The 115,343-nt window shown below is 34.7% G+C and carries 96 protein-coding genes, 1 tRNA gene and 2 pseudogenes (1 of these 99 running past the window's edge); 44 read left to right on the forward strand and 55 right to left on the reverse strand.

Annotated elements, in window-relative coordinates:
- Nucleotides 1-134, reverse strand: partial view of a carboxy terminal-processing peptidase gene (locus I5M07_RS09735; protein ID WP_200106245.1) — the 5' portion only. The gene continues 1,897 nt to the left of window position 1, outside the view; the window shows 134 of its 2,031 coding nt (coding positions 1-134); it begins with the start codon at nucleotides 132-134; its stop codon lies off the left edge, out of view.
- Between the two features lie 150 nt (nucleotides 135-284).
- The gene (gene gcvT, locus I5M07_RS09740) at nucleotides 285-1,367 is read right to left on the reverse strand and encodes a glycine cleavage system aminomethyltransferase GcvT (protein ID WP_200106246.1); all 1,083 of its coding nucleotides are present in this window, start codon (nucleotides 1,365-1,367) and stop codon (nucleotides 285-287) included.
- Nucleotides 1,368-1,508: 141 nt separating this feature from the next.
- Between gcvT and I5M07_RS09745 the strand changes: the two genes are divergently transcribed.
- The 4 genes from I5M07_RS09745 to I5M07_RS09760 all read left to right on the forward strand — a co-directional run bounded on the left by I5M07_RS09745 (nucleotide 1,509) and on the right by I5M07_RS09760 (nucleotide 4,096).
- The gene (locus tag I5M07_RS09745) at nucleotides 1,509-1,949 is read left to right on the forward strand and encodes a cupin domain-containing protein (protein WP_200106247.1); all 441 of its coding nucleotides are present in this window, start codon (nucleotides 1,509-1,511) and stop codon (nucleotides 1,947-1,949) included.
- A 59-nt stretch (nucleotides 1,950-2,008) separates the two neighbouring features.
- Complete coding sequence (locus I5M07_RS09750) at nucleotides 2,009-2,860, forward strand: NAD(P)H-hydrate dehydratase (protein ID WP_200106248.1); 852 nt, start codon at nucleotides 2,009-2,011, stop codon at nucleotides 2,858-2,860.
- An 80-nt stretch (nucleotides 2,861-2,940) separates the two neighbouring features.
- On the forward strand, nucleotides 2,941-3,723 hold the full coding sequence (locus I5M07_RS09755; protein WP_200106249.1) for a HipA family kinase: 783 nt from the start codon (nucleotides 2,941-2,943) through the stop codon (nucleotides 3,721-3,723).
- Nucleotides 3,713-4,096, forward strand: a complete 384-nt coding sequence (locus tag I5M07_RS09760; RefSeq protein ID WP_200106250.1) for a DUF3037 domain-containing protein — start codon at nucleotides 3,713-3,715, stop codon at nucleotides 4,094-4,096. Before I5M07_RS09755 ends, I5M07_RS09760 begins: the two co-directional genes overlap by 11 nt.
- Here the strand turns inward: I5M07_RS09760 and I5M07_RS09765 are convergent.
- The 13 genes from I5M07_RS09765 to pncA form a co-directional block, all read right to left on the reverse strand.
- Nucleotides 4,091-4,609, reverse strand: coding sequence for a GNAT family N-acetyltransferase (locus I5M07_RS09765; protein WP_200106251.1), 519 nt, complete (start codon nucleotides 4,607-4,609; stop codon nucleotides 4,091-4,093). The two genes, I5M07_RS09760 and I5M07_RS09765, sit on opposite strands and share 6 nt — an antisense overlap.
- A 17-nt stretch (nucleotides 4,610-4,626) precedes the next feature.
- Nucleotides 4,627-5,475, reverse strand: a complete 849-nt coding sequence (gene ypfJ / locus I5M07_RS09770) for a KPN_02809 family neutral zinc metallopeptidase (protein WP_200106252.1) — start codon at nucleotides 5,473-5,475, stop codon at nucleotides 4,627-4,629.
- A gap of 28 nt (nucleotides 5,476-5,503) precedes the next feature.
- Nucleotides 5,504-8,422, reverse strand: a complete 2,919-nt coding sequence (locus I5M07_RS09775) for a PAS domain S-box protein (protein ID WP_200106253.1) — start codon at nucleotides 8,420-8,422, stop codon at nucleotides 5,504-5,506.
- Nucleotides 8,423-8,446: 24 nt separating this feature from the next.
- A complete protein-coding gene (locus tag I5M07_RS09780) occupies nucleotides 8,447-9,235 on the reverse strand; it encodes a hypothetical protein (RefSeq protein ID WP_200106254.1) in 789 nt (262 codons plus the stop codon).
- Nucleotides 9,236-9,370: 135 nt separating this feature from the next.
- The gene (locus I5M07_RS09785) at nucleotides 9,371-10,699 is read right to left on the reverse strand and encodes an aldehyde dehydrogenase (protein WP_200106255.1); all 1,329 of its coding nucleotides are present in this window, start codon (nucleotides 10,697-10,699) and stop codon (nucleotides 9,371-9,373) included.
- A 72-nt stretch (nucleotides 10,700-10,771) separates the two neighbouring features.
- Complete coding sequence (locus tag I5M07_RS09790; RefSeq protein WP_200106256.1) at nucleotides 10,772-11,461, reverse strand: RluA family pseudouridine synthase; 690 nt, start codon at nucleotides 11,459-11,461, stop codon at nucleotides 10,772-10,774.
- Between the two features lie 33 nt (nucleotides 11,462-11,494).
- Entirely contained in the window at nucleotides 11,495-12,313 is an 819-nt protein-coding gene (gene panB / locus I5M07_RS09795; protein WP_200106257.1) for a 3-methyl-2-oxobutanoate hydroxymethyltransferase, read from the reverse strand.
- Between the two features lie 73 nt (nucleotides 12,314-12,386).
- The gene (locus I5M07_RS09800) at nucleotides 12,387-13,814 is read right to left on the reverse strand and encodes an L-serine ammonia-lyase (protein WP_200106258.1); all 1,428 of its coding nucleotides are present in this window, start codon (nucleotides 13,812-13,814) and stop codon (nucleotides 12,387-12,389) included.
- Nucleotides 13,815-14,031: 217 nt separating this feature from the next.
- A complete protein-coding gene (locus I5M07_RS09805; protein WP_200106259.1) occupies nucleotides 14,032-14,292 on the reverse strand; it encodes a heavy-metal-associated domain-containing protein in 261 nt (86 codons plus the stop codon).
- Nucleotides 14,293-14,441: 149 nt separating this feature from the next.
- Nucleotides 14,442-15,317 (reverse strand): universal stress protein, encoded by an 876-nt coding sequence (locus I5M07_RS09810; protein ID WP_200106260.1) that lies wholly within the window; start codon nucleotides 15,315-15,317, stop codon nucleotides 14,442-14,444.
- A 12-nt stretch (nucleotides 15,318-15,329) separates the two neighbouring features.
- Nucleotides 15,330-16,916, reverse strand: coding sequence for a BCCT family transporter (locus I5M07_RS09815; protein WP_200106261.1), 1,587 nt, complete (start codon nucleotides 16,914-16,916; stop codon nucleotides 15,330-15,332).
- Nucleotides 16,917-17,334: 418 nt separating this feature from the next.
- Nucleotides 17,335-18,075 carry a L,D-transpeptidase family protein gene (locus I5M07_RS09820; protein ID WP_200106262.1) on the reverse strand — a complete coding sequence of 247 codons (741 nt, stop codon included), beginning with the start codon at nucleotides 18,073-18,075 and terminating at the stop codon, nucleotides 17,335-17,337.
- Between the two features lie 186 nt (nucleotides 18,076-18,261).
- The gene (gene pncA, locus I5M07_RS09825) at nucleotides 18,262-18,900 is read right to left on the reverse strand and encodes a bifunctional nicotinamidase/pyrazinamidase (RefSeq protein WP_200106263.1); all 639 of its coding nucleotides are present in this window, start codon (nucleotides 18,898-18,900) and stop codon (nucleotides 18,262-18,264) included.
- Between the two features lie 146 nt (nucleotides 18,901-19,046).
- On the opposite strand from pncA, the gene I5M07_RS09830 reads away from it, so the two are divergent.
- From I5M07_RS09830 to I5M07_RS09840, 3 genes are read left to right on the forward strand one after another with little or no spacing between them, the layout of a single operon-like run.
- A complete protein-coding gene (locus I5M07_RS09830) occupies nucleotides 19,047-19,481 on the forward strand; it encodes an acyl-CoA thioesterase (protein WP_200106264.1) in 435 nt (144 codons plus the stop codon).
- Nucleotides 19,482-19,502: 21 nt separating this feature from the next.
- The gene (locus I5M07_RS09835) at nucleotides 19,503-19,892 is read left to right on the forward strand and encodes a DUF1398 domain-containing protein (protein ID WP_200106265.1); all 390 of its coding nucleotides are present in this window, start codon (nucleotides 19,503-19,505) and stop codon (nucleotides 19,890-19,892) included.
- 15 nt (nucleotides 19,893-19,907) lie between these two features.
- Nucleotides 19,908-21,140: an ATP-binding cassette domain-containing protein gene (locus I5M07_RS09840; protein ID WP_200106266.1), complete on the forward strand. Its 1,233-nt coding sequence runs from the start codon at nucleotides 19,908-19,910 to the stop codon at nucleotides 21,138-21,140.
- Between the two features lie 6 nt (nucleotides 21,141-21,146).
- Here I5M07_RS09840 and rlmH read toward each other — a convergent pair whose 3' ends face one another.
- The 5 genes from rlmH to I5M07_RS09865 form a co-directional block, all read right to left on the reverse strand.
- Nucleotides 21,147-21,620, reverse strand: a complete 474-nt coding sequence (rlmH, locus tag I5M07_RS09845) for a 23S rRNA (pseudouridine(1915)-N(3))-methyltransferase RlmH (RefSeq protein ID WP_200106267.1) — start codon at nucleotides 21,618-21,620, stop codon at nucleotides 21,147-21,149.
- A 6-nt stretch (nucleotides 21,621-21,626) separates the two neighbouring features.
- Nucleotides 21,627-21,929 (reverse strand): antibiotic biosynthesis monooxygenase family protein, encoded by a 303-nt coding sequence (locus I5M07_RS09850; protein WP_200106268.1) that lies wholly within the window; start codon nucleotides 21,927-21,929, stop codon nucleotides 21,627-21,629.
- Between the two features lie 2 nt (nucleotides 21,930-21,931).
- Complete coding sequence (locus I5M07_RS09855) at nucleotides 21,932-23,347, reverse strand: adenosine deaminase (RefSeq protein WP_200106269.1); 1,416 nt, start codon at nucleotides 23,345-23,347, stop codon at nucleotides 21,932-21,934.
- 92 nt (nucleotides 23,348-23,439) lie between these two features.
- The gene (locus I5M07_RS09860) at nucleotides 23,440-24,663 is read right to left on the reverse strand and encodes an MFS transporter (RefSeq protein WP_200106270.1); all 1,224 of its coding nucleotides are present in this window, start codon (nucleotides 24,661-24,663) and stop codon (nucleotides 23,440-23,442) included.
- 138 nt (nucleotides 24,664-24,801) lie between these two features.
- Nucleotides 24,802-27,705, reverse strand: coding sequence for an FAD-binding and (Fe-S)-binding domain-containing protein (locus I5M07_RS09865; protein ID WP_200106271.1), 2,904 nt, complete (start codon nucleotides 27,703-27,705; stop codon nucleotides 24,802-24,804).
- 242 nt (nucleotides 27,706-27,947) lie between these two features.
- Between I5M07_RS09865 and I5M07_RS09870 the strand changes: the two genes are divergently transcribed.
- From I5M07_RS09870 to I5M07_RS09895, 6 genes are all read left to right on the forward strand, one after another.
- The gene (locus I5M07_RS09870) at nucleotides 27,948-29,522 is read left to right on the forward strand and encodes a glycoside hydrolase family 10 protein (protein ID WP_200106272.1); all 1,575 of its coding nucleotides are present in this window, start codon (nucleotides 27,948-27,950) and stop codon (nucleotides 29,520-29,522) included.
- Nucleotides 29,509-30,771 (forward strand): MFS transporter, encoded by a 1,263-nt coding sequence (locus I5M07_RS09875; protein ID WP_200106273.1) that lies wholly within the window; start codon nucleotides 29,509-29,511, stop codon nucleotides 30,769-30,771. The genes I5M07_RS09870 and I5M07_RS09875 overlap by 14 nt, the downstream gene beginning before the upstream one ends.
- Before the next feature lie 30 nt (nucleotides 30,772-30,801).
- Entirely contained in the window at nucleotides 30,802-32,403 is a 1,602-nt protein-coding gene (locus I5M07_RS09880; RefSeq protein WP_200106274.1) for a glycoside hydrolase family 3 protein, read from the forward strand.
- Nucleotides 32,404-32,541: 138 nt separating this feature from the next.
- Nucleotides 32,542-33,180, forward strand: a complete 639-nt coding sequence (locus I5M07_RS09885) for a peroxiredoxin (RefSeq protein WP_200106275.1) — start codon at nucleotides 32,542-32,544, stop codon at nucleotides 33,178-33,180.
- Between the two features lie 128 nt (nucleotides 33,181-33,308).
- Nucleotides 33,309-33,617, forward strand: coding sequence for a thioredoxin family protein (locus I5M07_RS09890; protein WP_200106276.1), 309 nt, complete (start codon nucleotides 33,309-33,311; stop codon nucleotides 33,615-33,617).
- A gap of 100 nt (nucleotides 33,618-33,717) precedes the next feature.
- The gene (locus tag I5M07_RS09895) at nucleotides 33,718-33,975 is read left to right on the forward strand and encodes a DUF6952 family protein (protein ID WP_200106277.1); all 258 of its coding nucleotides are present in this window, start codon (nucleotides 33,718-33,720) and stop codon (nucleotides 33,973-33,975) included.
- A 68-nt stretch (nucleotides 33,976-34,043) separates the two neighbouring features.
- Here the strand turns inward: I5M07_RS09895 and I5M07_RS09900 are convergent, their stop codons facing one another.
- From I5M07_RS09900 to I5M07_RS09925, 6 genes are read right to left on the reverse strand one after another with little or no spacing between them, the layout of a single operon-like run.
- Nucleotides 34,044-34,754: a lycopene cyclase domain-containing protein gene (locus tag I5M07_RS09900; RefSeq protein WP_200106278.1), complete on the reverse strand. Its 711-nt coding sequence runs from the start codon at nucleotides 34,752-34,754 to the stop codon at nucleotides 34,044-34,046.
- A complete protein-coding gene (locus I5M07_RS09905; RefSeq protein WP_200106279.1) occupies nucleotides 34,747-35,205 on the reverse strand; it encodes a sterol desaturase family protein in 459 nt (152 codons plus the stop codon). Before I5M07_RS09905 ends, I5M07_RS09900 begins: the two co-directional genes overlap by 8 nt.
- Before the next feature lie 58 nt (nucleotides 35,206-35,263).
- Nucleotides 35,264-35,728, reverse strand: coding sequence for a hypothetical protein (locus tag I5M07_RS09910; RefSeq protein WP_200106280.1), 465 nt, complete (start codon nucleotides 35,726-35,728; stop codon nucleotides 35,264-35,266).
- Entirely contained in the window at nucleotides 35,725-36,561 is an 837-nt protein-coding gene (locus tag I5M07_RS09915; RefSeq protein WP_200106281.1) for a phytoene/squalene synthase family protein, read from the reverse strand. The genes I5M07_RS09910 and I5M07_RS09915 overlap by 4 nt, the downstream gene beginning before the upstream one ends.
- Nucleotides 36,562-36,575: 14 nt before the next feature.
- On the reverse strand, nucleotides 36,576-38,045 hold the full coding sequence (locus tag I5M07_RS09920; protein ID WP_200106282.1) for a phytoene desaturase family protein: 1,470 nt from the start codon (nucleotides 38,043-38,045) through the stop codon (nucleotides 36,576-36,578).
- An 11-nt stretch (nucleotides 38,046-38,056) separates the two neighbouring features.
- A complete protein-coding gene (locus I5M07_RS09925) occupies nucleotides 38,057-38,716 on the reverse strand; it encodes a MarR family winged helix-turn-helix transcriptional regulator (RefSeq protein ID WP_200106283.1) in 660 nt (219 codons plus the stop codon).
- A gap of 275 nt (nucleotides 38,717-38,991) precedes the next feature.
- On the opposite strand from I5M07_RS09925, the gene tpx reads away from it, so the two are divergent.
- The 7 genes from tpx (at nucleotide 38,992) to I5M07_RS09960 (ending at nucleotide 45,886) form a co-directional block, all read left to right on the forward strand.
- A complete protein-coding gene (gene tpx / locus I5M07_RS09930; protein ID WP_200106284.1) occupies nucleotides 38,992-39,489 on the forward strand; it encodes a thiol peroxidase in 498 nt (165 codons plus the stop codon).
- Nucleotides 39,490-39,499: 10 nt separating this feature from the next.
- Entirely contained in the window at nucleotides 39,500-39,874 is a 375-nt protein-coding gene (locus I5M07_RS09935) for a diacylglycerol kinase (protein WP_200106285.1), read from the forward strand.
- A gap of 15 nt (nucleotides 39,875-39,889) precedes the next feature.
- Complete coding sequence (locus tag I5M07_RS09940; RefSeq protein ID WP_200106286.1) at nucleotides 39,890-42,337, forward strand: DNA translocase FtsK; 2,448 nt, start codon at nucleotides 39,890-39,892, stop codon at nucleotides 42,335-42,337.
- A 9-nt stretch (nucleotides 42,338-42,346) separates the two neighbouring features.
- Entirely contained in the window at nucleotides 42,347-43,045 is a 699-nt protein-coding gene (locus I5M07_RS09945; protein WP_233622015.1) for a LolA family protein, read from the forward strand.
- Nucleotides 43,046-43,053: 8 nt separating this feature from the next.
- Nucleotides 43,054-44,502 (forward strand): LptF/LptG family permease, encoded by a 1,449-nt coding sequence (locus tag I5M07_RS09950; protein WP_200106287.1) that lies wholly within the window; start codon nucleotides 43,054-43,056, stop codon nucleotides 44,500-44,502.
- 8 nt (nucleotides 44,503-44,510) lie between these two features.
- Nucleotides 44,511-45,644 carry a 3,4-dihydroxy-2-butanone-4-phosphate synthase gene (ribB, locus tag I5M07_RS09955; protein ID WP_200106288.1) on the forward strand — a complete coding sequence of 378 codons (1,134 nt, stop codon included), beginning with the start codon at nucleotides 44,511-44,513 and terminating at the stop codon, nucleotides 45,642-45,644.
- Between the two features lie 157 nt (nucleotides 45,645-45,801).
- Nucleotides 45,802-45,886 (forward strand) — tRNA-Ser (locus I5M07_RS09960).
- Nucleotides 45,887-46,025: 139 nt separating this feature from the next.
- On the opposite strand, the gene I5M07_RS09965 is transcribed toward I5M07_RS09960, so the two are convergent.
- Nucleotides 46,026-46,451: a thermonuclease family protein gene (locus I5M07_RS09965; RefSeq protein WP_200106289.1), complete on the reverse strand. Its 426-nt coding sequence runs from the start codon at nucleotides 46,449-46,451 to the stop codon at nucleotides 46,026-46,028.
- A 107-nt stretch (nucleotides 46,452-46,558) separates the two neighbouring features.
- Between I5M07_RS09965 and I5M07_RS09970 the strand changes: the two genes are divergently transcribed.
- Nucleotides 46,559-47,362 (forward strand): hypothetical protein, encoded by an 804-nt coding sequence (locus I5M07_RS09970; protein ID WP_200106290.1) that lies wholly within the window; start codon nucleotides 46,559-46,561, stop codon nucleotides 47,360-47,362.
- Between the two features lie 1,024 nt (nucleotides 47,363-48,386).
- On the opposite strand, the gene I5M07_RS09975 is transcribed toward I5M07_RS09970, so the two are convergent.
- Together I5M07_RS09975 and I5M07_RS09980 are read right to left on the reverse strand one after the other, a co-directional pair.
- Entirely contained in the window at nucleotides 48,387-49,871 is a 1,485-nt protein-coding gene (locus I5M07_RS09975) for a Fic family protein (RefSeq protein WP_200106291.1), read from the reverse strand.
- Between the two features lie 293 nt (nucleotides 49,872-50,164).
- Nucleotides 50,165-50,506, reverse strand: coding sequence for a DUF6922 domain-containing protein (locus tag I5M07_RS09980; protein ID WP_394369052.1), 342 nt, complete (start codon nucleotides 50,504-50,506; stop codon nucleotides 50,165-50,167).
- A 12-nt stretch (nucleotides 50,507-50,518) separates the two neighbouring features.
- Here I5M07_RS09980 and I5M07_RS09985 point away from each other — a divergent pair, with 12 nt between their 5' ends.
- Entirely contained in the window at nucleotides 50,519-50,791 is a 273-nt protein-coding gene (locus I5M07_RS09985) for a hypothetical protein (RefSeq protein ID WP_200106293.1), read from the forward strand.
- An 84-nt stretch (nucleotides 50,792-50,875) separates the two neighbouring features.
- On the opposite strand, the gene I5M07_RS09990 is transcribed toward I5M07_RS09985, so the two are convergent.
- The 10 genes and pseudogenes from I5M07_RS09990 to I5M07_RS10025 form a co-directional block, all read right to left on the reverse strand.
- Entirely contained in the window at nucleotides 50,876-51,784 is a 909-nt protein-coding gene (locus I5M07_RS09990; RefSeq protein ID WP_200106294.1) for a DUF5655 domain-containing protein, read from the reverse strand.
- 32 nt (nucleotides 51,785-51,816) lie between these two features.
- Nucleotides 51,817-53,112: a phospholipase D-like domain-containing protein gene (locus I5M07_RS09995; protein ID WP_200106295.1), complete on the reverse strand. Its 1,296-nt coding sequence runs from the start codon at nucleotides 53,110-53,112 to the stop codon at nucleotides 51,817-51,819.
- 30 nt (nucleotides 53,113-53,142) lie between these two features.
- Nucleotides 53,143-55,026, reverse strand: coding sequence for an AAA family ATPase (locus tag I5M07_RS10000; RefSeq protein WP_200106296.1), 1,884 nt, complete (start codon nucleotides 55,024-55,026; stop codon nucleotides 53,143-53,145).
- A gap of 4 nt (nucleotides 55,027-55,030) precedes the next feature.
- Nucleotides 55,031-55,930: a restriction endonuclease subunit S gene (locus I5M07_RS10005; RefSeq protein WP_200106297.1), complete on the reverse strand. Its 900-nt coding sequence runs from the start codon at nucleotides 55,928-55,930 to the stop codon at nucleotides 55,031-55,033.
- Nucleotides 55,931-55,948: 18 nt separating this feature from the next.
- A pseudogene (locus I5M07_RS16110) lies at nucleotides 55,949-56,086 on the reverse strand (restriction endonuclease subunit S); the annotation flags it as partial.
- Nucleotides 56,071-56,664, reverse strand: a complete 594-nt coding sequence (locus tag I5M07_RS10010; RefSeq protein WP_200106298.1) for a restriction endonuclease subunit S domain-containing protein — start codon at nucleotides 56,662-56,664, stop codon at nucleotides 56,071-56,073. The pseudogene I5M07_RS16110 and the gene I5M07_RS10010, both read right to left, overlap by 16 nt.
- Before the next feature lie 2 nt (nucleotides 56,665-56,666).
- Nucleotides 56,667-57,632: pseudogene (locus I5M07_RS15995) on the reverse strand (HsdM family class I SAM-dependent methyltransferase); the annotation flags it as partial.
- Nucleotides 57,633-57,653: 21 nt separating this feature from the next.
- Nucleotides 57,654-58,115, reverse strand: a complete 462-nt coding sequence (locus I5M07_RS16000) for a type I restriction-modification system subunit M N-terminal domain-containing protein (protein WP_233622018.1) — start codon at nucleotides 58,113-58,115, stop codon at nucleotides 57,654-57,656.
- Between the two features lie 16 nt (nucleotides 58,116-58,131).
- Nucleotides 58,132-60,477: an EcoAI/FtnUII family type I restriction enzme subunit R gene (gene hsdR, locus I5M07_RS10020; RefSeq protein WP_200106299.1), complete on the reverse strand. Its 2,346-nt coding sequence runs from the start codon at nucleotides 60,475-60,477 to the stop codon at nucleotides 58,132-58,134.
- A 531-nt stretch (nucleotides 60,478-61,008) separates the two neighbouring features.
- On the reverse strand, nucleotides 61,009-62,451 hold the full coding sequence (locus I5M07_RS10025) for a VapE domain-containing protein (RefSeq protein ID WP_233622019.1): 1,443 nt from the start codon (nucleotides 62,449-62,451) through the stop codon (nucleotides 61,009-61,011).
- Nucleotides 62,452-62,753: 302 nt separating this feature from the next.
- On the opposite strand from I5M07_RS10025, the gene I5M07_RS10030 reads away from it, so the two are divergent.
- The 3 genes from I5M07_RS10030 (at nucleotide 62,754) to I5M07_RS10040 (ending at nucleotide 64,726) form a co-directional block, all read left to right on the forward strand.
- Complete coding sequence (locus tag I5M07_RS10030; protein ID WP_200106300.1) at nucleotides 62,754-63,131, forward strand: hypothetical protein; 378 nt, start codon at nucleotides 62,754-62,756, stop codon at nucleotides 63,129-63,131.
- A gap of 181 nt (nucleotides 63,132-63,312) precedes the next feature.
- Nucleotides 63,313-63,900 (forward strand): O-methyltransferase, encoded by a 588-nt coding sequence (locus I5M07_RS10035; RefSeq protein ID WP_233622020.1) that lies wholly within the window; start codon nucleotides 63,313-63,315, stop codon nucleotides 63,898-63,900.
- 205 nt (nucleotides 63,901-64,105) lie between these two features.
- Nucleotides 64,106-64,726: an alpha-ketoglutarate-dependent dioxygenase AlkB family protein gene (locus I5M07_RS10040; protein WP_200106302.1), complete on the forward strand. Its 621-nt coding sequence runs from the start codon at nucleotides 64,106-64,108 to the stop codon at nucleotides 64,724-64,726.
- Between the two features lie 10 nt (nucleotides 64,727-64,736).
- On the opposite strand, the gene I5M07_RS10045 is transcribed toward I5M07_RS10040, so the two are convergent.
- The 10 genes from I5M07_RS10045 to I5M07_RS10090 all read right to left on the reverse strand — a co-directional run bounded on the left by I5M07_RS10045 (nucleotide 64,737) and on the right by I5M07_RS10090 (nucleotide 74,061).
- Nucleotides 64,737-65,540: a Cof-type HAD-IIB family hydrolase gene (locus tag I5M07_RS10045; RefSeq protein ID WP_200106303.1), complete on the reverse strand. Its 804-nt coding sequence runs from the start codon at nucleotides 65,538-65,540 to the stop codon at nucleotides 64,737-64,739.
- An 11-nt stretch (nucleotides 65,541-65,551) separates the two neighbouring features.
- The gene (locus tag I5M07_RS10050; protein ID WP_200106304.1) at nucleotides 65,552-66,208 is read right to left on the reverse strand and encodes a DEAD/DEAH box helicase; all 657 of its coding nucleotides are present in this window, start codon (nucleotides 66,206-66,208) and stop codon (nucleotides 65,552-65,554) included.
- 15 nt (nucleotides 66,209-66,223) lie between these two features.
- Nucleotides 66,224-67,387 (reverse strand): sigma-54-dependent transcriptional regulator, encoded by a 1,164-nt coding sequence (locus tag I5M07_RS10055; protein WP_200106305.1) that lies wholly within the window; start codon nucleotides 67,385-67,387, stop codon nucleotides 66,224-66,226.
- Nucleotides 67,388-67,397: 10 nt separating this feature from the next.
- Nucleotides 67,398-68,258 carry a mechanosensitive ion channel family protein gene (locus tag I5M07_RS10060; protein ID WP_200106306.1) on the reverse strand — a complete coding sequence of 287 codons (861 nt, stop codon included), beginning with the start codon at nucleotides 68,256-68,258 and terminating at the stop codon, nucleotides 67,398-67,400.
- A 6-nt stretch (nucleotides 68,259-68,264) separates the two neighbouring features.
- Nucleotides 68,265-69,581, reverse strand: a complete 1,317-nt coding sequence (locus tag I5M07_RS10065; RefSeq protein WP_200106307.1) for an ABC transporter permease — start codon at nucleotides 69,579-69,581, stop codon at nucleotides 68,265-68,267.
- A 39-nt stretch (nucleotides 69,582-69,620) separates the two neighbouring features.
- Entirely contained in the window at nucleotides 69,621-70,568 is a 948-nt protein-coding gene (locus I5M07_RS10070) for an ABC transporter ATP-binding protein (protein WP_200106308.1), read from the reverse strand.
- Nucleotides 70,569-70,726: 158 nt separating this feature from the next.
- Nucleotides 70,727-71,833, reverse strand: a complete 1,107-nt coding sequence (dnaJ, locus tag I5M07_RS10075; RefSeq protein ID WP_200106309.1) for a molecular chaperone DnaJ — start codon at nucleotides 71,831-71,833, stop codon at nucleotides 70,727-70,729.
- 92 nt (nucleotides 71,834-71,925) lie between these two features.
- Nucleotides 71,926-72,504 carry a nucleotide exchange factor GrpE gene (locus I5M07_RS10080; protein WP_200106310.1) on the reverse strand — a complete coding sequence of 193 codons (579 nt, stop codon included), beginning with the start codon at nucleotides 72,502-72,504 and terminating at the stop codon, nucleotides 71,926-71,928.
- A 325-nt stretch (nucleotides 72,505-72,829) separates the two neighbouring features.
- Nucleotides 72,830-73,366, reverse strand: coding sequence for an outer membrane beta-barrel protein (locus tag I5M07_RS10085; RefSeq protein ID WP_200106311.1), 537 nt, complete (start codon nucleotides 73,364-73,366; stop codon nucleotides 72,830-72,832).
- Between the two features lie 164 nt (nucleotides 73,367-73,530).
- Nucleotides 73,531-74,061, reverse strand: coding sequence for a hypothetical protein (locus I5M07_RS10090; RefSeq protein WP_200106312.1), 531 nt, complete (start codon nucleotides 74,059-74,061; stop codon nucleotides 73,531-73,533).
- A gap of 127 nt (nucleotides 74,062-74,188) precedes the next feature.
- Here I5M07_RS10090 and I5M07_RS10095 point away from each other — a divergent pair, with 127 nt between their 5' ends.
- Together I5M07_RS10095 and I5M07_RS10100 are read left to right on the forward strand one after the other, a co-directional pair.
- Nucleotides 74,189-75,586 carry an MATE family efflux transporter gene (locus tag I5M07_RS10095; RefSeq protein WP_200106313.1) on the forward strand — a complete coding sequence of 466 codons (1,398 nt, stop codon included), beginning with the start codon at nucleotides 74,189-74,191 and terminating at the stop codon, nucleotides 75,584-75,586.
- Nucleotides 75,587-75,605: 19 nt separating this feature from the next.
- A complete protein-coding gene (locus I5M07_RS10100) occupies nucleotides 75,606-75,836 on the forward strand; it encodes a hypothetical protein (protein ID WP_200106314.1) in 231 nt (76 codons plus the stop codon).
- A gap of 86 nt (nucleotides 75,837-75,922) precedes the next feature.
- On the opposite strand, the gene I5M07_RS10105 is transcribed toward I5M07_RS10100, so the two are convergent.
- Nucleotides 75,923-79,333, reverse strand: a complete 3,411-nt coding sequence (locus I5M07_RS10105; protein ID WP_200106315.1) for a pectinesterase family protein — start codon at nucleotides 79,331-79,333, stop codon at nucleotides 75,923-75,925.
- Nucleotides 79,334-80,000: 667 nt separating this feature from the next.
- Between I5M07_RS10105 and I5M07_RS10110 the strand changes: the two genes are divergently transcribed.
- From I5M07_RS10110 to I5M07_RS10160, 11 genes are all read left to right on the forward strand, one after another.
- A complete protein-coding gene (locus I5M07_RS10110; protein WP_200106316.1) occupies nucleotides 80,001-83,354 on the forward strand; it encodes a SusC/RagA family TonB-linked outer membrane protein in 3,354 nt (1,117 codons plus the stop codon).
- 11 nt (nucleotides 83,355-83,365) lie between these two features.
- Nucleotides 83,366-85,186, forward strand: coding sequence for a RagB/SusD family nutrient uptake outer membrane protein (locus I5M07_RS10115; protein ID WP_233622021.1), 1,821 nt, complete (start codon nucleotides 83,366-83,368; stop codon nucleotides 85,184-85,186).
- 19 nt (nucleotides 85,187-85,205) lie between these two features.
- Nucleotides 85,206-86,852, forward strand: coding sequence for a DUF4957 domain-containing protein (locus I5M07_RS10120; protein ID WP_200106318.1), 1,647 nt, complete (start codon nucleotides 85,206-85,208; stop codon nucleotides 86,850-86,852).
- Between the two features lie 155 nt (nucleotides 86,853-87,007).
- Nucleotides 87,008-88,477 (forward strand): pectate lyase family protein, encoded by a 1,470-nt coding sequence (locus I5M07_RS10125; protein ID WP_200106319.1) that lies wholly within the window; start codon nucleotides 87,008-87,010, stop codon nucleotides 88,475-88,477.
- A gap of 61 nt (nucleotides 88,478-88,538) precedes the next feature.
- Nucleotides 88,539-90,182: a glycoside hydrolase family 43 protein gene (locus I5M07_RS10130; protein WP_200106320.1), complete on the forward strand. Its 1,644-nt coding sequence runs from the start codon at nucleotides 88,539-88,541 to the stop codon at nucleotides 90,180-90,182.
- 6 nt (nucleotides 90,183-90,188) lie between these two features.
- Nucleotides 90,189-92,825 carry a glycoside hydrolase family 3 C-terminal domain-containing protein gene (locus tag I5M07_RS10135; RefSeq protein WP_200106321.1) on the forward strand — a complete coding sequence of 879 codons (2,637 nt, stop codon included), beginning with the start codon at nucleotides 90,189-90,191 and terminating at the stop codon, nucleotides 92,823-92,825.
- A 52-nt stretch (nucleotides 92,826-92,877) separates the two neighbouring features.
- A complete protein-coding gene (gene pelA, locus I5M07_RS10140) occupies nucleotides 92,878-94,449 on the forward strand; it encodes a pectate lyase (protein WP_200106322.1) in 1,572 nt (523 codons plus the stop codon).
- Between the two features lie 46 nt (nucleotides 94,450-94,495).
- Nucleotides 94,496-96,964 (forward strand): glycoside hydrolase family 95 protein, encoded by a 2,469-nt coding sequence (locus I5M07_RS10145; RefSeq protein ID WP_200106323.1) that lies wholly within the window; start codon nucleotides 94,496-94,498, stop codon nucleotides 96,962-96,964.
- A 4-nt stretch (nucleotides 96,965-96,968) separates the two neighbouring features.
- Nucleotides 96,969-97,985: an alpha/beta hydrolase gene (locus I5M07_RS10150; protein WP_200106324.1), complete on the forward strand. Its 1,017-nt coding sequence runs from the start codon at nucleotides 96,969-96,971 to the stop codon at nucleotides 97,983-97,985.
- A 19-nt stretch (nucleotides 97,986-98,004) separates the two neighbouring features.
- Nucleotides 98,005-98,823: a rhamnogalacturonan acetylesterase gene (locus I5M07_RS10155; protein WP_200106325.1), complete on the forward strand. Its 819-nt coding sequence runs from the start codon at nucleotides 98,005-98,007 to the stop codon at nucleotides 98,821-98,823.
- A 12-nt stretch (nucleotides 98,824-98,835) separates the two neighbouring features.
- Complete coding sequence (locus I5M07_RS10160; RefSeq protein ID WP_200106326.1) at nucleotides 98,836-100,536, forward strand: glycoside hydrolase family 28 protein; 1,701 nt, start codon at nucleotides 98,836-98,838, stop codon at nucleotides 100,534-100,536.
- Between the two features lie 148 nt (nucleotides 100,537-100,684).
- On the opposite strand, the gene I5M07_RS10165 is transcribed toward I5M07_RS10160, so the two are convergent.
- A complete protein-coding gene (locus I5M07_RS10165) occupies nucleotides 100,685-105,028 on the reverse strand; it encodes a hybrid sensor histidine kinase/response regulator transcription factor (RefSeq protein ID WP_200106327.1) in 4,344 nt (1,447 codons plus the stop codon).
- Nucleotides 105,029-105,186: 158 nt separating this feature from the next.
- The gene (gene katG / locus I5M07_RS10170) at nucleotides 105,187-107,379 is read right to left on the reverse strand and encodes a catalase/peroxidase HPI (protein WP_200106328.1); all 2,193 of its coding nucleotides are present in this window, start codon (nucleotides 107,377-107,379) and stop codon (nucleotides 105,187-105,189) included.
- 236 nt (nucleotides 107,380-107,615) lie between these two features.
- On the opposite strand from katG, the gene I5M07_RS10175 reads away from it, so the two are divergent.
- The 6 genes from I5M07_RS10175 to arsB all read left to right on the forward strand — a co-directional run bounded on the left by I5M07_RS10175 (nucleotide 107,616) and on the right by arsB (nucleotide 112,693).
- Nucleotides 107,616-108,902 carry a BNR repeat-containing protein gene (locus I5M07_RS10175; RefSeq protein WP_200106329.1) on the forward strand — a complete coding sequence of 429 codons (1,287 nt, stop codon included), beginning with the start codon at nucleotides 107,616-107,618 and terminating at the stop codon, nucleotides 108,900-108,902.
- The gene (locus tag I5M07_RS10180; protein WP_200106330.1) at nucleotides 108,899-110,098 is read left to right on the forward strand and encodes a glycoside hydrolase family 88 protein; all 1,200 of its coding nucleotides are present in this window, start codon (nucleotides 108,899-108,901) and stop codon (nucleotides 110,096-110,098) included. Before I5M07_RS10175 ends, I5M07_RS10180 begins: the two co-directional genes overlap by 4 nt.
- 72 nt (nucleotides 110,099-110,170) lie before the next feature.
- On the forward strand, nucleotides 110,171-110,503 hold the full coding sequence (locus I5M07_RS10185; protein WP_200106331.1) for an ArsR/SmtB family transcription factor: 333 nt from the start codon (nucleotides 110,171-110,173) through the stop codon (nucleotides 110,501-110,503).
- 36 nt (nucleotides 110,504-110,539) lie between these two features.
- A complete protein-coding gene (locus tag I5M07_RS10190) occupies nucleotides 110,540-111,001 on the forward strand; it encodes a DUF6428 family protein (protein WP_200106332.1) in 462 nt (153 codons plus the stop codon).
- A gap of 34 nt (nucleotides 111,002-111,035) precedes the next feature.
- On the forward strand, nucleotides 111,036-111,644 hold the full coding sequence (locus I5M07_RS10195) for an arsenate-mycothiol transferase ArsC (protein ID WP_200106333.1): 609 nt from the start codon (nucleotides 111,036-111,038) through the stop codon (nucleotides 111,642-111,644).
- A 2-nt stretch (nucleotides 111,645-111,646) separates the two neighbouring features.
- Nucleotides 111,647-112,693, forward strand: coding sequence for an ACR3 family arsenite efflux transporter (arsB, locus tag I5M07_RS10200; RefSeq protein ID WP_200106334.1), 1,047 nt, complete (start codon nucleotides 111,647-111,649; stop codon nucleotides 112,691-112,693).
- Between the two features lie 46 nt (nucleotides 112,694-112,739).
- On the opposite strand, the gene I5M07_RS10205 is transcribed toward arsB, so the two are convergent.
- The 3 genes from I5M07_RS10205 to adhP form a co-directional block, all read right to left on the reverse strand.
- Nucleotides 112,740-113,330, reverse strand: coding sequence for an HD domain-containing protein (locus tag I5M07_RS10205; protein WP_200106335.1), 591 nt, complete (start codon nucleotides 113,328-113,330; stop codon nucleotides 112,740-112,742).
- Nucleotides 113,331-113,397: 67 nt separating this feature from the next.
- Nucleotides 113,398-113,745, reverse strand: coding sequence for a tRNA-binding protein (locus I5M07_RS10210; RefSeq protein WP_200106336.1), 348 nt, complete (start codon nucleotides 113,743-113,745; stop codon nucleotides 113,398-113,400).
- Between the two features lie 299 nt (nucleotides 113,746-114,044).
- On the reverse strand, nucleotides 114,045-115,052 hold the full coding sequence (gene adhP, locus I5M07_RS10215; RefSeq protein WP_200106337.1) for an alcohol dehydrogenase AdhP: 1,008 nt from the start codon (nucleotides 115,050-115,052) through the stop codon (nucleotides 114,045-114,047).
- Nucleotides 115,053-115,343: the final 291 nt, after the last annotated feature.

Below are 115,343 nucleotides of genomic sequence, written 5' to 3' on the forward strand. Positions count from 1 at the left end.
TCTACAGGCTTTGGCATTACGTGTTCTCGTTTTATTAATTGATTGATTTTGTTTAAAACAACGCAAGTGTTTTTTTGAGTTTGTGCTTGTAATAGGTTGAAAATTAAAAGGAAAAATAAGTAATGTATTTTCATAAAAAAGTGATGAGCATTTGTACTAAAATTACACTATTTTTAATTAAAACCGATCAACATATGATAATATTTCGAATAAAATCAAAAAAAAGGTAGCCTTATTCTTGGAAAGGCTACCTTTTATGGAGTGTCATTTTAATTTGTATTGTGTTATTTTTTGTAAAAAGGCAATTTTACTACTTTGGCAGGCACATCATTTTTACGAATTCGAATAAAAATTGGTGTATCGACCTCGCTGTTTTTAACGTTAACATAGCCCAAACCAATTCCGATATTCAATGAAGGTGACATGGTTCCAGAGGTTACAATTCCTATTTCGTTGCCATTAGCATCTACAATCACATAATCATGTCTAGGAACTGCTCGTTCTTTCATTTCAAAAGCAACTAATTTTTTTGTAACACCTTCCTCTTTTTGTTTTTTTAAAGCTTCAGAATTGGTGAATTCTTTGGTGAATTTGGTAATCCAACCTAAACCAGCTTCGAGTGGAGAAGTAGTGTCGTTGATATCGTTTCCGTACAAACAAAATCCCATTTCTAAACGCAAGGTATCACGCGCCGCCAAACCTATTGGTTTAATTCCGTAAGTAGCACCAGCTTCAAAAACTTTGTTCCAAATAGCTTCGGCGTCTTCGTTTTTACAATAAATTTCAAAACCGCCCGAACCCGTATAGCCGGTGGCCGATATGATTACATTTTCAAATCCAGCAAAATCACCTACTTTAAAATGGTAATAATTAATAGCACCCAAATCGATTGAAGATAACGATTGCATGGCTTCAACAGCTTTTGGTCCTTGAATGGCTAACAAAGCATATTCATCCGAAAGGTTTTGCATGTTTACGCCCAAATCATTAAACGAACTAATCCAATTCCAATCTTTCTCAATATTCGATGCATTTACAACTAATAAATACTCTTCTTCTTTCATTTTGTAGATAATCAAATCATCTACAATTCCGCCATCATTATTCGGTAAACAAGAATATTGTGCCTTTCCTACGGTTAAATTGGCAGCATCATTTGAGGTCACTTTTTGAATTAAAGCCAAGGCATTTGGACCTGAAAGCAAAAACTCGCCCATGTGTGAAACATCAAAAACACCTACATGATTACGAACTGCTTCGTGTTCGGCATTTACGCCTTCGTAAGTAATTGGCATGTTATATCCCGCAAAGGGCAACATTTTTGCGCCTAAATTTTCGTGTATGTGTGTAAGTGCAGTATTTTTCATTTTCTTGAAATGTTAGTTTTGAAAGGCAAATTTATTCAAAAAATAAGAGAAATACGTAGTTCAAATTTCAAAAATCGGAATATTTGTAGGGTAGTGAATTTTTGATATTTCTATTTTTTGTATTATTACAAAAAAAATAAAATGAAAAATTTCGATATAATAAAAGTTATACTAGTTGCGATTTTTGCCCCTCAATTCATGATGGCACAGCAAACAAAAGAGAGCGAGAAAAACAAAGAAACCTATACAATTGAAGATTGTGTCAATCATTTTGAAGTTGATAAAGCCAAACAAACCAAAGTTGGATATCAATATTGGTTTGCTGATAAAAATTTTACCGATGAAATTACGTTGAAAATGAGTATTGTCAATCCGCATCAATCCACACATGCGCCTCATCGGCATATTGAAGAAGAATTGTTTTATATTTTAGAAGGTTCTGCCGAATTTTATTTGGATGGAAAAAAAATAATTGCCGGACCCCAAACAAGTTTGTATTGCCCGTCGAATAAAGAACACGGAATTAGCAATGCCGGTGAGACAATTTTAAAATATTTAGTAATTAAAAAGGACTTAAAATAAATTCTTTTATAGTAAAATACAATCACCAAACGGGAATCTTTATCGCTAAAAATTAAAGTATGAAAACGGCTGTTTTACTTGATAAAAAGGAAATACTTCGGTTTTATAAAAAAACAAATCCGCAAACGCATAAAGGTTTGCAAGGCCATGCTTTGGTTATTGCGGGAAGTTATGGTAAAATGGGAGCGGCGGTTTTAGCTTCTAAAGCTGCTTTAAAATCGGGCTGTGGTTTGGTCACTGCTTTTGTGCCTCAATGCGGGTATACAATTTTGCAAATTGCCAATCCAGAAGTGATGACTATTACGGATGAAGCTGAAAAGGAAATAACAAAGATTAGTACTCATAATAAGTACCAAGCTATTGGTTTGGGACCTGGAATCGGATTAGCCAATATTACCCAAAATGCCGTTTTGGATTTTTTAAAAAACAATCGAATTCCATTGGTTATTGATGCCGATGCCATCACCATTTTACCACAAAATCAAGATAGGTTGTCTTTTTTACAGCCTAAAACAATTTTTACACCACATCCCAAAGAATTGGAACGTTTAATAGGAAAATGGGAATCGGACGAAGACAAATTCCAAAAAACCATTCTGTTTTCAAAAAAATTTGATGTGGTAATGGTTATGAAAGGTGCTCCAACTTTTATTATTTACCAAGATGAAATTTATAAAAATACATCTGGCAATGCGGCTTTGGCAACTGCTGGAAGTGGAGACACGCTAACCGGAATTATTACTGGACTTTTAGCGCAAGGTTATTCGCCGTTAGAGGCGGCTCAAATGGGTGTTTTTTTACACGGATTAACAGCCGATTTAGCTATCTCTGATATCGGAACACATGCTTTTATAGCTTCGGATTGTATTGCCTATTTGGGTAAAGCCTTTTTGTTTTTAGAAGCCGAATAACTCAATCAAATAAACTAAGTTTGTGAAATGGGTTTTTTAAAAAGAAAATGATCCAATTCAGTAAAGCAACAAATTTTAAAATGGATAAAATTTTTGATTTAAGAACAGTTACCGTTATGCGCTACATTACGCCTTTGCGCGAAGGAGGATCGCTGCCTGCCTTGGCCGAAGCTGACGATGATTTTAAATATGTTTTAAAATTTAAAGGTGCTGGTCATGGTGTAAAAGCTTTGATTGCCGAATTAATAGGTGGACAAATAGCTAAAGCGTTAGGTTTGCCTTTGCCTGAATTGGTTTTTGCGCATTTAGACGAAGCATTTGGTAGAACGGAAGCTGATGAAGAAATTCAGGATTTGCTACAGTTTAGTCAAGGGCTCAATTTAGGCCTTCATTTTTTATCGGGAGCCATTACTTTTGATCCTGCTGTAACCGTTGTGAACGAACTTTTGGCTTCGCAAATTGTTTGGTTGGATGCGTTTATTACTAATGTTGACAGAACTTTTAGAAACACCAATATGCTCATTTGGCATAAAGAATTGTGGCTTATTGATCATGGTGCTTGCTTGTATTTTCATCATTCTTGGAACAATTGGGAGCAACATGCTATGAGTTCGTTTAAACTAATTAAAGATCATGTTTTATTACCGCAGGCTTCACTTTTGGATGAAGTAAATGCCGATTTTAAAAAACGTTTAAATCCCGATGTTTTGCAAGAAATTGTTAACACAATTCCAGACGAATGGTTGCAATGGGAGGAAAGCGAGCAAACAGAAGCAGAGCTTCGAAATGTGTATTTGCAGTTTTTAATTACACGATTAAATCATTCTGAAATTTTTGTAAACGAGGCTAAAAATGCAAGATAATTTTTTATATGAATATGCTGTAATTCGTGTAGTACCCAGAGTAGAACGCGAAGAGTTTTTAAATGTAGGCATTATTTTGTTTTGCAAAAGAGCCAAATTTATTCAAGTTGTTTTTGAGGTTAACGAAACGAAATTAAAAGTATTGGCTTCCGAATTGGATTGTGAACAATTGTTGTGCAATTTAAAAGCCATGCAACAAATAGCTTCAGGGTTAAAAGGAGCGGGGCCTATTGCCGAGATGGATGTTCCCTCGCGTTTTCGTTGGTTAACTGCTGTAAGAAGCTCTTCTATTCAAACATCAAGACCACATCCTGGTTTGACGTTAAATTTAGAAGATACCATACAACGTTTGTTTACAGAATTGGTTTTATAACCTTCTAAAACAGATTTTTTCGAGGTAAATAAATTCTAGCGGTTCATTTGTCGTGGATTGATGTAGTGGACTTTCAGGAAAGGGTTCTCTTTTTCCAGTTTCTACGTATCCGTGGCGTTTATACCAATCAATTAATTCTGTTCGTACCGAAATTACAGTCATAACAATGGTTGTAAGTTGCAATTGCAAAGCGACTTTTTCAGCTTCTTTTAGTAATTTTTTTCCAATTCCGCTATTTTGTATGTCGGGAGAAACGGTAAGCATTCCTAAATACAATTTTGTTTCTTCTTCCACTAACAAAACGGTTCCCAAAATTTGATTGTTTTGTGTAAATTTTAAAAGTGTATTTTTTTCAGTAGTTAAAATTTCTTGTAACTCAGCTTCGGTAGTTCGCAATCCGGCCAAAATATTCGCTTCGGTAGTCCAACCTTTTTTAGCATTTTCACCTCGGTAAGCGCCGTTGATTAATTCATTTAAAGCTGGAACATCTGCTAAAGTAGCTTTAGAAATCATTTTTTGTTTTTTAGCTATTATCGAATTTCTTCAAAAGTAGTTCCTTGGCGAATGTCACCAGTATTGAAACCTTTTTTAAACCAATACATACGTTGTTCTGAGGTTCCATGTGTAAACGAATCGGGAACGACTTGTCCTTGCATTTTTTTCTGAATAGCATCGTCACCTACAGCATTTGCGGCACTCAAAGCTTCGTCAATATCACCAACATCTAGATTTTCTTTGTTATAATGTGCCCAAACTCCAGCATAAAAATCTGCCTGTAATTCTAAAGCAACAGAAAGTTTATTGGCTTCTGCTTGTGATTTGCCTTGTTGCATTTTACGCATTTGATCCGATGTACCCAACAAGGTTTGAATATGATGGCCAATTTCGTGCGAGATAACATATGCAATCGCAAAATCACCTCCTTTAGCTCCAAAACGGCTTTGTAATTCATCAAAAAAACCTAAATCCATATACACCATTTGATCGCCAGGGCAATAAAAAGGACCCGACGCAGAGGAAGCTCCCCCGCAGGCTGTTTGTACCGAACCTCTAAACAAAACCAATTTAGGTTGTTTGTAGGTCATACCATTTTCTTGAAAAATTTTACCCCAAATATCTTCATTATCGGCTAAGACTACTCGCACAAATTGCCCCATTTCTTCATCTTCTTTACTTAAAGGAACTGCACTTTGGGTTTGTGCAGGTTGTTCCTGCATTTGCTCTAAAACAGGCGTAAGCAACTGTGCATTTTCGCCACCAAATACATTTAGTAATAAAATAATGATACCAATAATTCCGCCACCAACAGCGACTTTACCTCCCGAAATACTTCTTCGGTCGTCTACGTTGTTACTTTGTCTTCTGCCTTGCCATTTCATAGCTTAAATTTTATAAGTTTTGTTTCTTTTAAAAGGTGTCGAATTTTTTCACCAAGTTTTCACTTTCAAATGAGGAATTAATGTTTGATAAAAATTGCTGACTTTTATCCAATTCGAAATAAATTCCTCCTACATATTCTATGATTTCATCGTTTTTAATTACATCGGCATATTCTTCAATCCAAATGTATTCGCCCGATTTTCTTTTAATCTGATATTTAGAATGTATTGATTTACCTTTCCGAATACTCATCATTTGTTGGTTGATGATTTTTGCTTTTTGAATAGGATGTATTAAGTCTAAAAAGGAAATTTTATTTTTTAAAAATTCTTCTTTTGAGTAACCTGTAAGTGCTTCAATCGTATCATTTAAATAAACTTTACTAGCGTTTTGATCAAATTTAGATAAGTAAGCGGTTCCAGGAATGTTATTCACAATCAGCTTAAATCTTTGTTCGCTTTCAATCACACGTTGTTGGTTTCGGGTCCGTTCTAGAAAGTTTGAAATATTATTTGCCAATGTTTGTAAAATAAGCAATTGGTCTTTGCTTAATTTTTTTTCAGAAGTGCAATTGCTGAGACCTAAAAATCCTTTAATGTGGTCGTTTTCGTAAATCGGTAGCAAAACCATGCACAAGATGTTTTTTTGAATGTAATATTTCTTTAAAACAGAATCGTCCAAATCTTTAGTTTTAGCTTGAAAGTAAGAACTGTTGTTAATATTTTTAATAATTTCGGAACACTCTCCTTCGGTAAACTTTGTTTCAAGCACTTTCGTCTCGGTTCCTTTTTCTAGCGTCCATAAAAAGCGTCCCACAAACAAACCTTCATTGTCTTTCTCATAATACGTCATCCGGTCAGCACGACTTGCTTTTCCAATGGTTTGAAAGGTGAGATTGAACATGTCATCAACACTTTCGTTAGATAAAAAGTTTTCGGTACATTTTGCTACTGCAGCAAGCAATCGGGTTTTGTCTTTTAATTTTTTTTGTTGTTTTAGTCGTTTGTGAGTTGCAATTCCTAACGAAATAATATCAGCAATAGTTTTTGAAAAATAGGCATCATCAGTATCCCATTTTCTTTCTGTTTTGCTTTCAAAACAAAGAATTCCGTACAGCTGTCCATTGACATAAACGGCCGAATCAATTAAAGAACGTACTCCAGTTTGGTCTAAATAATCGTGACTGAATTCGGAGGTTTCGTATTTGCTTAGTACATCCGAAACGATGATTTGGGTTTTATTTTCGATTGCTTCAAAATATACGGGAAAATCAATTCTTTTAATGACTGCTTTTAAATCAATTTTAAATGAAGGATCTTTGCTACAGCCCAGTTTGCATCTAATTTCTTCGGGTTTGTAGGACCAATACGTAGTGCCACAAATATCATTATTAATGGCGGTTTCATTGAGGATATACGCAATTGATTCATTTGCGTTTTTAAAAATGGTGAAATCGGTAGTGGTTAATCTTTTTATGATTTCGGTATATTTTATTTTTTTCTCTAACTGCAAATTTTTCTGTTGCTCTGCTGTTTTTTGAGTTGTGATATCTCGTGCAATTCCCGAAAATCCAATAATTTTACCAAATTCATTTTTTCGTACAATAACTTTTTGTGACACCCAAACTTCTTGACCATTTTTTTTAAGTAAGGGCAATTCGATTATGGGAAAATCAAGTTGTATATTTTCTAAATTCTCGTAAAAATCGGCAGCAATATTTTGGTATTTTTTACTTATATAAAAAGTATAATGTTTTCCAATTACATCCGACTCTCTATAATTTAAAGTTTTTAAAGCAAAATTGTTGACAAAAGTAAAATGACCTTTATTGTCCATTTCGAAAATTAAATCCGATGCGGTCTGGATAAGGTTTTGAAATTGATCTCGAATGATGTATTGTTCTGTAATATCTTGACCCACACCAATTATTAAATCCGTTTCTAAACGTTTGTCTTTCCATTGTATGTATTTGTAATCGCCGTTTTTACATTTTAATTTTCGGGTATATAATTTATCTTCATCGTGTTCTTCAAAATATTTTTGACCTACAAATTCGGCATCTTCTGTTAATCGCCAATATTCCATTCCCATTACTTCTTCTGGTGTATATCCCAAAATTGTTTCGATGGAATCACTGCAATACAAACATTCGCCTCTTTTATTACAAGCAACAATTAATGAATTTCCTTTCTGAACAATTTCATTCGTAAAACGTAATTTATCTTTAACATTCATCAGAATTATATGGCGAATTTGATTAATTACAATGATGATTATACTGAAATTAATCAAGATTATAGCAGCTTTTATTGGAATAATTTGAAAAGCAAAAATGCTTATTAGAAACAGAACAGTAGCTCCAATAAAGCAGTAATAAAAACGTACTGGTTTGATAACATTATACGAAAAAAATAAAAAAATTAAGAAACCGATTGAAGGTATGACAGTATCTTTTAAAGTAACTATATGATAACTAACGTAACTGAAGTAAACTAAAAAAAGTCCTATAAAGATATAATAAATTTTATTGTATAAAAATGAAAACTTTTTAAAGAGATAATAAAATAAGGTGATGGTAACTCCGATTAAAAGGTTAGAAACCAGAACAGTTTTACTTCTTAAACTCATTATCTCGAAAATGAGTTCAGAAATAATTATGGCATAACCAATAAATAAAAAATACAAATGGTATTCTTTTTTAGTGCTTTCTCGTTCTTTATATTTTTCGTAATAATTTTGTTTTAATTCGTGGTTTAGCGAAATAAATCTATAAAAAACGAAAAGGGATAAACTTATAATGGCTAAGAAAAGAATGGAAATTCTAGGAATATCATAACCGTACTTATTTATAAAATCATTAAGATTATCAATATTGAGTAAATCAAACAAAATCAATGATTTATTGGTTAAAGTTTTGAGTTGTAATATGGGGGCTAGCATTGCCATTTAATCTATTTTTTTTAAATTGAATTATTCAATTGTTCCTATGCTGTCAATCGGGTCGAGATTTTCTCTAGAAAGGATAGCATGATATATGGCATAGGTCATTGAATAATTTAATGGTATTGTAAAAAAGACCCCGATGCAACAACCAATAAAACCTAACATAGAAGCTAAAAAGGCCGTGATAATTAAACCTGCAAGTACGATAGGCTCTTTAGTCATAATTGTATAACTTCCTTTTATTGCTTCAATAGGTTCTAATTCTCCGAAAATAACCAACGGAATTGCCAAATAGCTAATAAAAGATATGATTAAGGTAATTCCTAAACCCAAAACAGTAAGTCCAATTTGTTCGGTCAAAGAGCTTATTAAAATACTAATAGCACTTATTATAATAGTTGTGCTCACTATTTTTGAAAAATAAGGCGCTTTATAATAATAAAACATAGAGGAAACTTTAAATGTTTCGTCTTTTTCGGCACTGTCTGCCATTTTATAAAATCCAGCCATCAGTGGACTGATTACGGCACCCAAAAATAGTTGTGCGATTAACGAAAACAGTAAATGAATACCTGTTAAGCGAGTTTGTAGTAATTGGGGTAAAAAATTTTCGCTCAAAGCAACTGCACCGTAGAAAGCAAATAAAATTCCGATTCCGATAAATCCCGCTATAATTGAAAATACTATGATAATTAATCCTGCGTAAGCGGCTATTTTTTTATAATTTTCGAGAGCATGTGTGAAGACTGTTGAAAAATAGAGTTCAAATCCATGTTCTTTTATGGTTTTAATTTGGCTTTTTGTGGTAGGTTGCATGTATATTTTTTTGAAGGAACTATATTTTGTGGTAAATATACTATTTTTTTATAGAAAGAAAGCGTTAACATTTATTCGTTATTGCTTTTTATTGTAAAAACAAAATCTTCAAAAAATGAAACAAAAAGGATGTTTTTAAAACCATTCAAAAAACTTTTTAACTGCATCAAGTTTGTCTTTGTAAGGGGCGTAGCGTAACGGAATATCAAGCCAATTTCCTTTTTTCACCACAGCTTTATGATGTGTAAAAATATCAAAGCTTAGTTTTCCGTGATAGGCACCGATGCCGCTATTGCCAACTCCTCCAAAAGGCAATCGTTGATTAGCCAAATGAATAACAGTGTCGTTAACACAGCCTCCGCCAAAACTGAATTTTTGTATTACTTTAGAAATAAAATCATCGTTTTCGCTAAAAACATACAGCGCCAATGGTTTTTCATATTTCGAAATAATTTGCTGAATTTCATTTTCATTCTGATAGGTCAAAATGGGTAATAAAGGGCCAAAAATTTCATCTTTCATGATTAAAGTGTCGGTGCTGTTTTCTTCAATCAAAGTAGGAGCAAGGTAGTTGGTATTGGCATCGTTATCTCCTCCAAAAATTACTTTATTTTCATCAATCATTTCTACCAAACGCAAGAAGTTTTTGGTATTGATAATACGCGCATAATCGGGTGATTTTTTAGGTTCACTGCCGTAAGCTTTGGTTATTTCTTCTTTTAAAAAACCAATCAAATGCATTTTCATATCGGCTTGTACCAACAAATAATCGGGTGCCACACAGGTTTGACCTGCATTAACAAATTTTCCCCAAACAATTCTTTTGGCGGCTAATTTTAAATTGGCCGTTTCGTCAATAATACAAGGATTTTTCCCTCCCAATTCCAACGTAACAGGGGTTAAATTTTTTGCTGCTGCTTCGGCCACAATTTTTCCCACGGCCACACTTCCGGTAAAGAATATGTAATCCCAACGTTTTTGTAATAAAGATTCGGCTATTTTAGCATCACCTTCTATTACTTCAACATGGTTAACGTGAAATGTTTCTTTAATTATGCCAGCAATAATTTCAGAAGTATGTGGTGTTAATTCCGAAGGTTTTAAAATGACCTGATTTCCTGCTGCGACCGCCGAAATTAAAGGAACGAGAGCCAAATGAAAAGGATAATTCCAAGGAGCAATAATTAAAACTTTTCCGTAAGGTTCTTTGTAAATATAATCGGAAGAAGGAAAATTGAGTAACGATGATTTTACGCGTTCCGGCTTTGCCCAAGAGCGAAGGTTTTTAATCGTATATTTTAATTCGGTTATGACAAAACTGGTTTCGGTAATAACCGATTCAAAAGCAGGTTTTTTAAAATCATCGTATAAGGCTTTTATAATAGCCTCTTCGTTTTGTTGGATGATAAAAAGTAACTTTTTTAAAGTTTCTTTTCGGTAGCGGATGTCATTTTTGTAATCCATTTTAAAAATTAGCTTATGTCTCTATGCAAGTTAATTTTTAAAAATCAAAATAGCTATAAATTCTTCTTAAAATTATACTGCATTCCAGATAGCGTCATCTGGAGTTGGGGCTATGATAGTGATGTTTTCTTTACTTACAGGGTGTATAAAACTAAGTTTTCTCGCATGTAAATGGATACCTCCGTTAGCATTACTTCGGTCAAAACCATATTTTAAATCGCCTTTGATTGGACAACCAATAGCGGTTAATTGTGCTCTAATTTGATGATGCCTTCCGGTGTGTAAATTTATTTCGAGAACAGAATAATGGTCAAGTTCTTTAATAACTTTATAATCCAAACGGGCTAATTTACTATCGGGAACTTCTTTTAGATATGCTTTTGAAGTATTGTTTTTTTCATTTCTTTTTAAGTAGTGAACGAGCTCCTCTTCTTTTTTTGAAGGTTTGTTTTTTACAACCGCCCAATACGTTTTTTGAGTTTCTCTGTTGCTAAAAAGTTCGTTCATTCGCGTTAAAGCTTTGCTTGTTCTGGCAAAAACAACAATGCCCGAAGTGGGTCTGTCTAAACGATGAATTACTCCTAAAAACACATCGCCGGGTTTGTTGTATTTATCTTTAATATATTCTTTTACAATATCAGATAAAGGTTTGTCTCCCGTTTTATCGCCTTGTACCAAATCGCCTACACGTTTGTTAACCACAATTAAATGATTGTCTTCGTGAAGAATTTGCAAATTTTGTTTATTAGAAAGTATTTTCATGCCGAAAGTGCCCAATTTAGAAAAAGAACAAGGTTAGTATTGTTCTTTTTCGTTTGGAAAATCTTTTGATTTTACATCGGTTACATATTGTCCAATGGCAGTTGTCATCGATTCATAAAGATTTAGATAGCGACGTAAGAATCGAGGGCTAAACTCATTATTCATGCCCAACATATCATGAATCACTAAAACCTGACCATCGACATGACCACCAGCTCCAATTCCGATTACCGGAATTGAAATGCTTTCGGCAACTTTTTGAGCCAAATGTGCCGGAATTTTTTCTAAAACTACAGCAAAACAGCCTACAGATTCAAGCATTTTGGCATCTTCAATTAACTTTTCGGCCTCTGCATCTTCTTTGGCACGAACGGTATAGGTACCAAATTTATAAATAGATTGCGGTGTTAAACCTAAATGTCCCATTACAGGAACGCCCGCATTCAATATTTTTTTTATGGAATCTTTTATTTCTTTACCACCTTCTAATTTAACTGCATGAGCCCCACTTTCTTTCATTATTCTGATAGCTGAGCGAAGTGCTTCTTTCGAATCAGATTGGTAGCTTCCAAAAGGCAAATCGACCACAACCAAAGCTCTTTCGATAGCACGAACTACCGAGGAAGCGTGATAAATCATTTGATCTAATGTAATGGGCAAAGTAGTTTCGTGTCCCGCCATAACGTTTGAAGCAGAATCGCCCACTAAAATAACATCCACCCCAGCAGTGTCGACTATTTTTGCCATGGTAAAATCGTAAGCCGTTAACATCGAAATTTTTTCACCATTCGCTTTCATTTCAATTAACGATTTGGTGGTGATTCTTTTGTAATCTTTTTTAGCTACAGACATTTTAATGTAGTATTATGTTTTTTGGCTTATGCCGATTTTTTTTTTTTTGGTATGCAAAATTAAGTAAATAAAGCTAACAATCGGCCATATTTACAGCAATTGCTAATCCGCCTTCGGATGTTTCTTTGTATTTAGAATTCATGTCTTTAGCGGTTTCCCACATGGTATTGATGACTTTATCGAGTGGAACCTTGGCATTTTTTGAGTCGGTCGCCAAAGCTAATTCGGCCGCATTGATGGCTTTTATAGCGCCCATCGTATTTCTTTCAATACACGGAATTTGTACCAAACCGCCAATAGGATCGCATGTTAATCCCAAATGATGTTCCATCGCAATTTCGGCGGCCATTAAAACCTGAGCAGGAGTTCCACCCATAACTTCGCACAAAGCTGCCGCGGCCATTGCAGAAGAAACGCCAATTTCGGCTTGACAACCACCCATTGCAGCAGAAATGGTCGAGCCTTGTTTGAATAAACTACCTATTTCGCCTGCAACCATTAAAAATTGCTTAATTTGATTTTCTCCTGCTTCGTGATTTTCAATCACTAAATAATACATTAAAACCGCCGGAATAACTCCTGCACTTCCGTTGGTGGGAGCCGTTACTACTCTGCCTAACGAGGCGTTTACTTCGTTAACTGCTAATGCAAAACAACTTACCCATTTGAGAATTTGACGGAATTTCACTTCTGTTTTTCGAATTTCTTCTAGCCAAGTTTGAGGAGAATCGTAATTCGATAATCCAATTAAATTTTGATGCATATCAAAAGCCCTGCGACGTACATTTAATCCTCCTGGCAAAATTCCTTCAGTATGGCAACCAATATACATACACTCTAACATCGTATTCCAAATTCGAAGTAATTCAGAATGGATTTCAGTTTCTGTACGCATCGATTTTTCATTTTCATACACTATTTCCGAAATTTTCTTTTCTTCGGATTGGGTGTACTTCAATAAATCGTTCGCATTGTCAATCATAAACGGAAAAGCACATTTTATTTTTTCGTTTAATAAAGCATTCACGCGATCTTCTTTCACTACAAAACCACCTCCAATAGAGTAAAAAGTAGCTTCGTGTTTTAGATTTTTTGTATTTAAAGCGGTAAATGAAATTCCGTTAGCATGAAAAGGTAAAAATTCTTTATTAAATCGAATATCCAAGTTACAATCAAATGGAATTGGAACTTGGTTGCCCAAAATAATTTTATTAGTGCTCTTGATTTCTTGAATAATGCTGCTAATTTGCTCAATCGGAATGTATTCGGGATCTTGTCCGCTTAAGCCTAACATGACCGCTAAATCAGTTGCATGTCCTTTCCCAGTGAGAGATAAAGATCCGTACAAATCCACTTGGACGTTGGTAATTTGGTTAAAAGAAAATTCTTCTGGTAACTCTTTTAAAAAACGTTCTGCAGCACGCCAAGGTCCCAAAGTATGCGAACTCGAAGGGCCAACGCCAATTTTTAACATGTCAAAAACCGATATACATTCTTCCATTAATATGATTTTAATGCAAACAAAGATAGTAGAATACCTGTATAAATTACAGTAATTTAGACTTGTTTTATGAATTTTTAATAGTGAAATGGAATGATAACAAAGAATCTGATAATGTAAGGTGATTCTGTTTAATTGTAAAATTAAAGGAGTACTTCTGCTGAAATACTACTTTTTCAGCTGAAGCACTCACTTTTCAAAGTAAGTTTTTTTGCGATTATAATGCAAAATATCCTTTGGGAATTGCATTGAACCCCGTATTTTTTACATGGTCTTCAATAGTTTCTACTTCGATTATTTTAGATGTATGAATAGTAAATTCTTTTGGGTAGGAATCTTGATCAAATACCACATCCATAACACCTTCAATTTTAAGAAGTTCTTTGGTGATAGCATTTATATCGCTTTCTTTTGTCGCATTGGTTGTAAATATTTTGCCGTGATTTCCGGGTATAATGTTTTCAGATAGTAAACTCATAAGTATTGTTTTTAAATTATACTTTCTAAGTTACCAATTATCGAGCATGAAAACTACAGCTTTATATTCGTTTTAACGCTTTGTTTGCTTCATTTTTAGATAGAGAAACATTTCGGATTTATATGTTTTTCTTTTCAAAACAATTAAAACTATTTTGTTTTTATAAATAGTAAGGCCGTATTTGTCGGTTTTTGAATGAGGTTATTTGCCGTGCTTCCTAAAAACAAATCGGTAATACTGCTCGTGCCTTGTTTGCCTATAATCAATAAATTGGCTTTTTGTTTTTGCGCTTCTAAAAGTAGGACAGTTGCAATACTTTTGTCATCCGATTTGATGATTTTAAAATCAAAAATGCCTTCAAATTGATTGTTCCAAACGGCTACTTTTTTTTGTTCTTCTTTTTGTAAAGCGTGCTGAATTTCTTTATCGCTGATAAAAGGTGAAAAGTTGCCGTCGTATTTAGAAACGTAAATGGCTTGATGTTTTATAGTTTGATTTTGTTCGTTTACATTCAATTTTTTCCCCCAACGAATTAGTGCATCAGTATGTTTGGAAAAATCAAATCCATAAAGAATTTTTTCAATAGGATGCGTTGCAGTTTCGGGCACTAAAAGCGTTGTGCAAGGTAATAATCTGATTAGTTTTTGACTGAGTCCACCGCTTCCTTCTAAAAATTGTTTGTTTCCTAAAATCAACAAATTGTGAGGGTCTTTTTTTATGAGATTTTTAAAAGCAATTTCACTAAAAGAAGCTGTTTCTATCACAACAGTATGCTCAAAATCACAACCTATTTTTTTTATATCCGATTCAATTTTGGCTGTTATTTTTTGTTTTAAGCGCTCCATTTTTTCTAACGTTAAAAAATCTTTAGGCAATTCGCTAACCCGAATATTGTGCAAAAAAGTAATTTTTATAGGCGCTACTATTTTGCTGATTTCGTTTGTATATATGATGATCGATTCGTCAATTTCTGATAAATCAAGTCCAACAAGTATTGAAATGGCATCTGTTTGAGATAAAGTCATGGCTTTTTTGATTTAAGATTGTTGGTCGTCAATTAGTTCGGAGATAATGTCTTTATAACTTTTCTCTTGTTTTAATTTTTGCTTTTTGTTCAGTTTTTTTAATTCGTCGTCTAAACCTTTTTTTAAACTGTAGCACATAATTAAAATGATTACCGCAAACGGAATCCCTGTAATAATTACAGCAGTTTGTAACGCATTTAAACTACCTCCCCATAACAAAATAACCGCAATAATCCCTTGTGAATAAGACCAAAAGACGCGTTGCCAAACCGGAGAGTCGATAGCATTTCCTGAGGTGATATTATCAATAACCAACGAACCCGAATCGGAAGAGGTAATGAAAAAAGAGAAAACCAAAATAACCGCCACAGTAGAAATAACATTTGTAAATGGAAAGTCTTCAAAAAACACAAATAAAGCAGTTGAAATATCCGTATTTACGGCTTCAATAATGGTAGTATTTCCATTTAAAATTTCATGCAAAGCGCTTCCTCCAAATACATTCATCCATAATAAGGTAATTAAGGATGGAATAATAAGTACGCCTAATATGAATTCTTTGAGAGTACGTCCTTTCGAAATTCGGGCAATAAAGCTACCCACAAATGGCGACCAAGCAATCCACCAAGCCCAATAAAAAATGGTCCATGCATTTTGCCAACCTTTATCTTGAAAAGCATCGTTCCAAGTGCTAATTTCTATAAACGAAGCTAAATAATCTCCAGTGTTTTGAATGAAACTTTTAAATATAAATAGGGTAGGACCAAGAAATAAAACCAACAACATTAATCCAAAAGCAATGAACATGTTGGCCGAACTTAATATTTTTACGCCTTTATCTAATCCAGAAAAAACAGAAATGGTTGCAATACTTATGACGATTAAAATAATAAGGGATTGGTACAAAGAAGTTATTTCCCAACCTAATAAAAAATGCAAACCAGAACTGATTTGCGTAACACCAAATCCTAAGGATGTGGCAAGTCCGAAGATGGTAGCTAAAGCGGATAAAATATCGATAGAATGGCCTAACCAACCGTGAATTTTTTCGCCAAAAAAAGGATAAAATAAAGACCGAAATGTCATGGGTAAATTGCGATTGTATGCAAAAAAAGCGAGTGCTAAACCTACAATGGCATAAATAGACCAAGCGTGTAAACCCCAATGCAAACTGGTAAAATTCATTGCTTGAGCAGCTTGTAAATAAGGTGTGGCTGTTTCTCTCGGAGGATTGGCAAAATGCGATACCGGCTCGGCTACACTGTAAAACATAATTCCTATTCCCATTCCGGCACTAAAAAGCATGGCAAACCACGAGAGATTCGAAAATTCGGGTTCGGCTTCTTCTCCGCCCAGTTTGATTTTTCCATAGCTGCTAAACGCCAAATACAAACAAAAAAACAGTATAAAATTAACTGTGCAAATTAAAAACCAACCAAAATTACTGGTTATTTGATATTGCAAAGCTGCAAACCATTCGTCTACTTGATCGATATAAATCAGACAGAGCACCAAACTCAATACAATTAAAACCAAAGTAGTGATAAAAACGGGAGGGTTGATAACCAGGTATTTACTGATTTTAGTTTCGTTTGGCATAATCGTTAGCGGTTTAGTTTGTTAGTATTGTTGTAAGTTACTGGGTTATGGGCGAGCGGAATTTCTATTGAAAACAGAATGTTTTTGAAATAGGTTTTAATTATTTTTTCTTTTGGATCAGAAAAAATAGAAGGAAATAAAGGAATTATAATTTTATCAGTAGCGTAAATTTTATAACTTTTAAAAAAGAAATCAATTTTGAAGAGAGGAAAAATAAAACAAAAAGAGGGCGTGCTAATTGCTAAAAGCGATTTGAGTATTGGCTTTTTTAAAGCTTGAAAAATAGCAACAAGGTTATACATCTGATTGTAATTTTAAAAAAGGTTCTTAAAATTACAATTTTTTTACGGATTTTACTGTTAAAAAAAAGATGGAGAAGCAGTAAAAGTTTGTTATGCTGATTTTTATTAAAAATTATTTAGAAGTTATAATTTCCGTTAGCGTCAATGTTATAAGATAGTTCTTGTTTTTCGGTCATGAATTTATCGTAACCTGTTTTTAAATTAGTCCAGAAATCAACTAATTCAGGAGAGGATGCATATTTCTTTTTGTACAATTCAAAGAAAACGTCATTCATTTTGTATGGAAAAATATAAACCGGAATGCGATCTTGTCCATCGTTTTTCGCATGAATGGCATATAAATACAATTCTTTGATTTTATCATCTGTCATAGGCAAACAACCAACCGTCATGTGCGAACCGTGAATGTAAATATCGCCACCTAGTTTTGGTGCATTACTTTTGATACGATCGGATTGATTAGGGTAATTAATTCCCATCGAAAGGTGGTATTGACTGTTTGGATTGTAAGTATTAATGTAATAAAAGCCTTCGGGAGTTTGAAAATCGCCTTCCATTCTTTTTGGTCCTAATTTACCAGAACGGGCTTTAATTTTGTAAGTATCAATTTTTTTGTAAGTTGTTTCAGAAGTTTTCTTAGCATACACTTCCAATTCGCTGCAATCTTTATAAGCTACAAAAAGTAAGTTAAAATCATCAATGGATAAATTATGCTCCTGTAATTTACTTTCTACAATATTTTGTTTCTCGATGATAGCGGCTTTAACTCTATTGAACTTTTTTTGTTCCGTCATGAATGAACTTTCAGCAATGAAATTACCAAAAAGAAGTGTTAAAAACAGGTAGGTTATTTTCATGATGTAATCAAAATTAAGGTTGATTTTAACAAGTAAATTAACATTTGGGACGTTAATTTTGAGCAAGTTAAAAATATTTAGTCAAAAATAAAATCGATAGCGTTAATTTTTTTTAATTTTTGTCAATATTTTAAAATTGAGCGTTATTTTAACATATTTTATTGAGAATAACTGTTAATGAGTGAATTATGATCTTTTCTGTAAAAGCGATTGGCTGTTTACAAAAACAATTCCTTGTTGTTCAAGTTCGGCAATGTATTTTGGTTCTATAGCATTATCAATAAACTGGGTAGCATCTAAAACGATGTGAGTTTTATAACCCAATTGTACTCCATCAATAGCGGTAAATTTTACGCAATAATCTGCGGCTAAACCGGTGATGTAAAGTGCTGTTATCCTTTGTTTTTTTAAAAGTGCATCCAATTCGGTTTTAATTTGGTGGTTGTTATCAAAAAAAGCAGAATAACTGTCTACAGTAGGATTTTCGCCTTTTTTGATAATATTTTGAATTTTTGAAATCAGAATCTCATCGTGTATTTTCGCTCCGTAACTATTTTGCACACAGTGATCGGGCCACAAAACTTGCATCGTTCCGTCTTTTAATTCGATTTTTTCAAAGCTGTTTTTGTTTTTATGATTGGATGCAAACGAAACATGATTTGAAGGATGCCAATCTTGTGAAGCCACAATCAATCCCCAATTTAAGGATAAAAGGTAGTTAATGATTGGGATAAGTTGGTTGGCATTTGCAACGGCTAAACTGCCTTTTTCCATAAAATCGTATTGCATATCGATAACGAGCAAGGCACTGTTTTTTAAATTCATAGCTTCGGATTTAGTGCTGAATGGGTTTTTTAAGACTTATTTTTGTTTCGATAGAAAGCCGTAAATTCAAATTTTAGGACTTCATTAAGAAATATTATTTGTAATTTTCAATTTCTAAAACAAATTCAAATATACATTTTTTACTAATGACATTATTCAGCAAGCAATTATCCATTCGTTGGTCCGATTTAGATCCTAATTTTCATTTACGTCACAGTGCCTATTACGATTTTGGAGCACAACACCGAATTGAAATTTTAGAAAATTTGGGACTTACTTTAAAGGTAATGCAAGCACAACATTTTGGGCCTGTTTTATTTCGTGAAGAGTGTGTTTTTAGAAAGGAAATTAAACTTTCGTATACCATAATCATGCATACCAAACTCGCAAAAATGAAACCCGATGCTTCTCGTTGGACTATTGTACACGAATTATATGCCGAAGATAAATTTTGTGCTATTATTACAGTTGAAGGGGCGTGGATGGACACACAATTGCGCAAGTTGGCAGTTCCAACGCCAAGCATTATAACGGATGCTTTTTCTGTTTTTCCGAAAACAGATGATTTTGAATCCATGTAATTTTAAATAAAAAACAAGTTTATGTTTACGATAGAACAAATACAAGATGCTCACAGCAAAGTAAAATCGGGAGCAGATTTTCCAAATTATATTCAAGATTTAATTATTTTAGGCGTAAAAGGTTACGATACTTTTGTAAACGACGGGCATGCCGAATATTACGGAGTAAATAATTTTTCGGTAACTACCGAAGCAAAATACGAACCAATTACAATTGCAAATTCAGTTAACAAAGAACTATTTATAGAATTTTTAGTGATGCATCAAGACGGGCAAACCAATTATGCAACTTTTTGCAATCATGCAGCACAATGTGGTATTTTTAAATGGAGAGTTGATATTATCGAAATGACTTGCACTTATTTTGATAGTCACGAAAACAGCATTTTAATAGAAAAAATACCCGTTTAATACAAAATCAAATTTATGTATTCAACTTCCCATTGGGAACTACTTTTATCCAATCAGGTGGATAAAAAAAAGTTTATTGATGCTCTTTTTTCGGGAAATGATATCCCAGAAATGGCAGCCTTTTCGAATTTAAACGGAATATTATTTTCCGATTTAGCGATTGAAGCTTTTATCGAAAAAGAATTTCAATACGATATTGTGGCTTCTCCAACGTCGAATCGAAAATTACGCACTTTTTCATCTGGCGAGCGAAAAAAAGAATTTCTAAAATATTGCATCCATCAAAAGCCCGATTACATCATTTTTGATAATCCTTTGGATCATTTGGACCAAGCATCCAGATTGCTTATAGCGCAAGAAATTGAAAACTTATCAAAGGAAATTACCGTAATTCAATTGGTCAATAGAAAAAATGATTTGTTTCCTTTTATAACCAATTCGGCCGAAGTAAAGGACAATACGTTTCAGTTTTTTCCTATTGAAGCGCACCAAACGCATACCAAAGATATTCAAAAAAAGAGCTTGCCTTTTCCTGCAGAAAATCAGGGTTTTGAAGGTGAAACTTTAATCGAATTGAAAAATGTTTCGGTAAGTTACGAGGACCGAAAAATCATTAATGACATTTCTTGGACCATAACAAAAGGCGATTTTTGGCAATTAATTGGACCTAATGGTTCGGGAAAAAGCACCATTTTATCATTAATTACTGGCGACAATCCAAAAGGATACGGACAAGAGTTGTATTTATTTGGTCGTAAAAAAGGAAGTGGCGAAAGTGTTTGGGACATTAAAAAAAACATCGGCTATTTTTCGACTGCAATGATGGATTTGTTTCAAAAAAGTCACACTTTCGAACAAATGATTTTATCAGGGTTTTTTGATTCAATTGGCTTGTATACGCAGCCAACAACACATCAAAAATTGATGGTTAATCAATGGCTTGAAGTAATCGAAATGAGTCATTTGCGCAACAAGATTTTTACTCAGCTTTCTTTAGGGCAACAACGAGTGGCGTTAATTATAAGAGCTGTTTTAAAACACCCGCCTTTACTTATTTTGGATGAACCTGTAGAAGGCTTGGACGATGAAAATACGGCAATGGTTATCCAATTGATTAATTTGTTGGTAGACGAAAGCAAAATGGCTATAGTTTATGTTTCGCACCGAATTGAACCCGACTTACATCCGAAAGCTATTTTTGAATTGTGTCCTTCTGAACATGGTTCGGTTGGAAAGATTAAAAAATAACTATCATTATTGATGGTGATAGGGTTCGTTTCTTAAAATAGTAAAACCGCGATAAAGTTGCTCAATAAAAAACAATCGAACCATTTGGTGCGAAAATGTCATGAGCGATAACGAAATTTTTCCGTGGGCTTTTTGGTAAACGGTTTCCGAGAATCCATAAGGCCCACCAATTACAAAAACCAAAGTTTTAACACCCGAATTCATTTTTTTTTGTAATTCTTCCGAAAAGCCAACGCTCGAAAAGTTTTTACCATTTTCATCTAATAAAATCAATTGGTCACTCGTGCTAATTTTAGATAAAATAAGTTCGCCTTCTTTTTCTTTTTGCTGACTTTCAGAAAGATTTTTAACGTTTTTTATATCCGGAATAATTTCCAAATCAAATTTGATATAAAAAGACAATCGTTTGGTATAATCATCAATTAAGGTTTGCAACGCTTTATTGTCGGTTTTTCCTATTGCTAATAACTTGATGTTCATGATTTTTTATTTTGTATTCGAATAAACCGTTTCAAAATGTTCTACAATCGGAAAAGGATTGTAATAATGATGCAGTATTTTTTTCCATTCCAAATAGGCTTCTGAAGTTCTAAAACCTACAGTATGCGATTCTAAATCCTGCCATTCTACAAGCAGTAAATATTTATTTTCAACTTCAATACATTTTTGCAAAGAATGCGAAATATAACCTTCAATCGAACTAATATACGCGCTTGCTTTTTCAAAATCGGATTCAAAATGAAGTTTTAAATCTGCTTTAACGTATAAAATGGCGGCTTCTAAAATCATAATTACAATTTTTCGATTAGGGTTTCAAAAGTTTTAAATCGAGTATCTAAATCCTCTTGAAGTTGTTTTTTTACTTTGCTATCTTTTATAAAACTATAGGCAATACTGTTGTAAACGTATTTTTTGATGTCGGCATACGATACTTCTGGATACCGTTTTGCTAATAAAACAAACTGTTGGGTCATGTTGGTTCGTAAAATTCCGGCGTCATCGGTGCTAATCACGATAGGAACTCCAAATTGCTTGTATGAAGTAAAAGGATGTTCGTCGTTTTTTACTTTCAAAATAAACTCATTACTCACCAAATTAATTTCTATAGGAATGGTATTTTTAGCCATATATTGCAACAAGTCATAAGCATTTTGTTCGTATGCTACGGCAACTCCATGACCAATTCGGTTAGCTCCTGCCGTGCGCACCGCTGCGTTTATATGCCAAGTGAGTTCTTCGGGCTGAACCAAACCTAATTTTAATTCGCCAGCATGCATACTGTATTTCACTTTAGGAAATTGGTCGTGGCAAAATTTAAAAAATTGCATGTGTAACCAATAATCCTGCATTGAAATTTGACCGTCTTCGGGCGAAACGATATTTACTCCCGCAATCAAATCACTTGAATTGGCCGAGGTAAACGCAATAACAAGATTTTTAAATAAATCAACCGGTTCCATAAAACGCAATACAAAATTTTGGTAGCGCATGGTAAATTGCTTGTCATCTATTTTTAAATCCTGATGTAATTTTGCAATTATATTCTGGTTGTACGTTTCAGAATATTTTTGAATATTTCTTTTTTCGAGAGCAGAAAACAATTTTTGAAGCAATTCAGAAGTTAGTTTTTCATCTTTTTTTGCTGCGGCCTTTCGCAATTCTTGGTTAAATGAATTCAAATCCGAAACGTCCATGTCACATGGAATGGTGGTGAGTTGTGTTTCGATATAACTAACATTTTCGGCTTTGGCTCTTTGTTTTAATTCTAGTAAACCTTCGGCAAAATGACCATCAACAGCGGCTATGTATTTGTCAAAAGCATCAAAAAACAAATCGTCGGAAGCGGCAATTCCATTATAATCTTTAACCGACCACGTTTCTAATATTCGTTGTTGGAATTCTTTTAATTTACCTTCTTTTTGTAAACTGGAAAATGAAACCCAATTTCCTGAATTCGGGTTTATTCGGCTGACTTCCATCGTTTTTGTATTCAGAAAAAAATCTTCTTTAATGGCTCTTTCTAAAATGGGCTCGGCATAAATTGAACCTAAAAAATGATGGTGTAAATCGCCTCCTTTTGGCATTTGCTGAAAAAAAGCAGTCAATTGCGCTTCATTGGTTCTAATTTTGTTTAAATAATCGTCTATTGATTGACCAAAAAGGGAAGAAAAAGAACAGAGAAGGAGGAAAGGTAAAATACGTTTCATAGGCAATTTTAATAAGCAAACTGCGGACAGAATGCCTTGCAAAAGTATGGTATTTAGCCGAATTTTAAAAGATGAGTTAGTTATAGACTTGTTTAGACTTTAATCTGTTTTTTCGATTTTAAATAATTGTAATACAAAAAAGCAATAATTATGGCAATAACTCCTTGAATTAAAACAGTTAATTGTACACCGATATAATGCGAAATTCCGCCTACTAACAAACTGCCAAGTGGCATCATGCTGGTTAAAACCATCAAATAAATACTTATAACCCGACCTCTAAATTCATTTGGTACATTTACCTGAATTATGGTATTGGTAAGCGTCCGAATCGCCATCATTCCGAAAGAAGCAATTGCTATAAAAAGCATCGCAAAATTAAAAGAAGTCATATACGAAAACAACATCAATCCTAAACCAAAAACCAAACTATTGCGCACTAAAATCAAATTTAAATTGGTTTCTTTTTTTAGCGAAGCCAGATAAATTGCGCCCAAAAACGCGCCAAAACCAATAATTCCATCTAAAATGCCTAATGTTGAAGCCGAACCGTTAAAAATATCTTTTGCATAAACCGGAGTCAAAGTGGTAAACGGAAGAACAAAAAAGCTCATTAATCCAGTAAAAATAATAACCGAATTGATTGTAGTATTGCTTTTAAGATAAACAAAAGCTTGTTTTAATTCGGTAGTAATGCTTGTTTTCGGGCGTTCCTTTTTTACATATTTCGGTAGTTTCATGTATAACAACGAAATAATTACGGGAATAAAACTAAGAGCATTGAGGCCAAAACTAATTTGATCACCAAAATGTTCTAAGATAAATCCAGCCAAAGCCGGGCCAATTAATTTAGAAAGATTGACCATAGAAGAGTTTAAAGCCAAGGCATTGGGTAAATCTAATGGGTCTTCAATCATTTCACGCACTAAGGATTGCCGAGCTGGTACGTCAAAACTATTAATGATTCCGAGTAAAACACTGAGTGCTATAATTAAAACAACCGCATTTTGTTTGAAAAAGATGATAGCCAACGTCATTAAAATGGCCTGAATTAAGGAAAGAACTTGTGTAATTAATAAGATGCGATAGCGGCTGTGTCTATCGGCTGTAATACCTCCAAAAATCGAGAAAACGGCAGTAGGGAAAAGTGTGGCGAAAACCGAAACACCCAACATGAATTTTGATTGTGTAATGCTGTAAATAACCCAACTTACTGCGGTTTTTTGCATCCAAGTGCCAATTAGAGAGAGCGACTGCCCTGCAAAAAACAACCTAAAATTTCTGTTTTTAAAAGAATTAAAGGTTGAAATTTTCATGCATTTTTGAGTTTAGATTTGAATGCAAAGTTCCTTATTCTCTCGTAGATTAAAACCGTGTTTTTTATTTTTAACAAAAAAATAGGTTTCCAAAACTTCTTTTAATTGCGAAAAACAAAAATAAATACAGCTAGCTCCTTATTTCAAAGAACTTCTTAAAATGGAAACAGGGTGTTGGGCTTCTCTTTTGGTACCATCATAAATTTGATGCCTGCAGCTTGTTCCTGCAGCCGAAATACTGGTTGTGGAATCCGTTTTTCTGATTTTTGGAAAAAGCGTGTCTTCTCCCATTTGCATGCTTATTTCGTAATGTTCTTTTTCATAACCAAATGAACCCGCCATCCCGCAACAACCCGAATTGTATATAGTTACGATCGTATTCTCGGGTAAATTGAGCATGGCAAAAGTTGCTTCAACGCTGCTAAGGGATTTTTGATGGCAATGGCCGTGAATTTTTATTTCGCGTTTTTCGGTAGAAAAGGCCTCGGAAGTAATCTCATTTAATTCAATTTTATTTTTGAAAAATTCTTCTATGGTGAAAACATTTTTAGCCAATTCTTCAGCTGCTTTTTTGTCATTTGCCAAACGAATATATTCATCTCTAAACGTTAAAATTGCCGAAGGTTCAAGTCCAATTAAGGGTGTGTTTTCGGAAATAATATCTTTAAAAATAGAAACATTTTTGTTAGCAATTTCTTTAGCTTCTTCTAAAAAACCTTTGGATAAATAGGAGCGGCCGCTTTCGGGGTGTTCTATTGTTTTTACTATATAACCCAATGATAACAACAATTCGTAGGCATCAATTCCGATTTGCACATCATAGAAATTGGTGAATTCATCAACAAAAAGGTACAATTCGCCTTTTGAATTATGAGGCGTTTTAGCATTTTTAGCAAGCCATTTTCTAAAAGTTTGTTTGGCTAATTTAGGCACATTGCGCTCGGGTGCAATGCCCATGTTTTTTTTCATCAGCGGATGATTGGAAACAAAGTTGGTGATGGTTGGAAATTTACTTCCTAATTGGTTTAATTTGGCATTATTAGCAAAAATTTTATTGCGTTTAGTAAAACCATTTGCTTTTTGATATTGGTATAAAAATTCGGCTTTTAATGTTGCCACATCCACATTACTCGGGCATTCGCTGGCACAAGCTTTGCAACTCACACACAATTCAAAAACTTTGTACAATTCTTCCGAATCGAATTTATTTTCTTTTTCAGAATAGGTTAAATATTCGCGTAAAGCATTTGCTCTTGCTCGTGTAGTTTCTTTTTCATTTCGGGTTGCTCGGTAACTCGGACACATAGCGCCACCGGCAGAGGGTAATTTGCGGCAATCACCTGAACCGTTACATTTTTCGGCAGCACGAACAATACCTAAACTATCCGAGAAATCTTGAAAGGTTTTGATATTGGGTTCTTTTCGACCAGAAATTACACGATGGTTTTCGTCCATTTTAGGAGTATCTACAATTTTTCCCATATTCATTACCGAGTACGGATCAAATGCTTTTTTAAGTCGTTTGAGTAGTTCGTAGTTTTTTTCGCCAATCATAAATGGTATGAATTCGCCGCGAACGATTCCATCGCCATGCTCACCACTTAAAGAACCACGGTATTTTTTAACCAAATGTGCTACTTCTGTAGCGATAGTTCTAAAAAGTACCAAATCTTCTTTTTTCTTCAAATTGAGTTCGGGGCGCAAGTGCAATTCGCCGGCTCCAGCGTGTGCATAATAAATGGCTTTTTGACCGTAACGTTCCATCATCGCCGTAAAATCGGCAATATAATTGGGCAAATCACTTAACTCAACCGCGGTATCTTCAATAGAGTCGGCGGCTTTATCATCGCCCACAATGCTTCCTAAAAGTCCCAAACCGGCTTTACGCAAATCAACCACTTTGTTTATATCATCGCCATAAATTTTAACCGATGCATAACCAAAATTATTTTTTTCTAAATCAGTAATCAAGGCTTCGGCTTGTCTTTCAACTTCTTCAACAGAATGGGCGGCCAACTCAAACATCATAATGGCTTTGGGTTCTCCCACCAAAAAGAAACGATTTTTAGATTGTTCGCGATTGGTTTTGGTACACTCCAAAATCACATCGTCAATCATTTCGCAGGTGTACAAATGATGTTTCATAGCCACCACAACCGACTCAAGTGATTCTTGAATATTGTCGTAATGTGCCACTACCATGATGTTGTGTGGCGGCGGTAAATCATCAACTTTTAAGGTTACTTCAGTCGTAAAAGCCAAAGTTCCTTCACTTCCACAAAGTAATTTTCCGAGATTGATAGTAGGTTCAGTTCCTCCAAAAAGTTCCGATTTTAATAAAACATCGACTGCATAGCCGGTATTTCTTCGGTGAATTTCGGGTTTTGGAAATTCATTTTTGATTTCATCTTGAATGGCTTTATTCGAAAGTTCTTCGTAAACTGAACGGTAAATTTGGTTTTCTAACGAATTGCCTTTGGTTTTTTGAAGAAATTCGGCAGAGGTCAATTCTGAAAAAACGACTTCTGAACCATCGCTCAAAAAAGCAGTAATCGAAACAATTTTATCACGAGTCACCCCATAACGAATAGAAGTAGTGCCCGACGAATTATTGCCGACCATTCCGCCAATCATACAGCGGTTGGAAGTAGAAGTGATGGGGCCAAAAAAAACGCCATACGGTTTTAAAAACAAATTGAGTTCATCGCGAACAACTCCCGGTTGTACCGTTACGGTTTTTTCGGTTGTATTGTAGCCAATAATCTTGGTGAAATATTTAGATACATCCACAATAATTCCTGTTCCCACGGTTTGACCAGCCAATGAGGTTCCTGCGGTTCTTGGCGTTAGCGAAATTTGATGCTGCGCCACAAAATGTATCAATGTTTGAATATCCAATTTGGTTTCCGGTATCGCAACGGCTACCGGTTTCATTCGGTAAACAGAAGCATCTGTTGCATACAATGTTTTGTGCAAATCATCAAAATAGAGTTTGCCTTGTAACGATGTGGCAAGCTGTTGTAAATCAGATGTTGATACCATAGGATGTGTTTGTTTTCGGTACTTTATTTTTTTGAAAGCAGCTGCAAATATAGAAAATATTAAGGGCTTTAGAGAGGCATCATTTCGTTAATTTCATGTATTCAATTTGTAGCTAATTGCATTATTTATAAAAGATTTCAAAGAAATTTCAGATTGGTATACTTTCTTTAAATTTTATTAGTTGTTTTATATGAGACATTTGTAAAAACGCTATTTTTGGTCTCCGATTAAATTCAATTAAAATGTATAAAAACCAGTCGTTTCCTTTATTTTTTTTATTGTTTTTTAGTTGTTTTGGATGGCAATCCAAGGCACAAAAAAGAGAAGTACATCCTAAAAATGAATTTAGAGGAGTATGGATTGCAACCGTTGTAAACATCGATTGGCCAAAAGCAAGTACCGATTGGGTTGAAAAGGAAAAAGCGGATTATCTGGAAATTTTAGATACGTATAAAAAATTAAATTTTAACGCCGTAATTGTACAAATTCGAAGCGTAGGAGATGCTTTTTATCCGAGTAATTTATCGCCATGGTCGCGTTTTTTAACGGGTAAAGAAGGGGTAGAACCAAATCCGTATTACGATACACTGGAGTGGATGATTGATCAAGCACACCAACGGGGATTCGAATTTCATGCTTGGATGAATCCTTATCGTGCAACTTTTGATTTGAATAAAGCACAATTAAGTCCCAACCATGATATTTTCAAACATCCTGAATGGATGATTGAGTATGGCGGCAAAATGTATTACGATCCTGCTTTGCCCGAAGTACAATCGCATTTAACTACAATCGTAGAAGAAGTGGTAGAAAAGTATGATGTTGATGCCATTCATTTTGATGATTATTTTTATCCATATCGTGTTCCTGGAAAAGATTTTAACGATTCTAAATCGTATGCGAAATATGGCAACGGAAGAAGCTTAGCCGATTGGAGAAGGGAAAATGTTAATGATTTTGTTCGAAATATTTCGGTGGCCATTAAAACTTGTAAACCCTGGGTGCAATTCGGAATTAGTCCGTTCGGAGTTTGGCGAAATAAATCGGTTGATCCAAAAGGTTCTGATACGCAGTCGACTTCTAATTATGATGATTTGTATGCCGATCCTTTACTTTGGATGGATGAAAAATGGATTGATTACATTGTACCGCAACTGTATTGGAGCATGAATAATCCGCGTGCTTCGTATTCTAAGTTAGTAAAATGGTGGTCCGAAAATGCTAATAATACAGCCATTTACATTGGTCATGCCACTTATAAAATTAAAGCCGATAGTGATAAAAGCTGGAATTTTGCCACCGAAATTCCAACTCAAATTGATTTCTCAAGAAATTTTAAAAACGTAGGCGGAAATGCTTTTTACAGCGCCAAAATGTTTGTAAATAAAAATTTGGATGTGGTGCGTATGTTAGAAGAAAAGCAATTCAAATATCCCGCTTTACCTCCTGCGGTTCCCAATTTAAAAAAGACAATTACTGATATTCCCGTAATAACGGAGTTTATTAAAGATGCGCAATCGTATTATTTTACGATAAAAAGTCCGCTGAATACCAAAGTCAGATACATGGTTTTATATGGTGCTGAAAATCTTCAAAAAATAGACACCAACAACCCGAGTCAAATTATAGATAAATTTGTGGTAAACGAAAAATATGGAAACATTTACGTTACCATTCCAGTTGCTAAAATGAACAATTTAAAAGGTTGCGCACTTTCTTTTGTTGATTTTGCGGCAAACGAAAGCAAGGCAACTCCACTTGATTTAAATACCATTATCAAAATTAAAATACCACAAGCAAGTAATGAAAGCAAATAATCAACCATGGTTTTGGATTCCGTTACTCAATTTTGCTTCGGGATTTCCATACGTAATTATCATTTCGGTTTCGGTTTTAATGTACAAAAACCTAGGTATTAGCAACGAAGATATTGGTATGTATACTAGTTTGTTGTACTTGCCTTGGGTTATTAAACCGCTTTGGAGTCCTTTTATCGATTTGCATGGAACCAAAAGAAAGTGGTTTTTGAGCATGCAATTGCTTATTTCCATCGCTTTTTTGCTCGTTGGTTTTATTATTCCATTTAATGGGTTTTTCATCATGAGTTTGGCCATTTTTTGGGTAGCGGCTTTTGCTTCGGCATCCAACGATGTAGCTACCGATGGCTTTTATTTATTGGCCTTAGAAAAGGAACAACAATCACTTTTTCTGGGAATTAGAAGTACGTTTTATCGTGCCTCTATGTTAACGGGTAACGGATTGATCATTTTATTGGCAGGTTATCTGGAAAATAAATATGGAGACAATCAAAAGGCATGGTCGTATACGATGATTTTTGTAGGTTTGGTAATGACGTTTTTAACGGTTTATAATTATTTTGCTACTCCAAAAGCCGAAATTCCGCTAAAAGAAGGCGAATCCGAAGAGAAAAATTTTGCTACCGTATTTGCTAGTTTTTTCAAAAAGAAACAAATCGGATTAGTATTAGCTTTTATTCTGTTGTTCCGATTGGGAGAATCGCAATTATTAAAAATGTTAACGCCTTTTTTGGTCGATAAAACCGAAGTAGGAGGGTTAGGACTAGTTACAGAAGATGTCGGCATTATTTACGGTACTTTTGGATTAGTAGCCTTAACAATTGGGGGTATTTTAGGCGGTATTGCTATCTCTAAAAATGGATTAGGAAAATGGATGTTACCCATGATTTTAACCATGCATTTGCCTATTTTAGGCTTTGTATTATTGGCTCATTTTCATCCTGCTTCTATATATTACGTCTATGTGGTGGTTATTTTAGAGCAATTTGGCTACGGATTTGGTTTTGCAGCCTTTATGATGTATTTAATTTACGTAGCCGAAGGCGAATCGAAAACATCGCATTATGCTATTGCTACTGGCTTTATGGCTTTAGGGATGATGTTGCCTGGAATGCTGAGTGGTTACATTCAGCAATATTTAGGTTATGGCAATTTCTTTATTTGGGTATTTTTAGCCACAATTCCAGGATTGATTTTATCGCGATTTTTAATTTTTCCAAAAGATTTTGGGAAGAAAATCTCGGAGTAAATCCAATTTCTGAAAGTAATTTACAAAGTAATGAAAACAAGTACTTTAAGTATTCAAGAAAAAGTTGGACAATTCTTTTTTCCGGCCGTTTTTATTAACGACACCGAAGAAAACATTCAAGCTACAGAAAAACTTATAAAAAAATACCATATTGGCGGATTGACTTTTTTTCATTCGCGTGCCAGTGCGGCGACCAATTATGAAGCCAAGAAAAAAGTCGAGTTTCATGACGACAGTTATTTGCGTTTAAAAGAACTAGTGGCGCGTTACCAAAAGTGCGCTAAAATTCCTTTATTAATTAGTATTGACGCCGAATGGGGTTTGGCAATGCGTGTTGAAAAAACACCTCAATATCCGTATGCGCTCACTTTGGGTGCCATGCCCGATTCGCAAAAACAATGGGTTTACGAAGTAGGTAAACAAATTGGTCTTGATTTAAAATCGGCTGGGATAAACTACAATTTGGCACCTTTGGCTGATATCAATAACAACCCAAATAATCCGGTTATAGGGTATCGTTCTTTTGGGGAAGACAAACAAAAGGTAGCTGATTTTGCTCTTGAATACCTACGCGGAATGTCGGAAGTGGGTGTTTTAGGTTGCTTGAAACATTTTCCTGGACACGGAAATACGAATGTTGATTCGCATTTGGGATTGCCTGTTTTAGAAGAAACTCTCGAAGAATTATTAGAAAATGAATTGTATCCGTTTATCAAAGGAATTGAAAATGATGTCGATTCGATTATGATCGGACATTTGGCTGTTCCGGCGTTAAATAATGGTAAAAATACTTCGGCAACTTTATCAAAAGCAATTATTAAAGATTTATTGCGAAAAGAATTGGGATACGATGGGTTGGTGATTTCGGATGCACTCAACATGCGTTCTGTATCCGATTTGTATGCAGAAAAAGGTCACTTAGAATGGGAAGCTTTTCAGGCAGGAAATGATGTATTGTGTTTTGCCGAAAATATTCCCGAAGGCATTCAGGCCATTTTACAAAAAGGAACCGAAGATCGAATTAAAGAAAGTTTTAATCGGATTTGGAAATGCAAAGAAAAAGCGGGTTTATTTACAGAAAATAAAACAGAAATTCCGAATTTGAATTTTGAAAAAGCGCATGAAATCAACACTCAAATCGCGCGTTATAGCCTAACCACTATTTTCGATAAGGTACATTTTACAGATCTTCAAAAAAATACTGTAGGTACCTTGAGTATTTATAAATCGGCAGAAAATGAATTTGTTACTCACATAAATTCAGAGTTTAAAACGACTAATTTCGAGATAGCAACAACAACTGATTTTGAATTTAAGGAACTAAAATCCAATTTAGAAACTTTGGATTATGTAGTGATAGTCTTGTTTGTACCCAAAGCCAAACCTTTGCATAATTTTGAAGTGGAAGATGGTATGTTTGAATTACTTTCCGAATTACTTCAAACCAAAAAATGCTTGCTTTACGTGTTCGGAAACCCGTACGTTTTGCCTTTAATTCCGAATTTAAGCCACGCAAAAAGAGTTATTCAAGTCTACCAAGATTTTTCAGAATTTCAAAAAAATGCCGCCATGCATTTTTTAGGACATTATGAATGTGAAGGAAATTTACCCGTTAAAATTGAGTATCAATAATTTAAATGAAACTTTTTTCAATCCATAGCTAAAACTTATTATTAAATAAATATTAATAATCAAACATTATTCTGATAACCGTTTTTTAAGTATTATTTTTGCATTAGTAAAAAAACAACAACTTTAAAAACAAATAATATGTCATTAGTAGGAAAAAAATTCCCTAGCATTGCAGTAGACGCCATTTCTGAAATGGGAGATAATTTAAAAATCAACATCTTCGAAGAAGCGGTAAACAACAACAAAAAAGTATTATTGTTCTGGTATCCAAAAGATTTTACTTTTGTTTGTCCAACCGAATTACATGCTTTTCAAGCTGCTTTGCCTGAATTTGAAAAAAGAAATACAATCGTAATTGGTGCTTCTTGTGATACTAACGAAGTACACTTCGCTTGGTTGAACACTCCAAAAAACAACGGAGGAATTGAAGGTGTTACGTACCCAATTTTGGCGGATACAAACCGTAACTTAGCTAACATTCTTGGAATTTTAGATATTGAGTCAACTGAGTACAGCGAAGAAACAGATTCTGTTATCATCGAAGGATCTAACGTTCCTTACAGAGCTACTTATTTAATTGACGAAACTGGAAAAATCTTCCACGAAAGTGTAAACGATATGCCATTAGGTCGTAACGTAAACGAATACTTGCGTTTGGTTGATGCTTATACGCACATTCAAGTTAAAGGAGAAGTTTGTCCTGCTAACTGGGAAGCTGGTAAAGAAGCTATGTCAGCCGATAGAAACAGTACAGCAGCTTACTTGAGTGCAAACTAAATTTTTATAAAGGTACAAAGGTTCATAGGCAGAGAGTAGCAAAGGTTTTTTGCTATAAATATTTACAAAGGTTTAAAACCTTTGTCCCTTTGAACCTTTGTCTCTTTGAACCTCAAAAAAACAAATAAATGTTAATCGATTTAACCGAAGATACTTTAGCTGATTTAGTAGCTAAAAACGAAAAAGTAGTAGTACAATATTCGGCTTCATGGTGCGGTAATTGCCGTATTATGAAACCCAAATTCAAAAAATTAGCTACTGAAAAAGAAGACATCACTTTTGTTTTAGTTGATGCAGAAAATTCGCCAGAATCAAGAAAATTAGCGAATGTGACCAATTTACCTACTTTTGCCACTTTTGTAAACGGAAAATTGGTAGGCGAAACACAAACAAACAAACAAGAAGTTTTAATTGAACTTGTGAACGAAATCGCTTAAATAATTTTTTTATATAGTAATTTTCAAGGATTGGCCAATCCATTTTACAACAGTTGTTCATACAAATTCTTCTAAAACGACTATAATTCCGAAATAAAATATGAAATTACCTGTAATCAAACAGCTTACCCAATTTATCGAAGAAAACGATCAAGATTATATCATCGAAACCATCGAAGTTTTAGAAGCTATGACTGAAATTCCGTCTTTAAAAGATGAGGAATTGGATGTAATTGGCGAATTAATTTCGAATATGTACGGTGCACTTGAAGTACATAAAATGTTAAAAGAAGGTACCGATAAAAAAGAAGCCTTGAATGCTTTTATGAAGCGTGTCATGGGTTCTATTGACAAATAATTCAATACGTATTATCGAAATAAATAATGGCTCTCGTACCACTTGAGGGCTTTTATGTTTTATAAAATCTAGTTTTGAAAACCTACTGAAGGTTGTTTTTTATCGAAAATCTTAAAAAAATATAAGGTTAGTAAAAATTGGGTATAGCCATACACCGCATCTTCAATAGGAATAGTGAGCATTCGAATATTTAAAAATTCATTCGGATTGTAATTTACAATTGGCTCTTCAATACCGGTTCCCGTAAGAACACCATTTACTGGAAAAAATCCCAACATCAGTATCAAAAACACTAACGAAGCTTGTCCTATCCAATCTGCTTTAGCAATAAAATGTAAGTAAATCAAGGTACAAAATGTGGTTACTGCGGTTACCAAGGTATACCATTTGTCATAATGTAAAAGCGCTATAACTAGTGTGATAATACTACTTCCAAAAACAATCATATTGTTGAATGCATTGGCCCAAGTAAGATCGAAAAACCGATTCAAACAATAATAGGTGAACAAACAAGAAAACGGAATACAGATAAAAAAAAGCCATTCTTCGAGTGGTAAACCTAAAAAGTGAATACCAATAACGTAGTCATAATTAAACCACCAAACGCCCATTTGGGTAAAGCAAACATCCCACAAAATAAAAGGAATACCCACGATTGCAGCTGCTTTTAAAAAGGAGCCAAAATGTTTGTAAAATTGAATGCGTTTATCGAATGAAAAAAGAAAACAAACTATAAAAGCGAAAAAGTTTACGAATAAGTAGGTGTATGATTTATCCATTTTTTTTAGCTAATTGCATTTTAAAATATTTTATAGGAACCCAAAGAAAACCAAAACATTCGCCTTCTTCTTTGCCAACGTGTTTATGATGTTGTTTGTGCGCTCTTCGGATTGCTAACAAATACCAATTGGAAGTATTTCGAAAGAATTTGATGCGTTGGTGAATAAAAATGTCGTGTACGAAAAAATAGGCCATCCCGTATAAAAAGATGCCAATTCCGATGAAAAATAAGTAATTAAAATTTTGCTCGGCACCAAAATACAATAAGGCAATCGTAGGCAAAGCAAAAATGACAAAAAACAAATCATTTCTTTCAAAATCGCCTGTATGGCTATGGTCATGATGGTCTTTATGAAGCATCCACAAAAGACCATGCATGATGTACTTATGGATAATCCAGGTGGCTCCTTCCATTAGGAAAAAAGTTATAGCAATTATTAGTATGTTCATATTAAAAATTTCGACGGTTTTTTATTCTATATTGTAGTTTAAAAAATCACGATTTGTTTTATTCTAACTTATTTAAAAGTGTTTTAATTTGTTTCTGCAAAATTACCGAAGTAACTGTATTTTTATATCGAATAAGATAATCTCTGTCTTCCGAAATGTTCTGGTAATATCCTAAAAATTTTGGACAATTTTGCTGTACAGATAATCGAATAAAACGAATTTCGACATTTTCAGAAGCTTGTTGAACTGCTTTTTCAATATTCGCTTTTCCTTTTTTAAAAGTGGCAAGTTTACTTATCGGATTAAAAATATGGTTCGCCCAAATGGTTTGATAAGCCCCTAAATAAGCCAAATGCACATCGGTTTCTGTTTTTTTGCTTAATTCGGTTATCATGTTTTGACAAACCGTTTTGTCTGTAACCGATTGGCTGTATTGTTGCCGTACAACTTCCAAATCAAACGACTGACTTGTTAATTGAAAACCATTTATACAGATTAAAAAAACAGTCACTAATCCTTTCATATAGCAGATATTTTATATTGTAAATAACTACTCATCATCAAAGAGATTTTTTGTCCATTTGGAATACGCACGCGCTCTTGTAATATTTGTTGTGCGGTGGTTTTCTTGATTTTATGAAATAAAGACAAATAATATTTATAAGCCAAGTAAACACCAAATCTTGAAGAAACAGGTAGTTTTTTTATTCCAATTAAAGCTTCTTGAAATTCATTTTCAATTTCTTTTTCAATAGCAATTTTGCTCTTATTGTCAAAAAGTTGCAAATCGATATTAGGGAAATAGGTTCTTCCTAAAATGTGATAGTCCTCTTTTAAATCCCTTAAAAAATTGACTTTTTGAAAAGCCGAACCCAATTTCATGGCAAACGGTTTTAAGGATTGATAGGTGGTTTTATTTCCATCGACAAAAACTTGTAAACACATCAAACCCACCACTTCGGCAGAACCTAAAATATATTCTTGATAGCGGTCGGTATTATAATCAACAGGTTTTAAATCCATTTGCATGCTTTTTAAAAACTGTTCTATCAGCGTTTTGTCAATTTTATATTTGTTGACAGCCCATTGAAAAGAGTGCAAAATTGGATTTATAGAAATGCCTTCTTCGAGCGCCTGCCAAGTTTCTTCTTTGAGTTTTTCCAACAAAACTTCTTTGTTATAATCGTGAAAACTATCTACAATTTCATCCGCTAATCGGACATAACCATAAATGGCATAAATAGCAGGTCGGATGGTTGGACTTAGCGCTAATATTCCTAAAGAAAAACTAGTGCTGTATTTTTTAGTAATGGCTTTGCTCACTTGGTGTGATACTTCGTCAAATAGTATTTTCATAAAGCAATGTTTTTTTAGATTATTGTATTGATTTCGTTGGCAGCAATTTTTCCAGAAATAATGGAGGGCGGAACTCCAGGTCCTGGTACGGTTAATTGCCCTGTATAAAATAGATTGTTTAGTTTTTTATTTTTGATACTCGGTTTTAAAACAGCCGTTTGCGATAAAGTATTAGCCAAACCATACGCATTTCCTTGATAAGCATTGTAATCTTGAACGAAATCGCGAACGCAATAACTTTTTTTGTAATCAATTTTATCGATTAAATGGCGGCTACCGGTGTGTTTTTCTAAACGCTTTATCATTTCTAAAAAATACTGTTCCCGAATTGCCTCGTCATCTTCAATTCCAGTAGCTACGGGCATCAGTAAAAAAACATTTTCGTGCCCTTTTGGCGCTACACCAGCATCTGTTTTCGATGGACAACAAGCGTAAAACAAAGGTTTCTTCGGCCATTTTTTATCTTTGTAAATGGCATCAATATGGTCGTCTAATTCGTTTTCAAAAAATAAAGTGTGGTGTTTTAAGTTCGGAATTTGCTCTGTAAAACCCAAATAATAAATAAGACAGGAGGGGGCGAAAGTTCGGCTCTTCCAGTAATTTTCATCATAATTTTGTTTGTTTTTTTCGAGTAAGGTTTCGGTATGATGGTAGTCGGAAGAAGCAATTACGGCATCAAAAAAATGTTCTGTTTCGTTACTGATTATCGAAGTTACTTTTTTGTCTTTTGCTACTATTTTTTCAACTGCTTGATTAAAATGAAACTGAACGCCTTGTTGTTCTCCGATTTTTTTCATAGCCAGAATGAGTTGGTAAAAGCCACCCATCGGATACCAAGTTCCTAACGCATAGCCACCGTAATTCATCAGGCTATACAAAGCCGGAATGTGTTGAGGTGCAGCCCCTAGGAAAATCACTGGAAATTCCATTAAAGTTTGCAACCGAGCATCCGAAAAGTATTTTTTCACATAACTTCTAAAGTCAGAAAGTAAATCCAATTTAAAGGCACTCATTGCTATTTTTGGTGAAACAAATTCCAGCCAAGAATGACAAGGTTTTTGTACAAATTCTTTCATGCCAACCTCGTATTTATATTGGGCTGCCTTCATAAAAGCATCTAATTTTTTGCCCGCACCTTTTTCTAAAGATTCAAACAAAACTTTCAGTTCAGAATATTCTTTTGGAACAGCTAATTGGCTATCTGCAAAAATCATTTCAAACTGTGGATTAAGTGCAATTAATTGATAAAAATCACTGGCCTCATAACCAAAATCGTTAAAGAAATCATTGATAATGTCGGGCATCCAATACCAACTTGGCCCCATATCAAAGGTGTAACCATTTTCGGTTTTGAATTGTCTGGCTCTTCCACCTGGAATACTGTTTTTTTCAAAAACATGTACGTCGTGACCTGCTTTTGATGCATAAGCCGCTGCAGCAAGTCCTGATATACCCGAACCTATTATGGCAATTTTCTTTTTCATTTTGATTTTTTTTAGGGTAAATATTGCGTTACCACTTTATCTAATAATTCTGAACTTGCTAAATTTTCAGCAAATATGGGTTGGTGGAAATCTTCTAATTTGCTGAGTAATCGTATCAATTCTACTTTTTCAGTTTCGGTTAAATTTCCTGTAACCACTTTGGTTGCCAGTCTAATTTTATCCATTTGCTTTTCTAGCGCGATTATTCCTTTTTCAGAAATTCCGATGATTTTACTTCTTTTATCTAATGCCGAATCATGTTGTTCAACCCAACCTTGTTGCAACAACCGATTGATAATTTGAATTCCAGCCGATTTTTCTTGAATATTTTTTTTAATCAATTCCATTTTAGTCATAGCTCCCAATGCTTTTAAATTGATGAGGTAAATAAACTCTTCTTGTGTAGAAAAATCAGAGTCATGTATAGCAGCTTTAGAATACGTTTTGGCATAGCGGTTTAAGTGCACGATGAGCGTATTAATAATACTTTCGGCACTTCTTCCTTTTTCTTTTCCTTCCCAATAAGGTTCTTCTGCGTTTGGTTTTGCCTTTTTCTTTTCGGAACAAATCCACTTTTTAAATCCCTCAATGTCCTTGCTAAATGTATTGATTTTGGATAATTCAAATTCTTCCACAAGGTTTATTAGGTCTTTTACCAAATTGTATTTCATTTGAACACTATTTAATTAAAATTAGTATGTAAATATACTTTTAAATTTTAAAATTAGTGTATAAAAATACTATTTATTTGTTTTTTTAAAGAATAAAAGCTAAAACAAAGCACTATTTGGTATTTAATAATAACGAAATACCGCCTTAACTTTTTGGTAAAAATGGAGTTGAATTTTAATAAACGATTGCGTATAATCTCCCAAAATCTTAGTTTTTTTAAAAGCTATTCTTAAATAAATTTTATACTTTTGAAGCTCACATTTAAAAAAAAATTATGGCTTCAATAACATTAGGAGGTAATCCAGTGCATACTTCGGGAAATTTACCAGCGGTAGGTTCGCAATTAGCAGATTTTAAATTAGTTCAAACCGATTTAGGAATTGCAACATTAAATTCGTTTGCAGGAAAAAAAATAGTTTTGAATATTTTTCCTAGTGTAGATACCGGAACTTGCGCTGCTTCTGTTCGAAAATTTAATGAAAAAGCGAGTGCTTTAGATAATACCGTAGTATTGTGTATTTCTAGAGATTTACCTTTTGCGCAAAAACGTTTTTGTGGAGCTGAAGGAATTGAAAATGTAGTGAGTTTATCTGATTTTGTTGATAATTCATTTGGAAAAAGTAACGGTTTGGATATTGTTGATGGTCCTTTGGCAGGATTGCATTCGCGTGCTATTATTGTTACTGATGAAAACGGTAAAATTACGCATACCGAGCAAGTAGCCGAAATTGCAGACGAACCTAACTATGAGGCTGCATTAGCGGCACTTTAATTCTTTTTTAGTGGAATTTCAAAAGGAAAACACTTTCATAAAAGGAAGGTTAAAAAGCGTTACCTATGCTTGTAAAGGAATGTTTAAACTCATTCGTACCGAGCATAGTATAATGGTTCAAATTTCGCTTGGAATTTTGATGACTGTTTTAGGGTTTTATTTGAAAATTTCTCAAACAGAGTGGCTTTTTCAAACCTTAGCAATTGGTTTGGTTCTCAGTATAGAAGGATTGAATACAGCTATCGAAAAAGTGGCCGATTTTATTCATCCGGATTATCATAAAAAAATAGGTTTTATTAAAGATATTGCTGCTGGTGCCGTGTTTTTTGCGGCACTAACAGCAATTTCAATTGGATTAATAATTTACATTCCAAAATTTATTTAGTTTTTAATATTAAGAATGGCAAAATCAACAAAAAAAGAAACTTCGGGTAAAATTGAAAAACCAAAGTCCGAGACAAAACGACCTTGGAAATTGGGCAAACAAAACAAAATAGTTTTGGGTGTGCTTTTGGTATTATTTTCGGTTGCTTTAGGTGTTGCCTTTGTATCCTTTTTTGTTACGGGTCAAGCCGATCAAAGCGCCATCAATTCTTTTGGGGATCGAACTGAGCCAGTGCAAAATTGGTTGGGCAAATTTGGCGCGTATTTGGCTGATTTGTTTATTTACAGAGGATTTGGGTTGGCTTCGTTTTTGTTTGTTCGATTGTTCTTTTTAACGGGCATGTTTCTTTTTTTAGAGTTGTCTCTTAAAAAATTAAAAAACAGTTGGTTTTGGGATATGTTTGCCATTATCATCATCGCCATTTTATTTGGTTTTTTTGCCACTTCGGCTCCCGAATTAGGTGGCACAATAGGGTTTGAGCTAAATTTGTTTTTACAAGATTATATCGGAAAAACAGGAACCTTATTGGTGTTGTTTTTCGGATTAATTGTGTACTTGATTTTTAAAATTAAAGTCTCTCCCGATAAAATTCAGTCAATTTTTGATGTTAGCAAACGACCTGTAAAAACAACGACACCAGCAGTTGCAGATAATGCAGGTGATGCTTATAATTTAGAAGAATTTGCTCTTGATAATGAAGAACTGGAAGAAGAAGATTCGATTCATTTAAAATCGGATGTTTCTAAATTCGAGATTAACAAAGCGGCTTTAAAGCCTACAATTGCGCACACTTCCGAATTACCTAAACAACCATCGAAACCATTAGAAATGGAGGTGAACCCAACATCCCTTCCTATCAAACCTGCAGCTCCTGAAGAGGCTTTTGTAATTGAGCAAGCTCCTGAAGAAGATATTATAGAAGAGAATTTGGCTTCGCGTTTGGTGGCCGATTTTGGTTTGTTTGATCCTACTTTGGATTTGTCAAACTATAAATTTCCTACTATTGATTTACTCAAAGAATATTCTACTGGCGGGATTACCATCAATCAGGAGGAATTAGAAGAAAACAAAAACAAAATTGTAGATACCTTACGCAATTACAAAATCGAAATTGCACAAATCAAGGCAACCGTTGGGCCATCGGTAACCTTATACGAAATTGTGCCCGAGGCGGGTATTCGTATTTCTAAAATTAAAAGTTTAGAAGACGATATTGCCTTATCGTTATCGGCATTAGGTATTCGTATTATTGCACCTATTCCTGGAAAAGGAACTATTGGAATTGAGGTTCCGAACAAAAATCCAACGATGGTTTCGATGAAAAGTGTGATTGGTGCGGCAAAATTTCAAGAAGCCGAAATGGAATTGCCTATTGCGTTAGGAAAAACAATTTCAAATGAAACATTTGTTGTCGATTTAGCCAAAATGCCTCACCTTTTGATGGCAGGTGCCACTGGACAAGGAAAATCAGTTGGTTTGAACGCTGTGATTACATCATTGCTTTACAAAAAACACCCAGCTGAAATTAAATTTGTGATGGTTGACCCTAAAAAAGTCGAACTGACACTTTTTAATAAAATTGAAAGACATTATTTAGCCATGTTGCCAGATTCTGACGACGCTATTATTACAGACAATGCCAAAGTAGTCAATACATTGAATTCATTGTGTGTCGAAATGGACAACCGTTACAATTTGCTAAAAGATGCTATGGTTCGTAACATCAAAGAATACAACGAAAAATTTAAGTCTCGAAAATTGAATCCTGAAAACGGACACCGTTTTTTACCCTATATCATTTTAGTAGTCGATGAGTTTGCCGATTTGATTATGACTGCTGGAAAAGAAGTTGAAATGCCAATTGCAAGACTAGCACAATTAGCCAGGGCTATCGGAATTCACTTAATTATCGCTACACAAAGACCATCTGTAAACGTAATTACAGGTTTAATCAAAGCCAATTTCCCTGCGAGAATTGCTTTTAGAGTATCCTCAAAAATAGATTCTCGAACTATTTTAGATACTCAAGGAGCCGATCAGTTAATTGGTCGTGGAGATTTATTATATTCAAATGGAAACGATGTAGTACGTGTACAATGTGCTTTCGTTGATACCCCAGAGGTAGAAAAAATTGTCGATTTTATCGGTTCCCAAAAAGCTTATGCAACAGCTTATTTGCTTCCAGAATTTGTTGGAGAAGAAAATGGCATTAATCTTGATGTAGATATTTCAGAGAGAGACACCTTATTTAGAGAAGCTGCCGAAATTATTGTGAATTCGCAACAAGGCTCGGCTTCCTTGTTACAACGAAAGTTAAAATTAGGTTACAATCGTGCGGGTCGCTTAATCGATCAATTGGAAGCTGCAGGAATTGTAGGTCCTTTTGAAGGTAGTAAAGCACGAAATGTAAATATTCCAGATATGGCTGCTCTTGATCACTTTTTTAATAATGAACAAAATTAAACAAACATCATGAAAGCAATTCAGCAAGAAATGAATCTCAAAACTACTTTTTTCTCTAAGGCTATTGGTTTTACATTTTTAACAATTTTAGCTTTATTTTTGGTTGCGTTTTCGGCAAATGCTCAAGATAAAAATGCGAAAGCTTTGTTAGATCAAGTAACAGCTAAAGTAAAAAGCTACAATAACATTTCGATAGATTTCAAATATTCGCTAAATAACGCCAAAGAAAACATCAACCAAGATAGTAAAGGAAATGTGATCATGAAAGGCAATCAATATGTATTGAATTTTATGGGAGTTACCAAGATTTTTGATGGTCAGAAAACCTACACGATTGTTCCTGAAGATGAAGAAATTACAATAGCAAAAGTGGATGAAAAAGACGATAGTGCTATTACACCTTCTAAAATGCTAACTTTTTTTAATTCGGGTTATAAGTACAAAATGGACATTGTTCAAAATGTAAAAGGTCGCAAAATTCAGTACATCAAACTCACTCCGACCAATACAAAAGATGCTCGTAAAGAAATTCTTTTAGGTATTGACAGTCAAACCAAGCACATTTATAATTTAATTGAAATGGGTAAAAATGGGACAAAAACAACCTTAACCGTTAATTCTTTTAAAACGAATCAACCATTATCAAAAAATCAATTTACCTTTGCAAAAAGTAAATACCCAAATTACTACATCAATAAATTAGATTAACTGCAAGATTGAAAATCTTAGATAAATATTTATTAAAATCATTCCTGATTACATTTACTACGGTATTTGTAATCTTGTTTTTTATATTCATACTGCAAACCGTTTGGTTGTTTATTGCCGAATTGGCCGGGAAAGATTTGGATTTTGTTTTGGTAATTAAATTCCTTTTGTTTTCTATGCCGCGAATTATTCCGTTAGTGTTACCCCTTTCGGTTTTGTTGGCTTCGATCATGACATTCGGTTCCTTATCTGAAAACTACGAGTTTGCTGCTATGAAATCATCTGGTATTTCGCTACAAAGAGCCATGCGAAGTTTGATTTTTTTCATTACTATTTTGGCTATTGTAGCATTCTTTTTTGCTAATAATGTTATTCCGTTTGCCGAATATAAATTCATTAATTTCCGTAAAAATATTGCGCAAGCTAAGCCTGCAATGGCTATAGCCGAAGGACAATTTAGCGATATTGGGGAATACAATATTAAAGTGAATAAGAAATCGGGTGAAAACGGAAATATTTTGACAGGTATTACCATTCATAAAAAATCGAATAGCGGAAACGGTGCTCGAATAGTTATAAAAGCCAAAGATGGGAAATTGATTAGCAGCGAAAAATCGAGTATTTTAAAAATGGTTTTAAACGATGGTTATTACTACGAAGATGTAATTCCGAAAAAATACGAAGAGCGAAATAAATTGCCATTTGTAAAGAGTTTTTATAAAAAGCAAGTGGTAAATATTGATCTTTCAGAACTCAATAATGTAGATTTAAACGATTCGAGTATTACCAATACCAATAACATGTTGAATGTTAGTGAGCTTAGGTACACTTTAGATTCGTTGAATACCAATTATGATAACGATGTGGTTTCCTTTTCGGAAAATATCAACCAACGTGTAGGATTAAATCACCGTACAATAAAAAGTGATAAACCTCAGAAATTCAAAGCGCTTCCAAAAAATATTTTATCGGTTTTGGATGATACACAAAAATCAGGTTTACTTAAAACAGTACAAAATAATATAAGCAGCACTTTATTTTCTATAGAAGCTTCTAAAAATGAACTTAAAAACAAAGAGCGTAACATTAATAAACACTGGATGGCATTATACGAAAAATTCGTAATTGCCTATGCCTGTTTTTTAATGTTTTTTATTGGAGCTCCTTTAGGCGCCATTATTCGAAAAGGTGGTATAGGTTTGCCTATTGTGTTTGCAGTTCTTATTTTTATTACGTTTCACTTTATAAATACATTTGGTAAAAGATTATCACAAGAAGGCGGTATGACACCATTTATGGGTGCCTGGATGTCCTCTTTTATATTAACTCCTCTAGCAGTTTTGCTTACTTATAGAGCTACTAATGATATCGGTTTAATTAATTTTGATGTCATTTTTACTCCAATTCAAAAAACAATTCAAAAACTGACACAACGGTTTTTTCCAAAACAAACTTAATACACGCTATGGCGACAACAAAAATACAACTCAATACTATTGAGGAAGCAATAGAAGACATCCGACAAGGTAAAGTTATTATTGTAGTAGACGATGAAGACAGAGAAAATGAAGGTGATTTTTTGGCGGCAGCAGAAAAGATTACCCCAGAAATGATGAACTTTATGGCCACACATGGACGTGGATTAATTTGTGCTCCACTTACCGAAAGTCGCTGCCGAGAACTCGATTTAAAACCGATGGTGACCAATAATACCGATCATATGGAAACCGCTTTTACCGTTTCTGTAGATTTAAAAGGGAATGGTGTTACGACAGGAATTTCAGCTTCAGATCGTGCCAAAACGGTTTTAGCCTTAGTTGATGCTAATACCAAACCACACGAATTGGCTCGTCCGGGGCATATTTTTCCTTTAGTGGCCAAACAAGGCGGGGTTTTAAGAAGAACAGGTCATACCGAAGCGGCAATTGATTTTGCTCGTTTGGCCGGATTTAAGTCTGCTGGAGTGATTTGTGAGATATTAAATGAAGACGGCACAATGGCGCGTTTACCACAATTGGTAGAAGTAGCTAAAAAATTCGATTTAAAATTAGTCTCTATCGAAGATTTAGTAGCTTACCGTATGCAACACGACAGCTTAATTGTAAAAAAAGAAGACTTTGATATTGAAACACGATTTGGAACGTTTAGATTGCGCGCCTACGAACAAACCACTAATAAGCAAATCCACATTGCACTTACCAAAGGCACATGGTCTTTGGGAGATGCTATTTTAACGCGTATCCACTCTTCGCAAGTAAATAATGATTTGTTGGGCACGTTAACTAACAATGCCGACCAGCAATTAGATGATATGTTTAAAGTGATTAATGAAAATGGGCGAGGAGCCGTAATTTTTGTAAATCAAGATATGTCGGCTGTGAATTTATTAAATCGAATTACCGAGTTAAAAGAATTACAAGCAACGGGCACGATGAAAGCGCCAAAAGTGGTGATAGATACCAAAGATTACGGTATTGGAGCTCAAATATTACATGACATCGATATTTCAAAAATTCGATTGGTATCCAATACAGAGCAAACAAAAAGGGTTGGAATGATTGGTTATGGTCTTGAAATTACCGAATATGTAAAGTATTAAAAAATAATTTTGAAAATATTTTTTTGCTAACGTATACGAAATGAAATGATTAAATCAACTATAAAAAATTAGCTGATTTTTTTTTGAATTTTTGTTTTTTTATCTAGAAAAACCTCTTATATTTGCACTCGCAATCAGGAAATGATAGCAACATACTGGAGAAATGGCAGAGTGGTCGATTGCGGCAGTCTTGAAAACTGTTGACTGTAACAGGTCCGGGGGTTCGAATCCCTCTTTCTCCGCAGAATTAAAACCCTAACCCTTGTAAATGAAGGAGTTAGGTTTTTTTTGTTTTTACTTTTAGTCCACATTTAGCCCACAACCATTCAAAAACGATTTTAAAACTTATTTACAATACTATATAATCCTTTTGATTCGATTTTAGCTTGTAAATTCCATTCTTGATACATTGAGGAGCATTTCGCAAAAAACATCGTTATACGGCTTTGCATACCCTTCTTTTATCATAATCTCATTTAAAACTCTGCCATCATTTAAAATAAGATAACCAAGACTTCTACCGTATTTGTCTTGAAGGTTATTTTCTTCTTGAATTAATGTGCATTTATCCCCTATTGAAATATTACTTTTTAAAAATTCAAAAGACATATAACCAAGCTTAATTAAAAATGCAGCAGGAATATGCAGCTCTTTTTCATCCTTTTTTATTTTATTACAATAATTCATTTCGGGGGCATCAATGCCATATAATCGAATTTCAAACTGCTTTTTAGTTAAAAAATCTTCTGCAATTAGACCGTCTCCATCGACGAATCCCTTTACTTTCCGAATAATATTTCTTGTCATACGTTTATTAGCGTTAAAATGCCTTAAATAGCATTTGTTAAGTGATTGATTGTTAGATATGTACTTTGTAAATTTAAAAAAAAGTTTAATTAAATACATATTAAGAAATGGCAAGACAAAAAGGGCATATAAAATATGTCGGAACATTAGGCGAAGTGAGACACTTCAAAATTAAAGGTAACGAAGGTTATTTTGCTGGTCTAAAAGGTGGACCAACTGCAGAACAAGTAAAAAATGATCCTGGTTTTATACGTACTCGTGAAAATATGAGTGAATTTACTGCTTGTGCAAACGCAGGTAAATCATTAAGAGTTGGTTTGTCGGCTTTAATGAAACAAATGTCCGATAGTCAACTAACAGGAAGACTAACCGCGATTATGAAAAAAATCAATATTGAAGATGGTTCTGAAGCGAGAGGACAAAGAGCCGTTTTGGTTTCACAACAACCACAATATTTAAAAGGTTTGGATTTCAATCGCAACATTTCTTTTAATGGTGTTTTCAGAGCTCCATTTACATTGACCGCTACAGTTGGAAGGAACGAGAGTACATTAAGTATTCCAGAGTTTAATCCGCTTAATTTTTTGAACATTCCATCAGGAGCAACTCACTTTAGATTTATCAATGCAATATCTGTTGTTTCGGACACTATTTTTAATCCAATTACGGGAGCTTACGAACCTGCCGAGCCTGCTCTAAATGAAATGTCAAACATAGCTTATTCAGATTATACTCCGGTAGATGCTGTAACTCCGATAATTGATGTTACTGCTGCTTTACCAGGTGCGCCAACAATGACAATCAATGTTGCTGTTTTGGGTAGTATTGGAATAGAATTTTATCAAATGGTAGGATCTAATTATTATTTATTCAATGCGGGTAATGCTTTAAAAATCCAAGAGACTTTCTAAAAAAAACCATCAGTTTGTAAGACTGCAAAGTTTGCAATGTTGCAAATTAAGCCCTTTCTAACGAGAGGGCTTTTTGCTTTACACTTATTTACCTATAATGTGCAATTATATAGGGCTTATAGTGCTTTTAAGGGTAGAATAAACATCGGTTTAACGAGAGAAAAATCCAAGGAAGCCTCAATCATCAAATTTGGGAGCTGTCAATCGGATAAGGGGGAATCAGCGCTGTTTTTTTTGAGAGAATGCTTATCGGGAACTTTCATTTGGAATCGGATGTTGTGGCATTCTTTCAAAAAAAATTGCATCCATAGGGGGTTGGGGAAATGGAAGATTGCCCCAACTGTACTTACCGAGTGCGGTGGCAGTAGCGAAACAAGGGTATTTTTATTTGCTTTCGTAAACTTCATTTTTAGCAGAGGGTTTCTTGCAAATAAAAATACTCTTGTGGGCAAATTTGTTTTTTGAGGATGCCTGAAAATGTGTTCAGAAAGCAGGTGTTAGTATTCAGTAGAAAATTTGTTGTGAGACGTTGTGGCATCTTCAAAAAACAATGCAAATACTATCCTATTCAGGGCGGGTGCGTTGGGGTGCGGCTATTTTACATAATAAGCTTATGGTTTCGGTGTGGCTGGTGTTCAGCCATACTGAACCATAATGGCTTATTATGTAACATAGCTTGGGGGTGGTTTTGGGCTTTCGAGCGTTGGGAAGTAGCTTATTGCAGTTGTGGAGTTTACGGAGCAAGCTGCAATGTGCTACTAGAGCGTTGGCAGAAGCCCAAAACCACAGGAGCGTTGGCAGAGCGTTGGCCGGGTGGGAGCAAAAAGGTCAGCGATAGCGTTCCTATTTCTTTTTTTTGTTACTATTTTGTACTTTGGTTAAATTCAAAGTGAAGTTTTGTTGTAAATCAATCTTTATGTAGTTTTGGAATACTTAGTTTAAACTAAACTTTTGATTTAATAAAGTCAACTTTCAAATTTTCAATGTGATAAACTTATACAAAAATAGCATTGACCTATAATATTTACCCATTTGTAATTATTTTCAATTTAGCTTCATCGTGTTCTTTGAAGGCATTGCTTTGAGTAAGATGATTTTCTAATGCTTCCATATCATTTGCTAGCAAAGTTGCAGTGAATTCTTGTGCTCTTTGTAACATTCTTATGTAGACTGCTGGATCATCGTTTCTTGTAAGTCTTCTTAATGCTCCCAAATAATCATCGCGATATACTGTAGGAATTATGATTCGTGTTTGGCTTGCTTTTACTAATTCGGCATTCATCATTACTCTTGCAATTCTACCGTTTCCGTCTAAAAATGGATGTATTTCACTTATCATAAACATTATGTAAGCTGCTTTGGCGAATGGTTCTTGTAATGCTTGGTAGTAATCAAATCCTTTTATTAAAGTACCTCTAACCAAAGTGTGTTCAACAAAATGTGTTTCTCCTGCCCGGTTGTTTTTGTCCTTGAATTGTCCTGGTTTTTTTGAGGTTCTGGCTGCCAATAGTATTTGATGTCTGTATTGCAATATATTTAGTAATTCGTTAGGATTTGAAGGTGTTGTGCACATTTCCTTTTGATTGCTTACTAATTTATAGGTTCCTAAAATGTCGTGTGAATCTTCGTCACGATTTGGAATTGGTGTTTCGGTTTGAATGATGCTTTTGGCTTCTTCGATTTCAAAAATAGTTCCTTCGATATAGTTAGAAAAATAAGCTTCAAAGAAAGCGAAGTTTCTAAAAGCATTGACGTCAATATTTACATCTTGTCTGTTTTTATAGGGTTGTTGCTGTAATTCTATAAATAATTTTTCAAATAATTCCAAGCGATGTTTATCGTAAGGATTTCCTAAAGCTCTGGCTACTGCTATTGGTGAAGTCAGTATTTTGGAAGGTTTTGTAGAAAGTAAAGCGCTTATCAGTTTGTTTAGCTTTTCAAACTCGGACTGCATCTTTAATTTCTCCGCTATATCTTTTGCTTTGTCTCTGAATTGGTTTAATCCTTCTTCCCCTTTTACCTGTACTATTTGTTCCAGTTTGTTTTCTATTTCAGGTAAGGTAATGGTTTTGGAAGTTGGTCCTACTTGACGTGAAGATTGTAAATTCTCTAAAAAAGCTCTTTCTTGCTGCGATACAAATAATTCGCCCGAAAACGGATTGTCACCTTCAATTGCCGGCATTCCTTCCATAAAACGTATGGTTATTCCCGGCAGTTCAATTTTCTTGGTATAGGTATAGGTTACAAATATTTGATTTGCCTTAGTTGGTTTGAATTCTATTGCAGATCGATGACTTAATACTGCTCCGGGGTACAGTTTTCCTAAAATAGTAAAGATATTTCTTCGAATAATTGTTCCCTCCGATTCGTTAAAATTTGAAGTATAAATACGGGGTGCAATTTTTTTTATTTGTCCTTCCTCTTCCAGTTTACCTAATTGCCTGTTTAAAGCACTATCACTTGTTGCAAAAATGATTTCTTGAAGGTGAATAGGGATGTTGTTTTCCATTATAATTGCTTTTTAAACTCAAAATTAGCTACTATTTTCCATTAAAAAGTAATTTTACGCAAAAAATTTCCATTATAAATGAATTGGTAATTGATTTGAATTTCCACTAAAAATAACTTTCCCTAGAAAACCAAGCCTTATTTTCCAATAAATATCTATTTTACGCAAAAATTTTCCAGTAATTGGAGTTAGTTGTTTTTTAAAGCTATGGCAAAAGGAAATTCAGAGAGTGATGGAATGTTTTGTAATTGCGAAATGATTTTGCAAATTGCTGGAGAGACTGCTTGCATACATTATAAAGAGAAACGAACAAATGGTTCTACATTGTAGCGTTTTGCTACTAACAAACATACCTTGTTACTAATTTTTTCGGTAGTTTGTTTTAGGTATTTTACAATCGTTTTGGATGAATATAAATTTTCTAATTTTTTTATATCCTCTTCAAAAGTATCTGGAGTAGTAGCATACAAAGCCCTTGGAATAATAATATCCTTATCTCTTGAGAGACTCAATTTATCATAATCCATATCCCAAAATAAATGTTTGGGAAAAATTGTCGCTATGTTTATTGATCGCTTTACTTTTAAAATTATTGAATTGGAGACTATAAGTGGTAAACTAGAACAAATTTCAATACTTTGATTTTAATGGCTAATGCATTTATCCTCAAAATTGCTATTCAATTTAAGCCGTTTTTTATTTTAATTTTTCAAAAGGAGGTCACAGGTTCGAATCCCTATAGCCCTCAAGTATCTGTATTTTATAGCTTTATTACTCCCCACTTAAAAGTAGTGGGTCAAATTTTTTACAAAAAAGGTTTTTTAAAAAAGGAAAATATAGGTGTACCATTTTTAGTAGCCACTAAAATGGTTACTAAATTTGCTAGGATTGCTATGATACTTTCTACATTCATATTGTAAATATACTAAATAAAATTTTACAACTTCTTCTTTCTGGAATAGTGACGTAAAACTTCGACCGCCTGCTTAAAAGGCAGGTGTTCTTTATGCTATAGCTTGTTTGATTAAACTCATAATGTACTCTAAATTTTCCGTATCTTTTACAGTTACTTCATAATCTCCATTCCCATTATGTCCAGTTGTTGAAACATCTCGCATCAAATTTTTAGGATCATCTAATTGGCTTTTTTTCAAATTTATCCAAATTTTTAATGATTTGGCTTGTAATTCTATATCAACAACATTTTTATTGACTTTAAAGGCTATATACCATTTTTTAGGAACAATTTCAAAATCAGGTTTTAAGTTTAGAATTCCTTGTTTGAAACTTTCATACAATTCAATAATTTCTTCTGATCTTCTATTTAGATGGTCTTCTTCTGTATAAACTTTGATTTCATCGGTTACCGATTTCATCACACTGTTTTGTTGCGTTAGCGGTTTTATACTTTCGGCTGATTTAGTTTTCTTAATAGGATTGATGCTAATTAAATCATTCTCATATCTTTTAATTTCCCACAATTCTATAGCAATATCTTTGAAATTAGTTGCTAATCTTTGGTTTTCAGTAAAACTAGGAGATACGAAAACAACTCGTGTTTGTGACCAATCTACTGAAGTACTGTGAATTGCTTTTTGCAAAGTTTCGTTATATGTCAGAACAAAATCGGCTTTGTTTTCCAGCATTAAACTTAAATACGTAAAACCTTGATCTACTACACTTACATTTTTATCCCGTTTGTATTCAATAATAACAAAAGCTTTCGATTGTGGGTCATAGCCCAAAGTATCAATACGTTTCCCTTTTATTACAAACTCTGAATTCACCATTTCTAAACCCATTAATTCCAAGAGGTTCTTTTCAAATAAGGTTTGAATTTCTTTTTCTAGTTTAAAAGGTTTTTCTTTTAATATACTGAGACTATTGGTGTTTTTAAATTGGTATAAATTCACAACTAATTATTATTTAATATTTTTTTTGAAGCTTACAGCCTATGTCGCATCATTTCATAGAATGGGAAAAGTAATTTAAAAACTTTTAGCGTTTCATTAGGTAATTTTACTTCCGACATCTCATCATCAGTAATTTGATAGTCTCTTCCAATAATGAAATATTTTTGAATGTCATCTTTTTTACAGAAGTTATGTAAATCTTCAGCTGAACTGAAATTATGACAAAACTCTTTGTTGCTACCTACTGAAATAAAATATTCATTAGGTAATGAATTTAGCATTTGATAGAAATTATTTCTATATTCTTTATTTCGCATACTTGTTTTAAAGAAATCACGGTCAAAAATTCCTCCTTCATTTTCTTTAGCGAACAATAAATAGAGTCCTATGTTATTAAAATCGATTTTCAATTGTAATCGAGCATGATGTATAAATGTATGCTTGGCTTTTTGGTCAGCACCAACTTCTTTTTGATACTGTTTTATTTCATCACCACTTTTACCATAACTCAGCCACATAGCATTAATAGGTCTCGGCTTAGTAGGATCCATTTGTCTTATCATTGAAATTAAATGATCTGGCATTGGGTTAGGATGTAAAATGCCAATGCCATAATCCTTGAACAATGGAAAAATAGTGTCGTGTAATTCAATACATCTGTTCTTTGCTAATTCTCGTTCAGCAATAGCTTCTTTACTATCAGAATAATGCAGTTCTTTCTTAAAAGCTAAGTGATGCTCTTTTTTGAAGTATCTATCCGAAAAATCAATTGCATCTAATGGACTAGTAATAGATACTGGTTTTTTTAGTTTAAAGCTTTTTCTTTTTTTCTTAAGTTCTTTCTCAAATTCTTCTAACGAATTAAACTGCTCCTCATAAGCTAAGATATTTTCTTCCGTTAAAGGATAGGAGTCTTTATATAATGCATTAAACCACTTAAGGATAGATAAACAATCTTCTTGGTAAGTTGTTTTGTAGTTTAATTCAACATTATCCTCAAATCCACCATCTGTTAAATTGGATGAACCCACGAAAGCAGTATAATTATTATTAACGTTGAACAAATATACTTTTGGATGGAAATTATATTCTGTTTTATAGATAGCAGCATTAAATAAATCATTTTTGAGTTGTGACTGCATATTCCGTAATACTTTTGGGTTTGTGGGTAAATCTATACCTACAAGATAGTTTTGCTTGCAATTATCGGTAATACTTTCTTGAATGAAAGCTAATGTACTTTCTTTTACTAAAGCAACTGCAAACCAAATTTCATTAGCTTTAACTAATAATTCTTCAAAATCTGATTTTAAATTTGTAACAATCATTTTAAGCTAGTTTTACTTTATATTTATAGTCTAAGGATTTGGAATTTTACTTTTAATAAATTCAAACATTGGTCTGAAAATCTCGAAAGCATCATTATTTAAACCAGGAACAATGTTTTTTGCAAAATTTACTTTATCACCGACAAACCTATGAGGATTACCAGGTATCGATGTATCCTCTATAAAATTAGTAGCATCAACATAATCAAAAAACAAATGTTCAATAGTCATAACTGAACGATCATTATAGCACTGGTATGTGGTTGGATTTATCACTTGCTTTTTTATACCATTTTCTGGAACTGGTAACATCATAGCGTAAACCTCTTTTCCTACCAATTGTTTCACTGTGCCCTCACCGAGATTATTTATAAAAAATTCATCACTAAAACCATTGAAAGTATTGAATGCCTTATCAAAATCAAATAACCCAAATATTGGTAACCCATTCATATCATTTTGAATATCCTGATCACGCATAATTTGAGCAACTGATTTATGACCAAAACAATAAAAAGGGATAAATGGTATCTCCTCGTCAGAGAACAATCGATTATACGCTTCCTTTAAAATCAAAGGGTCTGTTTTACCTTCTGTAAAAAGAAGAGGTTTGTTTTCTATTTGTATTGTATTAATGATACTTAACAATTGTTCCTGTTCATGCAGCTTTATAATATTCTTACTCAATTTATTAACTGCAATCTTTTTTGGAATTTTATTTGAAACCAATCCTTTTGTTTCATGTAATTCAAAGTAATTCACTTTGTCTTTTATGAATTTTATAAGTGTAATAGCACTATGGCTACTAATCAATAAATGATTACTTTCACTTGAAGCAGAAGAAATATTAGTTAATTGATCAAAAAATGTGAACTGCCATTCCGGATGTAAAAAGGCATCTGGCTCATCTAATAGGGAAATACAGTTATGCTCTTTAAAAATTTCGGTTATGGATAAAATATAAACAGATTGAAATTGACCGTCGCTAAACTGACCAAGACTAATTTTCTTGCCGGAACTTAATGTAACTTCAATGTCAATCTCTTTTAATAAACCAATAGTTTTAAGGTTATCCAGTGTGATGAATACCTCAAAAATAGACTTGGCAGCAAACTTATTTTTGAAATCTTCAAACGAACGGTATAATATGTACTCTTCAGAATCTTCCTTTTCTATTCTTCCTTCATCTCTAACAGGAGTATTTTCTATTTTATTTACATCCCAAATTTCGTTCAGAATACCTCTAAAATAACCTTGTGCTCCCCAAAATCTTGCATCAGGGTCAAATTCATCAAAAGTAGAATCTTTTGATGCAAAAAAAGGTTTTTCAAAAACTAACTTAATTTCAGACCCAACAGAATCAATGCTTAACTTTTGTTTAATAATCTGTTTTAAATGTAGATCATCTGATTGTAATAATGTGGTGGCTAACAATATGGTTTTGTATTCTTTACCAATACCAAAGAACAATCTTGCATCATCACTATTAAAATTTTCATTATTTCGATTACGATTTAACCTATCACGATGTGTTTCGTTGAAATCCTCAATAAAATTTCCAATCGTATCGTTATGACCTGAGTAATAAATCAACAAATTTGAAGGTAATAAATTAGGTGCAATAGGCGCAGGAACTTTCTCATTATTGTCTAGCTTATTTTGCCATTTTGGGTCATCCCAATGTAACTCGATAGTTTTTCCTCCAATTTCATAATGAAGCTTATAATTAAATCCTATTGGGTAATTGTTATTATAAAGGTGTTTGAATATTTCTAAAAAAGCCTCAAACAAATTAGATTTCCCTGTACCATTTTTACCAACAAAAACATCTATAAGACTTGTGCCATCAAAATCTAATTTGAAATCTTTTAGGTTTTTGTATTCGCCTACAATGTGTAAATGTTTTAATCTCATTATACTATACTTGTGCTAAAACTGCATTTAGGAGTTGTGATTGTTTTTTTGAAGATTGATCAATATTTTTTTCTAACATATCGCATAATTTAAATAATTCATCAACTTTATTTGAAATTACTTTTTGAACTTCATAAGGAGGAACAGGAATAGGTATTGAAATCCATTTTTGTTTATTAATAATTGGAGTTGCCGAACCACTAGAATTTGATAATACTTGATTTTGAAAATAGGAGGATTGTAATACGGCGAATAAATATTTCAAATCAATATTAGAATAAGGCGTAATGGTATTGATTTGTTGATTACAAGCTACATCACGATCATTAATTGCAAGTTTACCAATACTGCCACCTATACAAACCATCATAATAGAATCACGAGATATTAGCCTTGCTTTTTCAAGTCCTAATTCGGAAAGTGATAAATTAGTATAATTTATTACTTGTTTTTTTATATCACCTGGCCCTATAAAAGGTATATAATCTCCGTAGTATTCTGAATTTTTAGTTGCTGGTGTCGTTCCTGTTTGTGTTAAACCAAGATCATTTAATGCTAACCATTTCCATCCTTTTGGTAATAAAAATGGATATTCTTTTTCATTAATCTTAAATTTGATACTTGAAATTATATCTATTTCAGTATTATTTACTACTTTATTTTTTAAATTTTCAGATATAAGTTTTCCTTTTATTGCTAGGTTTAAAATTGCATCTTTTAAAACCGTGACATTTTCTTTTACTGTATATAAACTATCAAATTGATTAACAATAAAACTCCAAGCATTATTAAAAGAAATTCCATCATTAGCTTTGATAAGATTGTTAATAGCTGCTGAATTAATTTGAAGTTGTAATTTGTTTTTTTGGTTTCTTTTTGCTTCCAACTTATCACATAAAAGCATGAGTTGGTCTATTTTTTCTACTATTCTTTTTTGTTCCTCAAGTGGTGGAAGAGGAAAGGGATAATTTCTTAGAAAGCCTAATGAAACGAAACTCTGAACAGCGCCACTAGCTTGAGACTTAATTATGTTTTGGGCATATATTAAATAATAAAGTATAAAATAAACATTGTATTTTTTTTTTTATTGAAATATTTTATAAGTGCTACATTCTTTATTGAAAAATCAACATCTGTATCAACTAGTACAGGATTACCAATACTTCCTATCATTGCAAATAAAATATCTTCTTTATCAACTTTTGATCTTTCACTTATTTTATAATGATCTAGTTCTGATATATGCTTAACATTATCAAAAGTTAGTTTACCTGAATATAAATTTTTACTCGTAATTAAAGGAAATCCAGAATCAACATATTTTGGGGTATCATGCGTACCATCTCTAACATCTAAAAAAGTATTTAATTTTACCCATTTCCAATTTTCGGGAATAGAAAAAGGTATTTCATTATTTGTTAATTTAGATAAAGGACTTTGCTTTTTAATTAGCTTATTATTAATTAGTTTTTCTTTTTCTTTTTCGATTTCTTCTAAAAGTTCATGAGCAGGTTGCTCCTTTAAATTTTGAGGAACTAATTTTCCTTGCATTGCTAATTTTAATATTAGTTCACGCAATCTGGTAATGCCATCAGGAGTTTCTAATGCAATTTCAAAATGTTTTTCTAGTAATTTCATTTTCAATTATTTCCTAATGCTGACATTAATTCTTTTTTCAATAAATCTCTTGTAGCAATAAGTTCTTTGCGTATGATCTCATAGTCCTGCATTAATATGTCGGGATCAGTATGGATTATATCCACACTGTGAGGATTTTTGAAATCTAAATTGTACTTTTTATCTTCTATTTCTTTTAATGAAACTTTCCAAGCATATTCATTTTGTTTACGATTATTCCACCATTTTTTTTCTAAATCAAATTCTTCAATTCGTAAAGGCTTACTTCTTGAATAGGATTTGTAACCTTCAGGGTAGGGATGATCAAAGAACCAAACGTGTTTTGTTGGCTCACCCTTATCAAAAAATAAAATATTAGTGCTAATTCCAGTATAAGGGCTAAAAACACCTTTTGGTAAACGAACGATAGTATGAAGATTGAATTCTTTTAAAAGTTCGCGTTTTAAATTTGTTTTTACACCTTCACCAAATAAAAACCCATCAGGTAAAACTACACCAGCTCTTCCAGTATCAGCTCTTAACAAATGCATGATTAAAGCCATAAATAGATCGGCTGTTTCTCGGGTTTGATATTTTTTCGGAAAGTTTTTTTCAATACCATCTTCCTCGATACCTCCAAATGGTGGATTGGTAATAATCACATCCATCCGGTCTTTTGGGCCGTAATCTTTAAGTGGCTTGCTCAACGTATTATCATGTCTGATATTGCTTGGTACATCTATACCATGCAACATCATATTGGTCATGGCTAACATGTGAGGCAGGGGTTTTTTTTCTATACCGTGGATATTGTCTTGTAACTTTTCGATATCTTTTGGAGTTTTGAATAACTTCTTCTTATGTTCAATAACATTTACCAAAAAACCACCAGTTCCACATGCAGGGTCAAAAACTCTTTCTCCTAATTGTGGGTTTAAAATATCAACCATGAATTGAGTTACAGCACGAGGTGTATAGTATTCACCTGCATTACCTGCTGATTGTAAATCTTATAATATTTTTTCATAAATATCGTTAAATACATGTCGGTCATTGGATGAATTAAAATCCACATCGCCTTGAATAGTATTGATTACCTGACGTAATAGCGTTCCCGATTTCATGTAGTTATAAGCATCTTCAAAAACACTTCCAACAATTTTTCCATGAGGAGAAACTCCGGCAGTAGTTGAAAGTTTTTTAAGAGAAGGAAATAAATCATTGTTAACAAAATCAATTAATTCTTCTCCAGTCATTCCTTCATCATTAGCAGCCCAATTAGACCATTTGAAACGACTTTGTAGTGGCGATTTGTAATTGTCAATAATTATTTCCCATTCTTTTTCCTTATCGTCAAATATTTTCAGGAAAAGTAACCAAACCATTTGGCTAATACGTTGTGCGTCTCCATCGACACCAACGTCTTTTCGCATTATATCTTGAATGGTTTTTATTAATGTACTTAATGACATATTTAGGATTTATTATTTAAGATGAATATATTGCTTGTTCTAATTCTTTTACTGCTTCTTCGTATTGTACTTTACCACCAAAGATTTTAATAATTTCGATTGGAGTACCATAATCGGTAAAGGGTTGAATGGTTAAGATTTTGGTTTCTTCTATAGGTTCAACGCCTTCATCAGCATATTTATCTAGTAACGCATTAATTACTTTTTGGGCTTGTTCACCGTATTTAGTAAAGTAATTTCTTTTTTTGACTTGTTCTGCACGCTCTTTTCTTGATAATGGAGGTTTGTCCCAAGCCACATGACAAATGATATCAAAAGGGTCGAGGTCTTTTCCAATTTCTTCCGCTAGCGCCTCAAAGAAAACACCTTCGTTCGCTAATTCGTCGATAATTATTTTCTTTTTATCAGCATCTGACCACTTAGTTAAAAAATCGTCTAATGAGGTGAATTCTTTTTCAAGTGCTTTTTTTGTGTAATCTTTTAATGATTCTGTAATTAGTTTGCCATTTGCATCAAAATATTGTACTCTTTCAGCAATTACTGAAACAGGCACATTGGCAACATAGAATTTTTTAATTATTGATGTATCACCACCATCGCCACCAGTATTTCCATTACCACCATTATCTGGAGGAGTATTAGTTCCGCCGTCAATTTCATCAGGAGGTACAGGAGAACCACCCGGTTTTGGGTCGTAGATAACAACTGGTTCTCCATCAAAATCTGGATCAGCAAATAATTCGGTTGCTTTTTTGAAGTCCATAATGGTAAAGAAGAATTTGTTGTAATCTTCATTTATTCTTGTACCACGACCTATAATTTGTTTGAACTCGGTCATAGATTGAATTCGCTGGTCAAGTACAATTAATTTACAAGTTTGAGCATCAACACCAGTAGGCATTAGTTTTGAAGTAGTTGCAATAACAGGAAATTTAGATTCAGGAAAGATAAAATTATCCAATTCCATTTTTCCTTCTTCATTATCCCCAGTAATTCTAACAACATATTTATTATTTGTTGATGTAATATCACTATTTTCATTAACCAAAGCCTGTCTCATTCGTTCGGCATGGTCAATGTTATCACAAAAAACAATAGTTTTATCGTAACGATTGGTTTGTTTTAAAAAATCAGATATTTTTTTAGCAACTAATTGGGTTCGTTTATCGAGTACTAACGATTTATCAAAATCCTTTTGATTGTAAATTCTATCATCTATAAGATTACCATATTTGTCGGTCATATCTTTATCAGGACGCCAACCCGTAACATCTTTATCTAAATCAATTCTAACTACCTTATATGGCGCCAAAAAACCGTCATCAATACCTTGTCTTAATGAATAAGTATAAATTGGTTTACCAAAATAATCTGTATTCGATACTTCTTGAGTTTCTTTTGGTGTAGCTGTTAATCCAATTTGGGTTGCATCTGAGAAGTATTCTAAAATTCTCCTCCAATTAGAATCATCAGCTGCACTGCCTCGATGGCACTCGTCTATAACTATTAAATCAAAGAATTCAGGAGAAAACTGTTTATAAACATTTTGTTCTTCTTCAGTACCAGTTACCGCTTGATATAATGACAAATAAATTTCATACGATTTATTTGCTTGTCTTTTGGATATTTTTGTCATTGCGGAGCCAAAAGGCTTGAAATCATTAGTCATTGTTTGGTCAACTAAAATATTTCTATCTGCAAGAAATAGAATTCTTTTTTTAGTTTTTGACTTCCATAATCTCCAAATGATTTGAAAAGCAGTATATGTTTTTCCTGTACCGGTTGCCATTACTAAAAGGATCCTATTATCTCCTCTTGCAACAGCTTCAATAGTTTTATTAATTGCTAATAACTGGTAATATCTTGGAATTTTATTACTTCCATCACTATAATAATCTTCTGTGATTATAGCTTCTTGAACTGGTGTGATTTCTCTGTGTTCGCACCACATCTTCCATAAAGCTTCAGGTGATGGGAATTCTTCTAATGAAATTTCTGTTTCAATTTTACCATCTTTAGCTATGCTGTTATGAAATAAAAAACCATCACCATTAGAACTAAATACAAAAGGGACATTAATCATGTTGCCATAAGCAAGCCCTTGTTGCATTCCATCACTAACCGTATGATTATTATCTTTTGCTTCAACAATAGCAATTGGGATACCTGGTTTATAAAACAGAGCATAATCAGCACGCTTGTTTTTTGCACGTGTATGTAATTGACCACGAACTATAATACGCCCATTAGTCAACGGAAATTCTTCCCTGATTTGTATATGTAGATCCCAACCAGAATTTATTAATGCAGGAGTAATATATTTTGAACAAATATCACGTTCTGATAATTTCTTTTTATTCATACTAGCATGCTTTAAGCTAATAAAATATGTTTTACGTACAATGTACAAACATAGTGAAAAGCAATTTGAAGTAAAAGGCAACTTATTAACATAGGGTAAGGAGGGTAAGCAAATTTGAGATAAAAGATTTTTAGTTTTTTCGATGTTTAAACTTTTGGATTTTTTCGATGAAAACAAAGTAAATTGAAACGGTTTGTGTTTTGATTTGCCTTGTTTTGGGCTGATGTTTCCTGTTTTTTATTTTTGAAAAAAAAGTTTAAAAGTTTCAGCGTTTTTTGGTTACCCTGCTTACCCTGTGAAATTGGTGTTATTGAGTGTGATTTGGTGTTGTGTGATTTGGGTTATAGATTGTGCTAACAATGACTTTTTTATTGAATTTGAAATTACAGTTTTCTAATTTTCTTTTTTGCTTGATCAAAAAAGAAACAAAAAAATCAAGTCTTGGGATTTTCAGCGGTCAATTTCAATCTCATACCCTAAAAGAAAAGAACTCGTCCCGAAAGCTTTTCGGGACTCAAACAGCTTTTCTTTTTACGGATATTTCGATTGATTGACGCTCGCTTCCAAATCCCTAGGACATTCTAAAACGGATTGATTTTTATTTTCATTATCAACGTCTTCGTAGGTGTTTTCGGTAACGGCATAAACGAATATTCCGTTCTTTTTGAGGCGGAGGAAATTGTGTTTTTTCAAGGCTTTACCGAGTTTGTTGATGGTGCCGTCATTGAGGTTTAATTTTGTTCGTTCGGCTAGGAATGCAGCGATTTGTGAGGCATTGAGGAAAAGTTTTGCTTTTTCTCTTTCCACTGGTTCAAACCAGGTTAACAATAATTCTTCTTCGGGGCTTCGGAGTTGGTATTGTTCGTTACTTTCGGTGATGGCTTTGATTTCCTCTTGGTCGAACCAAAATCTAAAATCGCTTTTGAAAAGGTATAAAGCTTGGGAAAAAACCAAATTGATATCCACTTGGTGTTGGTACTGGATATTTTCAACTTCAAAACACAAAAAACGGCGACTTCCGGTACTGTCGTTTAAGAACTGGGCTGTGTTTACACTTCCTGCAAACGATGCCCGTCTGGGCATTGTTTCGTTGTTGTGACCGTAGGCTCTTCGCATTCGGATTTGGGTTTTGGTGATGATTTCTTTGAGTGATCCAATTTCGGAACGGTTTAGGTTTTCGAGTTCGTCCAAGTTGATTAACATACATTCTGCCAGTTGAACTAACGTATCTTTGTTGTTGGGGTTGATGGTTCCAGAAAATAAATACTCTTTCAATTGTTTGGGAACGAGTTTTTCTACCCAAGTTGTTTTTCCTAGTCCTTGTTTACCACTAAATACAATTACGGTGTGATTTATGACTTTATCATCCAATACACAACCGACCATTGCGACTAGCCATTTCTTGAAACATTGCTGCCAAAGGTCTTGTTTTGTAGTTGTGATTGTATTGGCTAATTCCGTTATGTAATCGGTCTTTTCGTCATAAGAAGGCAAATTGAAAAAGTAATCTTCAAAAGGATTGTACAGCTCACAAAAGTCGGAATACAGCAAGTTTCTTAAGGATGATAAATTGGTTTTGATTCTTCCTTTTAGACATTCACGAAGCATTGAGTTTTCAATAAAATCATTCATCACGTTCCATTTCTTTTTGCCAAAATATTGGAACTCTAATTTCCCCGAAACGATGTTATGACGAAAGACATATCGGGTTGATAGGAACAATTCTAAACGGTCTATTTGGGTTGGTTTAGGTCTGTCTTCGTCGTCCTCGTCTGCGACGCTATCGGCTGTGGGCTTTGAGCGGTCGGTATTTTTAGTTGTTCGTTGGTGGTTGTTCGTTGTTGGAGTTTTTGGATTGTTAGTAAATTGATCTTTACCGAATTCGTTATTATTGTAGGCACTTTTTACGGATTGGGTTACTTCGTTTTCGTCGTAGCCGAAATCGGTTAGGATGTAGTATAAAGCTTCCTGCATTGGCATTCCTTTTCGGTTTAGGTTGCAGGCCAGTTGGTGGACGAAGTTGTTTCGAATACCATTCGCGAATTGTACTTTTTTTTCGGTGAATTTTATGCAGTGCTCATAAATCAGCCGTTACACGAGATTTAGGCATTAGGCTGAATTTAAAAATGGTTTTGTACTTGGAAAATTTGTGTTTAACTGAAAAACCTCGCATCTTTAATCCCAAACCTCGTGTGCCCAAAACGTTACAAGCAATTGTGGCACAAAGTGGTTAAATGTAATAGATTATGTAATCAAAGATTTCCAAAACGAAAATATTGGCAAGTATTTCTATAATAGCTTTGTTAATTTCAAATTGCAGTAGAAAAACTGATTTAGAAAACCAAATTACTATAACAATAAATTCAGTAGACAGCGAAACCAAACAGCGTAGAATTAATACGTTTGATACCATTGAAGTTAGAAAAGAAGTTGGTATAGGATTCTTCACGAGACGAATTCCAAAAGTTGCTGAATATGTTACAGATTCTATGGGGTCGGTTAAAATTAAAATTGATAGTGCATGTGGGTATAGATTTATGCTTAATAAAAGAGGTTTCTATGGTTCAGAAAGTTTTGCGGAACCTTTCACTAAAGAAAAGTTAAAAGACGACCAAGAGATAAACATAGAGGCTATCTCGCTTGAAAAAAGATAAATTCCTTGATAAAAACAACTGCTGGTAACCGCCGTTACAAGCGATTTGCGAATTTAGTGGAATTTATGTTTTTTTAATCGTATTTTCGTTAAATTTAAGATCAATAGGTATCGAGCTTTTAGTTTAGCCAAGCAATATAGATTAGGCTTAATACTTAAAAATGCAGACTAAAATTAAAACTATGAAAGATTCCAATATATTAGATATACCTAAACTACATTTTGAAATTGAGGCAAAATCAAAAGAAATCGGTTTTACTATGCCTTCGGATTTGTATATTGGGACATTATTAAAGACATTAATTACTTCCAAACCAAAATCAAAAATATTAGAACTTGGAACAGGAATTGGTCTGTCGCTTTCTTGGATGATTGACGGATTGGATTCGGATTCTAAATTAGTTACTATTGACAATGATCCAAAATTAACTGCTATAGCTCAAAATTATTTTGGAACTGACGAAAGAGTCGAAATTATTTGTGCAGATGGGAGTGAATGGATTAAAAACTACAACAATGAAAAATTTGATTTAATCTTTGCTGACGCTTGGCCTGGGAAATACAGTGAAATAAACGAAACTCTTAAATTGTTAAAAGTAGGAGGCTTTTATATTATTGATGATATGTTGCCACAACCAAATTGGCTTGCAGGACACCTAGAAAATGTTAATAAACTAATCGAATATTTGGAAAACAGAGAAGATTTACAATTAACAAAAATGAACTGGTCAACTGGAATAATAATTGCCACAAAAAAGTTCGACATATGAGCCGTTTGAAAAGATTCCAGTTTCAAGCTTAATGAAAAGATGTTTTTGTATTTAGATGTCTATAAATACCGACATTATTTTACCCAAAGAATAGGCTTAATTTAATCCCAAACCCGATGCTATTGCTAAAGGCTGCTACTTAATTGATCTTAAACTGTTCCCAACAATTTTGCGTAATTTTAGACCCTAAAAAGCAAAAGACGTTATGGATTTATTTTCAGCCGAATCATCAGAAACCACTAATTTATTGCCTTACGATGGTACGGTTATCGATTACGGGGTTATTTTTCCTAAAGAAGCCGCAGATGAGTATTACCAAAAATTATTCAACGAAATTGAATGGAAAAATGATGAGGCGATTATTTTTGGGAAATTGATTGTGACCAAACGAAAAGTAGCTTGGTATGGGAGCGTTCCTTTTGAATACCGTTATTCCAACACTACCAAAATAGCCTTGCCATGGACACCCGAATTGCTGGCTCTTAAAGAAATCACCGAAAAACAAACAGGCGAAACGTATAATTCGTGTTTGCTCAATTTATACCACAGTGGCGAAGAGGGAATGGCTTGGCACAGCGATGCCGAAACGGATTTGAAGAAAAATGGCGCTATTGCGTCGTTGAGTTTTGGAGCAACTCGAAAGTTTGCTTTTAAGCATAAAACGACCAAAGCAAAAGTAGAGGTAATTTTAAGTCACGGCAGTCTTTTAGTGATGAAAGATACCACTCAAACCTTTTGGCTACACCGTTTGCCTCCCACAAAAAAGGTTCTAAAACCCCGAATAAACTTGACTTTTAGAACCATTATAGAACAAGAAACCAAATAAACCGCAAAAGCTAGTTGAGTATGAAACGCTGAATGACTTCGGCTACGCCATTATCATTGTTAGAAGCGACAATAACATCGGCTAAATCGCGAAGTTCGGGCGTTACATTGTCTACCCAAACGCCCAATCCGGCATACTGAATCATCGAAACGTCGTTACCGGCATTTCCAACAGCTATAATTTCGCTAGGAAGAATGTTTAATTTTTCGGCCAATAATTTTAAACTAGCTCCTTTGTCAATTCCGGTTTGCGCCACTTCTAAAAAGAATGGTTTTGACATGCAAACGCTTAAATGTGGCATGGCTGCTTGCAAATCGGCTTCTATTTTTTTCAAATAAGAAGGCTCTTCTAATAAAATACATTTTACTGCTGCCGAAGTAATATGTGCTTTAAAATTAGGTACTTTATTATGAGGCAATCCCGTAATTACTTTTTCAACTTCGATATATTCCGAATCGGTTTCGCTGATGATTTCGTTGTTTAAATACGTGATTATGTGTGTTTTGTTTTTAAAACTATAATCGTACAAGGCATGAATTTGCTCTTGCGTTAACATTTGTTCAAAAAGTATCGAATTGTCTTTTAAATTGGTTATTACGGCTCCGTTAAACGAAATCATATAATTATCCAATTGATCCAATCCGAGTTCTTTGGCATAAGCCAACATGGCAGGAGTAGGGCGACCCGATGCTAAAATAATATGCACTCCTTTTTCTTTGGCCTTAAAAAGCATTTCTTTATTAAGATCCGAAATTTTATGATCATCGGTTAATAACGTATCGTCCATATCCAAGACTAACATTTTGTATGGCATAATTTTAATTTTTAAGATTCAACGTCCTCATCGCTTGTTTCCTCGTCTTCTTCTTCCTCGTCAAATTCAAAAAAATACGGTTCAATCATTATTTTGTCGGCCAAAATTTCAATTCGTTCGGTTGTGTTTTCTGTAAAAAAGAGGCGTTGTGTTTTGGCAATACTATTTGAAATTCGCATGATAGCCGAATCGTGACGTTGTTTTAAAAGCAAATCCGCATCATCAACGATAAACATTTTTAGCCGGTTGACATTGTAACCCGCCGTACTCAACATGGCATTTAATTTAACGGGCGTTCCAATTAAAACATCTATTCCGGTTGAAATGTAATTTTTATCGTAATCAGTATCGCCTTTTTCGTGTATGCCATAAATTTCGAGTGATGTACCCTTTGCATACAATTCGAACAAAGCTTCCATTTCTAAAACTTTTTCTTTGGTTTCCACAAAAATTAAGGCACGTGGCGATTCTTCGGTTTCTCGTGATAATTGCTGAATGACATTGAGTACCAAAGTGGTGGTTTTTCCGCTTCCTGCTGGTGCGCTAATGATGCAATCGGCACCGCTTTTAATAGCCGAAAAAGTTTCCTGCTGCAAGTCGTTGGCTTCGGTTAAACCATTGGCTACTAAATTTTGTTGCAGTATTTCGTTGATTTTTTTTAGTTTCATTTTGTTTTATTTATCCTATTTTGAGGCGAACATTTTAACATCTGCTTCCGAAATTTCGCTACCACCTAAAATAATCAAGCGTTCCACCACATTTCGAAGTTCTCGAATATTACCCGTCCAATCGTATTCTTGAAGTAATTTCAAAGCTTTTTCTGAAAATCGTTTTACGGCAGTACCGTGTTCACTGGCAATTTTTTCCGAAAAATGTTTCACCAAAGCCGGAATATCCGTTCTCCGTTCATTTAAAGGCGGCACTTTAATTAAAATTACGGCCAAACGATGGTACAAATCTTCTCGAAAGCGACCTTCGGCAATTTCGGTTTTTAAATCTTTGTTGGTAGCCGCTACAACGCGCACATCAACCTTAATATCTTTATCGGCACCCACTCGGGTAATCATATTTTCCTGCAAAGCACGCAATACCTTAGCTTGAGCCGAAAGACTCATATCGCCAATTTCGTCTAAAAAAATAGTGCCTTTATCTGCTGCTTCAAACTTACCGGCACGGTCTTTAATCGCCGAAGTAAAAGCACCTTTTACATGTCCAAAAAGCTCACTTTCAATCAATTCACTCGGAATGGCAGCACAGTTTACTTCAATTAAAGGATAAGCCGATCTTTCGCTTTTTTCGTGAAGTTGATGTGCAACTAATTCTTTTCCAGTTCCGTTTGGGCCTGTAATGAGCACGCGAGCATCGGTAGGAGCGACTTTATCAATCATCAATTTTATGTGATTAATAGGTTCGCTTTCGCCAATCATTTCGTAGTTTTTACTAACTTTTTTCTTCAGAATTTTATTTTCGACTACCAATTGCTTTTTATCCAACGCATTGCGAACGGTATTTAAAAGTCGGTTTAAATCGGGTGGTTTCGAGATGTAATCAAAAGCGCCCAAACGCATGGTTTGAATGGCAGTTTCCATATCGCCGTGTCCGGAAATCATCACCATCGGAATTTCGGGTTTTATTTTTTTAACAGCTTCTAAAACTTCAACCCCGTCCATTTTGGGCATTTTGATGTCGCATAAAACCAAATCGTAGTCGTTATTTTTGATTTTTTCCAAACCTGCCAAACCATCTTCGGCTTCTTCCACTTCGTAGGCTTCGTTTTCTTCGGATAAAATTTTAGCAAGTACACGACGAATAGCGGCTTCGTCTTCAATTATTAATATTTTGCTCATAGTGTATAAATTAATCGTTTCGTTTGTTTAAAACGAAATCTTTTGGTGTGGATACCAAATGCAAATCCAATTGCGGAAAGGCGATGGAAATGGCATTGGCCTCAAAAAGTTCGTAAATTTTAAAACGAACTTCACTTTGTATTCCGGGTGCGTTTAACCCGTTTGGCACGTAAAAATGAATGGCGAAGGTAAGCGAGGAATCGGCAAAATCATCGAAGGTCACATTAATACGTTCGGTTTTTAAAACGCGGTCAACCGATTCGGCTGCTTCCATTAACAGTTTTTCTACCAATTTGACATCGCTGCCGTAGGCAACACCCACGGTGACTTTCTCACGATTACTCGATTTATTTTGTGTCCAGTTAAAAAGCGGATCTTCCATGAACTTATGATTCGGAATAATCATCACGCGGTCGTTTCGGGTAATCATTACGGTGGTACGCAGTTTAATTTCTTTTACTTCTCCCACATGATCGTTTATTTCAATAACATCGCCTACATGTAAGGATTTGTCTAAAATGATTAATATTCCGGAAATAATATCTTGAAAAAAGGTTTGTAAAGCAAAACCCAATCCCACAAAAATCGCGGCCGATGCAGTAAGGAATACGCCAACATTCACACCGACTTCCTTCAATAAAAAGACAATAACAAAGAGGTAAACCACATATTTGAAAACTTGATAAACGCTGTCAAAACGTTTCATTTCATTTTCACTGAGTTTTTTTCTGAAAAAACTTTGTACTGCTTTTAAGATAAATTGGGTGACCAAAACAGCAATGACAACCAAAATAATATCCAATAAGGAAATTTTAATGTTTTCGCCATTAATAAAATTATGCGATATAAATTTAACTATATCCTTCCACATAGATTTTTAGTATTTAAGCCATTTATACAATTCTTTCCAAGATGGTTTTTTACCATACATTAAAATGCCGACTCTATAAATTTTAGCTGCAAACCAAACTACAGCCAAAAAGGTGGCGAATAGTAAAGTTACAGAAATTAGAATTTGCCACAAAGGAACTCCAAACGGAATTCGCATTAACATAACAATGGGCGAGGTGAGGGGTATTATGGAGAAAACCGTTGCAATTGTTCCATGCGGATCGTTAATGACCGTAAAAAAGCCAATATACACGCTTAAAACTAACGGCATGATGATGGGTAATAAAAATTGTTGCGAGTCGGTTTGGTTGTCTACTGCCGCACCAATGGCTGCATAAAAGGAACTATACAAAAAGTAACCGCCAATAAAATAGACTACAAAACCAATTAAAATGCTGGCAATAGGTAAATTCCATAATTCGTTCAAATACATTTGGGCTGTGCCAGCTAGTTCGTGCTGTGCCGAGGCAAGAACTTCGGGAGGAAGTTTTGTGCTTGGGTTGATTTGTACCCCAAAAAATGCCGAAGCCGCTAAGAGCAATCCAAATCCAATTACAGACCAAATGATGAATTGTAATAATCCGGCTAGTGAAGTACCGATTATTTTTCCCATCATTAGTTGAAACGGTTTTACCGAAGAAATAATAATTTCGATAATTCGGTTGGTTTTTTCTTCAATAACACTACGCATCACCATGTTACCATAAATGATAATGAACATCATAATCAAATAACCAAAGGCTCCACCAATACCAATTTTAATCTCATTTAAGCCTTTTAAGCTGGCTTCTCCTGAGGCTTTTGTCAAATTGATGCTTACCTTACTTTGCGCCTTTTTAATGGCTAAAGTGTCCAAATGTGCTTCCTCAAAATTGTGTTTGGTAATTTCTTTGGCAATGGTGCGTTGGGTGTTTTCGATAAAGGAAATACTGGGACTACTATTTGAAATAAAAGTTACTTCGTGTTCAATATCTTTAAACGAATTGGTTTTAGGAATGACCAAAATGCCTTCAAAATTTTCTTTAGTAAGGCTGTCTTTTAAAGCGGCAACCGAAAAAACGGATGCATCTACGTATCGAAATTCATTTTTGGCCGAATTTTGTTTGGTGAAAGAAGGTGCAAATAAACCCATTTCATCGTGAACAGCAATGCGTTTGGTGTCGGCTTTCATGGAACTCAAATAGCCAATAAACCCCATTACGAGTACAAACAGTAACGGACTCAAAAAAGTCATTACAATAAAGGATTTGTTACGTACTTTGGAAAGAAATTCTCTTTTTATAATTAAGGAAACTATGCTCATTTGGTGTGTCTTAAAGCTAAATTAAGGAGGGTTCTTTTTTTAAAATTGATTGGGCGTTATGTTGTGGGTATCGGTTACCGTTTGTATGAAAATATCGTTTACACTCGGAATTTTTTCTACAAAATGGGTTACTTGTCCACGTTGGGTTAAAACCTGTAACAAGTCATTCGGACTAGCATTTCCGATTTGAATTTCTAACTTTAAGTCGTCATTTAACGATTTAAACTGAGCGGGAGCCACCGTAAAATGTTGGGTTATATCGTAAATCAAACCTTCTACATTCGAAGATAAAATACCTACTTCAAACGTATTGGTTCGGTATTGTCTTTTAACGTCGTTTAATTTTCCTTCAATTAATTTATTCGATTTATGAATCAAAGCAATATGGTCACACAATTCTTCTACACTTTCCATTCGGTGTGTCGAAAAAATAATAGTCGATCCTTTTTCTTTTAAAGCCAAAATTTCATCTTTAATAATATTGGCATTCACCGGATCAAATCCAGAAAAAGGTTCATCAAAAATCAAAAGTTTAGGTTGGTGTAACACGCAAACTACAAACTGAATTTTTTGCGCCATTCCTTTGGATAATTCTTGGATTTTTTTGTTCCACCATCCTTGAATGTTTAGGCGTTCAAACCAATAGTCCAGTTGTTTTTTTGCTTCGGATTTGCTAAGTCCTTTCATTTGAGCTAAATACAAACATTGTTCGCCTACTTTCATCGAGCTATACAAGCCCCGCTCTTCGGGCAAATAACCAATAGTTTGAATGTGTTTGGGTTGTAAGGGTTCGCCATCTAAAATAACACTTCCGCTATCGGGCATTGTAATTTGATTGATGATTCGGATTAGCGAGGTTTTTCCGGCTCCATTCGGACCAAGTAGTCCGTAAATACTGCCTTTTGGAACATTTAATGAAACTTCGTTCAGCGCAACATATTGGCCGTATTTTTTAACGACTTGATGTACTTCGAGTAAGTTGCTCATATTATTTTGGAATTATTTTATCCTTTTTAAAGGATTGTAAAAGTAAAGAATTCGGGGCATATTGGTTGGAATTCGGACTCAAACTTTCATTTTAAAAACAAAACCATCCTAAATTAACTTTAGAATGGCTTTTATCTTGATTTTGATTTTGAAAAAAATTAAGAAAACATGTCTTTTACTTTTTCAAAAAAGGATTTATCCGATTTTTCGGGATTTGGGTTGAAATGCTCATCGTTTAAAGCATTTTCAAAGAATTGTTTTTGTTCTTTGTTAAGTGTTTTTGGTGTCCAAACGTTTACATGAACTAACAAATCACCACTACCATAACCGTTGATGCTTGGAATTCCTTTTCCTTTTAATCGTAAAATTTTACCCGACTGAATTCCTTCTTCTAATTTAATACGCACTTTACCGTTTATGGCTTCAATATCTTTTGAAACACCTAAAACAGCTTCAGGGAAACTCACATACAAATCATAATGTAAATTTTCGCCTTCGCGTTTTAAAAATTCGTGTTCTAATTCTTCAATAGCCACAATTAAATCACCCGGAATGCTATTACCTGGCGCATCATTTCCTTTGTTAGAAACTTTTAATTGCATGCCATCAACCACACCTGCTGGTATTTTGATAGACACGGTTTCGTCTTCTAAAACCATTCCTTGGCTATCTGCTTCAGACGGTTTTTTATCTAAAATTTGACCCGATCCACCGCAAGAAGGGCAGGTAGAAGCCGATTGCATGCGGCCTAAAATAGTATTGGTAACGCGCATTACTTGCCCCTGACCGTTACAAGTTGTACAGGTTTTGTACGTAACGCCTTTGGCTTGTACTTTGCGTTTTACTTTAACTTTTTTCTCTACTCCATTGGCAATTTCTTCCAAAGTTAATTTTACTTTAATACGAAGATTGCTTCCTTTGGCACGACGAGGACCACCGCCTCCGCCACCAAATCCACCAAATCCGCCACCAAAAATGTCGCCAAATTGGCTGAAAATGTCATCCATATTCATGCCACCATGTCCGCCAAATCCGCCAGAACCATCAAACGCTTGGTGTCCGTATTGGTCGTATTTTGCTTTCTTTTGTGGGTCACTTAAAACTTCGTAAGCCTCTGCCGCTAATTTGAAGTTTTCTTCTGCCTCTTTGTCTCCTGGATTTTTGTCAGGATGGTATTTTAAGGCACATTTTCGATATGCCTTTTTAATTTCGGCAGCATCAGCATTTTTGGAAAGGCCTAATATTTCGTAAAAATCTTTTTTCATAATTAATTAAATTGCTTTGCCTGTTCGATAACACTTTTTTAGGATTTTAAAAATCCAAAAGGTGTTGGTTTAGAACTTGTAATTTGAAATTTTTAGTTCCCAATAACTACTTTAGGAAAACGAATAATTTTATCTCCTAATTTGTATCCTTTTTCAATTACATCTACAATTTTTCCTTTTAAATCTTCAGATGGCGCAGGAATTTGGGTAATAGCTTCGGCAAAATCGGCATTAAAAGGATCACCAGCTCTTACTTCAACTTGCTCTAATCCTTTAGAAACTAAGGTGCTTTTTAATTTTTCATAAATTAAAACCACTCCTTTAACTAAGTTCTCATCTTCTGATTTGGTAATTTCGATAAGTCCTCTGTCAAAATCATCTAAAACAGGCAACATAGACTGTAAAACATCTTGGTTAGCTGTTTTAAACAAATCGATACGCTCTTTAGAGGTTCTTTTTTTGTAATTTTCAAATTCGGCAAATAAGCGCAAAAATTTATCTTTTTCTTTGGCTAAATCTTGAGTTAATTGCTCTTCAACACTTAATTCTTCTCCAATTATTTGTTCACCGTTAGCATTATTCTCAATCGTTGCATCATCTAATTCTTGATCGATTTCTGTATTTTCCGTACTCATATCAGCTTTATTTTTAAATATATTTTTAAATTTCATTTTATTTCTTTTCGTTGGATTGCAAAAGTACTGCCAAAAAATTTAAAATGTCAAATTGTCATTATGATTTAGCAGAAATAGTATATTCTTTTTTTAAAAGCTTTATAATCAGAATATTTAAAAAAAATTAGGATAATTTTAAGAGTTTTATACCAAACTTTAAATATATTTGAAACCGTATAAAGCAAATCATAATTTACCTGTTTAGATTTGATTTTTTAGTAAGTTTCATAGCCTTACTATAATTATTAATTCAATTTGTTATACAAAAAAAGCCGTCTTAAAAATTTAAGACGGCTTTTTTTAATGGTTTAAACCAATGTTTTTATAGTTTAAATCCGTATGCAAGTCGCAAGGCCACTTGGTTGGTATCAAAGTTAGGTACATCTTCGTAACGCACGCTCACATCAATAAATTTGGTGGCATATCCAATTCCAGGTGCCCATAAAAAACTAGTGTCATTATAACCATTGGTTACAGCAAATGCAGCACCTACTTCGCCTAACAAATAAAAGCGGTCTTCCCAAATAAACGCTTTAAAACCAGCTTTAGCAGGAATAAATCCAAGGTCTTTTACTTCTTCCATATTGTCTTTTACTTCCGAGTAATTAAACAAATTGGTAAAACCTGTTGTTAACGTTAAAGAAGTTTTTTTGGATAAATCGTATTGTAAACGAACATCGCCACCTAAAGCCCAATCGTATTTGCTGTTAGTCGGAATACCACCGTTTAAACCAACGCCCAAACGAAAGCCTTGATCATAATTTCTAATTTCACTTGTTGATTGTGCTTGAAGGCTAGCGACAAAAAATAATGCCATTATTGCTGCCGTTGCAGCTTTGATTTTTCTTGTAAATTTCATTTTCTTATATTTTAGTTAATACTATGATGTAAATGTAAACGCATGATTTTGCTGCATTCTTATAGAATACTTCTTAAAATTTACATAATATTGGCCTAAAGAAAATGCAATAAAAAAATCACTTCTGTAAAGTGCTTGGTAACGAATGAGTTGGGTTTTGGGAGTTATATTTTAAAACTATAGGCTACTCGAAATAGAATTTGATGGCTGCTAAATCGAGATAAATTTTCGTATTTCAAATTCAAATCGATGCCTCTTTTGGTAATGTATCCCACCGATGGCGCCCATAAAAATCCCGAACCATTATACCCTCTGGTTGTCGAAACGCCCATTCCGACTTCGCCTTGAAGATATGTTTTTCCTGTGGTAATAAAAGTTTTAAAACCCGTCTTTAAAGGTATATAGCCCAAATCTTTAGCATCTCCATCAAAAGCATAATGGTAGCCAAAATTAATGGTAATGGCATTTTTTTTATTGAAATAGTACAGCAAACCTCCTTCGGCTCCCATCAGATAATTGAAGTTTTTATTGGTGGAAATTCCGATTTGCCCACTATATTCAAAACGAAAATGGGGTTCAAACTTTTTTAATTCGCCTTCATTTTCTAAAAAAGTGGCTTTTTGCGCCCATAGCAGTGGACTACAACCGAGGCCAATCAAGAGATAAAAAAGATTTTTTTGGTAATTTTTAAGCATCAATGTTAATTTAGGTTAGTTAGTAAGGTTGTTGATATTGAAAAATTAAAAATACTATATAAATTCATTTCTGCAAATACATTTAAGTGCTTCTAAGTATCTTTGCTTACTTTTAAAATTTAGAAAATTGAATTTAGCACAGTACACCAAAGAATTTCGATATAATTTAACCTTGGCTTATCCTATTATTTTAGGCATGATTGGACATACTATCGTAGGAATCGTGGATAATATTATGGTCGGGAAATTAGGGCCAACCGAATTAGCTGCGGTTTCTTTAGGAAATAGTTTTGTTTTTTTAGCTATGTCTATCGGAATTGGATTTTCGACGGCCATTACGCCCTTAGTGGCCGAAGCTGATGGAAAAAAAGACATCGAAAATGGCCGAAATGCTTTTCACCATGGTTTGTATTTGTGTACGGTATTAGGAGTGGCTTTGTTTTTACTGATTTTTGTTTCGAAACCGCTTATTTCGTTTATGGGACAGCCCGAAGCAGTAGCCGAAATGGCAAAACCGTACTTGGATATTGTGGGTTTTTCCTTAATTCCGATGATTATGTACCAAGCCTACAAACAATTTGCTGATGGTTTAAGCGAAACTAAATATGCCATGTGGGCGACTATTTTGAGCAATTTTACCAACGTAATTATCAATTATTTTTTGATTTACGGAATTTGGTTTTTTCCAAAAATGGGTATTATTGGCGCTGCCATTGGTACGATTGCTTCTCGTTTTGTCATGCTCGCTTTTATGCATTTTGTTTTAAAAAATAAAGCTAAATTTCATCCGTATTTTGAGCATTTTAGTTTAAAAAACATAAACAAACAAATGACATCTAAAATCATTGATTTGGCGGCACCATCGGCCATGCAAATGTTTTTTGAAGTGGCCTTGTTTACTGGTGCTATTTGGTTAAGTGGTATGCTGGGTGTGGCGAGTCAGGCTGCTAATCAAATTGCGTTGAGTTTGGCGTCTTTAACGTTTATGTTTGCTATGGGATTGAGTGTAACGTCTATGATTCGCGTGGGGAATCAAAAAGGCTTGGGCGATTTTGTTGCTTTACGACGCATTGCTTTTTCTATTTTTTTACTGGCAATCATTCTCGAAGTGTTTTTTGCAATTCTATTTGTACTTTTACACGCACAATTACCCAAAATATTTGTCAATTTAAACAATGCCGAAGATTTGCTTAAAAATACAGAGGTGATAGGAATAGCTGCTAAATTGTTATTAGTTGCCGCTATTTTTCAAATTTCCGATGGCATTCAAGTGGTGGTGTTGGGCGCATTGAGAGGTTTGCAGGATGTAAAAATTCCGATGTATGTTACTTTTGTAGCCTACTGGATTGTGGGTTTTCCCATTTCGATTTATTTGGGATTATACACGCATTTGCAAGCGACCGGAATTTGGATAGGATTACTAGCTGGACTCACAACTGCGGCCGTTTTTTTATTTTGGAGATTTAATCGACTAACAAAACATTTAATACAAACCCAATCTGTTTCGGAAATAAATTTGAAATAGGAAATTTAATAGTGATAACATGGAATTACCAAAATTTTTACTTGGAGATAATACCGATTTTCCGGATGATATTTTTATCATTCACATGGATTATCCTCGCTTTATTATCAATTTAAAAGATGACGAAGTAGAATTTCTAGAAGAGGCCGAAGATTTGGACGAAGCCGAATTGAACGCCGAAATGGAAGGTTTAATAGAACAAGCCAATAGCTTTTACGACCGCGAAATGGAACGTTACGAAAACGAGTAAAGTTTATTTTAACGGATTATTGAAAAACGCTACAACTTTCGGGTTGTAGCGTTTTTTTGCTTATATATTTAATTTTTATTAAAAGATTAGTTTTTGATAATTTTAAAATTTTTCGTGTTGGATTCTCGGGTTACCTTTAAAATATAGATTCCGCTACTGTATTTTTGCAAATCAATAGGTGTCAATTCATTATTTCCAGTAACGGTATTTTTAGTCCATAATACTTGTCCATTCAAATCGTAAAGACTAAAAGTTGTGTTTTCGACAAAGCCCCCAATTTGAACATTTGTGCTGTTTTTTGTAGGATTTGGACTAAGCGTAATTTGATTGTGAAGTATTATAGTTTCACTCAAACCTAAGCTCGATAAATCAATCAAATTTGAAGAAACACTTAATCCTCCCATTGCATTAGCAGCTCTTACCGTAAATTTTCCTGTAGTATAAGCAGAAGCATCAAATTGATTAGAAGTGGTGAATTTTATAAATACATCATCTTTAAATATGGCCCAACCTAGAACGTAATCGTCTGTAGCCCATTCTAATTTTTTACTATTATTGCTAATAACAGGAATGCTTGCTTGTTCGGTAGCCAATGTAGGTTGCCAAGTATCGGTACCACCTAATACATTTTCGATTGTATAAGCATCTGCTTGGGTTTTGGTTAAAACAGGATTTAAAGTTACTGAGTTAGTTCCGTTAGAGTAAGTTTTTCTTCTGCCAGATAAGTCAACCGCTACACCAGAGGCCGTTAAGCTATTGAATTCGGCATAAACTGAAGGTAAAGCACCCCATTCCGACCAGCCCTCGTTAGCAGGAAGTTGTTTCATTATAGTATTGATAAAAGCAACTTTCGGACTGCCTTGCCACGGACGACTTAATTTATAGCTTCCGTTGTTTATAGCAAAACCATCAATAGTACAATCTCTAAAAACATAACCCCAACTAGAGGTAGTAGCAGGTGCAGTAACATGGTTGCCAGAGCGGTCTTCTAAATAAATCAAGCATGAGTTGAAAAATACATCACCACCACCAAAAATAAAATCTACAGTTCCGTGAATTTCGCTATTTTCCAAATAAATACGGTTAGCACCCGTGTAAAAAGTATCTTGATTGCTTAGCAATTTTACATTTTTATAGATATTACGATCGCCTTGATCTCGTAAAGCTACGGCTCTACCAGTAAAAGCACCTTTTCTGTAATCCATTTTGTTTAAAAGAGTAATATCCTGCATGTAAATGTTTTTAGCATTTGTTTGAAAATTCAAGGTAGGAGTGGTTCCTATTCCTTCATTTGAAGCAAGTGGTTCGTTAAAAAGAATAACACCATCCATGCTTTGTCCTATGAAAGAAACATTAGGTAAATTAAAAAAAGTTTGTTGTGTAGCATCTCCAGTTATTTTTCCTAAATCATATTCGCCATTTGGGAAAAAAATATAAAATCGCTCTCCTGAAGATGAGGCGGCTTGCGCCGCGGCCAAAGCAGCAGAAAAGTCACCATCTACACCTACTACGAAATCATATTTTTTTTTGGATACAATGGGTTTATTAAGGGTGGTAAAAGTGATAGAAATTGGACTTGAATAAGTGTTGTTTCCTAAATCTGAAATAATGTTAGCTGGAAGTGTGAAAGTATATGTAGTATTATATTGTAAACCTGAATAATCGAACGAAATGGATTTTCCAAAAATAACCGGACTGATGTTTTTTTCGTTTAAAGTTGCAACAGCATTAGGCGTTATTTTGATACGCTCATCAAAAGTAAGCACTACTTTTCCAGTGGCAGAAGCTCCTAAAGCATTGATTGCAGGAACAGAACTAACTAATATTGGAGGTGTGCCATCGTTCAGAACATTTTTAGTTCCTAATACATAAATTCCAGAAAGAGTCGTTCCGTCGTTTGTAGCTGTTGCACCCACAATAGCCGATGTGTAATCGGGTACCCATCGAATGTAAACTTCACTTTTGTTGTTGGCTTCAACTGGTAAATTAAAAGTAGCTTCATAATATTGCTTGGCATTGACCAAATCAAAAGTACCCAAGGTAGTAAAAGTGGTACCGTCTGTCGAGTATTGGCAAATTTGTTTGGAGTAGGCATTGTAATTAAAAAGCATGGCCGATTTTATACTGATGTCCTTATAATCTGCTGCATTAAATTTTATTTGATAGTAGTTTTTGTTTGTCAATGGTTGCCAGTTAACGGCAGCTCCTCGACCCTCGTAGCCCCCTTCTAGGACTGATTTTCCAAGCCATCCCACTTGAGTTCCACTTTCATTACGAAGAATTAAAGCTGCAGTTTCATTGCTTACATCGGATGAAAAATCGGCTATTCGACTATTATTTCCGGTTTTGTAAAAATCCCAACCTACAATATAATCGGAAGCATTGTACTGTGCGGATATGTTTTTTGTAGCATTCATGACAACAGAAATGGTAGCATTGGTTTCGCCTGTTTCCCAATTTGAAAAATTCAAAATCGGATTGTTATTAGCTGTTAACGATACTGTCGTGCCCTCTTCGTATAGTCGAGAACCATTTACAATCGTGCCAACGGGTGAAATAGCAATCATATAATCTTTAGCTCCACCATTTACAGGAATGGTTAAAGAATAGGTGTTTAATTGAGTGAAATTTGCTTTTAAAGTCACATCACTATTTGCTGTAAAAGTGTAAGTATTGTTAGTAGAAACGATATTTCCACTCTCATCTGTCCAGTTCAGAAAAGTGTAGCCAAAATTTTTAGTAGCGGTTAAAGTAACTTCAGTACCTTGATAATGTACATTACTTACTGGAAATGAGGTGATACTTCCTCCTTCCGAAGGCACTACACTTGTTGTAATGTTGTATTGAGGTAAATTATTGATAGTTCCGTTTACTGTTCCTGTGACTACTACATCGGCCAAGCTCACTTGTTTGGTGTTACCTAAATCATGAAGATAAAATGCTAAAGTACACTTTGCATTCGAAGCAGGGATGGGTAAGTTACTCAAATCGTAAACACCTAATGTATAAGGTAAATTGGGAGCCGTAGTATTATTATCACGATTTGGATTTAGATTGGCGACAAGTAATTGAGCGGTTCCATCGCTAGATTCCCAATAAACATCTAACAATCCGCCACCTGTTCCGTATCGTGTTGAGCGGAAAGAGACTTGAGTAGGAGTAAAACTAAGTCCGTTTTTAGGAATAAGATGAAATCCAATCAAATTGCTAGCATCTACAGCTGAAGATTGTGTGGTTGGTTGAAATCCAGTTCCGGGTAAGCTAGTAACTGTTTTAATTCCGGCATAATTTAAATTAGTTCCTATGGTAATATAATCCTGTAAAAAATAGTTGTTAGTGGTTCCGGAATAAGTAGCGGTTTGTCCGACGTTACCTGTAGTTAATGGCCAACTTATGGTGGTGGTTTCGTTATTAAGCGTTTGTGCTGTAAGTGATAAAAACGAATTCAGAATAAAATACAGCAACAAGCTGAATTTTGAAAATAGTTTTGGTTTCATAATGTAATTAGATTAGTAAATAAAGGTTAGTTAAAAAACATTTTTGGTGAAGTTGAGCTAAAAGTGAAAGCACAAAAACGTATAAGCGCAATGTTCACTTACCGTTTATAAGGTTGTAAAAAGAGGGGAATATTGTTAGCTGTTTTTTTGGAGGGGGTAATGGGCAGAATTACAGCTAAATAGTTTTTCAAATGTATAAATTAATTCGAAATTTTAAAATATTTTTTTTAAAACTTTACCACAAATTCATTTTAATCGTAAGATTTAAATTGACCCAATTCAAATTTAAATTTTGGAAGAACTAATTTTTCTATAATCGTAATTTTAAGAAAAAAAAATTAATTAAATCCCGTTTGAATTTTTTCAATCTCTTATAGACAATATCTGACTTAAGAGTCTTAAAGTTTAATCGTTTTCGATTTTACAAAGCTTTTAAAACCTTATAAATCAACTTTTGATAAAAAATTGAAAGTAAATGACCAAAATTTAAAAGTCCCTCCTTTATTAAAAAAATACTTTTGAAATATTGCAATTGTGAATCTCATAAAAAATCAATCATTAAAATTTACTACTAATAATTTTAACCAAATTTTATAGAGAATATGATGATTGAAAGAGCGACATCTTTCTTTTTTAGACCAAAACCGACTAACCAAAACTTTATTATATGTTGAATCATTTTTTTTCTAACTATTTGTTTTTCTTATCCAAGATAAGAAAAAGAAAAAGGTTTTCACTACAACATACTTCGCTAGGAGTATTTACAGTGGTATTATTTTTATGTACAACTTCATTTTATGGGCAGACAGTAACTGGTGTCGTTAGAGGGGGAGACACCAGTGAACCGCTGCCAGGTGTTCCTATTAATTTAAAAGGAACTACTATGGGGACATCAACCGATTTTGATGGTAAATTTTCCATTTCATTATCGGGGACGAATCCAATTTTGGTTTTTTCGTATATGGGTTACAAACCAAAAGAAGTGGTAGTAAACGGCCAAAAAGTAATCAATGTTACGCTAGAGATCGATTCCAATCAATTAGACGAAGTAGTCATTGTTGATTACGGATACGGGAAAGTAAAAAGATCAGACATGACAGGGGCAGTGTCTTCCATTTCGGGTAAAGATCTAGAACGAATACCCGTTGCTACCGTTTCCGAAGCTATTACAGGTAAATTACCAGGTGTAAATGTAACCTCTGCTGATGGAGAGCCTGGAGCCGATGTGCAAATTCGTGTGAGGGGAGGGGGCTCGATTACACAGGATAATGCACCATTATATGTAGTAGATGGATTTATTGTGAATACTATTAACGATATTCCAAGTAGCGATATTGAAAGTGTAGATGTATTAAAAGATGCAGCTGCCACGGCAGTCTATGGAGCAAGAGCTTCTAACGGGGTTATCGTAATCACGACTAAAAGTCCTAAAAAAGGAAAGGTTTCCATTGCTTATAACAACTATTTTCAATTTAACAGTTTACCTGCTGATAGAAGTTATGAGGTTTTATCGCCTTATGAATTTGTTTTAGCCAATTACGAATACCAAGCGTTACGTGGCGAAACTGCTGTAAAAGATCATGTAAGGTATTTTGGAAATTTTAGTGATATTGATATTTACAAAAGCAAAAAACCGACCGACTGGCAGGACGAATTGTTTGGGGGTTCACGCTTATCGCAATTTCATAACTTGAGCATTAGCGGCGGTACCGAAATGACGAGTATGCGTTTAAGTGTATCGCGTAACGATGAAGAAGGTTTATTAGTAGGTTCTGAGTACGGAAGAACTGCTATCAATTTTAAATTGGATCAAAAAATTACGGATAAATTAAAATTTGAAGGAGGAGCTCGTATTACCAATACGGTGATTGATGGAGCAGGTACTTCAACCAACGCCCAACTTAAAATTAAAGATGCCGTGCAAACTCGACCAGTAAATGGTATTGCCGATGATTTGGATATCGATTTAAACCAACCCAATTCGGATGACGATTACCAACAGTTTTTATTGAGTTTGGTTGATCCAAGAGATTTAGTTGAGCAAGATTGGCGCAAAAGAACCTATAATTCCTATGTTTTAAATGCAGGTTTAAACTGGGAAATTATTAACGGATTGGTGTTTAAAACCATTTTTACAACCGAACAAGAATTTAGAGAAGAACTTCGTTTTTATGGTCCACTTACAGGCGAGTCATTTAATAATGGAGGGAGCTTACCAATTGGACAAAAAGACAATATCGAAAATTTTTCACGTCGTTGGTTGAATACTTTAAACTACAAAAAATCATGGGGTGATAATTATAAAATGGATTTCTTATTAGGACAAGAAATTTCATCAAACGGAGGAAAAAGAGATTTTACCCGTTCCGAAGATTTTAGAGCTTCTATCACACCTCAGGAATTGTTTGCTAACATGGCTTTTGGTCGCGTAGATCGTAAAGAAACCGAAGATTATACCGATTCAAACAGAAGATCCGTTTTCGGGCGATTTGATTTTCAGTTGTATAACAAGTATATTTTTACTTTAAGTTTTAGAGCAGATGAATCAAGTCGATTCTCAGAAAACAACCGTCGTGGTTATTTTCCAGCACTCGCTTTTGCATGGAAAATTCACGAAGAAGGTTTTATGAAAAATGTAGATTTTGTTAACGAATTAAAATTAAGATTGTCTTACGGTCAAACGGGTAACGATCGTGTACCGGCAACCGCTACTCAATTTTTATTTGGCGCTACCACCAACCGCGGACCCGGTTTTGGTAATATTGATAATGTATATTACGCACCAGATAGCAATTCGTTATACAATCCAGATTTAAAATGGGAAACCACTTCAACCAATAACCTTGGTTTAGACTTTTTACTTTTCAATAAAAGAATTAACGGAACTTTAGACGTTTACTCAAATACTACCACCAATTTGTTACTACAATCGGCAATTCCAAATAACACTGGCTTTACTACGCAATGGAATAACATTGGGGCTACATCCAACAAAGGAATTGAGTTTGGTGTTACAGGATACATTGTAGATAATAAAGATTTTACGTTATCTGCCAATTTTAATATCGGTAAAAATGATTTTAGAATCGACGCTTTAGATGGTACTAACGAACGTTTTGAGCGTTCCAACTGGGCTAGTACCGATTTGAATAATATCAACGATTACTATTTGAGAGTAGGAGGAAAAGTAGGTGATATTTATGGATATGTAACCGATGGAATGTATACCGTAGATGATTTTACCCAATACAATGCTACTACTAAAACATACGAATTAAAACCAGGAATTCCGAATGCAGGTGGAACGGTTGGGAATACCAATATCAGACCAGGATTTTTAAAATTGAAAGATTTACCAACTATTGATACCGATGGTGATGGAATTGCAGATACAGGTGATGGCGTAATTAATGCCGACGACCGACAAGTAATTGGGAATGCGTTACCCGATTTTCAAGGTGGTTTTGGTTTAACGGCGCGTTACAAAGCATTTGATTTTTCGATTTTCTTTAATTACCAATCAGGTAATGATGTGTATAATACCGGTAAAATTCAGTTTAACCAACTTAGAAGGGTAACCAACGGAAATATGTTGGATAATATGAATTCGGGTAACCGATTCACCTATATTGATGTTGATGGTCAATACACTGGAACCCCGGGAGGAGTGGTAACCGATTTGGCACAATTAGCCGAAATGAATCCGAATAAAAACATGTGGTCGCATGCTAGTTTTGGAGGTGCAGGTGCTTTAATCCATTCTTGGGCAGTAGAGGACGGATCGTTTATCCGATTAAACAATTTAACCCTGGGTTATAGTTTACCTACAAACCTTATTTCTAAAATTGGGGTATCGCAATTTAGAGTATTTGCAACCGGAAGAAATTTACACCTCTGGACCAAATACAGCGGTTATGATCCCGAAGTAAATTCAAGAGGAAACGGATTAACACCGGGAGTTGATGACTCTTCTTATCCGCGTAGCCGTTCGTATACGGTAGGACTTAACGTAACATTTTAATGAAGGTAAAAATGAGAAAAATAAAATTTAAAAATATAGCAATATTGCTTTCAGCCGTACTTTTTGTTTCCTGTGGAGACGATTTTATGGAACCCGATTCGATATCAACTTTTGATTTAAAATACATTTATTCTAATGTTGATGACGCTAGAAATGGAGTAAATGCCGCTTATTCCTATTTTAATCAAGATGCATTTCGCTCTAGGTTGTCTAACAATTTTTGTGGGAATACCGACATCGAACATCAAACAGGTTGGAATAGCGAAGGAGACCGTCACCAAATTTGGAACTTAAAAGCAAATCCGAATAACCGTGATTTAGATATTGTTTGGAGTAACGCTTACAGAGCTATTCGCGATGCAAACATTGCCATAAAAGGGATAACCGATAGTGGTAATTTAGAAGCATCTGATGCCGCTACTAAGGCTACTTTTTACCAGTTGTTAGGAGAAGTTTACACGCTCAGAGCATATTGGTACAGTATGTTGATTTATTATTTTGGCGATGTGCCGTATGTAACAAATGCTCCAGTAGCAGGTGATGATTTTTATCTACCAAAAGAAAATAGAAATAAAATTTTAACCGGCGAAATACAAAATCTAATTAATATCGAAGAACACATGCAATGGGCCGATCAAGTAAGATTTGGAACTGAGCAAGTAAACCGAGAATATACTTTAGGAATGATTGCCCGATTGTCGTTACAACGTGGCGGTTATTATTTAACACCCGATTTGAGAATGGTTCGTGATGCCGATTATTTGGATTATTACCAATTGGCCAAAACCTACACCTCAAAATTAATGACGCTAAAAGACCGTGAATTGCCTAAAGATTTCAGAAAGATTTTTATGGATCAGGTAAAATTTCAAAATACAGTAAACAGCGAAATTTTATTTGAAGTACCCTTTTCAACGAATAGTGGCGATGTGGGGTGGAATATCGGAATTACCGTTGATGGAGGTGCTACTGCAGCGCATAGTTATGGATCTGGAAACAATTACATGGCCATGCCACCAACGTATTATTTGTCTTTTGATAGCAATGATAAACGCCGCGATGTAACTTGTGGTTTGTATAAAATCAACACCAGCTTCAAAAAAGAATTTGTTAATTCGCCTTTAAATATTTCGCAAGGAAAATGGAACAGAGCCGATTTAACAACGCCTCCTGGATCTTCATCAGCAAAAAGTACCGGAATTAACTGGCCTATGATGCGCTATGCAGATGTTGTTTTGATGTTTGCCGAAGCAGAAAACGAATTAAACGGCCCTACTCCAGAAGCACAAAATGCCTTAAAACGAGTACGTCAAAGAGCTTTTGATGAAACGACTTGGACACAAGATGTTGACCAATATGTACTAAGCGTATCACAATCAAAAGATTCTTTCTTTGAAGCCATTGTAGATGAACGTGCATGGGAATTTGGAGGTGAAATGATTAGAAAATACGAGTTAATTCGTTGGGGAATTTATTCCCAAAAAATGCAAGAAACGGTTACCGATTTGAAAAAATTGAACGACGATGCCTACAACGGTACTACGCAATATCCGGATTATATGTATTGGAAATTAGATGCTGCTGGCGAATTTATAGTGTTAAATCCTGATACAAAAGTTGCCGCTGCTCCCGATGATACTTGGACACGTGTTCCCTTTTTACGAGACTTGGGTAGCGCAGCAGGAATGTATAAAGATTGGGTTAACCGCGATTGGGAAAACTATATCGATAAAGGACCTAAACCGGGTGTAGCCCGATATATTTTTCCAATACCAGTCATAGCAATTGAAAATAGTAAAGGAACTCTAAAAAATGATGGCTATGGATTTTAATGCTTTAAAAAGTAAAAGGATGAAAAACAATTATCAGTTTTTAAATTATAATAACTTCATATTAGCAGTGTTTACTTTGCTGCTAGTAGTTGCTTGTAACAGTTCAGACGATGAGGTTTTCGAAAAAACAAGACTCTTTGGTCCGGTTTTAAATGAAGACTTGCATTCTGAAAAAAACACCATTATTGTGGATATCGCTAAGTTTAAAGATGCTGTTGCTTATACTGTTGAGGTGAGTAGAGATACCTTTAAGACCATAGAATATACCATACAATCAGACACCAATTATGTCGTGATAAATAAACAAACGGTAGGTCAGGAGTTGTTTTGGAACATGCTTTACCAAGTACGTGCTAAAGCACATGCCGATGATCCAGCTTATGATAGTAATGTTTCCGATTTTGGAAGCGTACGAACACAAGTTTTTGAATCAATTTTAAATTCGCCTTCTCCGTATGACGTAACCGATATTGCTGCTCGTGTCACTTGGTTGCCAATTGGGACTGCTGTAACCGGAATAAAAGTGTTTGCCGCCGATGATTTTCGTTTAGAAAATCCGTTGTTTCCAGAAAGAGCCGTTACAGCTCAAGAAAATCAAAATGGCGAAGCTATTGTAGAGGGATTAAGTGCTTCTACAACCTACCAAATTGCTATTTATAGCGGGGAAGAATTAAGAGGTTGGGTAAATTTTACAACCCGAACGCCCGATTTAGACCCTAATGCAGCAGGTGTAATTGATCTTCGTAATGACGAAAATCCAAATGCTGTAGCCAATGCTTTAAGTACGGCTCCTAACAATGCCATTATTTTAGTAAAACGAGGTATAACCTATAATGCTCCTTCGGTGGCAATAGATAAATCGGTTACGATACAAGCGGCATATGGTTTTGGAGAAGAAAGAGCTAAACTGATTTTTGCTGGAAACTTTGATGTTGCAAACGGAGCCAATGTAGGTCATTTGCGCTTTGTGGGACTAGAATTAAGAGGAACCGATTGGGGAGGAAAATATGTCATGAATATGGGACAAGTTTCAACTCTTGACGAAATGAGTTTTGAGGATTGTTACATTACTAATTTCCGTGGAATTTTAAGACAAAAAGATAAAGCCAATGTGTTGAACAATTATATTATCAACAACTGCGTAATAGACAGTATTAACGGCTACGGAATCGTAACGGTAGATAATGCTGCTGCTAAGTTAAATAACATGAAATTAACCAATACTTCTGTAAATCATTCGATATCGGTTATTACTTCTCGAAACAATTTCCAATCCTTATTAATTAGCGATTGTAGCATGGCCAACACGCCAGATACGGGTGCAACATTAATTAACTTTAGGCAATCAGGGCAAAATAATGTGGCCAACGGAATCAATATCACCAATTGTATTTTTGGACATTCGTGGGATAGAGCTACGCCAGATACTTTTGGAATTGTTGGAATAGCAGGCTTAGAACAAACCAGTTTCCAATTGCTGAACAATTATACAACCAAAAATTTCTTCTTTACAAAAGCAGAAATTCCAGGATTTCCAATTGCCAATTACACCAATACACAAAACGATTTGTGGGTAGATGTAAGTAAGAATAATTTTTATATAAAAGATAAAGGATTCAACGGTAAATACGATGCCGGCGATCCTAAATTCAGAGATAAGTTATAGCGTCTTTAAGTTGTTTTTAATGGGTGTCTAAGATATAGTAAATCGGCTATTTAATGTTTACTTTTTGTTGTTAGTTTGGTTTTAATGGTTTAAATAAACAAAAATAAATAGCAATCGGTTTCTACTATTTTAGGCACCCTAATATTTTAAAAAGTATGAAAATAAAAATGAAATATTGGCTGCTCTTATTCTGTATGCCGCTATACTTTAATTGTAGCCCATCGAATGAGGGAACTCCAGAAGTTATCGAAGAAATTCAACCAGAGCAAGAAAAACCGGTTCAAGTGCAAGAGGAAGCACTAGCATTTCCAACTGCAGAAGGGTTTGGACGTCATACCACAGGGGGTCGCGGCGGAAAAGTACTTTTTGTAACCAATCTAAACGATTCAGGTCCCGGGAGTTTTCGTGATGCAATTAATACTACAGGAAAACGATATATTTTATTTAAAATATCGGGAACTATTGCTTTAAAGTCTCGTTTAAATCTTACTAATAGCGATGTAACAATTGCAGGACAAACAGCGCCCGGTGACGGAATTTGCATTAAAGATTATCCTTTTGTTATCAATGCTGATAATGTAATCATTCGTTATATGCGTTTTAGAATGGGAGATGCAGCCGCACAACAAGCCGATGCTTTAGAGGCACGTTTTCATAAAAACATCATCATTGATCATTGTTCATTAAGTTGGTCATCTGATGAAACGGCTACTTTTTATGCTAATGAAAATACTACTTTTCAATGGAATTTTGTTTCCGAAAGTTTAAGAACTTCTATACACGAAAAAGGATCACACGGTTACGGTGGCATTTGGGGAGGAAGAAATGCTTCTTTTCACCATAATTTATTAGCTCACCACGATAGCCGAAATCCTCGTTTAGGAGAAGAAGCTGGCAAAGCATTTGCTCTTACCGATTTAGTCGATCTTCGAAATAATGTCATTTACAATTGGGGAGGAAACAGTTGTTACGGAGGAGAAGCCATGAATGTGAATATTGTTAATTGTTACTACAAGCCTGGACCAGTTACCTCTAAAACAACCCGAATAATTTCTATCGATAAAAATAAAAATGTAGGAACCGAAGTATACGATATTTGGGGCAAATTTTATATTGATGGAAATGTTGTCGTGGGCAGTGAAACCGCTACAACCGATAATTGGACTTATGGAGTTTTTAATCAATTTCATGGCAGTTATGGTACAGTTTCTGATGAGGATAAGCAAAAAATGAAATTAACAACACCTCATAATATCCAAAATAACGTAAAAACGGATTCGGCTCTCGAAGCCTATGAAAGAGTGCTTAAATTTGGTGGTGCTTCTTTAGTTCGTGATGCTGTTGATACTCGGATTGTAAGTGAAGTAAAAAATGGAAATTATACTTTTGAAGGTTCAAAAGGAAGTAGCAAAGGAATCATCGATTCACAAGCCGATGTAGGAGGTTGGCCCGAATTAAAAACTACCGAATACCCAAAAGATAGTTCAGGAGACGGAATCCCGGATGAATGGAAACGCAAAATGAAATTAGATATTTCAAGAAATAATCCAAATGGTCACGATTTAAGCTCAGGTTACGAAAATATAGAAGTTTATATCAATAGTTTAGTAGGAAATAATAAATAAAAATACGTTTCCGGAGCTTGCCGAAGGGAACATTTACCAAAAACACAATTAAAAATACACAATGAAATTTTACCCTTATCTTTTTTCTCTTTTTACTTTAAGTGCTGCCGTTGCACAAAACAATCAAAATGCAAAACCGTATGTTTCGAACGTTTGGGTAGCCGATTTAGGAAATGGCAACTATCAAAATCCCATTTTACAAGCCGATTATTCAGATCCCGATGTTGTTAGGGTGGGCGATGATTATTACATGACAGCCTCTAGTTTTAATTGTACCCCCGGTTTACCTATTTTGCATTCAAAAGATATGGTAAACTGGAAGTTAGTAAACCATGCTTTAGCCAAAGTAACACCTTTAGAGCATTATAATAGCGTTCAACACGGAAATGCGGTTTGGGCACCGAGTATTCGCTACCATAATAAAGAGTTTTATATTTATTGGGGAGACCCAGATTTTGGCATTTTTATGGTGAAAACTAAAAATCCATTAGGGAAATGGGAAGCGCCAGTTTTGGTCATGGAAGCCAAAGGAATTATCGATACTTGCCCCTTTTGGGATGAAGACGGACGTGTTTACCTTTCGCACGGTTGGGCAGGAAGCAGAGCAGGTGTAAAGAGTTTATTAACGGTGAAAGAACTTAATGCCGAAGGAACAGCAGTAATTGATGAAGGTCATCACGTATATGATGGTCATGAAATCGATCCTACGGTTGAAGGCTCTAAATTGTATAAAAAAGACGGTTACTATTATATTTTTGCTCCTGCAGGTGGGGTGTCTACAGGTTGGCAAATTGCATTACGATCAAAAAATATCTATGGTCCCTACGAGCGAAAGATAGTTTTAGAGCAAGGAAAATCAACAATCAATGGGCCGCATCAGGGAGCTTGGGTTGATACCCCTCAAGGCGAATCGTGGTTTTATCATTTTCAGGATATTGATGCTTATGGCCGAATTGTACATTTGCAACCTATGTCTTGGCAAAATGGCTGGCCTATTATAGGAAAAGATCTCGACGGCAATGGCATTGGCGAACCCGTTATGAAATACAAAAAACCAAATGTAGGCAAGAATTACCTCATAGAAACACCTCAAGAAACCGATTATTTTACCGATAATACTATAGGTTTGCAATGGCAATGGCAAGCTAATCCCAATATGGTTTGGTATGCAAAAATGAGGGATTCAGATAACTTACGGTTGTTTTCGATGAAAATGCCAGAGGAATCCAAAAATTTGTGGTTAGTTCCAAATTTATTGTTGCAAAAATTTCCAGCACTTCATTTTTCGGCAACAACCAAAATAAAATTAGTCCCAGAAGAAGCTACTTCAGGTAAATCCGCGGGCTTACTCGTTATGGGACTCGATTATGCTTCAGTCCGAATTATACGTAAAAATGAAGGCTTTTTTGTTGAACAGTTAGAAGCTAAAAATGCATCTAAAAATCAATCTGAAAATATTAACGCTTCCGAAAAAATAAATCAAAATGAAGTTTATTTTAAAGTGGAAGTAAAAGAAAAAGATAAAAATGCCATCTGTGAATTTAGCTATTCTTTAGATGGGAAAAAATTCCTAAAAATAGGAAAACCATTTACAGCAACACCTGGCAAATGGATAGGAGCCAAAGTAGGTTTGTATAGTGTGAGTGAACAAGAGTCGAAACGTGGTGGATATGCCGATGTTGATTGGTTTAAAGTTGAAAAATAGATAGAAATGCAAAATTTTAAAAAAATAAGTTGGGTTTGTTTGTTAACGGTAAACTTACTATCGGCACAATATGTGCATAAATTTCAAAATCCCAATTTGCCTCAAGAGGAAAGGGTAAAAAGTTTAATTGCTGAACTTACAATTGATGAAAAAATAGCCCAATTAATGTCGGATGCACCTGCAATTGAACGATTGGGAATTCCGAAATACGATTGGTGGAACGAAGCTATTCATGGTGTGGCTCGTTCGGGTTATGCAACGGTTTTTCCGCAGTCCATAACGATGGCTGGCTCTTGGAATGAAAATTTAATGTTTGATGTAGCCAATGCTATTTCGGATGAGGTTCGTGCCAAACACCACGAATATAAAAGAAACGGGCAACACGATATTTACCAGGGTTTAACCATTTGGTCGCCTAATATCAATATTTTTAGAGATCCTCGTTGGGGACGTGGACATGAAACTTATGGGGAGGATCCTTTTTTAACAGCCCAAATGGGGTTGCAATTTGTAAAAGGCCTTCAAGGGAATGATGCTAAATATCTAAAAGCAGTGGCAACCGCTAAGCATTATGCAGTACACTCGGGACCTGAACCGTTGCGCCACGAATTCAACGTTAACGTGAGCCAACGTGATTTATGGGAAACGTATTTGCCTGCTTTTCGAACTGTAGTGCAAGAGGGAAAAGTGTATTCTATAATGACCGCTTACAACCGGGTACGAGGAGAGGCCGCAAGTGCTAGTCCGTTATTGTTTGATATTTTGAGAGACAAATGGAAATTTGATGGTTATGTGGTATCAGACTGTGGAGCCATAGCCGATATTTACAAGGATCATAAGATTAAAAAAACGGCTGCCGAAGCTGCCGCATTGGCCTTAGAGGAAGGTTGCGATTTAAACTGCGGAAGTACGTATAAAGAACTTAAAGCAGCTATTTCTGAAGGAATTATCACCGAAGATAAAATTGATTTGGCTTTAACACGATTGTATTTGGCTCGTTTTAAATTGGGCATGTTTGATGAAGACAGCATTGTACCTTTTGCGCAAATTCCGTTTTCAGTTAATACCAATGAAGCGCACAATTATTTGGCTAGAAAAGCATCGCAAGAAAGTATTATTTTATTGAAAAATGAAAAGAATGTTTTACCACTTTCTAAAGGTTTAAAAAAAATAGCCGTGATTGGACCCAATGCCAATAATGTGCAATCGCTTTTAGGAAATTATAATGGCAATCCTAAAAATCCGATTACAGTATTAAGCGGAATTCAAAATAAAGTGTCGCCTAAAGTAGAGGTGGTTTACGAAGAGGGGTGTCCTTTAGCAGAAGGATTGCCTACAATGGAAGTGATTCCGTCTGTTTATTTTGAAACCGCAAATGGAAAACAAGGCTTAAAGGCTGAATATTTTGATAATACCAAATGGGAAGGCCAGCCGTTGTTTACCCAAACCGATGATCAGGTAAATTTCAATTGGGATGTAAATACACCACATCCTAAATTAAAAATGGGCAATTACAGCGTGCGTTGGTCAGGTTTTTTAGTTGCGCCGGAAACAGGTGATTTTTATTTCAGTAATTGGGCTAAACCTTTTCAGGAATTCACTATTGGAGAAAACGAAAAAGAAGGTGGGAAATTCAAACACCACCCAAAAGTAAATGCTGAAAAAATACACCTCGAAAAAGGAAAAAAATATCCAGTAGAGGTTAAGTATAAAAACAATTTTGGAGATGCTACCGCGCAGTTACTTTGGAGTACACCTAAATCAAATCAGTTAGAAAAAGCGGTTGCGTTGGCAAAATCTTCAGATGTGATTATTCTAGCTTTGGGCTTAAACGATCGTTTAGAGGGTGAAGAAATGGGCGTGAAATTAGAAGGTTTTGAAGGTGGAGATCGTACCAGTCTGGATTTACCAAAAACGCAAGAAAATTTACTAAAAGAAATGATTGCAACGCAAAAACCAGTAATAGTGGTGTTGTTAAACGGTAGTGCTTTATCGATCAATTATGCAGCCGACAATGCAGCTGCCATTGTTGCGGCTGGTTATCCTGGGCAACAAGGAGGAAATGCTATTGCCGATGTATTATTTGGTGATTACAATCCGGGAGGAAGACTGCCAGTTACGTATTATAAATCGGTAAATCAGTTACCAGCCTTTGAAAATTATGATATGAAAGGCAGAACCTATCGTTATTTTACCCAAGAGCCCTTATATCCTTTTGGATTTGGGTTGAGCTATACGAGTTTTGAATATTCCGATTTAAAATTACCCAATAAAATCAATACTTCCGATAATATTAAATTCCAAGTTAAAGTCAAAAATTCCGGCAAAACCGATGGAGACGAAGTCGTACAAGTATATGTTACCGATGAAAAAGCTTCTACACCAAGACCAATCCGACAATTAGTAGGTTTTAAAAGAATATTTTTGAAAGCAGGCGAGACAAAAGAAATCGAGTTCGAGATAACAAATCGCCAATTGGCCTTAATCAATAAAAAAGAAATGTTGGTGGTAGAGCCGGGTTGGTTTACTATTTCGGTAGGAGGTGAGCAACCTAAATTTAAAGGCAGACTTGATGCTGCTTCTACTCAAACCACTAGTAGTCGTTTTCAAATGATAGGAAAAATCCAAAAAATAGCTTTTTAAATTAAAAATTGTGTTAAACTCAAATCCGCAATCCCATAAAATGAATCCAAAAATGAAAAAAATTACTGCCGTTGTCAAAGCATTATTTGTTTTACTAGTATTTTCTTGTTCTTCTGATCCTGTTGAAAAAGAAGTAAAAGTTAGTTCGATTGTCATAAACGGTGATAATGTTGTAGGAGCGGAATCCAAACAGCTTTCGGTTACCGTTAGTCCTTCTTCTGCAACCAATAAAGAAGTAACTTGGAATGTTTCTGATAAAAATATAGCAGTTATTACTGAAACGGGACTTTTAACAGGACTTAAAAACGGCTCTGTAAAAGTAACGGCAACAGCCAAAGACGGCTCGGGAGTAATATCTGAGAAAAACTATACCGTTTCTGGAATAAAAGACCCAGTCGTATTAGTTGAAAGTATTTCTATAAACAACGTTTCAATTACCGACGGTAAACCTGTACAATTAACTGCTGGGGTTTTACCAGCAACGGCAACGAACAAAGAATTGGTTTGGACAGTTTCGAATGATGCTATTGCAACAATTAGCGCAGAGGGAATAATAACTCCAAAAATCAACGGAACCATTATAGTAACGGCAACAGCAAAAGACGGAAGCGGAAAAAGTGGTCAATTGCAATTGGTGATTTCTGGGGTTACTATAGTGTATCAAACTACGGTTAGAGGCGAAAGCATTTTACTTTGGCAACGAAACAACGGAGGATGGGGTAAAGCGGTAGCCGACCTCAATTTATACAACACTCAACAAACAGCCGCACAAATTACAACGGCTTTGAATTCTAAAAATTTAACCGATACTACTATCGATAACGGACATGTAGTGACCGAACTCAGATGGTTATTGGCAGATTACAAAACAACTCAAAATCCAAATTATTTAGCTGCCGCCGAAAAAGCAATTGATTGGTTATTTGCTGCACAATATGCTAACGGAGGTTGGCCGCAATACTACCCGGATAAAAGTGGCTACCGACACCAAATTACTTATAATGATAATGCAATTGCAAACGTAATGAATTTGATGTGGGATATTACTAAATCGAAAAATAATCTTGACTTAGTGAATGAGAAGTACAAAGAAAAAGCGCAAACGGCTTTTAATAAAGGAATTGAAGTTATTTTAAAAACACAAATTACCTACAAAGGCAAAAAAACGGTTTGGTGCGCTCAACATGACGAAGTGACTTTGCTTCCGGCCTTAGCAAGAGCGTATGAATTACCAAGTTTTAGCGGTTCCGAATCGGTAGGGATTGTTCGAGTTTTAATGTTAGTCGAGCAACCTTCGGCCGAAGTAAAACAAGCTATTAAAGATGCGATAGATTGGTTTAATGGAGCAAAATTATTTGATATCGCGACCAAAAAAATAAGTGATGCATCACAACCTTCTGGCCAAGATTTGGTTGTTGTGGCTTCTCCAGGAAGTGTTCTTTGGGCTCGTTTTTATGATTTAGAAAACAACCAACCATTCTTTTGTGGGCGAGACGGAGTTGCTAAAAAAACATTGGCTGAAATTGAAAATGAAAGAAGAGTAGGTTATGCTTGGTATGGCAATTGGCCATCAACTTTAATAGATAAGGATTACCCAAGCTGGAAAGCAAAAAATGGATTGTAACTCTGCTTCAAATAAAATAAATTAAAGGCACAAGAAGAAAATTCACATGAACAAAAACAATTTTTTTTTAAACTTTTTAGTTGCTTTAGTAACCGTATGTAGCACATTTGCACAGCAAAATTTGATTTTGCACTACGATAAACCTGCTACTAATTGGAATGAAGCGCTACCAATTGGCAATGGTCGTTTAGGAGCTATGCTGTATGGTAATCCTCAAAAAGAAGAACTGCAATTAAACGAAGAAACAGTTTGGGCAGGAGAACCGGGAAACAATGTTCCTAAAAATGCTTTTCCTAAAATAGAAGAAATAAGAAGACTGCTATTTGCAGGAAAAAATAAAGAAGCGCAAGATTTAGCAAACAAGACCTTCCCCAGAGTGGTACCCAAGGAATTAAATTACGGTATGCCTTATCAAACGGTAGGGAGTTTATGGATTGATTTTCCTGAACATGAAAGCGCTATCAACTATAAAAGAGATTTGGATATTGAAAAGGCAGTAGCTTCTGTAAGTTATAAGGCGAATGGAATTAACTACAAAAGAGAACTTTTTACTTCTTTTGTGGATGATGTAATAATTCTAAAAATAAGCGCCGACAGAAAAAAAAGTATTAGTTTTTCTTTATACGCAACCAGTCCACAGCTAGTAAATAGCACACAAATAAAAGACAATAGACTGGTTTTTGAAGGAACAACAGGTAATGCAGATAATAAAACTGGCAAAATAAAATATGTGGGAGAAGCATCCTGTAGTTTAAAAGGTGGAAAATTAACAGCTTCATCAAATAGCTTGACTGTTGAAAAGGCTGATGAGGTGGTTATTCGTATTTCTATAGCAACTAATTTTAAAAATTATAAAGAGCTTAGTGAAAATGCTGCCGAAAAAGCCAATACAATTTTAAATAAAGCGATCAAAAAGGATTATGAGCAATCTTTAAAAAATCATATTGAGGCATATCAAAAATATTTTAACCGTGTGTCTTTGTATTTGGGTGATTCACCGCAATCTAAAAAAACAACAGATGTTCGAATTAAAGAATTTGCCACTCATTATGACCCACAATTGGTAGCGCTTTATTTTCAATTTGGTCGTTATTTGTTGATTTCGAGTTCGCAACCCGGAAATCAACCTGCAAATTTACAGGGAATATGGAATCATAAATTAAATCCATCGTGGGACAGTAAGTATACGGTAAATATTAATACCGAAATGAATTATTGGCCTGCCGAAATTACCAATTTGAGCGAAATGCATGTGCCTCTTTTCAGTATGTTGAAAGATTTAGCTGTAACGGGGCAAGAAAGCGCTTCTGAAATGTATCATGCTCGCGGTTGGAACATGCATCATAATACAGATTTATGGCGTATTACCGGGGTAGTAGATGGAGGGTTTTATGGGCTTTGGCCTATGGGCGGCGCATGGCTTACCCAACATTTGTGGCAACATTATTTGTATAACGGAGATCAAGCTTTTTTGGAAGAATATTATCCTGTACTAAAAGGCGTAACTCAATTTTATCTCGATGTACTTCAAGAAGAACCCGAACACAAATGGTTAGTAGTAGCTCCTTCAATGTCTCCCGAAAACACCTACGAAAAAAGTGTGAGTATATCGGCAGGAACAACTATGGACAATCAATTGGTGGCGGATGTTTTTAATAATTTTCTTAAAACTTCAGAAATTTTAAAAATAGATAAACCTTTTGCCGACTCGGTTACTGTAGCTTTAAAACGCTTGCCGCCCATGCAAATTGGAAAGCAAACACAGTTACAAGAATGGCTTCAGGATGTAGATAAGCCAAATGATCACCACCGACATATTTCGCATTTATACGGTTTATTTCCTTCGGGGCAATTATCACCGTTTAGAACACCAAAATTAATTGAAGCTGCCAAAAACACTTTAATTTCTAGAGGGGATGTTTCTACAGGATGGTCAATGGGGTGGAAAGTCAACTGGTGGGCACGATTGCTCGACGGAAATAGAGCATATAAATTAATTAAAGATCAGTTAAGCCCAGCACCTATTGATAATAAAGGAGAATCTGGGGGGACTTATCCGAATCTTTTAGATGCTCATCCACCTTTTCAAATTGATGGGAATTTTGGATGTACCGCCGGAATTGCCGAAATGTTATTACAAAGTTATGATGGAGCGATTTATCTGTTACCCGCTTTACCAAATGATTTTAAAGAAGGAAAAGTTACGGGTCTGAAAGCTAGAGGTGGTTTTGAAGTCAGTATGGAGTGGAAAAAAGGAAAACTAAATCAATTAAAAATTGTTTCTGCTTTAGGGGGAAATTGTAGGTTGCGCTTACCAGCAGCAATTGATCTAAAAGGAAAGGTCACTCTAGCAGAAGCAAAGGGTGAGAATCCCAATGTGTTTTTTCAAATTAATGCAATTAAAGAGCCGATTATGTCAGATAAAGCAATTTTAAAGGGTTTTGAAATTCCAAATACAAAATGTTATGATTTTGATACAAAAGCAGGTGAAACGTATACTTTTGAAGTAAAATAAACGAATGGAACGCAGCTATTTAAATAGTAAAATAAAAGTAAAGAATTTACTCTTATTATTTTTAGTATTAGGTCTACAAAGTACTCATGCCCAATATATAAACGGCATTACAAATGTACGCGATACCTCTTTTACCAACGAAAGTGCCTTTAGCAAAACCCTCAAAAACTTTCCAACAATTACAAAAGTGCAACTGCCACATTTTAAAAACGTAACCCAAAAAAACAATCTGGTATATTGCAGTTATGGAAAACGAAAAATGCGGTTGGATGTTTTTTTTGATAAAAATAAGGTTGAAAAGCAAACGGCAATTATCATCATTCACGGAGGCGGATGGCGTTCGGGTAATAAGGAGCAACATCATCAAATGGCACAAAAACTAGCGAGTTTGGGTTATGTCTGTTTTACGCCAGAGTACCGGTTATCTACCGAAGCGCTTTTTCCAGCGGCAGTTTATGATCTCAAAGCAGCTATTCGATGGGTGCGTGAAAATGCCGAAAAGTACAATGTCAATCCCAATCAAATTGTATCATTAGGATTTTCTGCTGGTGGCGAATTGGCAGCTTTTGTAGGTGTTACCGGAAATATGCCTCTTTTTGAAGGTAATATGGCCAATTCCGATTCCAAATCGCAGGTCAATGCTATTATAGACATCGATGGAACCTTGTCCTTTGTTCACCCAGAAAGCAGTGAAATGCAAACTTCGGATGTGGATAAAAAAATCGGCGCTTCCACTTATTGGCTGGGGTATCGAATTAAAGAACAGCCTATACTTTGGGAAGCCGCATCGCCCTTAAGTTATGTGGGCAAAAATACACCACCAACCTTGTTTATTAACAGTTCTATCACCCGAATGCATGCTGGTCGAAATGATTTTATTCGAGTTTTAGAAGAAAATAAAATTTACAATGAAGTGCATGAATTTGAAAATTCGCCGCATACTTTTTGTCTATTCAATCCTTGGTTTGATCCTACCATTGCCTATATAGACGATTTTTTGACTGCCATTTTTAAAAATTAAAAAACAATTCCTACAGATAATGAAAATAAAAACACTCCAAGTTTTAGCGCTTTTTACCATACTTTTTAGTTTATGGGCATTTGATTTAAAACCCAAAAAGATAACCACGGTTTATTTAATTGGCGATTCGACTATGGCCGATTACGCTAACAATTACGAGCCAGGAAAAGACTACATGAAAACCCGATTTCCAGTTACTGGATGGGGACAAGTTTTTCAACCTTTTTTGGTTAAAGATAGTCTTCCTAAAGTCAGAAAGTTAATCAAAACCGATAGTGTTTTCGTAGATGACAGAGCCAGAGGAGGACGCAGTACCCGAACTTTTTTTCAGGAAGGAAGATGGAGAGCCGTGTATGAAAACCTTAAAAAAGGGGATATTGTAATCATGCAATTTGGTCATAATGATGCCGCAAAGGACAAAACAGAGCGCTATGTAGATGTTGAAGGGTATAAAGAATTTTTAAGATTGTTTGTAACCCAAACTCGAGAAAAAGGAGCTACCCCGATTATAGTAACGCCAGTGGCACGCAATTACCCTTGGGAAAACGGAATCTTAAACGATACGCATGGCGATTATGATAAAGCACCAAAAGAAGTAGCTGCCGAAATGAACGTGTCGTTAATCGATTTGAACAAGGCTTCTAGAACTTTTTTTACAAAAAAAGGAAAAGATTTTGTCACCCAAAATTACTTTATGAATTTACCCGCCGGAAAATACGAAGCCTATCCGGAAGGACAAAAAGACAATACCCATTTTCAAACAGCCGGAGCGGTTGAGGTGGCGAGGCTTGTTTTTGAAGAAATGCAAAAAATACAAGAAAAATCAGCAACTAATTAAATAGGTAGAAGAATGTATAAATTATTTAAAAAAACAACAACTGTTGCAATTAGTTTCTTTTTTTCGCTTACTAGCATAGCGCAATCTTCTATAAAGGATTCTGTTACTAAAATTGATGTCTATGCGGGTATAGAATTTTCAATGCCCAAAGTAAAAGAAACCTCTTTTCCCAATTATGAAGTCGATATTACACAATTTGGCGCCATCGGTGATGGAGTATATAAAAATACAGCGGCTTTTGCTAAAGCTATTGCAGCGGTTACGCAACACGGAGGTGGAAAAGTAAAAATACCGCAAGGTATTTGGTTAAGCGGGCCTATTACGTTAAAAAGCAACGTCAATATCCATTTGGAGCAAGGGGCAATCTTGCTTTTTAGCCGTGATTTCTCTGACTATCCTTTACAAAAAGGAAATTTTGAAGGAGCCGAAACCTATCGTTGTGTTTCACCTATAAATGCGAATGGCGCTACCAACATTGCCATTACAGGTAACGGAATTGTTGATGGCAATGGTGATGCTTGGCGTCCTGTTAAAAAAATGAAGATGACGGATACGCAATGGTCAGAATTGGTGAAATCGGGTGGTGTTTTATCTCGAGATGGTAAAATGTGGTTTCCAACGGCAGGAGCGTTAAAAGGACATGAAAACGGAGCTAAAATTGATTTTTCTAATAATAACGACGAATTGCAATCCATAAAAGATTATTTGCGTCCGGTAATGGTGAGTTTGGTAAACTGCAAGCAAGTTTTATTAGATGGGCCAACTTTTCAAAATTCACCAGCATGGAACATTCACCCATTGCTTTCCGAAGACATTATCGTGCGTAACTTAACCATCAAAAATCCGTGGTATTCACAAAACGGAGATGGATTGGATATTGAATCTTGTAAAAATGTATTGGTTTATAATACTAGTTTTGATGTAGGAGATGATGCCATTTGTATCAAATCAGGAAAAGATAAAGAGGGAAGAGCACGCAACATACCTACCGAAAATGTAATTGTAAAAAATAATATTGTATACCATGCGCACGGTGGTTTTGTTGTTGGAAGCGAAATGTCGGGAGGAGTGAAAAATGTCCATGTATCCAATTGTTCTTTTATTGGTACCGATACGGGTTTGCGTTTTAAAAGCAATAGAGGAAGAGGCGGTGTAGTCGAAAATATTTACATATCAAATATTAAAATGACCAATATTCCAACCGAAGCAATTCGTTTCAATTTGTTTTACGGAGGAAATGCACCCGATTTTGAAGCAATTAAAAATGGGGAAAGTAGCACTAGTACTGACCAAATTACTTATTCAGTAACTGAAGAAACACCATCTTTCCGAAATATTTTTATGAATATTATTACCGTTTCGGGTGCAAAAAAAGCCGCTTTTTTTATGGGACTACCAGAAATGAATTTAAAAAACATTCAACTTAAAAACACGACTATTCATGCCGAAAACGGAATTGAAATCATCGATTCACAGGGCTTGCAATTTAGCAATGTAAGTGTAGTGACTCCCAGCAAAACGGCACTAACAATTTACAACAGCAGTAACCTTAAATTTGAGTCGTATTTAATAGATGAAAAAAAACAAGCCCAAATACAAGTTCTGGGAGTCAAATCCAAAAACATTCAGTTTTCTAAAAAAGACCTAACATCTTTTCAAACGGCAATTATTACCGGGAACGATGTAAACAAAAAGGAAATCACCTTAAAATAACAGAATCATTCTGAAATTTATATTGCCATTCAAGCTACAAAAGAAGCCAAAAAACTTGGCTTCTTTTTGGTGTTAATTACCTTTCTATCGCTAAATATTTTGCGATATAATTTTTATGAACTTTATATCGTTGTGGTTAAATCTTGTTTTACTGACGATTTTTAATATATTCTGTAGGAGTTATTTTCATTATCTCTTTAAAGCAAGTGCTAAAATAAGCTGCTCCATTAAAACCCACTTTATAAGCAATATCCGCAATATCTGTTTCGCCTGCATCCAAATACTGTTGAGCTCTTTTGATGCGCATTTCTTTAACAAATTCAACTGGTTTTAAATGTGTTAAACTCTTGAATTTGCGGTTAAAAGTAGGACGCGACATATTTAACGAATTCGCAATTACATCAATATTAAATTCGGGATTGGTAAGGTTTTTTTCAACCAGATCAATAATATCTTTTAAGAATTTTTCATCTTTGGAGGTAATGATAATTTCATTGGGTTCTAAAACTATCGTTTTTGGAGTTTGTTGTAATTGTTCAAAAAACTTCTTTCTGCTTTTAATTAAATTTTCGGCAGATGCCAATAAAAAATCGGTACTAAACGGTTTGGTAATATAATAATCGGCGCCGTACTTTAATCCTTCAATTTGACTCTCAACCGATGATTTTGCCGTGAGTAATATAACCGGAATATGACTGGTTTCAGTAGCGTTTTTAAGAGCATCCAACATAGAAATTCCGTCCATTTCGGGCATCATAACATCGCTTATAATTAAATCGGGTATTTTAGAAATAGCTAGTTTTAATCCTTCTTTTCCATTTTCGGCTTCAATTACATGGTAATAATTTTGTAACTGATTTTTGGTAAATTGCCGCAATTCATAATTGTCTTCTACTAGTAGAATAGTAGAATCAGGGTTAATTGCAATTGGAATATCTGAATTGGTTTCTATAGTCATGAAACTCGTATTATCCGTTTTTTTTCTGTCTTTTGGAGTTGTTACTAAATTAATTTCGGATTGAAAAATCATATTTTTTAAATCAATTTCGATAGCAACTGTTAACCCTCCGAAAGAATTGTTGTGGGCAGAAATATGACCTCGATGCAAGTTTACATATTCTTTGCACAAAGCCAATCCAATACCGGTTCCTACATTTTTCGTAGCATCATTTCCGGATTCATAATAAAGATTAAAAATCGAGTCCAATTTACTTTCCTCTACTCCACATCCTTGATCAATTACCTGAACTTCTAAAAGAGAATTTTCTTTTAAATCGGTTTTTACAGTAATCAGACTGTAATCAGGCGAAAATTTAATGGCATTGGAAAGCAAGTTATAAACCACTATATCCATTTTTTCTTTATCCAAATTGACAATCATAGTTTTATTACTGAATTCGGATTTGATTTGAATGCTTTTTTCAAGACTTATTTGAGCAAAGAGTGAAATTAAATCATTTAAAAAGGGTACAAAATCAAAATTTTCAGGATGTAATGCCTCATTCCCACTTTGTACTTTTCTAAAATCGAGCAATTGGTTTACAAAACGAACTAAACGACTAGCGTTTTTTTGAACGGTTTCGATATAATTTTGACCCAAGGGACTTAGTTTTTCATGTTTAGCAATTTCGTCAATCGGATTGACTATTAGAGTTAGCGGCGTGCGTAATTCGTGCGAAATATTAGTGAAAAAACTCAGTTTTAAGTCGGTCATTTTTTGTTCGATGATGACATTATTTCTCAACTTAATCATGGTGAAAATGATGCGTTGGGCTAATGCTAATAATCCCAAAAGAATAAGTGCATAAAAACAATAGGCCCAAGTTGTTCTCCAAAACGGTGGTTTGATGATAAAGGTTATTTTCTTACTAGGAATATTTGTATACAATTCGGTGTTTAAGCATTTTACTTCAAATTCGTATGTTCCTGGTTCTAAGTTGGTAAATGTGGCTTTTTTTTGGTTTTTAACCGCATGCCACTCGTCATCTAATCCTTTTAATCGATACGTATAGTGCTGTTTAGTTGTGGTTCGATAATCCAAAACGGTATAATAAATTCCAATGGTATTTTCGTTATATTTCAATTCTACACCATCATCGTAGTTAATATCTTTTTTTAAAGGAAAGTCAGTAGAGTTGACATTGGAGTTTTTATTATTGATTTCAAAATCGGTCAATACCATTTTAGCCGCTATTTTTTGATTTTTTACAGTTTTAGGATTAAAAGTTAAATATCCGTTTCGACCGCCAAAAACCAAATTGCCATTAGCAAGTTTAATTACGGTAGATTCAGAAAATCCAGTTTTCATTAATCCATCGGAAGAATCATAATTTCGGAACTTATGCGTTTTTAAATTGAATTCGGAAAGTCCATTTTCGGTAGCAAGCCATAAATTTTTATCATTGTCTTCGATAATGCTTAAAATAAAATCGTTTGGTAATCCGTTTTTCTTAGTGAAATTATCAAATTGAAGTTGTTTTTTTGAGCTGAAATAAGCTAAACTGAGTCCGCCACCTGCCGTTCCTATCCACATTTTTTTCTCGGAATCTTTAAACAAAAACAAGACATCATTATTCCCTAAACTATTTTTATCCTTTGAAACTTTGGTATAACGCGAAAATTCAATTTGATTCGGATTGTAATTTCCGGGGTCAAAAGTTAGTAGCCCGTTGCTTGAAGCTACCCAAATTTTACCTTCATATCCGTTTTTTAAATTCCGAATTCGATTGGATTCTAATAAAGGATAATTTTTAAATTCATGTATAAATTGAATGTTGCCGTCTTTTTCTTCAACTAAATTCAAACCACTGCCGTAAGTTCCTATCCAAATACGTCCATTTTTATCCTCAAGAATAGAATAAATATTGTCATTACTGAGGCTTTTGGCGTCATTAGGGATGTTTTTATATTGTGTAACATGATAGGTACTATGTTGCTTATCTGTTGGAGTTGCTTTAAATAAGCCATTGCCCTTAGTACCCAACCAAATATTCCCTTTTGAGTCGCCGGTAATGGTATAAATCAAACCGATAGTAGTCAAGGAACGATTCGTAAAAACATTGTTTATTGTTTTATTTTGGTCAAAAACGGAGAGTTTACCTGCTTTGTTGGCAACCCATAATCGGTTTAATTTATCGGTATAAAGGGCTCTAATTTCATTTTCAGACTTATTATTAGTATTGGATTGGACAAAGTTTTGTTTGAATATTGGATTTTGAAATATAATTTTATTGATGCCGCGATCATTAGTACTCAACCATAAAATACCATTGGAATCAAAATAATTGCAGGAAACAATATTGGAAAATTGTTGGTTTTCTGTACCTGGTTTATTCAAAAAATAATCCACAGTATTGGTTTTTGGATTGTAAAAGCCAAAACCACCTCCTTTTAATTTGATCCAAACTCGATTAAAATTATCCTCAAAAATAGTATAACTATGAACCAATTGTAAAAATGTCGCATCGGTTTGCTGCGTAAAAAAATGTACTTTTTCGGTTTTAGGATTGAATAAATAAACGCCGTGTTTACTGGGTTCTATCCATAATCGATTACTTCGGTCTTCATAAATAGAAAAAAGCGGTAAAGGAGAAATTTTATTCTTTTCTATAAGTGATTTAGTAGCAATATCCCACGTAAGCAGTTCCCCCGAAGCTGTAGTTAAAAATAATATAGAATCCTTTTTTGATTTTAAAATGGCATTAATGGAATAGTTTGAAAGTGTATGTTGCCCCGTTTTTTTATTTTTAGAATCATAAGAAAACAACTCACCGTTAGCAGTACCAAACCAATATTTTTTTTGGGTGTAAGCATAACTGTTAATACTTTTTTGAGTAATAATTGCATTTGATTGAAAGTGATTATTTTGTAAAGAAACGATTTGATTTAAACCTTTTGAAGTCCCCAACCAAATATTCTTATCGGAGTCTTCAAATACAAAATGAAGTTCATTTGAAAGCAATTGTTGCATTTTACTAGCGTCTTTAGCAAAATGAATTACCTCTATTTGATTGTTGTTTTGAATGGCCAAATAAAGCCCTTTTTGTGCTGTGGTCAAACAAACGTTGCCATTTTTTAAAGGGATAATGTTTTCAAATTCATTTTTATGCGAGCCAATAAGCGTTGCAATAGAGATAAATTTTTCGGTATTTTTATCAAATCGATAAATTTGACCATCATAGGCTTTAAACCAAATATGCCCCCAATAATCTTCCTTCATCAAATCAATTCGGTTATTGCCTAAGCTACTGTTATCGCCCGCCGTAGCTTTGTAGCTAATAAAATTTTCGCCATCAAATCGGTTAATTCCATCCCAAGTTGCAAACCACATAAAACCCTCTTTCCCTTTCAAAATATCACGAACACCATCGTGAGAAAGTCCATTTTCAGTAGAATAATTTTCGAGTTTATACTGAATTTGAGAGTAGTTTTTTTGGAGATAAAGCAGCAGAAAAACAAATGATAAAAAGATTTTTGAAATTACTTTTTTCATCGAATTAGTTTGGTTTAAAAAGTTTGGTAGTGAAATGTACATTTTTTTTAGATAAAAAAAGATGAGTTGTTATTTTTTATTGGATGTACCTACTATTTTTCACAACAAAGCCCCGTTTTTTTCTAAAAACGAGGCTTTACTTTACTACTATTTAGGAGTTATTTCACATCAAAACGATCGGCATTCATCACTTTTACCCAAGCTTTTACGAAGTCGCGGACAAATTTTTCTTTGTTGTCATCTTGTGCATATACTTCGGCATAGGATCTTAAAACAGAGTTGGATCCAATGATGACATCAATTCGGCTAGCACTCCATTTAGGGGCTCCGGTTTTACGGTCTACGATATAATACAGATTTTCTTCGGAAGGTTTCCAAGAATAGTTCATATCGGTAATATTTACAAAAAAGTCATTTGTTAATACCCCTTCTCTATCGGTTAGCACACCTAATTTCGTTCCTCCGTAATTGGTATCTAAAACACGCATACCTCCAATTAAAACTACCATTTCAGGTGCTGTAAGTCCCATTAATTGGGCACGATCTAAGAGCATTTCTTCGGGAGAGGCAACGTATTCTTGTTTCAACCAATTGCGGAAACCATCGGCTTTTGGTTCTAAATCTTCAAATGATTCAATATCGGTTTGTTCTTGCGTAGCATCACCTCGACCGGCAATAAACGGTACAGGAACTGAATATCCGGCGGCGGCGGCGGCTTGCTCAATTGCAGCACTTCCTCCTAAAACAATCAAATCGGCAATGCTGACTTTCTTAGGCAAACTTTGCTGAATTTCAACCAACGTACTCAATACTTTTTGCAAGCGTTCCGGTTCATTTCCTTGCCAGTCTTTTTGTGGAGCAAGACGAATTCGGGAACCATTAGCGCCACCTCTAAAATCGGAACCTCTGTAGGTACGGGCACTGTCCCAAGCAGTGTTAATTAATTCGGATGGAGTTAAACCACTATTTAAAAGAATGGTTTTTAAATTGGCGATCTCACTGTCATTTAAAGTATAATCGACTGTTGGAATAGGATCTTGCCATATCAAATCTTCTTGTGGAATTTCGGAACCCAAATAACGCGACTTCGGACCTAAATCACGATGGGTCAATTTGAACCAAGCTCTAGCAAATTGTTCCGAAAAATACGCTTGATCGGCATGAAACTTCTCCGAAATTTTTCGGTATTTAGGATCCATCTTTAATGCCATATCAGCATCAGTCATAATCGGATTGCGGCGTACAGTGGGATCGTGTGCATCCAAAGGTTTGTCTTCTTCTTGAATGTTCGTTGGTTCCCACTGCCAAGCACCTGCTGGACTTTTACGTAATTCCCAATCGTGTTTTAAAAGGATATTAAAAAATTCGTTGTCCCATTTGGTTGGGTTGGTTGTCCAAGCACCTTCTAATCCACTAACCATAGTATTAGCTGCATTTCCGGTTCCTTCAGGATTGTGCCATCCCAGACCTTGATTTTCAAAAAGTGCCAATTCCGGATCTCCTCCTAAATTTTCGGCTTTTCCGTTTCCATGTGCTTTCCCTACGGTATGTCCACCCGCTGTAAGTGCCACTGTTTCTTCATCATTCATGGCCATTCGGGAGAAAGTCGTGCGCATATCTTGTGCAGTTTTAAGCGGGTCGGGATTGCCATCAACTCCTTCGGGATTAACATATATTAATCCCATTTGGACGGCTGCTAACGGATTTTCGAGTGTGGTACGATCGGCTACATCTTCATAGCGATTTTTGGTTTCTGCCAACCATTCGCGCTCTTCGCCCCAATACACATCTTTTTCGGGTTCCCAGATGTCTTTTCGCCCGCCGGCAAATCCAAAAGTTTGTAATCCGGCCATTTCATAGGCTACATTACCGGCTAAAACAATCAAATCGCCCCACGAAATTTTATTACCGTATTTCTTTTTTATAGGCCACAATAAGCGTCGACCTTTATCGGTGTTTACGTTGTCTGGCCAACAGCTTAAAGGTGCAAAACGTTGGTTACCACTATTTGCGCCTCCACGGCCATCTGCCTTACGGTACGTTCCGGCCAAGTGCCAAGCAGTACGAACCATCATGCCAATATAACTGCCCCAATCGCCTGGCCACCATTCTTGATTGGTAGCAATTAAATCACGTAAATCTTGTTTAACTTCCTGTAAATTTAGCTTCGAAAATTCGGCTGCATAATAAAAATCAGCTCCTAAAGGATTGGTTTTGCTATCGTGTTGATGGAGAATATCAAAATTTAAGGCTTTTGGCCACCAATCTTTATTTGTGGTACCCGTTCCGGCAGTTAGTGATTTTGCTCCATTGTGAAAAGGGCATTTGCTGATGTCGTTACTGTTGTCCATAATCTATATCGTTTTAGTTATCGTATTATCAAAAGTAGTTGTATTTTGAAGTGGTTTTTATTGATTTAAATTGAATATGCCAATTGTGATATAAATATAATTTATTTTTAACCCAAAAAATAGGATATATGTATAAAAATGTCTTTTTTTTAACAATAAAATAAACACTGTTTTTATAAATGGAAAATTTAATACGAAGCTTTTTCAACAAACATATACCTCCAAAAAAATAAACTATGCAAAAGCTATTTTTCATATTACTAGTGCAAATATTCTTTTTAAATAGGTGCTTTTCTCAGCCAATAAGTACGTCAACGGTTGGAAAAGGATGGGCTAAAAATTCGGTCAATACGGTTATTTTTAGAAATAAGGCGCTTACAAGTTTTAACGAATTTCAGTTTACGGCTTATTACGATGAAAATGCCAATGTGGTCGTTGCGAAAAGAAAACGGACAGCATCCAAATGGGAAGTAGTGGTTACTCCATTTAAAGGAAAAGCTACCGACGCGCACAACAGTATTTCGATAGCAGTTGATTCGGAAGGATTTTTGCACATGGCTTGGGACCACCATGATAATCCGTTGCATTATGCAAAAAGTCTACGGCCTTTAGGTTTAGAATTTACGCCACTTTTACACATGACAGGTTTGCAAGAAGAAAAAGTAACCTATCCCGAATTTCATAATTTACCCGATGGTAGCTTGCTTTTTTGTTACCGAAGTGGCCAAAGCGGTCGCGGGAATATGGTTTTAAATAAATACGCGCCCGAAACGCAAAAATGGGAACAAATTCAACATAATTTATTGGATGGTGAAGGAAAACGAAGTGCCTATTGGCAAATGACAGTTGGACCAAAAGGTCTTTATTTGAGTTGGGTTTGGCGCGAAAGTTGGGATGTGAGCACCAATCATGATTTGTGTTATGCTTTTTCTGCAGATGGTGGAAAATCGTGGCAAAAATCCAATGGCGAACTTTATCCTGAAAACATCACGCAAAAAACAGCCGAAGTTATTCATGCAATTCCTCAAAACAGCAATTTAATCAATCAAACCGCTATGACGGTGGATGTAAACGGGAATCCCTATATTGCTTCGTATTGGAATGTCAATAAAATACCGCAATTCCAAATTGTATATCGCGAAAAAGATAGTTGGAAATTGGTTCAAACCCATTTTTTAAAAAAGGGCTTTGTTTTAGGTGGTGGCGGTACCAAAAGTATTCCCATCTCGAGGCCAAAAATTTTGGTTAAAGGCGATTTTATCTACTTGTTATTTAGAGCCGAAGAAAGAGGTAATAAAATCAGTTTGGCGTATGCCAAAAAGCCATTTACGAATTGGAACATTAAAGATATAACCAATGAAAGTGTAGGGCAGTGGGAACCGAATTGGGATAAAGAAGCCTGGGAATTAGAATCGAAATTATATGTTTTTGCTCAAAAAGTGGCACAAAAAGATGGAGAAGGCCTCAGCTCTGCCGAACCAACTGATGTACAAATTATAACGCTTAAAAAATTACCAAAATGAAAGCAATTGGAATACTAACTTTTTTATTAATGGTTATGGGTAACCCTGTTTTAGCCCAAAAAAAGAAAAAAGAATTGGTGCAACTAATTGAGACAACTCTCCAAAAATCGGTGACACAGTATCAATATTTAGCCACTCAAGTTGAGCCTGGCCACTATCCCAAAACCTGGCAAGAAAAACAACAAAAGCTCGAAACCAGTTCGTCGGGTTGGTGGTGCAGTGGTTTTTATCCCGGTACCTTGCTGTATTTGCAGGAATACAATCCTCAAGCAAATTTAAAAATCGAAGCCACATCTTTTTTAGAAGATTTGAAAAAAGAGCAATTCAACACTACAACGCACGATTTGGGTTTCATGATGTATTGCAGTTTTGGAAATGCGCTTCGTTTGTTTCCGAATCCATCCTATGAAGCTATTTTATTGCAAAGTGCCAAAAGTTTGAGCACTCGTTATCGACCAGTAGCACAATGCATTCAATCTTGGGATAGTGCTGCTTGGAATAAGGCTTCTAAAGACGAAATTCCCGTGATTATTGATAATATGATGAATTTAGAGTTATTGTTTTGGGCAAGTAAGTATTCGGGTGATCCACAGTACAGAAATATCGCTATTGCTCATGCCAATACTACGATGAAAAATCATTTTCGTCCGGATTATAGTTCGTATCACGAAATTGTATATAGTCTTACGAATGGCAAAGTTGTTAAAAAAATAACCAATCAAGGTGCTGCCGATGAATCGTCATGGGCTAGGGGACAAGCTTGGGGATTGTATGGATTTGTGGTGATGTACAGAGAAACAAAAGAAACTTCATATTTAAAACAAGCGCAGCACATTGCGCAATATATCTTGCATTATCCGAACATGTCAAAGGATTTAATTCCGTATTGGGATTATCAGGCTGAGGGTATTCCGGATGCGCTAAAAGACAGTTCTGCAGCGGCGATAACAGCATCGGCTTTATTAGAATTGGCTACTTTTTCTGCAGATAAAAGGGCAAAAGAATACCAAAAAGCGGCAGAAATTATTTTGAAAACCTTATGCTCAGCTGCTTATTTTTCTGCTCCCCAATCAAACGGTGGTTTTTTATTGAAACATGGGGTGGGTAATTATCCTAAAAAAACCGAAATCGACGGTTCGTTGTCTTATGGAGATTATTATTTCGTCGAAGCCATGATGCGCTATTTGAAAATGTAAAACCTATTTTTTTTGAGAAAAGGCTGTTTTTTTAGAATATTAATCGTAATATTGCAATATATAAATTAACTTATGGGTGTATCTAAAACAGAAATATTTACAGCGCAACAAAATACCATTGCACTTTTTGCCAAAGTGATCGGGCATCCGGCTCGCGTGGCCATTTTACAGCAGCTATTCAAACTCAATTCGTGTGTGTGTGGCGATTTGGTCCTGGAAATCGGATTGGCACAACCCACCATTTCGCAACATTTAAAAGAGCTTAAAAATTTGGGTTTGATTAAGGGAAATGTAGAAGGGACGAGCGTTTGTTATTGTATTGATCAAGAAAATTGGAGCAAAATGAAAGAATTGATGTCGGAGTTTTTAAACCAAGATATTCAGTCAAACGGAAGTTGTTGCTAGTTTTAAAAGTAAAGTTTAACCTTAAAAAAAATTACCATGAAATTATCTGATGTAAAATTAGCACTGCAAAAAGCAAGTACCATTCAGTTTCAATTGCCTAACGGAACCTTGGTTCCAAGTCATTTTCATGTTACTGAAGTGGGTAAAATAACCAAACATTTTATTGATTGTGGCGGAACAGTTCGCACCGAAAATAAGGCGAATTTTCAACTTTGGGAAGCAAACGATTACGATCATAGGCTGCATCCTGAAAAATTGATAAGCATAATCGAATTGGCCGAAAAAGTCTTGCAATTAGAAGATTTAGAGGTTGAAGTAGAATACCAAGGCGAAACCATTCAAAAATTTGATCTTGAATTTGAAGGGAATACGTTTACATTGATTTCCAAAAAAACCGATTGTTTGGCTAAAGAAAAATGCGGTATTCCTGAACCAAAAGCAACTTTTTCAAACAATAACGATGAACCTTGTTGTACTCCTGATGGGAATTGTTGCTAAAAATAACCTAAATACCTAACCTAATTATAAAAAAATGTTTACAGAATTAAAAGACCAAATTTTAAAATTAGAAATAGAAACTATTTCAGAAGAACGAAAAGCATTGTTGCAACCTCTTGCGGATTATATTCAACAAAAACATACCGCTAAGCAACCAATCCGAATTAGTTTTATTTGCACACACAATTCTCGCAGAAGCCATTTGTCTCAAATTTGGGCACAAACAATGGCACATTATTTTAAAGTTGAGAATGTTTTTTGTTACTCGGGCGGAACCGAAGCAACGGCTCTTTTTCCGATGGTGGCTAAAACCTTGCAAGAAACTGGTTTTCAAATTGAAGTACTAGCCGAAACGCAAAATCCAATTTACAGTATCAAATTGGCGCAAAATGAACCAGCCATAATAGGATTTTCAAAAAAAATTGATGCTGACTTTAATCCAAAATCCGACTTTGCCGCTGTGATGACGTGTTCACAAGCCGATCAAGGTTGTCCGTTTATAGCGGGTGCCGAAAAAAGAATTCCGCTCACTTTTGATGACCCAAAAGCGTTTGATAACACACCACAACAAGCCGAAAAATACCAAGAAAGAAGCCTGCAAATTGCAACCGAAATGTTTTATGTTTTCTCTCAAATTAAATAAGTATGGCAAAATCTAAATTAAGTTTTCTAGACCGGAATTTGACCTTATGGATTTTTTTAGCCATGTTAATAGGGGTAGCGTTGGGCTATTTTGTTCCCACCATGCCCGATTTTATCAATTCTTTTAATCATGGAACCACTAATATCCCTATTGCTATTGGACTTATCGTGATGATGTATCCGCCTTTGGCAAAAGTAAATTACAGCTTGTTGCCTACCGTCTTTAAGAATACTCGAATTTTAGGAATTTCATTATTCTTAAATTGGATAGTAGGTCCTTTTTTAATGTTTTTCTTGGCATTGATTTTTTTGCAAGATTATCCCGATTACCGAATGGGACTTATTTTAATAGGCTTAGCGCGATGTATTGCGATGGTTTTGGTGTGGAACGATCTTGCCGAAGGGAGTAAAGAATACGGCGCGGGTTTAGTGGCATTAAACAGTATTTTTCAAGTCTTTTTGTATAGTTTTTATGCTTGGATTTTCATTACGGTTTTACCTCCTTTTTTCGGATTTGATGGAGCGGTAGTCGATATTCCTATTGTAACTATTGCCGAGAGTGTGGCTATTTATTTAGGAATTCCTTTTTTACTCGGAATTTTAAGTCGAGTAATTTTAGTAAAAATGAAAGGAGAAAAATGGTATAACGAAAAATTTATTCCGGCTATTTCGCCCTTAACGCTTTTGTCTTTGTTATTTACCATCGTCGTGATGTTTTCGTTAAAAGGAAGTATCATTGTGCAAATTCCGCAAGATGTAGTACTTATTGCAATTCCTTTACTAATTTATTTTATAGTAATGTTTTGCATCGGATTTTTTGTTACCAAAGCGATGGGGGCTACGTATGATAAAACGGCTTCGGTGGCTTTTACAGCCGCAGGAAATAACTTTGAATTGGCTATTGCTGTTGCCATAGCCGTATTCGGATTAAATTCGGGTCAAGCGTTCACCGGTGTAGTAGGACCATTGGTAGAAGTACCGGCCTTAATCATCTTGGTGCGAGTTTCATTAGGATTACGAAAAAAATATTTCAGTAAAGCGAAAGACTAATTTTCGTTTATTTTCAAATACCAAATTAAAATCCTGAAGAAAGTATTTATTTTTTCAGGATTCCTTTTTCAACACTTTCATTCAGTAACGCTTCGGCATATTCCCAAATTGTGGTGGAACCTTTTGCTATGATTTTTTTCTTGTCGTATACTTTTTGATACGGTACATCAAACTCCTTCCAAGTTCCGCCCTCATTCGAGAAATTTTGCAGCAACGGTTCCAAACGATCCATCGATCTTGCAAATTGGGCTTCTGGCGTAATTCCAGCTTCAAATTCTTCCCAAACAGTTATAAAATCGGTTGCTTGTTCTTCGGGCAATAAACCAAAAATTCGTTTGGCAGCTTGCAATTCTTCTTCGGTATTGCTATGGTTTTTTTGGGTGTCATACAAAAAAACATCACCCGCATCAATTTCTACAATATCATGAATCAAAACCATTTTAACCACTTTTAATACATCAATAGCTTGGTTAGCATGTTGGGCTAAAACCAAAGCCATTACGGCCAAATGCCAACTGTGTTCGGCATCGTTTTCGCAACGATCGCTGTTTAATAATTTGGTTTTTCGCTGAATGAATTTGAGTTTGTCAATTTCTTTGATGAAAGCAATTTGCTGTAATAAAATATTGTTTTCCATAAGAGGTTGGTGTTAATGTAAAAGCTGCTAATTGTAAACGGAATTTCGAAAACGAAACAATAAAATTTTAACCAATTCGAGTACCGTTGGCAACACTTGTTCCGGGTTCAAGCAGGGTCACGACATTATTTTCTTCGACTCCTCCCAAAACCAAACATTCGCTCATAAAATTGGCAATTTGTTTGGGCGGAAAATTCACAACGGCTACGACTTGCTTGCCAATTAAACGTTCTGGTTGGTATTTTTTCGTAATTTGTGCCGATGTTTTTCGAGTACCTAAAGGGCCAAAATCGATTACTAACTGGTATGCTGGATTTCGAGCTTCTTTAAAAATGTTTGCCGAAATAATGGTGCCCACTCGCATATCTACTTTCATAAATTCAGACCAAGTCAAAGTTTCAGTAGTATTACTCATTTGCTTTGTAATTTTGAAGTTGTAGGCATGCCATAAATGGTGTGTACTTTTTTGAGAAAAGTAAAAGTACAAAAACTTTTAAAGTTGGTATTGGCTAGTTAGAGGGAATATTTCGGAATAGAGTAAAGCAACCAACTGTTCGAAAATATTTTAATTTTTTGAGAAATGCATAAAAGCAGTTTCAAATTGCCAAGTAGATTAAAAAAAGGTAATAAAAGTTTTGATAGTATTTATGAAAAAAAGTCATTTTAGAATGGCTTTCCAAAATGACTTTTCAATACTATGCGGAATGAAAGCGATTAAATACTAATTACAATGCGGCCTTCGATTTGACCTTTAATCATTTTATCAAAAATGGCATTGATATTTTCAATTTTATCCATGCTATAATGTGACTTTACTTTACCATCAGCAGCAAACTGAAGGGCTTCTTCCAGATCCAAACGCGTTCCTACAATCGAACCTCTAATGGTTTTTCGTGATAAAACGGTATCAAAAATAGGCAACGGAAAATCACCTGGAGGCAATCCTACTAAACTCATGGTTCCTTTTCGGGCTAACATACTCAAACCTTGAGAAAAAGAGGAAGTACCCACCGCTGTGATCAAAACACCTTCTGCACCACCTAACGAGCTTAATTTTTCAGCAGGATCTTCATTTTTAGCATTAATTGTAATAGAGGCGCCAAGCGACTTAGCCAATTCTAATTTTTTATCATCAATATCTACTGCAATGACAATCATACCCATAGCAATGGCGTATTGAACGGCCAAATGACCTAATCCACCAATTCCAGATATAACGACATGTTGACCCGGTTTTACTTCGGTTTCTTTAAGTCCTTTGTAAACAGTAACCCCTGCACACAAAATAGGAGCTACTTCTTCAAAACCTAAGTTATCCGGAATTTTACCCACATATTCGGGATCTGCCAAAACATATTCGGCAAAACCGCCATTAACACTATAACCAGTATTTTCTTGTTTGGCACAAAGGGTTTCCCAACCGCTTTTGCAATATTTACAATGGCCGCAAGCGGTATACAACCACGGAACTCCAACACGATCGCCTACTTTTACCGAAGTAACACCTTCGCCCACCTCGTCTACATAGCCAACACCCTCGTGCCCTGGAATAAAAGGTAAAGTGGGTTTTACAGGCCAATCGCCGTGGGCAGCATGTAAATCGGTATGGCAAACGCCACAGGCTACAATTTTGACTATAATTTTTCCACTTTCAATTTTGGGTTTTTCCACTTCACGAATTTCTAACGGGGCTCCAAATTGGGTAACTACTGCTGCTTTCATTTTAAGTAATTTGTTGATTAATATTGCTTTTGTGAAAAATAAATAGGTTTAAATTTACAAAATTTATGCAGCGTATTACATACGATTGGAATTAAATTTTCTTTATCAAACAGGAAAAAAGGATTAGATAAGCATTTTTAATTTTTAGTAGATTAAATTGTGCTTATGGAGAAGTAAATGAATAAAATTTTTTTACTTTTTTAAAAATTTCTTACGTTAAAGAGTACCTTAATCACTATAATTTCAAAACGATTTACCATTATTGTATTATATTTGTAAATATTTGAAAAT

The organism is Flavobacterium agrisoli, from assembly GCF_016522065.1.
GTDB lineage: Bacteria > Bacteroidota > Bacteroidia > Flavobacteriales > Flavobacteriaceae > Flavobacterium > Flavobacterium agrisoli.

Coding starts and splice junctions, on each gene's coding strand:
- gcvT (WP_200106246.1), bottom strand. CDS start 1,367: ATGAAAAATACTGCACTTACACACATACACGAAAATTTAGGCGCAAAA.
- I5M07_RS09745 (WP_200106247.1), top strand. CDS start 1,509: ATGAAAAATTTCGATATAATAAAAGTTATACTAGTTGCGATTTTTGCC.
- I5M07_RS09750 (WP_200106248.1), top strand. CDS start 2,009: ATGAAAACGGCTGTTTTACTTGATAAAAAGGAAATACTTCGGTTTTAT.
- I5M07_RS09755 (WP_200106249.1), top strand. CDS start 2,941: ATGGATAAAATTTTTGATTTAAGAACAGTTACCGTTATGCGCTACATT.
- I5M07_RS09760 (WP_200106250.1), top strand. CDS start 3,713: ATGCAAGATAATTTTTTATATGAATATGCTGTAATTCGTGTAGTACCC.
- I5M07_RS09765 (WP_200106251.1), bottom strand. CDS start 4,609: ATGATTTCTAAAGCTACTTTAGCAGATGTTCCAGCTTTAAATGAATTA.
- ypfJ (WP_200106252.1), bottom strand. CDS start 5,475: ATGAAATGGCAAGGCAGAAGACAAAGTAACAACGTAGACGACCGAAGA.
- I5M07_RS09775 (WP_200106253.1), bottom strand. CDS start 8,422: ATGGCAATGCTAGCCCCCATATTACAACTCAAAACTTTAACCAATAAA.
- I5M07_RS09780 (WP_200106254.1), bottom strand. CDS start 9,235: ATGCAACCTACCACAAAAAGCCAAATTAAAACCATAAAAGAACATGGA.
- I5M07_RS09785 (WP_200106255.1), bottom strand. CDS start 10,699: ATGGATTACAAAAATGACATCCGCTACCGAAAAGAAACTTTAAAAAAG.
- I5M07_RS09790 (WP_200106256.1), bottom strand. CDS start 11,461: ATGAAAATACTTTCTAATAAACAAAATTTGCAAATTCTTCACGAAGAC.
- panB (WP_200106257.1), bottom strand. CDS start 12,313: ATGTCTGTAGCTAAAAAAGATTACAAAAGAATCACCACCAAATCGTTA.
- I5M07_RS09800 (WP_200106258.1), bottom strand. CDS start 13,814: ATGGAAGAATGTATATCGGTTTTTGACATGTTAAAAATTGGCGTTGGC.
- I5M07_RS09805 (WP_200106259.1), bottom strand. CDS start 14,292: ATGAGTTTACTATCTGAAAACATTATACCCGGAAATCACGGCAAAATA.
- I5M07_RS09810 (WP_200106260.1), bottom strand. CDS start 15,317: ATGACTTTATCTCAAACAGATGCCATTTCAATACTTGTTGGACTTGAT.
- I5M07_RS09815 (WP_200106261.1), bottom strand. CDS start 16,916: ATGCCAAACGAAACTAAAATCAGTAAATACCTGGTTATCAACCCTCCC.
- I5M07_RS09820 (WP_200106262.1), bottom strand. CDS start 18,075: ATGAAAATAACCTACCTGTTTTTAACACTTCTTTTTGGTAATTTCATT.
- pncA (WP_200106263.1), bottom strand. CDS start 18,900: ATGAATTTAAAAAACAGTGCCTTGCTCGTTATCGATATGCAATACGAT.
- I5M07_RS09830 (WP_200106264.1), top strand. CDS start 19,047: ATGACATTATTCAGCAAGCAATTATCCATTCGTTGGTCCGATTTAGAT.
- I5M07_RS09835 (WP_200106265.1), top strand. CDS start 19,503: ATGTTTACGATAGAACAAATACAAGATGCTCACAGCAAAGTAAAATCG.
- I5M07_RS09840 (WP_200106266.1), top strand. CDS start 19,908: ATGTATTCAACTTCCCATTGGGAACTACTTTTATCCAATCAGGTGGAT.
- rlmH (WP_200106267.1), bottom strand. CDS start 21,620: ATGAACATCAAGTTATTAGCAATAGGAAAAACCGACAATAAAGCGTTG.
- I5M07_RS09850 (WP_200106268.1), bottom strand. CDS start 21,929: ATGATTTTAGAAGCCGCCATTTTATACGTTAAAGCAGATTTAAAACTT.
- I5M07_RS09855 (WP_200106269.1), bottom strand. CDS start 23,347: ATGAAACGTATTTTACCTTTCCTCCTTCTCTGTTCTTTTTCTTCCCTT.
- I5M07_RS09860 (WP_200106270.1), bottom strand. CDS start 24,663: ATGAAAATTTCAACCTTTAATTCTTTTAAAAACAGAAATTTTAGGTTG.
- I5M07_RS09865 (WP_200106271.1), bottom strand. CDS start 27,705: ATGGTATCAACATCTGATTTACAACAGCTTGCCACATCGTTACAAGGC.
- I5M07_RS09870 (WP_200106272.1), top strand. CDS start 27,948: ATGTATAAAAACCAGTCGTTTCCTTTATTTTTTTTATTGTTTTTTAGT.
- I5M07_RS09875 (WP_200106273.1), top strand. CDS start 29,509: ATGAAAGCAAATAATCAACCATGGTTTTGGATTCCGTTACTCAATTTT.
- I5M07_RS09880 (WP_200106274.1), top strand. CDS start 30,802: ATGAAAACAAGTACTTTAAGTATTCAAGAAAAAGTTGGACAATTCTTT.
- I5M07_RS09885 (WP_200106275.1), top strand. CDS start 32,542: ATGTCATTAGTAGGAAAAAAATTCCCTAGCATTGCAGTAGACGCCATT.
- I5M07_RS09890 (WP_200106276.1), top strand. CDS start 33,309: ATGTTAATCGATTTAACCGAAGATACTTTAGCTGATTTAGTAGCTAAA.
- I5M07_RS09895 (WP_200106277.1), top strand. CDS start 33,718: ATGAAATTACCTGTAATCAAACAGCTTACCCAATTTATCGAAGAAAAC.
- I5M07_RS09900 (WP_200106278.1), bottom strand. CDS start 34,754: ATGGATAAATCATACACCTACTTATTCGTAAACTTTTTCGCTTTTATA.
- I5M07_RS09905 (WP_200106279.1), bottom strand. CDS start 35,205: ATGAACATACTAATAATTGCTATAACTTTTTTCCTAATGGAAGGAGCC.
- I5M07_RS09910 (WP_200106280.1), bottom strand. CDS start 35,728: ATGAAAGGATTAGTGACTGTTTTTTTAATCTGTATAAATGGTTTTCAA.
- I5M07_RS09915 (WP_200106281.1), bottom strand. CDS start 36,561: ATGAAAATACTATTTGACGAAGTATCACACCAAGTGAGCAAAGCCATT.
- I5M07_RS09920 (WP_200106282.1), bottom strand. CDS start 38,045: ATGAAAAAGAAAATTGCCATAATAGGTTCGGGTATATCAGGACTTGCT.
- I5M07_RS09925 (WP_200106283.1), bottom strand. CDS start 38,716: ATGAAATACAATTTGGTAAAAGACCTAATAAACCTTGTGGAAGAATTT.
- tpx (WP_200106284.1), top strand. CDS start 38,992: ATGGCTTCAATAACATTAGGAGGTAATCCAGTGCATACTTCGGGAAAT.
- I5M07_RS09940 (WP_200106286.1), top strand. CDS start 39,890: ATGGCAAAATCAACAAAAAAAGAAACTTCGGGTAAAATTGAAAAACCA.
- I5M07_RS09945 (WP_233622015.1), top strand. CDS start 42,347: ATGAAAGCAATTCAGCAAGAAATGAATCTCAAAACTACTTTTTTCTCT.
- ribB (WP_200106288.1), top strand. CDS start 44,511: ATGGCGACAACAAAAATACAACTCAATACTATTGAGGAAGCAATAGAA.
- I5M07_RS09965 (WP_200106289.1), bottom strand. CDS start 46,451: ATGACAAGAAATATTATTCGGAAAGTAAAGGGATTCGTCGATGGAGAC.
- I5M07_RS09970 (WP_200106290.1), top strand. CDS start 46,559: ATGGCAAGACAAAAAGGGCATATAAAATATGTCGGAACATTAGGCGAA.
- I5M07_RS09975 (WP_200106291.1), bottom strand. CDS start 49,871: ATGGAAAACAACATCCCTATTCACCTTCAAGAAATCATTTTTGCAACA.
- I5M07_RS09985 (WP_200106293.1), top strand. CDS start 50,519: ATGGCTAATGCATTTATCCTCAAAATTGCTATTCAATTTAAGCCGTTT.
- I5M07_RS09995 (WP_200106295.1), bottom strand. CDS start 53,112: ATGATTGTTACAAATTTAAAATCAGATTTTGAAGAATTATTAGTTAAA.
- I5M07_RS10000 (WP_200106296.1), bottom strand. CDS start 55,026: ATGAGATTAAAACATTTACACATTGTAGGCGAATACAAAAACCTAAAA.
- I5M07_RS10005 (WP_200106297.1), bottom strand. CDS start 55,930: ATGCTTTTATGTGATAAGTTGGAAGCAAAAAGAAACCAAAAAAACAAA.
- I5M07_RS10010 (WP_200106298.1), bottom strand. CDS start 56,664: ATGAAATTACTAGAAAAACATTTTGAAATTGCATTAGAAACTCCTGAT.
- I5M07_RS16000 (WP_233622018.1), bottom strand. CDS start 58,115: ATGTCATTAAGTACATTAATAAAAACCATTCAAGATATAATGCGAAAA.
- hsdR (WP_200106299.1), bottom strand. CDS start 60,477: ATGAATAAAAAGAAATTATCAGAACGTGATATTTGTTCAAAATATATT.
- I5M07_RS10025 (WP_233622019.1), bottom strand. CDS start 62,451: ATGCAGGAAGCTTTATACTACATCCTAACCGATTTCGGCTACGACGAA.
- I5M07_RS10035 (WP_233622020.1), top strand. CDS start 63,313: ATGAAAGATTCCAATATATTAGATATACCTAAACTACATTTTGAAATT.
- I5M07_RS10040 (WP_200106302.1), top strand. CDS start 64,106: ATGGATTTATTTTCAGCCGAATCATCAGAAACCACTAATTTATTGCCT.
- I5M07_RS10045 (WP_200106303.1), bottom strand. CDS start 65,540: ATGCCATACAAAATGTTAGTCTTGGATATGGACGATACGTTATTAACC.
- I5M07_RS10050 (WP_200106304.1), bottom strand. CDS start 66,208: ATGAAACTAAAAAAAATCAACGAAATACTGCAACAAAATTTAGTAGCC.
- I5M07_RS10055 (WP_200106305.1), bottom strand. CDS start 67,387: ATGAGCAAAATATTAATAATTGAAGACGAAGCCGCTATTCGTCGTGTA.
- I5M07_RS10060 (WP_200106306.1), bottom strand. CDS start 68,258: ATGTGGAAGGATATAGTTAAATTTATATCGCATAATTTTATTAATGGC.
- I5M07_RS10065 (WP_200106307.1), bottom strand. CDS start 69,581: ATGAGCATAGTTTCCTTAATTATAAAAAGAGAATTTCTTTCCAAAGTA.
- I5M07_RS10070 (WP_200106308.1), bottom strand. CDS start 70,568: ATGAGCAACTTACTCGAAGTACATCAAGTCGTTAAAAAATACGGCCAA.
- dnaJ (WP_200106309.1), bottom strand. CDS start 71,833: ATGAAAAAAGATTTTTACGAAATATTAGGCCTTTCCAAAAATGCTGAT.
- I5M07_RS10080 (WP_200106310.1), bottom strand. CDS start 72,504: ATGAAATTTAAAAATATATTTAAAAATAAAGCTGATATGAGTACGGAA.
- I5M07_RS10085 (WP_200106311.1), bottom strand. CDS start 73,366: ATGAAATTTACAAGAAAAATCAAAGCTGCAACGGCAGCAATAATGGCA.
- I5M07_RS10090 (WP_200106312.1), bottom strand. CDS start 74,061: ATGCTTAAAAATTACCAAAAAAATCTTTTTTATCTCTTGATTGGCCTC.
- I5M07_RS10100 (WP_200106314.1), top strand. CDS start 75,606: ATGGAATTACCAAAATTTTTACTTGGAGATAATACCGATTTTCCGGAT.
- I5M07_RS10105 (WP_200106315.1), bottom strand. CDS start 79,333: ATGAAACCAAAACTATTTTCAAAATTCAGCTTGTTGCTGTATTTTATT.
- I5M07_RS10110 (WP_200106316.1), top strand. CDS start 80,001: ATGTTGAATCATTTTTTTTCTAACTATTTGTTTTTCTTATCCAAGATA.
- I5M07_RS10115 (WP_233622021.1), top strand. CDS start 83,366: ATGAGAAAAATAAAATTTAAAAATATAGCAATATTGCTTTCAGCCGTA.
- I5M07_RS10120 (WP_200106318.1), top strand. CDS start 85,206: ATGAAAAACAATTATCAGTTTTTAAATTATAATAACTTCATATTAGCA.
- I5M07_RS10125 (WP_200106319.1), top strand. CDS start 87,008: ATGAAAATAAAAATGAAATATTGGCTGCTCTTATTCTGTATGCCGCTA.
- I5M07_RS10130 (WP_200106320.1), top strand. CDS start 88,539: ATGAAATTTTACCCTTATCTTTTTTCTCTTTTTACTTTAAGTGCTGCC.
- I5M07_RS10135 (WP_200106321.1), top strand. CDS start 90,189: ATGCAAAATTTTAAAAAAATAAGTTGGGTTTGTTTGTTAACGGTAAAC.
- pelA (WP_200106322.1), top strand. CDS start 92,878: ATGAAAAAAATTACTGCCGTTGTCAAAGCATTATTTGTTTTACTAGTA.
- I5M07_RS10145 (WP_200106323.1), top strand. CDS start 94,496: ATGAACAAAAACAATTTTTTTTTAAACTTTTTAGTTGCTTTAGTAACC.
- I5M07_RS10150 (WP_200106324.1), top strand. CDS start 96,969: ATGGAACGCAGCTATTTAAATAGTAAAATAAAAGTAAAGAATTTACTC.
- I5M07_RS10155 (WP_200106325.1), top strand. CDS start 98,005: ATGAAAATAAAAACACTCCAAGTTTTAGCGCTTTTTACCATACTTTTT.
- I5M07_RS10160 (WP_200106326.1), top strand. CDS start 98,836: ATGTATAAATTATTTAAAAAAACAACAACTGTTGCAATTAGTTTCTTT.
- I5M07_RS10165 (WP_200106327.1), bottom strand. CDS start 105,028: ATGAAAAAAGTAATTTCAAAAATCTTTTTATCATTTGTTTTTCTGCTG.
- katG (WP_200106328.1), bottom strand. CDS start 107,379: ATGGACAACAGTAACGACATCAGCAAATGCCCTTTTCACAATGGAGCA.
- I5M07_RS10175 (WP_200106329.1), top strand. CDS start 107,616: ATGCAAAAGCTATTTTTCATATTACTAGTGCAAATATTCTTTTTAAAT.
- I5M07_RS10180 (WP_200106330.1), top strand. CDS start 108,899: ATGAAAGCAATTGGAATACTAACTTTTTTATTAATGGTTATGGGTAAC.
- I5M07_RS10185 (WP_200106331.1), top strand. CDS start 110,171: ATGGGTGTATCTAAAACAGAAATATTTACAGCGCAACAAAATACCATT.
- I5M07_RS10190 (WP_200106332.1), top strand. CDS start 110,540: ATGAAATTATCTGATGTAAAATTAGCACTGCAAAAAGCAAGTACCATT.
- I5M07_RS10195 (WP_200106333.1), top strand. CDS start 111,036: ATGTTTACAGAATTAAAAGACCAAATTTTAAAATTAGAAATAGAAACT.
- arsB (WP_200106334.1), top strand. CDS start 111,647: ATGGCAAAATCTAAATTAAGTTTTCTAGACCGGAATTTGACCTTATGG.
- I5M07_RS10205 (WP_200106335.1), bottom strand. CDS start 113,330: ATGGAAAACAATATTTTATTACAGCAAATTGCTTTCATCAAAGAAATT.
- I5M07_RS10210 (WP_200106336.1), bottom strand. CDS start 113,745: ATGAGTAATACTACTGAAACTTTGACTTGGTCTGAATTTATGAAAGTA.
- adhP (WP_200106337.1), bottom strand. CDS start 115,052: ATGAAAGCAGCAGTAGTTACCCAATTTGGAGCCCCGTTAGAAATTCGT.